The sequence below is a fragment of the Paraburkholderia sediminicola genome (genome assembly GCF_046026895.1).
GTDB classification, from domain to species: domain Bacteria; phylum Pseudomonadota; class Gammaproteobacteria; order Burkholderiales; family Burkholderiaceae; genus Paraburkholderia; species Paraburkholderia sediminicola_C.
This window is the reverse complement of the sequence record NZ_JAQQEU010000013.1, coordinates 1-115343: the sequence shown is the minus strand read 5'-3', so window position 1 is coordinate 115343 and position 115343 is coordinate 1. Positions and strand designations below refer to the sequence as shown.

General features: G+C 63.8%; 96 protein-coding genes and 5 pseudogenes (1 of these 101 running past the window's edge). 51 read left to right on the top strand and 50 right to left on the bottom strand.

Annotation, left to right across the window (positions count from 1 at the left end; translation table 11 throughout):
* The 12 genes from PQR02_RS12240 to PQR02_RS12185 all read left to right on the top strand — a co-directional run.
* Window positions 1–222, top strand: partial view of a HisA/HisF-related TIM barrel protein gene (locus PQR02_RS12240; protein WP_408230350.1) — the final stretch only. It extends 525 nt beyond the left edge of the window; the window shows 222 of its 747 coding nt (coding positions 526–747); its start codon lies beyond the left edge, outside the window; it ends in the stop codon at window positions 220–222.
* A 288-nt stretch (window positions 223–510) separates the two neighbouring features.
* The gene (locus tag PQR02_RS12235; RefSeq protein WP_408230347.1) at window positions 511–1923 is read left to right on the top strand and encodes a molybdopterin-binding domain-containing protein; all 1413 of its coding nucleotides are present in this window, start codon (window positions 511–513) and stop codon (window positions 1921–1923) included.
* Window positions 1920–3620 (top strand): formylmethanofuran dehydrogenase subunit A, encoded by a 1701-nt coding sequence (locus tag PQR02_RS12230; RefSeq protein ID WP_408230344.1) that lies wholly within the window; start codon window positions 1920–1922, stop codon window positions 3618–3620. Before PQR02_RS12235 ends, PQR02_RS12230 begins: the two co-directional genes overlap by 4 nt.
* A gap of 31 nt (window positions 3621–3651) precedes the next feature.
* Entirely contained in the window at window positions 3652–4611 is a 960-nt protein-coding gene (gene fhcD, locus PQR02_RS12225) for a formylmethanofuran--tetrahydromethanopterin N-formyltransferase (RefSeq protein ID WP_408230341.1), read from the top strand.
* Entirely contained in the window at window positions 4608–5453 is an 846-nt protein-coding gene (locus PQR02_RS12220) for a formylmethanofuran dehydrogenase subunit C (RefSeq protein WP_408230338.1), read from the top strand. The genes fhcD and PQR02_RS12220 overlap by 4 nt, the downstream gene beginning before the upstream one ends.
* 80 nt (window positions 5454–5533) lie before the next feature.
* Entirely contained in the window at window positions 5534–6100 is a 567-nt protein-coding gene (locus PQR02_RS12215; protein WP_408230335.1) for a cytochrome b, read from the top strand.
* Window positions 6097–7113: an alpha/beta fold hydrolase gene (locus tag PQR02_RS12210; protein ID WP_408230332.1), complete on the top strand. Its 1017-nt coding sequence runs from the start codon at window positions 6097–6099 to the stop codon at window positions 7111–7113. Before PQR02_RS12215 ends, PQR02_RS12210 begins: the two co-directional genes overlap by 4 nt.
* On the top strand, window positions 7110–8048 hold the full coding sequence (pqqB, locus tag PQR02_RS12205) for a pyrroloquinoline quinone biosynthesis protein PqqB (protein ID WP_408230329.1): 939 nt from the start codon (window positions 7110–7112) through the stop codon (window positions 8046–8048). The genes PQR02_RS12210 and pqqB overlap by 4 nt, the downstream gene beginning before the upstream one ends.
* A 64-nt stretch (window positions 8049–8112) precedes the next feature.
* Window positions 8113–8871, top strand: coding sequence for a pyrroloquinoline-quinone synthase PqqC (gene pqqC, locus PQR02_RS12200; RefSeq protein ID WP_408230326.1), 759 nt, complete (start codon window positions 8113–8115; stop codon window positions 8869–8871).
* Window positions 8868–9158 carry a pyrroloquinoline quinone biosynthesis peptide chaperone PqqD gene (gene pqqD, locus PQR02_RS12195; protein WP_408230323.1) on the top strand — a complete coding sequence of 97 codons (291 nt, stop codon included), beginning with the start codon at window positions 8868–8870 and terminating at the stop codon, window positions 9156–9158. Before pqqC ends, pqqD begins: the two co-directional genes overlap by 4 nt.
* Window positions 9159–9162: 4 nt before the next feature.
* The gene (gene pqqE, locus PQR02_RS12190) at window positions 9163–10389 is read left to right on the top strand and encodes a pyrroloquinoline quinone biosynthesis protein PqqE (RefSeq protein ID WP_408230320.1); all 1227 of its coding nucleotides are present in this window, start codon (window positions 9163–9165) and stop codon (window positions 10387–10389) included.
* Complete coding sequence (locus tag PQR02_RS12185) at window positions 10386–11048, top strand: response regulator transcription factor (RefSeq protein ID WP_149672070.1); 663 nt, start codon at window positions 10386–10388, stop codon at window positions 11046–11048. Before pqqE ends, PQR02_RS12185 begins: the two co-directional genes overlap by 4 nt.
* Here the strand turns inward: PQR02_RS12185 and PQR02_RS12180 are convergent.
* A complete protein-coding gene (locus PQR02_RS12180) occupies window positions 11018–12067 on the bottom strand; it encodes a histidine kinase (RefSeq protein WP_408230316.1) in 1050 nt (349 codons plus the stop codon). The genes PQR02_RS12185 and PQR02_RS12180 overlap by 31 nt on opposite strands.
* A 179-nt stretch (window positions 12068–12246) precedes the next feature.
* Here PQR02_RS12180 and PQR02_RS12175 point away from each other — a divergent pair, with 179 nt between their 5' ends.
* Window positions 12247–14598 (top strand): TonB-dependent receptor, encoded by a 2352-nt coding sequence (locus PQR02_RS12175; RefSeq protein WP_408230313.1) that lies wholly within the window; start codon window positions 12247–12249, stop codon window positions 14596–14598.
* Between the two features lie 24 nt (window positions 14599–14622).
* On the opposite strand, the gene PQR02_RS12170 is transcribed toward PQR02_RS12175, so the two are convergent.
* Window positions 14623–15723 carry a YVTN family beta-propeller repeat protein gene (locus tag PQR02_RS12170; protein ID WP_408230310.1) on the bottom strand — a complete coding sequence of 367 codons (1101 nt, stop codon included), beginning with the start codon at window positions 15721–15723 and terminating at the stop codon, window positions 14623–14625.
* A 183-nt stretch (window positions 15724–15906) separates the two neighbouring features.
* On the opposite strand from PQR02_RS12170, the gene PQR02_RS12165 reads away from it, so the two are divergent.
* From PQR02_RS12165 to gph, 5 genes and pseudogenes are all read left to right on the top strand, one after another.
* The gene (locus tag PQR02_RS12165; protein ID WP_408230307.1) at window positions 15907–16692 is read left to right on the top strand and encodes an energy transducer TonB; all 786 of its coding nucleotides are present in this window, start codon (window positions 15907–15909) and stop codon (window positions 16690–16692) included.
* A 35-nt stretch (window positions 16693–16727) separates the two neighbouring features.
* The gene (locus tag PQR02_RS12160; RefSeq protein ID WP_408230304.1) at window positions 16728–17489 is read left to right on the top strand and encodes a MotA/TolQ/ExbB proton channel family protein; all 762 of its coding nucleotides are present in this window, start codon (window positions 16728–16730) and stop codon (window positions 17487–17489) included.
* Window positions 17480–17902, top strand: coding sequence for an ExbD/TolR family protein (locus PQR02_RS12155; protein ID WP_408230301.1), 423 nt, complete (start codon window positions 17480–17482; stop codon window positions 17900–17902). Before PQR02_RS12160 ends, PQR02_RS12155 begins: the two co-directional genes overlap by 10 nt.
* 145 nt (window positions 17903–18047) lie before the next feature.
* A pseudogene (locus PQR02_RS12150) lies at window positions 18048–18867 on the top strand (HAD-IA family hydrolase).
* The gene (gene gph, locus PQR02_RS12145; RefSeq protein ID WP_408230298.1) at window positions 18861–19556 is read left to right on the top strand and encodes a phosphoglycolate phosphatase; all 696 of its coding nucleotides are present in this window, start codon (window positions 18861–18863) and stop codon (window positions 19554–19556) included. The pseudogene PQR02_RS12150 and the gene gph overlap by 7 nt, the downstream one beginning before the upstream one ends.
* A gap of 48 nt (window positions 19557–19604) precedes the next feature.
* Here the strand turns inward: gph and PQR02_RS12140 are convergent, their stop codons facing one another.
* The 4 genes and pseudogenes from PQR02_RS12140 to PQR02_RS12125 form a co-directional block, all read right to left on the bottom strand.
* Entirely contained in the window at window positions 19605–20267 is a 663-nt protein-coding gene (locus tag PQR02_RS12140; protein ID WP_408230295.1) for an ankyrin repeat domain-containing protein, read from the bottom strand.
* A gap of 15 nt (window positions 20268–20282) precedes the next feature.
* Window positions 20283–20903 carry a c-type cytochrome gene (locus PQR02_RS12135; RefSeq protein ID WP_408230292.1) on the bottom strand — a complete coding sequence of 207 codons (621 nt, stop codon included), beginning with the start codon at window positions 20901–20903 and terminating at the stop codon, window positions 20283–20285.
* Complete coding sequence (locus PQR02_RS12130) at window positions 20900–22633, bottom strand: pyrroloquinoline quinone-dependent dehydrogenase (protein WP_408230289.1); 1734 nt, start codon at window positions 22631–22633, stop codon at window positions 20900–20902. The genes PQR02_RS12135 and PQR02_RS12130 overlap by 4 nt, the downstream gene beginning before the upstream one ends.
* Before the next feature lie 520 nt (window positions 22634–23153).
* Window positions 23154–24861, bottom strand: a pseudogene (locus PQR02_RS12125) (site-specific integrase).
* Here PQR02_RS12125 and PQR02_RS12120 point away from each other — a divergent pair.
* Window positions 24845–25093, top strand: coding sequence for a hypothetical protein (locus PQR02_RS12120; protein ID WP_408230286.1), 249 nt, complete (start codon window positions 24845–24847; stop codon window positions 25091–25093). The pseudogene PQR02_RS12125 and the gene PQR02_RS12120 sit on opposite strands and share 17 nt — an antisense overlap.
* A gap of 120 nt (window positions 25094–25213) precedes the next feature.
* On the opposite strand, the gene PQR02_RS12115 is transcribed toward PQR02_RS12120, so the two are convergent.
* The 3 genes from PQR02_RS12115 to PQR02_RS12105 all read right to left on the bottom strand — a co-directional run bounded on the left by PQR02_RS12115 (window position 25214) and on the right by PQR02_RS12105 (window position 29943).
* On the bottom strand, window positions 25214–27994 hold the full coding sequence (locus PQR02_RS12115; protein ID WP_408230283.1) for a winged helix-turn-helix domain-containing protein: 2781 nt from the start codon (window positions 27992–27994) through the stop codon (window positions 25214–25216).
* Window positions 27995–28265: 271 nt separating this feature from the next.
* Window positions 28266–29246 carry a pyridoxamine 5'-phosphate oxidase family protein gene (locus PQR02_RS12110; RefSeq protein WP_408230280.1) on the bottom strand — a complete coding sequence of 327 codons (981 nt, stop codon included), beginning with the start codon at window positions 29244–29246 and terminating at the stop codon, window positions 28266–28268.
* Between the two features lie 55 nt (window positions 29247–29301).
* The gene (locus tag PQR02_RS12105; protein WP_408230277.1) at window positions 29302–29943 is read right to left on the bottom strand and encodes a glutathione S-transferase family protein; all 642 of its coding nucleotides are present in this window, start codon (window positions 29941–29943) and stop codon (window positions 29302–29304) included.
* 109 nt (window positions 29944–30052) lie between these two features.
* On the opposite strand from PQR02_RS12105, the gene PQR02_RS12100 reads away from it, so the two are divergent.
* Both PQR02_RS12100 and purU read left to right on the top strand, forming a co-directional pair.
* Window positions 30053–30967 (top strand): LysR family transcriptional regulator, encoded by a 915-nt coding sequence (locus tag PQR02_RS12100; RefSeq protein ID WP_408230274.1) that lies wholly within the window; start codon window positions 30053–30055, stop codon window positions 30965–30967.
* 151 nt (window positions 30968–31118) lie between these two features.
* A complete protein-coding gene (gene purU / locus PQR02_RS12095) occupies window positions 31119–32003 on the top strand; it encodes a formyltetrahydrofolate deformylase (RefSeq protein WP_408230271.1) in 885 nt (294 codons plus the stop codon).
* 102 nt (window positions 32004–32105) lie between these two features.
* Here the strand turns inward: purU and PQR02_RS12090 are convergent, their stop codons facing one another.
* From PQR02_RS12090 to PQR02_RS12045, 10 genes are all read right to left on the bottom strand, one after another.
* Complete coding sequence (locus PQR02_RS12090) at window positions 32106–32963, bottom strand: glycine betaine ABC transporter substrate-binding protein (protein ID WP_408230268.1); 858 nt, start codon at window positions 32961–32963, stop codon at window positions 32106–32108.
* A 146-nt stretch (window positions 32964–33109) separates the two neighbouring features.
* A complete protein-coding gene (locus tag PQR02_RS12085) occupies window positions 33110–34363 on the bottom strand; it encodes an FAD-binding oxidoreductase (protein ID WP_408230265.1) in 1254 nt (417 codons plus the stop codon).
* 33 nt (window positions 34364–34396) lie between these two features.
* A complete protein-coding gene (locus PQR02_RS12080; protein ID WP_408230262.1) occupies window positions 34397–35701 on the bottom strand; it encodes an aromatic ring-hydroxylating oxygenase subunit alpha in 1305 nt (434 codons plus the stop codon).
* A 73-nt stretch (window positions 35702–35774) separates the two neighbouring features.
* Window positions 35775–36566 carry an electron transfer flavoprotein subunit beta/FixA family protein gene (locus PQR02_RS12075; RefSeq protein ID WP_408230259.1) on the bottom strand — a complete coding sequence of 264 codons (792 nt, stop codon included), beginning with the start codon at window positions 36564–36566 and terminating at the stop codon, window positions 35775–35777.
* Entirely contained in the window at window positions 36563–37732 is a 1170-nt protein-coding gene (locus tag PQR02_RS12070; protein WP_408230256.1) for an electron transfer flavoprotein subunit alpha/FixB family protein, read from the bottom strand. Before PQR02_RS12070 ends, PQR02_RS12075 begins: the two co-directional genes overlap by 4 nt.
* Before the next feature lie 4 nt (window positions 37733–37736).
* A complete protein-coding gene (locus PQR02_RS12065) occupies window positions 37737–39677 on the bottom strand; it encodes a (Fe-S)-binding protein (protein ID WP_408230253.1) in 1941 nt (646 codons plus the stop codon).
* Window positions 39678–39679: 2 nt separating this feature from the next.
* Window positions 39680–41743 (bottom strand): oxidoreductase, encoded by a 2064-nt coding sequence (locus PQR02_RS12060; RefSeq protein ID WP_408230250.1) that lies wholly within the window; start codon window positions 41741–41743, stop codon window positions 39680–39682.
* Between the two features lie 102 nt (window positions 41744–41845).
* A complete protein-coding gene (locus tag PQR02_RS12055; RefSeq protein WP_408230247.1) occupies window positions 41846–42382 on the bottom strand; it encodes a DUF5943 domain-containing protein in 537 nt (178 codons plus the stop codon).
* Between the two features lie 42 nt (window positions 42383–42424).
* Window positions 42425–43396 (bottom strand): dipeptidase, encoded by a 972-nt coding sequence (locus PQR02_RS12050; protein WP_408230244.1) that lies wholly within the window; start codon window positions 43394–43396, stop codon window positions 42425–42427.
* 18 nt (window positions 43397–43414) lie between these two features.
* On the bottom strand, window positions 43415–44689 hold the full coding sequence (locus PQR02_RS12045; RefSeq protein ID WP_408230241.1) for a serine hydroxymethyltransferase: 1275 nt from the start codon (window positions 44687–44689) through the stop codon (window positions 43415–43417).
* 465 nt (window positions 44690–45154) lie between these two features.
* Here PQR02_RS12045 and PQR02_RS12040 point away from each other — a divergent pair, with 465 nt between their 5' ends.
* Window positions 45155–46150 (top strand): GlxA family transcriptional regulator, encoded by a 996-nt coding sequence (locus PQR02_RS12040; protein WP_408230238.1) that lies wholly within the window; start codon window positions 45155–45157, stop codon window positions 46148–46150.
* Window positions 46151–46276: 126 nt separating this feature from the next.
* Here PQR02_RS12040 and fdhA read toward each other — a convergent pair whose 3' ends face one another.
* From fdhA to PQR02_RS12005, 7 genes are all read right to left on the bottom strand, one after another.
* Window positions 46277–47476, bottom strand: coding sequence for a formaldehyde dehydrogenase, glutathione-independent (gene fdhA / locus PQR02_RS12035; protein WP_408230235.1), 1200 nt, complete (start codon window positions 47474–47476; stop codon window positions 46277–46279).
* Window positions 47477–47657: 181 nt separating this feature from the next.
* Window positions 47658–47921, bottom strand: a complete 264-nt coding sequence (locus PQR02_RS12030; protein ID WP_408230232.1) for a hypothetical protein — start codon at window positions 47919–47921, stop codon at window positions 47658–47660.
* A gap of 65 nt (window positions 47922–47986) precedes the next feature.
* Window positions 47987–48643, bottom strand: coding sequence for a sarcosine oxidase subunit gamma (locus PQR02_RS12025; protein ID WP_408230229.1), 657 nt, complete (start codon window positions 48641–48643; stop codon window positions 47987–47989).
* A complete protein-coding gene (locus PQR02_RS12020; RefSeq protein ID WP_408230226.1) occupies window positions 48633–51635 on the bottom strand; it encodes a sarcosine oxidase subunit alpha family protein in 3003 nt (1000 codons plus the stop codon). The genes PQR02_RS12025 and PQR02_RS12020 overlap by 11 nt, the downstream gene beginning before the upstream one ends.
* On the bottom strand, window positions 51632–52003 hold the full coding sequence (locus tag PQR02_RS12015) for a sarcosine oxidase subunit delta (RefSeq protein ID WP_408230223.1): 372 nt from the start codon (window positions 52001–52003) through the stop codon (window positions 51632–51634). The genes PQR02_RS12020 and PQR02_RS12015 overlap by 4 nt, the downstream gene beginning before the upstream one ends.
* Before the next feature lie 61 nt (window positions 52004–52064).
* Window positions 52065–53309 (bottom strand): sarcosine oxidase subunit beta family protein, encoded by a 1245-nt coding sequence (locus tag PQR02_RS12010; protein ID WP_408230220.1) that lies wholly within the window; start codon window positions 53307–53309, stop codon window positions 52065–52067.
* A 29-nt stretch (window positions 53310–53338) separates the two neighbouring features.
* The gene (locus PQR02_RS12005) at window positions 53339–54733 is read right to left on the bottom strand and encodes an L-serine ammonia-lyase (protein WP_408230217.1); all 1395 of its coding nucleotides are present in this window, start codon (window positions 54731–54733) and stop codon (window positions 53339–53341) included.
* Between the two features lie 321 nt (window positions 54734–55054).
* Here PQR02_RS12005 and PQR02_RS12000 point away from each other — a divergent pair, with 321 nt between their 5' ends.
* Entirely contained in the window at window positions 55055–56137 is a 1083-nt protein-coding gene (locus PQR02_RS12000; protein ID WP_408230214.1) for a GlxA family transcriptional regulator, read from the top strand.
* A 22-nt stretch (window positions 56138–56159) separates the two neighbouring features.
* Here PQR02_RS12000 and PQR02_RS11995 read toward each other — a convergent pair whose 3' ends face one another.
* The 4 genes from PQR02_RS11995 to PQR02_RS11980 all read right to left on the bottom strand — a co-directional run bounded on the left by PQR02_RS11995 (window position 56160) and on the right by PQR02_RS11980 (window position 60110).
* A complete protein-coding gene (locus PQR02_RS11995; RefSeq protein ID WP_408230211.1) occupies window positions 56160–57158 on the bottom strand; it encodes a GlxA family transcriptional regulator in 999 nt (332 codons plus the stop codon).
* A gap of 7 nt (window positions 57159–57165) precedes the next feature.
* Entirely contained in the window at window positions 57166–58068 is a 903-nt protein-coding gene (choW, locus tag PQR02_RS11990) for a choline ABC transporter permease subunit (protein WP_408230208.1), read from the bottom strand.
* Window positions 58061–59239, bottom strand: a complete 1179-nt coding sequence (locus PQR02_RS11985; protein ID WP_408230205.1) for a quaternary amine ABC transporter ATP-binding protein — start codon at window positions 59237–59239, stop codon at window positions 58061–58063. The genes choW and PQR02_RS11985 overlap by 8 nt, the downstream gene beginning before the upstream one ends.
* 556 nt (window positions 59240–59795) lie before the next feature.
* Window positions 59796–60110 carry a hypothetical protein gene (locus PQR02_RS11980; RefSeq protein WP_408230202.1) on the bottom strand — a complete coding sequence of 105 codons (315 nt, stop codon included), beginning with the start codon at window positions 60108–60110 and terminating at the stop codon, window positions 59796–59798.
* Between the two features lie 683 nt (window positions 60111–60793).
* Here PQR02_RS11980 and PQR02_RS11975 point away from each other — a divergent pair.
* From PQR02_RS11975 to PQR02_RS11950, 6 genes are all read left to right on the top strand, one after another.
* Window positions 60794–61885, top strand: coding sequence for a porin (locus PQR02_RS11975; protein ID WP_408230199.1), 1092 nt, complete (start codon window positions 60794–60796; stop codon window positions 61883–61885).
* A gap of 244 nt (window positions 61886–62129) precedes the next feature.
* Window positions 62130–62993 (top strand): branched-chain amino acid ABC transporter permease, encoded by an 864-nt coding sequence (locus PQR02_RS11970; RefSeq protein ID WP_408230476.1) that lies wholly within the window; start codon window positions 62130–62132, stop codon window positions 62991–62993.
* Window positions 62990–64000 carry a branched-chain amino acid ABC transporter permease gene (locus PQR02_RS11965; protein ID WP_408230196.1) on the top strand — a complete coding sequence of 337 codons (1011 nt, stop codon included), beginning with the start codon at window positions 62990–62992 and terminating at the stop codon, window positions 63998–64000. Before PQR02_RS11970 ends, PQR02_RS11965 begins: the two co-directional genes overlap by 4 nt.
* Window positions 63993–64757, top strand: a complete 765-nt coding sequence (locus PQR02_RS11960; RefSeq protein WP_408230193.1) for an ABC transporter ATP-binding protein — start codon at window positions 63993–63995, stop codon at window positions 64755–64757. Before PQR02_RS11965 ends, PQR02_RS11960 begins: the two co-directional genes overlap by 8 nt.
* Window positions 64744–65451, top strand: a complete 708-nt coding sequence (locus PQR02_RS11955; RefSeq protein WP_408230190.1) for an ABC transporter ATP-binding protein — start codon at window positions 64744–64746, stop codon at window positions 65449–65451. Before PQR02_RS11960 ends, PQR02_RS11955 begins: the two co-directional genes overlap by 14 nt.
* Window positions 65452–65533: 82 nt before the next feature.
* Window positions 65534–66718: an ABC transporter substrate-binding protein gene (locus PQR02_RS11950; protein ID WP_408230187.1), complete on the top strand. Its 1185-nt coding sequence runs from the start codon at window positions 65534–65536 to the stop codon at window positions 66716–66718.
* Window positions 66719–66786: 68 nt separating this feature from the next.
* On the opposite strand, the pseudogene PQR02_RS11945 reads toward PQR02_RS11950, so the two are convergent.
* The 4 genes and pseudogenes from PQR02_RS11945 to PQR02_RS11930 all read right to left on the bottom strand — a co-directional run.
* Window positions 66787–67269 (bottom strand): annotated as a pseudogene (locus PQR02_RS11945) (SDR family NAD(P)-dependent oxidoreductase); the annotation flags it as partial.
* A gap of 113 nt (window positions 67270–67382) precedes the next feature.
* Window positions 67383–69125, bottom strand: coding sequence for a long-chain fatty acid--CoA ligase (locus PQR02_RS11940; protein ID WP_408230184.1), 1743 nt, complete (start codon window positions 69123–69125; stop codon window positions 67383–67385).
* 185 nt (window positions 69126–69310) lie between these two features.
* Complete coding sequence (locus tag PQR02_RS11935; protein ID WP_408230181.1) at window positions 69311–70534, bottom strand: acyl-CoA dehydrogenase family protein; 1224 nt, start codon at window positions 70532–70534, stop codon at window positions 69311–69313.
* A 103-nt stretch (window positions 70535–70637) separates the two neighbouring features.
* Window positions 70638–71411: an SDR family oxidoreductase gene (locus tag PQR02_RS11930; RefSeq protein WP_408230178.1), complete on the bottom strand. Its 774-nt coding sequence runs from the start codon at window positions 71409–71411 to the stop codon at window positions 70638–70640.
* 263 nt (window positions 71412–71674) lie between these two features.
* On the opposite strand from PQR02_RS11930, the gene PQR02_RS11925 reads away from it, so the two are divergent.
* Window positions 71675–73480: an acyl-CoA dehydrogenase gene (locus PQR02_RS11925; RefSeq protein ID WP_408230175.1), complete on the top strand. Its 1806-nt coding sequence runs from the start codon at window positions 71675–71677 to the stop codon at window positions 73478–73480.
* Between the two features lie 63 nt (window positions 73481–73543).
* Here the strand turns inward: PQR02_RS11925 and PQR02_RS11920 are convergent, their stop codons facing one another.
* Window positions 73544–73798: an IclR family transcriptional regulator gene (locus tag PQR02_RS11920; RefSeq protein WP_408230172.1), complete on the bottom strand. Its 255-nt coding sequence runs from the start codon at window positions 73796–73798 to the stop codon at window positions 73544–73546.
* A 240-nt stretch (window positions 73799–74038) separates the two neighbouring features.
* On the opposite strand from PQR02_RS11920, the gene PQR02_RS11915 reads away from it, so the two are divergent.
* Window positions 74039–74410, top strand: a complete 372-nt coding sequence (locus PQR02_RS11915; protein WP_408230169.1) for a BON domain-containing protein — start codon at window positions 74039–74041, stop codon at window positions 74408–74410.
* Window positions 74411–74543: 133 nt separating this feature from the next.
* On the opposite strand, the gene PQR02_RS11910 is transcribed toward PQR02_RS11915, so the two are convergent.
* Window positions 74544–75113 (bottom strand): helix-turn-helix domain-containing protein, encoded by a 570-nt coding sequence (locus PQR02_RS11910; RefSeq protein ID WP_408230166.1) that lies wholly within the window; start codon window positions 75111–75113, stop codon window positions 74544–74546.
* Window positions 75114–75371: 258 nt separating this feature from the next.
* Between PQR02_RS11910 and PQR02_RS11905 the strand changes: the two genes are divergently transcribed.
* Both PQR02_RS11905 and PQR02_RS11900 read left to right on the top strand, forming a co-directional pair.
* The gene (locus PQR02_RS11905) at window positions 75372–76766 is read left to right on the top strand and encodes an LLM class flavin-dependent oxidoreductase (protein ID WP_408230163.1); all 1395 of its coding nucleotides are present in this window, start codon (window positions 75372–75374) and stop codon (window positions 76764–76766) included.
* Window positions 76767–76855: 89 nt separating this feature from the next.
* A complete protein-coding gene (locus PQR02_RS11900) occupies window positions 76856–77371 on the top strand; it encodes a flavin reductase (protein WP_408230160.1) in 516 nt (171 codons plus the stop codon).
* A gap of 31 nt (window positions 77372–77402) precedes the next feature.
* On the opposite strand, the gene PQR02_RS11895 is transcribed toward PQR02_RS11900, so the two are convergent.
* The 5 genes and pseudogenes from PQR02_RS11895 to PQR02_RS11875 all read right to left on the bottom strand — a co-directional run.
* Window positions 77403–78548, bottom strand: a complete 1146-nt coding sequence (locus PQR02_RS11895) for a DUF1501 domain-containing protein (protein ID WP_408230157.1) — start codon at window positions 78546–78548, stop codon at window positions 77403–77405.
* Between the two features lie 5 nt (window positions 78549–78553).
* On the bottom strand, window positions 78554–80098 hold the full coding sequence (locus PQR02_RS11890; protein WP_408230154.1) for a DUF1800 domain-containing protein: 1545 nt from the start codon (window positions 80096–80098) through the stop codon (window positions 78554–78556).
* Window positions 80099–80171: 73 nt separating this feature from the next.
* Window positions 80172–80704 (bottom strand): annotated as a pseudogene (locus PQR02_RS11885) (periplasmic heavy metal sensor).
* Complete coding sequence (locus PQR02_RS11880) at window positions 80701–81117, bottom strand: hypothetical protein (RefSeq protein WP_408230151.1); 417 nt, start codon at window positions 81115–81117, stop codon at window positions 80701–80703. The pseudogene PQR02_RS11885 and the gene PQR02_RS11880 overlap by 4 nt, the downstream one beginning before the upstream one ends.
* Window positions 81114–81363 (bottom strand): annotated as a pseudogene (locus PQR02_RS11875) (sigma-70 family RNA polymerase sigma factor); the annotation flags it as partial. The gene PQR02_RS11880 and the pseudogene PQR02_RS11875, both read right to left, overlap by 4 nt.
* 79 nt (window positions 81364–81442) lie before the next feature.
* Between PQR02_RS11875 and PQR02_RS11870 the strand changes: the two are divergent.
* From PQR02_RS11870 to PQR02_RS11850, 5 genes are all read left to right on the top strand, one after another.
* Window positions 81443–81658, top strand: a complete 216-nt coding sequence (locus PQR02_RS11870; protein ID WP_408230482.1) for a hypothetical protein — start codon at window positions 81443–81445, stop codon at window positions 81656–81658.
* Window positions 81659–81899: 241 nt separating this feature from the next.
* On the top strand, window positions 81900–83792 hold the full coding sequence (locus tag PQR02_RS11865; protein WP_408230148.1) for a phospholipase C: 1893 nt from the start codon (window positions 81900–81902) through the stop codon (window positions 83790–83792).
* Between the two features lie 173 nt (window positions 83793–83965).
* Entirely contained in the window at window positions 83966–85396 is a 1431-nt protein-coding gene (locus PQR02_RS11860; RefSeq protein ID WP_408230145.1) for a cytochrome-c peroxidase, read from the top strand.
* A gap of 159 nt (window positions 85397–85555) precedes the next feature.
* Window positions 85556–86248, top strand: a complete 693-nt coding sequence (locus tag PQR02_RS11855) for an HAD family hydrolase (protein ID WP_408230142.1) — start codon at window positions 85556–85558, stop codon at window positions 86246–86248.
* Window positions 86249–86491: 243 nt separating this feature from the next.
* The gene (locus PQR02_RS11850; RefSeq protein ID WP_408230139.1) at window positions 86492–86743 is read left to right on the top strand and encodes a hypothetical protein; all 252 of its coding nucleotides are present in this window, start codon (window positions 86492–86494) and stop codon (window positions 86741–86743) included.
* A gap of 159 nt (window positions 86744–86902) precedes the next feature.
* Here the strand turns inward: PQR02_RS11850 and PQR02_RS11845 are convergent, their stop codons facing one another.
* The 3 genes from PQR02_RS11845 to PQR02_RS11835 all read right to left on the bottom strand — a co-directional run bounded on the left by PQR02_RS11845 (window position 86903) and on the right by PQR02_RS11835 (window position 90247).
* Window positions 86903–87295 (bottom strand): carboxymuconolactone decarboxylase family protein, encoded by a 393-nt coding sequence (locus PQR02_RS11845; protein ID WP_408230136.1) that lies wholly within the window; start codon window positions 87293–87295, stop codon window positions 86903–86905.
* A gap of 222 nt (window positions 87296–87517) precedes the next feature.
* The gene (locus PQR02_RS11840; protein WP_408230133.1) at window positions 87518–88948 is read right to left on the bottom strand and encodes a mannose-1-phosphate guanylyltransferase/mannose-6-phosphate isomerase; all 1431 of its coding nucleotides are present in this window, start codon (window positions 88946–88948) and stop codon (window positions 87518–87520) included.
* Window positions 88949–89233: 285 nt separating this feature from the next.
* A complete protein-coding gene (locus PQR02_RS11835; RefSeq protein ID WP_408230130.1) occupies window positions 89234–90247 on the bottom strand; it encodes a Crp/Fnr family transcriptional regulator in 1014 nt (337 codons plus the stop codon).
* 12 nt (window positions 90248–90259) lie between these two features.
* Between PQR02_RS11835 and PQR02_RS11830 the strand changes: the two genes are divergently transcribed.
* From PQR02_RS11830 to PQR02_RS11815, 4 genes are read left to right on the top strand one after another with little or no spacing between them, the layout of a single operon-like run.
* Window positions 90260–91534 (top strand): FecR family protein, encoded by a 1275-nt coding sequence (locus tag PQR02_RS11830; protein ID WP_408230127.1) that lies wholly within the window; start codon window positions 90260–90262, stop codon window positions 91532–91534.
* Between the two features lie 2 nt (window positions 91535–91536).
* Window positions 91537–93384: a CHASE2 domain-containing protein gene (locus tag PQR02_RS11825; protein ID WP_408230124.1), complete on the top strand. Its 1848-nt coding sequence runs from the start codon at window positions 91537–91539 to the stop codon at window positions 93382–93384.
* Window positions 93329–94684 carry a tetratricopeptide repeat protein gene (locus tag PQR02_RS11820; RefSeq protein ID WP_408230121.1) on the top strand — a complete coding sequence of 452 codons (1356 nt, stop codon included), beginning with the start codon at window positions 93329–93331 and terminating at the stop codon, window positions 94682–94684. The genes PQR02_RS11825 and PQR02_RS11820 overlap by 56 nt, the downstream gene beginning before the upstream one ends.
* A 59-nt stretch (window positions 94685–94743) precedes the next feature.
* Window positions 94744–94977 (top strand): hypothetical protein, encoded by a 234-nt coding sequence (locus tag PQR02_RS11815; protein WP_408230118.1) that lies wholly within the window; start codon window positions 94744–94746, stop codon window positions 94975–94977.
* Between the two features lie 55 nt (window positions 94978–95032).
* On the opposite strand, the gene PQR02_RS11810 is transcribed toward PQR02_RS11815, so the two are convergent.
* The 6 genes from PQR02_RS11810 to PQR02_RS11785 all read right to left on the bottom strand — a co-directional run bounded on the left by PQR02_RS11810 (window position 95033) and on the right by PQR02_RS11785 (window position 103079).
* Window positions 95033–97471, bottom strand: a complete 2439-nt coding sequence (locus tag PQR02_RS11810; protein WP_408230115.1) for a glycosyltransferase family 4 protein — start codon at window positions 97469–97471, stop codon at window positions 95033–95035.
* Window positions 97468–98499, bottom strand: a complete 1032-nt coding sequence (locus PQR02_RS11805; RefSeq protein ID WP_408230112.1) for a glycosyltransferase family 4 protein — start codon at window positions 98497–98499, stop codon at window positions 97468–97470. Before PQR02_RS11805 ends, PQR02_RS11810 begins: the two co-directional genes overlap by 4 nt.
* On the bottom strand, window positions 98496–99707 hold the full coding sequence (locus PQR02_RS11800; RefSeq protein WP_408230109.1) for a methyltransferase domain-containing protein: 1212 nt from the start codon (window positions 99705–99707) through the stop codon (window positions 98496–98498). The genes PQR02_RS11805 and PQR02_RS11800 overlap by 4 nt, the downstream gene beginning before the upstream one ends.
* A gap of 89 nt (window positions 99708–99796) precedes the next feature.
* Window positions 99797–101050, bottom strand: a complete 1254-nt coding sequence (locus PQR02_RS11795) for an ABC transporter ATP-binding protein (protein ID WP_408230106.1) — start codon at window positions 101048–101050, stop codon at window positions 99797–99799.
* Entirely contained in the window at window positions 101047–101829 is a 783-nt protein-coding gene (locus PQR02_RS11790) for an ABC transporter permease (protein ID WP_408230103.1), read from the bottom strand. Before PQR02_RS11790 ends, PQR02_RS11795 begins: the two co-directional genes overlap by 4 nt.
* A 44-nt stretch (window positions 101830–101873) precedes the next feature.
* The gene (locus tag PQR02_RS11785) at window positions 101874–103079 is read right to left on the bottom strand and encodes a glycosyltransferase family 4 protein (protein ID WP_408230100.1); all 1206 of its coding nucleotides are present in this window, start codon (window positions 103077–103079) and stop codon (window positions 101874–101876) included.
* Window positions 103080–103288: 209 nt separating this feature from the next.
* Here PQR02_RS11785 and PQR02_RS11780 point away from each other — a divergent pair, with 209 nt between their 5' ends.
* The 9 genes from PQR02_RS11780 to PQR02_RS11740 all read left to right on the top strand — a co-directional run.
* Window positions 103289–105070 carry a type I secretion system permease/ATPase gene (locus PQR02_RS11780; protein ID WP_408230097.1) on the top strand — a complete coding sequence of 594 codons (1782 nt, stop codon included), beginning with the start codon at window positions 103289–103291 and terminating at the stop codon, window positions 105068–105070.
* Window positions 105071–105084: 14 nt separating this feature from the next.
* Complete coding sequence (locus tag PQR02_RS11775; RefSeq protein ID WP_408230094.1) at window positions 105085–106449, top strand: HlyD family type I secretion periplasmic adaptor subunit; 1365 nt, start codon at window positions 105085–105087, stop codon at window positions 106447–106449.
* Window position 106450: 1 nt separating this feature from the next.
* The gene (locus PQR02_RS11770) at window positions 106451–107920 is read left to right on the top strand and encodes a TolC family outer membrane protein (RefSeq protein WP_408230091.1); all 1470 of its coding nucleotides are present in this window, start codon (window positions 106451–106453) and stop codon (window positions 107918–107920) included.
* Window positions 107921–108510: 590 nt separating this feature from the next.
* Window positions 108511–108702, top strand: a complete 192-nt coding sequence (locus tag PQR02_RS11765; protein WP_408230088.1) for a hypothetical protein — start codon at window positions 108511–108513, stop codon at window positions 108700–108702.
* A 796-nt stretch (window positions 108703–109498) separates the two neighbouring features.
* Window positions 109499–111847, top strand: coding sequence for a DUF4214 domain-containing protein (locus tag PQR02_RS11760; RefSeq protein ID WP_408230085.1), 2349 nt, complete (start codon window positions 109499–109501; stop codon window positions 111845–111847).
* A 125-nt stretch (window positions 111848–111972) separates the two neighbouring features.
* Window positions 111973–112230, top strand: coding sequence for a hypothetical protein (locus tag PQR02_RS11755; protein ID WP_408230082.1), 258 nt, complete (start codon window positions 111973–111975; stop codon window positions 112228–112230).
* A 158-nt stretch (window positions 112231–112388) separates the two neighbouring features.
* Window positions 112389–112643 carry a hypothetical protein gene (locus PQR02_RS11750; protein WP_408230079.1) on the top strand — a complete coding sequence of 85 codons (255 nt, stop codon included), beginning with the start codon at window positions 112389–112391 and terminating at the stop codon, window positions 112641–112643.
* A gap of 233 nt (window positions 112644–112876) precedes the next feature.
* Window positions 112877–114079 (top strand): EAL domain-containing protein, encoded by a 1203-nt coding sequence (locus PQR02_RS11745; protein ID WP_408230076.1) that lies wholly within the window; start codon window positions 112877–112879, stop codon window positions 114077–114079.
* Between the two features lie 544 nt (window positions 114080–114623).
* Window positions 114624–115343: DUF535 family protein (locus tag PQR02_RS11740; protein ID WP_408230073.1), on the top strand; the 720-nt coding region annotated here is incomplete at its 3' end.

Genomic DNA, 115343 nt, shown 5'->3' with positions numbered 1-115343 from the left:
GCGATGACCCTCGATCAGGTAGGCAGTTACGCTGGACCTGACCTGCCCACCTTCGAGCGCATTCGCGCCAGCGCGGCGGCGCACACCACGGTGATCGGCGCGGGCGGCATCCGCAATCGCGCAGATGTGATGGCTGCGGCCAGCACCGGTGCGACCGCCTGGCTGGTTGCCTCGGCGCTGCACGATCGGCAGATCGGCCTCGCGCAATCCGAATCCCTGTAGGATTGCCATACAATTTCCATGCCACGGCATCAGCAACCGGCGAATGCAAACGAACGGCAAGCCAGGCAGGCTGCGCGTGACACTCTGCTCCAGCGCGGCACACAACCTGTACGGCGCAATCGCATGTTGAACCATGCGCCGCCTCACGATCGAGGGGCATTGCTCAACGCGCATCCGCCGTGCCGATCCCTCTGAACGCAAAGCAGCACGACCGTGCACGTGATGCGGGCCGTCGCTGCGCCAGCGCGTGGTCACATCAATCGGCATGGAGCTTGCTAAAAGTGCGCCATGCACCTTTCGCCTACCGATCCATCGCCCCCCGGCACGAACGCATCGGGCGCAACCGGCGCGCGCGTGGCGGCGGTCACACGCGACTGGACTTGCCCGTTCTGCCCATTGCTGTGTGACGACCTCGTTATCGAGTCACAGGGCGACGGCACGCTCAGCGTTGCGGACACCGAATGTTCGCGGCTTGCCGCGGCCCTCGCGCTGTACGGCGCGGCGCACGCGCAATGCCGCAGCGTCGTCGATGGCAACGAGGCGCAGCCCGATGCGGCGTTGGCGCGCGCCGCGCAAATCCTCGCGGACTCGCGCCGTCCATTGTTTGGCGGGCTGGCCACGGACGTCGCGGGCGCGCGTGCCCTCTACGTGCTCGCGGCCGGTTGCGGCGCGATTCTCGATCATCTGCACGGCGACGCACTGACGCCGGCGACCCTCGCCTTGCAGGACCGCGGTTCGTTCTTTACGACGCTCTCCGAAGTGCGATCCCGCGCGGACTTGCTGTTGTTCTTCGGCTGTCAGCCGTCACGGCGTTATCCGCGTTTTTTCACACGCGTGCTGGCGGGCACCGATATCGCGCGTGAGCTGATCTTCGTCGGCTGCGCGGTGGACCCGGCGGCGGCCGGCCTCGCGCATACGCGAACGGAAACGCTGTTGCCGCATGCCGATCCCTACGACACGCTCGCGCTGTGGTCCGCGCTCGGCGAAGGGCGCGAAGCCGGCCTGTGGCGCCACCACAGCGACGGCAACGACGCTGCCGCCAGCGCGGCGGCAACGCTCGCCTCATTGCAGGCGCGCATCGCCTCAGCGCGCTACACGGTGCTCATCTACGAGCCGGGCGCGCTGCCCGGCCCGCATGCGGCGCTGTTGATCGAAGCATTGAACCGGATCGTCAAGGCGGCCAACCGCACCACCCGAGCCGCGTGTCTCGCGCTCGGCGGCGACGACGGCGCATTGACGGTGAATCAGACGATGACCTGGCTCTCGGGCATGCCGCTGCGTACGCGTTTGTCGACGCCCGCACGCAGCGCCGGCACAGCGCCGCTCGATCACGATCCGTACCGCTATCGCAGCGGTAGGCTGCTCGCTGGCGGCGAGGTGGACGCGCTGCTGTGGATCGCGAGCTTCGCGCCGCATGCGTGGCCAGTGGCGCTCGATCCCGCGCTGCCTTTGATCGTGCTCGGCCATCCGGCGCTCGCGGACGCGGCGAAAGCGCGCGGCGCGAACACCGTGTTCATTCCCGTCGCGACACCCGGCATCGACACGGGCGGCCATCTGTTTCGCGTCGACGGTTCGGTCGTGATGCCGCTTGCGGCCGCTCGCGGCGGCGCGCTTGCGTCGGTGGCGTCGCTTGCCACACAGTTGACCGCGCGATTGGCCGCGCGCCAGCATGAGCCGCGCAGCGGCGAGGTGCAGCAATGAGCCTCGTCCGACTGAAAGGCGGCACGCTCTTCGACCCGACCCACGGCGTGAACGGCGAGCGCCGCGACCTGAGCTTCCGCGACGGCCGCATCGTCGATGTCGCGCCCGATACGCCGGTGGATCGCGAGTACGACGCCACCGGCATGATCGTGATGGCGGGCGGCATCGACATGCATTCGCATATCGGCGGCGGCAAGACCAATCTGTCGCGCCTGCTGCTGCCCGAAGACCATCGCGCCGATCCGCTGCGCGAGCCCGTGTACGGATCGGCGCAGGACGGCGCGGGCCGCTATCTGCGTCTGCCGTCATGCGGCGTCTGCACGCCGGGGACGCTCGCGACCGGCTACCGCTACGCCGAAATGGGCTACACCGCCGCGTTCGAACCGGCCATGATGCCGTCCAACGCACGCCACACGCACCTCGAAATGGGCGACACGCCGATCATCGATCACGGCGCCTACGTGATGCTCGGCAACGACGAACTGTTCCTGCAAATGCTGGCGGCGCGCGACGACTTCGCGCGCCTGCGCGATTATGTCGGCTGGACGATTCATGCGAGCAAGGCGCTCGGCGTGAAAGTGGTCAACCCCGGCGGCATCTCCGCCTTCAAGTTCAACCAGCGTTCGCTCGATGTCGACGAACCGCACGTGCACTACGGCGTCACGCCGCGCGAAGTGCTGCACACGTTATCGCGCGCGTTGACCGAACTGCGCGTGCCGCATCCGCTGCATGTGCACGCGAGCAATCTCGGCGTGCCCGGCAACATCGAGTCGACGATCGCGACCATGGACGCCGCCGACGGCCTGCCGATCCATCTGACCCACATCCAGTTTCACAGCTACGGAGTCGACGGGCCGCACAAGTTTTCGTCGGGCGCGCGGCATATCGCCGACGCGGTGAACGCGCGGCCGAACGTCTCCATCGACGTCGGCCAGATCATCTTTGGGCAGACCGTCACGGCCTCGGGTGACACGATGATGCAGTTCCGCAACACGCCGTTCGCCCGGCCGCACAAGTGGGTGGCCGGCGACATCGAATGCGATGCGGGCTGCGGCGTGGTGCCGTTCCGCTATCGCGAGCAAAGCTATGTGAACGCGCTGCAATGGATCATCGGCCTGGAGATTTTCCTGCTGGTCGACGATCCGTGGCGCGTCGCGATGACCACGGATCATCCGAACGGCGGCCCGTTCACCAGCTATCCGCATCTGATCCGCCTGCTGATGGACAAGCCGTTCCGCGACGAGCAGCTCGCGAAGCTCAATGCCGAGGCCCAGGTCGCCAGTGCATTGCCGGGCTTGACACGCGAGTTCTCGCTGTATGAGATCGCCATCATCACGCGCGCCGGTCCCGCGCGGCTGCTCGGTTTGCGCGACCGCGGCCATCTCGGCGCGGGCGCGGCGGCGGACATCGCCGTCTATCGCGACGAGCCGGACCGCGAGCGGATGTTCACGTCGCCCGCCTATGTGTTCAAGGACGGCGAGCTGGTCGCGCGCGACGGCACCCTCGTCGCCGCGCCGACGGGCGGCATCCATTTCGTGTCGCCGGAATTCGATCGCGGCATCGAGAAGACGCTGCGCGCCTACAGCGACGCCAACCTCGCGAGCAACTTCGCGCATGCCGCGATCAGCGACGACGAGGTCTGCGACTGCTGCCGCGGCGGGCGCCTGTTGCCCGTCGAATGTCTGGCTAACGGATAACGGCTGACCGATGCCAGCTGAACCGCCCACGATGAACGCCCCGTCCACGCTCGAGATCAACGGCACCGCGATCGACGCCACCTTCGCGGAAGCCTTCCCGATGAAGGCGACGCGGCTCGTCATCACCGCGCATACGCCCACCTGGGCGATGCACGCGGCCAACTCGCTGACGGGGTTCGCCACCTCCGTGATCGGCTGCGGCTGCGAGGCCGGCGTGGAGCGCGCGCTGGCGTGCGACGAAACGCCGGACGGCCGTCCGGGTGTCGCGGTGCTGCTGTTCGCGGTGTCGTCGAAGGAACTGGCGAAGCAGATCGGGCGGCGCGTCGGGCAATCCGTGCTCACCTGCCCGAGCACCGCCGTGTTCAGCGGCATCGATCCCGCCACCAGCCGCGCGCCGCTATCGGACAACGCAGCGCTCGGCAGCGGGCTGCGCTTTTTCGGCGATGGCTGGCAGATCTCGAAGATGATCGGCACGACCCGCTACTGGCGCGTGCCGGTGATGGACGGCGAGTTCGTCTGCGAAGACACGGCGGTGACGGTCAAAGCCGTCGGCGGCGGCAACCTGCTGCTGCTCGCGCATGACCTCGGCGCCGCGCTCGCCGCCGCCGAAGCCGCCGTCGCGGCGATGCGCCGGCTGCCGAACGTGATCATGCCGTTCCCCGGCGGCATCGTCCGCTCGGGCTCGAAGATCGGCTCCCGGTATCAAGGCGCGAGCGCCTCCACCAACGACGCATTCTGTCCGAGCCTCATCGGCCTCGCCGCGCGCAGCGAACTCAGCGCGGAAGTCGGCTGTGTGCTGGAGATCGTGATCGACGGCCTCACCGATGCCGATGTCGGCGCGGCGATGACGGCCGGCATCGCTGCGGCCGCCGCGCTGGGCCGCGCGGCCGGCGTGCTGCGGATCTCCGCGGGCAACTACGGCGGCAAGCTCGGGCCGTACCACTTTCATCTGCATGCGCTTGCGGCGGGTCTCGACGGGAGCCGCGCATGAGCACGACGACCTTGCGCGTGAAAACGCCACCGGGTTTCCGGGTCGATGCCGCCGTGCTGCGGCCGGCGTCGCTGTCGAGCATGAGCGTGGCGGAGATCGAGCGCATCGTGCTGCCGTCCGGCAACGAAAGCTGCGCTGTCGGCGATGTGTTCCAGGTGTCGCACAATGGAACAGCTGTGTCACAACCGAACGCCGATGAGGACACCGCCACCCTGGTCATCGACGGCGCCGCGCCGTGGCTCGACCGCGTCGGCGCGCAGATGGACGGCGGCCATCTCGCCGTGCATGGGTCGGTCGGCGACTACAGCGGCTTCAGGATGACGGGCGGCGTTCTGCGGATCGACGGCAACGCGGGGCATTTCACCGGTTGCGAGATGCGCGGCGGCCGGCTGACTGTGACCGGCGACAGCGGCGATTTCGCCGCCGGCGCGCTGACTGGCGACATGGAAGGCATGACTGGCGGCACGCTGACGATCCATCGCAACGCGGGCGCGCGGCTCGCCGACCGCATGCGCCGCGGGCTGGTGCTGGTCGGCGGCGACGCGGGCGAATTCGCGGCCTCGCGGCTGGTGGCCGGCACCGTGGGCGTCGCGGGGCAACTGGGCTCGCATTTTGCCTATGGAATGAGGCGCGGCACGCTGCTGCTCGCGCGGCGCCCCGCTCATTTGCCGGTGACATTCACAGGCGGTGGCCATGGATTCGACGTATTCTGGTCGTTGCTCGTGCGCAGTCTCGCGGCTGAAATCGCCCCCTTTTCGCAGTGGCGCGCGGACCGCTTGCCGGTCCGCTATACGGGCGATCTCGCGGTGGACGGTAGAGGCGAAATACTGGTCGCCGGCTAAAGGCGCGCGGCCCGCCGGTCAGGCGAAATCAGATGGAAAGGGTGTTCGGCAAGACACACCAGCCACGAAAGGAGACAGGCATGACGACAGCGCATTCTCCGAACGCGAGGCCCGCTATCGACGCCGGCGCGCCACGTTATGCCGGTTCGCTGATCGCGCTGCATTGGCTGATCGCGCTTGGCATCATCGGCCTGCTCGCGGTCGGGTTCTATATGGTCGGATTGCCGAAGGGCTTGCCTGTCAAAGCGACGCTGATCAACCTGCACAAGTCGCTCGGGCTGACGGTTTTCCTGCTGGTGCTTCTGCGCATCGTGGCGCGGGCGGCCCTTCATCGGCCACCCCTGCCGCCGATGCCACCGTGGCAACGCGCCGCCGCGCGCACTACGCAGGGTCTTTTATATGTCGGCATGGTCGCGATGCCGCTTGCCGGTTATCTCGGTTCGTCGTTTAACCGCTATGGCACGCGCTTCTGGGGCATCCCCCTGCCGCAGTGGGGTTGGGACGACGCGCATTTGCGCGAGCTTTTCTTCGGCATCCACAAGGCCGTGGCATTCGTGCTGATCGCGCTGATCGTGCTGCACGTGGCCGGCGCCCTCAAGCATCAATGGATCGATCGCGACAACCTGCTCGCGAGGATGCTGCCATGACGAGGCGCGATCGGGAGCGCGGTTCGCGGCACGCATTGCCGCCGCTCGAAGCCAGCACGCTGCGCACGCGCGACGGTCATCGCGTGGCGTTCGCGGTGGCCGGCGCGGCCGGCGGCGTGCCGGTGGCGGTCCTGCACGGCGGCCCCGGCAGCGGCAGCCAGCCGGGCGCGCTGCGGCTCTTCGATCTGAGCCGCTTCCGGGTCGTGCTGATCGATCAGCGCGGCACCGGTGCATCGACGCCGCACGGCAGCGTGCGCCACAACCGCACCGACTATCTGATCGCCGATCTCGAGGCGATCCGCGCGCGGCTCGGCTTCGCCCGCTGGGGCGTGCTCGGCGGCTCGTGGGGCGCGGCGCTGGCGCTCGCGTATGCCGGGCAGTGTCCGCAATCGGTCACGGGCGTCGTGATGCGCGGACTGTTCCTCACATCCCGGCGGGAAGTTCGCGGCCTGTTCGTCACGTCCCGGCGACGCGCGCCGCGTGCGTGGTCCACATTGCGCGTCGCGGCCCGGTGCGAGCGGCCTGCCGGATTGGCCGCCCGCTGCGCCGCCGGCCTGCGATACGGCGCGAACGAAACGCGGCAACGCGCGCTCGCGCTGGCATGGCGCGGCTACGAGGACGCGGTGCTGGCGAGCGCCGCCACGCGCCGCCCGGCGCAGCCTCGCGCAAGGCAGTCGCAACGGCTCGCCCGCAAGCTCACCGGCAAATACCGGATCCAGGCTCACTACCTCGCGCATCGCTGCTGGCTTGGCGAAACCCGTCTGCTGTCACTGGCGCGCCGCGCGGCGGCGGCCGGCGTCGCGCTTGCCGCGGTGCACGGCTCACGCGATCCGGTTTGTCCGGCCAGCAATCTGCGGCGCTTCGCTCGCGCGGTTCCCGCCGCGCAGGTCGAGCTGGTGAGCGCGGGACATCTGACGAGCGACCCCGCGCTTCATGAACGCGTCGCGCGCGTGCTCGCCGCGATGTTCATCCCGACCCTTCAGGAGGGGTGCAGCATGCGCCGTGCGGCATGAAGATCAAGGTCCTCGGTTCATCGGCCGGCGGCGGCTTTCCGCAGTGGAACTGCAACTGCCGCAATTGCGACGGCGTGCGCCGCGGCACGCTGAAGGCGACGCGCCGCACGCAGTCGTCGATCGCGGTGAGCGCGAACGGCGAGGACTGGCTGCTCGTCAATGCGTCACCCGATCTGCTCGCGCAGATCGCGGCGAATCCCGAGCTGCAGCCCGCCCGCCGCGCACGCGATAGCGGCATTGCCGCCGTGCTCGTGATCGACGCGCAGATCGACCACGTCACCGGCCTGCTGATGCTGCGCGAGCGCGACACCCCCCTGCCACTCTACGCCACCGATGCGGTCTGGCAAGACCTCGGCTCCGGCTTTCCGGTCGCGCCGATCCTGTCGCACTATTGCGGCGTCGAGCATCGCCGCATCGCGCTCGACGGCGCACCGCTCGCCGTGGAGGCGCTGAACGGCGTGCGCATCGACGCGCTGCCGCTGTCGAGCAAGGCGCCGCCCTACTCGCCGCACCGGAATGCGCCCGAGCGGGGCGACAACATCGGACTCGTCTTCACGAACCAGCAATCGGGCAAGCGCCTGTTCTACGCACCGGGACTCGGCGCGATCGAAGAACCCGTGCTGGCGGCCATGCGCGAGGCCGACCTGCTGCTGGTGGACGGCACGCTATGGACCGGCGATGAAATGATCCGCCTCGGCCTGTCGAAGAAGACGGCCGCCGACATGGGACACCTGCCGCAAACAGGTTCGGGCGGCATGATCGAAACACTGGATTCGCTCGACGCGGATCGCGCCGGCAAAGCAGGCGCCATCCGCAAGGTGCTCATCCATATCAACAACACCAACCCGATCCTGATCGAGGACGGCCCCGAGCGGCGCGTGCTCACTGAACACGGAATCGAGGTGGCGTACGACGGCATGACCATCGAACTTTGAAGCGCAGAGGTGCATGGGAGCAGTGACGAGGCGCGGCAGTGAACGACAGAAAAACGGAGACGGCATGAACGCGAAAGATAGCCAAGAGACGACGCCGATGCGTGGCGCGAATGCGAACCGGACTTCAGGCGCCGAGGAGCCCGCCTGGAGCCGCGACGAGTTCGAAGCACAGTTGCGCGCGAAAGGCACCGCCTATCACATTCATCACCCATTCAACGTAAAGATGAATAGCGGCGGCTGCTCGCGCGAACAGATTCGCGGCTGGGTCGCGAACCGTTTCTACTATCAGATCAACATTCCGCTGAAGGACGCGGCGATCCTGTCGAACTGTCCGGACCGCGAGACGCGCCGCCGCTGGGTGCTGCGCATTCTCGACCATGACGGTTACGACGGCGCGGAAGGCGGCATCGAAACATGGGCGCGTCTCGCGGACGCAGTCGGTCTGTCGCGCGACGAACTCTGGTCGCTCGAACAGGTGACGCCGGGCGTGCGTTTCGCCGTCGATGCCTATGTGAATTTCGCGCGCCGCGCGCCGTGGCAGGAATCGGTCTGCTCGTCGCTTACGGAGATGTTCGCGCCTCAGGTTCATCGCGACCGGCTCGCGAGCTGGCCGGAACATTATCCGTGGATCGAACCTGCGGGCCTCGCTTATTTCCGCTCGCGCATTTCGCTCGCACAACGCGACGTAGAGCACGGGCTCGAAGTCACGCTCGCGCATTTCACGCGACGCGACCAGCAGGAACGGGCGCTCGAGATCCTGCAGTTCAAGCTCGACATTCTGTGGACCATGCTGGACTCGATCGAAAAGGCGTTCCCGCAATGAACGACATGACACGCGCCGGCGGCGCCGCGCAAGCCGCCATTCCGTTGACGATCGCGAGGCCGTTTCGCCTGCAGTGGGAACCCGCGCAGAACGCGCATGTGCTGCTTTACCCCGAGGGGATGGTGAAGCTCAATCAAAGCGCGGGGGAAATTCTCAAACGCTGTGACGGCACGCGCGACATGGACACGCTGATCGCCGAGCTGGAACAGGCGTTCAATACCACCGGGCTCGGCACCGAAGTGCGGGCCTTCATTGCCGACGCGCATGGGCGCGGCTGGCTGGAGTAGCGCGATGACCGATCTCTCGCAACCGGCCGCCGGCGTTGAACCCGGCGACACCGCCGCCAGCGTGCCGCCGCCGCTGTGGCTGCTCGCGGAACTGACCTATCGGTGTCCGCTGCACTGCGCGTTCTGCTACAACCCGCTCGACTATACGGATCACAGCCGCGAACTCAGCACCGCGCAATGGATCGACGTGCTACGCGAAGCGCGCGCGCTCGGCGCGGTGCAACTCGGCTTTTCGGGCGGCGAGCCGCTCGTGCGCGACGACGTCGAAGTGCTGGTGGAGGAGGCGCATAAGCTCGGCTTCTATACGAATCTGATCACTTCCGGTGTCGGCCTCACCGACCAGCGGCTCGGCGATCTGAAGGATGCCGGTCTCGACCACATCCAGTTGTCGTTTCAGGATTCGACGCAGCAGTTGAACGACTTCCTGAGCAGCACGCGCACCTTCGAGCTGAAACAGCGCGTCGCCGCTTCGATCAAACGGCACGGCTTTCCGATGGTGCTCAACTGCGTGCTGCATCGCTATAACCTGCCGCACGTCGGCAAGATCATCGACATGGCGTTGGCGATGGGCGCCGAATATCTGGAACTTGCGAACACGCAGTATTACGGCTGGGCGCACGCGAACGAGGCGCAATTGATGCCGACGCGCGAGCAGCTCGAAGAAGCCGAAGCGGTGGTCGCGCACTATCGCCGCACGCACGGCGAGCGCTGCAAGATTTTCTTCGTCGTGCCGGACTACTTCGAGCGCCGCCCAAAGCGTTGCATGAACGGCTGGGGCGCGGTCTTTCTCGGCGTCGCGCCGGACGGCGCCGCCCTGCCCTGTCACGCCGCGCGCGGCCTGCCGGGCCTGACGCTGCCGAACGTGAAAGAGACGCCCTTGCGCGAGATCTGGTACGAAAGCGATGCGTTCAACCGCTTTCGCGGCTTGCACTGGCTCAAGGAACCTTGCCGCAGTTGCGAGGAAAAAGAACACGACCTGGGCGGCTGCCGCTGCCAGGCCTACCTGCTCACGGGCGACGCGGCCAACGCCGACCCCGTATGCGACAAGTCGCCGTTTCACGAGACCGTGGTGAAGGTCGTGCAACGCGCGGCCTCGGCGTCGGCAGCGGCCGCCGTGGCGCGCGAACAGCCCATCCTGTTTCGTAACGACGCCAACTCGCGCAAGCTCGCTGCCGCCGACCGCGAGCCCGACGTCACGATCATCAGCGGCGGCAACGGAGCCAAACCATGACTGCGGGAACCATCTCCGTCCTGCTCGTCGACGACCATGCGGTCGTGCGCGAAGGCTACCGGCGTCTGCTCGAGCTGAACTCCGACGTGCAGGTGTGCGGCGAGGCCGCCGATGCCGCGCAGGCTTATCAGCGCTTCTGCGCGTTGCGGCCCGATGTGGTCGTGATGGATGTGTCGCTGCCGGGTGCGAGCGGCATCGAAGCCATGCGGCGTATGCTCGCGCGCGAGCCGGACGCGCGCGTGCTGATCTTCAGCGTGCATGAGGAATCGATCTTCGTGCGCCGTGCGCTCGATGCCGGCGCGCTCGGCTACGTGACCAAGGCCAGCGCGCCCGATGTGCTGGTCGAAGCGGTGCGCTCCATCGCCCGGCGCTCGGGCTACCTGAGCCCGGATGTCTCGCAGGCGCTGGCGATGCGCACGGCCTTCAACGAAGGACCGCCCGGGCGCCAGCTATCGGCCCGCGAGTTCGAGGTGCTGCGTCTGCTCGTGCAGGGTTATACGCTGCCGAGCATCGCCGAGAAGCTGGGGTTGAGTCAGAAGACGGTGGCCAATCATCAATCCGTGATCCGGCAAAAGTTCGGCGCCGACAACGGCGTCCAGCTCGCGCAGATGGCGAGCCGGCTCGGACTTCAGTTCACGGGTTCGGCGAGCCCTGCGTGAGCGGGCACGCGCGCACAGAACAGAAAACCGCCATGCGGCTTGCTCGCCACATGAAATTCGCCGCCGAGCGCTTCGACGCGCTCGCGCATGCCGATCAGTCCGAGTCCCGCGCGCGGCTTCGTGAGATCCGTGCCGGGACCGTCGTCGGCCATGGTCACCACGATTTCGTCGATCGGCCCCTGAGGCGCGCGCGCGCCCGGCGTTTCTCGCGGCGCGCGCACCATAAACACTTCCACGCGTGAGCGGCGCGCGAACTTCGACACATTCGTCAGCCCTTCCTGCACGAGCCGGTAGAGCGTGATGGTGAGCGCTTCGCTCAGGCCGCTGAAATCCCCTTCTATCGTCAACGAGAACGAAGCGTCGGGCAGACGCTCGCGCCAGCCGTCGACGCAATGTTCGAGTGCGCTCGGCAAGCCGAACTCGTCGAGGCCGATGGGCCGCAAGCGGCGGATCATGTCGCCGATCTCCCGGTAGACGTGACTCGCACTCTGAATCAGCCCCATGGCGACCCGGTGGATCTCCGGCTCGCGCGCGCTGGACAGATCGCGGATGCGTGCGGCGTCGAGCGCGATGGCATTCAGGTACTGGCCCAGTTCATCGTGGAGTTCGCGCGCCATGTGACGGCGCTCGAGTTCCTGCGCCTGCAGCGCCTGATTGGCGAGACGCCGGTTGTCGGCGAGCAGCCGTTCGGCCTGCTCTTCCAGCATGCGGCGATGGTTCAACTCGCGGCGCGCGTCGCGGTAGCGGCGCCACGCGAACCAGGCAAGGCCGATCGACAGCACGCAGAGCGTGCCCGGCAATTCGTCGAGCTGGAAGCGCTCCATGCCGCGCGTGAACCGGTAGGCCCGTTCGCTGATATCGAACGCGGCGCCGAGCACCGCCGCCAGCGCGGTCACGGCGACGACCCATGCGAGATCGCGCCATATCGTCGAATGCGGCGGCGACGGTGGCGCCGATTGTGGCGGCGATTGTGGCGACATGCGGCCAGCAGAGGATGAGTGGATCGGGTCGGTTGACATGACGTTTGCATTCTACCCAGCGCAATCGCGCGCAGGAGTTTTGCGCGGCTTTTGGGAACGCTTCCCTGGCAGATCGGGAAAAGCTCCCGCGCGGCTTACAGCCACGTATGCGAAGCTTTACACACACATCAAAGAACGCGCTATGCGCGCGAGTATATCGAGGCGGCAGGAGACAAACGATGAGCATGCGATCACAGGCACGCCGCAAACGCCGCCTTCAGCGGCGCACCGGCATCATCCTCTGTGTTGGCAGCGCCCTCGCCAGCCTGTGCGCGGCAGCATGGGCGCAAGCCGAGCCGGCGGCGGCGGCATCGGCGCCCGCAAGCGCAGCGCCCGATACCCCCGCAACCAACGCCGCCCCGCTCACGACGCTCGCGCCGATTGTCGTGGTGGGCACCACGCCGCTGCTCGGCATCGGCACGCCGCTCACGCAGGTGCCGGCCAATGTGCAGACCGTTCACGCAGCGGATCTCGCCACCCAGCATCGCAGCACGATCACCGATTACCTGGCGAAGAATCTGCCGAGCGTCGATATCGCCGACGCGCAGGGCAATCCGTATCAGATGAACCTCACCTATCGCGGCTTCACCGCGTCGCCGCTGCTGGGCACGCCGCAGGGTCTATCGGTGTTCGTCGACGGCGTGCGGGTGAACGAGCCGTTCGGCGACGTGGTGAACTGGGACCTGATTCCGCAGCAGGCCATCGACACGATCCAGCTGATTCCCGGCTCGAATCCGACCTATGGGTTCAATACGCTCGGCGGCGCGATCTCGATCACCACGAAAAACGGCAAGGACAATCCGGTCGGCGAGGCCGAAGTGTCCGGGGGATCGTGGGGCCGCAAGACCGCGCAGATCGAACAGGGCGGCACCGCCGGCCACAACCTCGACTACTATTTCACCGCCAACGCCGCGAACGACAACGGCTGGGCCGAGCAGAACTCGAGCCGCGTGCGGCAGGTGTTCGGCAAGCTGCGCTATACCGCCGCCGATACCACGCTGTCGTTGTCCGCGGGTGGCGCCGATAACAATCTGCATGGCACGCAAACCATTCCGCGCTCGTTCCTCAACAATTTCAAGCAGCCCTACACGTATCCCGACCAGAATCAGAACAGCGTCGGTTATGTGACGCTCGCGGGCGACCATTACTTCAACGACCATGTCGAACTGAGCGGCAACGCGTACTACCGGCACTTCCGCAACGCCAATACCAGCAGCAACGTCAACGATGATTTCGGCACGGTGGACGAGGACGGCAACGTCGATACCTTGCAGGCGACCAACGAGAAGTCGGTCGTGTCGACCGACGGCTACGGCGCGAGCCTGCAACTCACGCTGCTCGGCAAACTCGGCGGCATGGAAAACCAGTTGATCGCGGGCATGGCCGTCGATGTCGCCAATTCGCACTTCACGCAATCGTCGCAGGATGCGGCTTTCACCGATTCGCGCGCGGCGGTCGGCATCGGCGACTTCGTGCAGCAGACCGACGCGCGCACGCACAACACCAACTACGGCGTCTATCTGTCGGACACGCTGTCGCTCACGCCGCACTGGTCGTTGACGCTCGCGGGGCGCTACAACTGGGCCGAAGCCACGATCGGCGATGAGAGCGGCGTGCAGCCCGGGTTGGACGGCCACCATACCTTTTCGCGTTTCAACCCGGCCATCGGCATCAACTGGAATCCGACGCCGGCTTTGACGGCCTACACCACCTATAACGAAGGCATGCGTTCGCCGACCGCGATCGAACTGGCCTGCGCCGATCCGGCCGCGCCGTGTTCGCTGCCGAACGACTTCATCTCCGACCCCGATCTCAAGCCGGTGATCTCGAAGACCTATGAAATAGGCGCGCGCGGCCATATCAACGCGGCCACCACCTGGAGCGCCGCCGCGTACAGCACGACGCTCGACGACGATATCCAGTTCATCAGCAGCAATGGCGCGGGGAGTTCGCTAGGGTTTTTCCAGAACGTCGGACGCACGCGCCGGCAAGGCGTCGAACTGGCCGGCCAGACGAAGTTCGGTCCGCTCGCCGTGGCCGCGAGCTACAGCTACGTCGACGCCACCTACCAGTCCACCTGGACCGAAAGCAGCCCCAGCAACTCCAGTGCCGACGCAAACGGCAATATCACCGTCAAGCCGGGCAACCATATTCCGGGAATCCCCGCGACCACCGTCAAGCTGCGGCTCGACTACTCGGCCACGGCGAAATGGCGGATCGGCACGAACCTCACCTGGCGCGGCAGCATCTACGCGCAGGGCGACGAAAACAACCAGGATGCGAACGGCAGGATCTCCGGCTATCTGCTGATCGATATGGACACGTCCTACCAGGTGACGAAGCAACTACAGGTGTTCGCCTCCGTGACCAACCTGCTCGACAAGCGCTACGCCAGCTTCGGCGCACTGGGTCAGAACTTCTTCAACGGACCGAACCATACCTTCGACGGCGCGAACCCGGTCAACGAACAATTTGTCGGACCGGGTGCGCCACGCGGCATGTGGGTGGGGTTGCGCTATGCGTGGAAATAGCGCCGCCGCGCAACATGACGCCGGTCAATGCGATTCGATCGAGCCGTCGCTGTGCGGATACGTGACGATGCCCCATGCGAGCGGCAAGTCGCCGATCTGCTTGATCGGCTGATAGGTCTTTGCGTCGAGCACATAGACCGCATCGGAGCGCCCGCACGCCACCATCAGCTTCGCGCCGTCCGGCGTGAAGCTGAAGTGCCAGCACCGCTGCCCGACGGGCACGTCGGCGATGTGCTCATACGTGTGGCCGTCGAACACCTGGACCGTCTTGTCGCGCGCCGCGGCAACGAAAAGCCGCTGCCCGTCCGGGCCGAACGCCACGCCATACGGTCCGAGTTTGGTATCGACCGTCTTGACGACTTCAAAACTGTGCGCGTCGATCACGACCAGCTTGCTGAGCGACTCCAGCGTGACCACATAGTGCCTGCCATCGGGCGACAGGCGGATGCCACGCGGGCGGCCGCCGGCGGCAAGCTTCACCGTTCTGACCGGCGCCCCCGTGCGCGCGTGATAAACCGACACCGTATCGTCGCCTTCGTTGGTCACGAGCATCGTCTGGCCGTCGCGCGAGAATTCGATGCCTTCGGTTTCGTGACCGCTCGTCACCGAGCGGATCACGCGCCACGTTTTCATATCGACGATCGCGATTTCCGCGGGCGGCTTGTTGGCATCGTCGTCGTCCGCCCCGGGTTTGCCGTCCGGCTTGCCGCCAGCCTTGCCGTCCGCTTTGGCTCCCGGCGGTCCGCCGTCCTCGCCCGGCTCGTACGTCACGTAGGCGTAGCCGTTGTGCACCCGCACATACTCGGGATTCTTGCCGATCTTCACGCGCTGCACGACCTTGCCCGATGCCGTGTCGATCACCGCCAGATCGCCCGTGTTCTTGTTGGCAACCAGAAGACGTGTGCCATCCGCATTCAGGCTCAGGCCGCGCGGGCCGTCCGCGCCTACCGGAAACGTTTTTGCGAGCGTCATCTGATCGAGATCGATCACCCCGACGCCGGCCTTCTCGCTCGTCACATAGGCAAGCGGCGCGGCGGCATGCGCGGCGCTCGCCGCCACGATGAGCGTGGCAGCCAGCGCGATGCTACGGCGTGGGCTTCTGATGGGAATCTGTGTCTCCAGCATTGTTGTACTCCGTGGTGAAAGCGCTGCGCCGCGACAGCTCGCGTCATCCATTCAAAGTATCCCACCGGGTGATTGTTTGACAACGAACATCGGGCGGGAGAATTTCCCGAATTGACTCACGCCGGCAGCCGCTGGTTCTAAAACCCTGGACGCGGGAGGACAATGAATGTGGAGGTGGCAGCGATGCTGCAAATTGCTATGGCGAACCGTGAACCCCCTACGATTGCCGCGACGGGCTACCGTCGTGCGGTGATCGTGCTGGGCGCTGTGATCTGCGCGCATGTGGTTTTGCTGGCCGTGATGATGGCGTCACGCGACAGAACGGTCGAGCGGCCTGTCGAACCGCGAACGGTCACCGCCGTGCTGTTGAGCCCTGAGCCCGAACCGCCGATACCGGCCACGCCTGCAACGCCTGCTACGCCCGCCGCGATCGTGCCGCCGACACCGCCGGTCGCACGCCCTGCCGTTCGCATCAAACCATCGCCTCAGCCTCAGCCTCAGCCTCAGCCTCAGCCTCGCCCGCGCGTGCCGCGCAGCGTCGCGACGCCTGCGCCGGAGGCACCGAGCCAGAACGCCGCCATGCCGCCTGCCGCTCCACAAGCGGCCCCCGCTCCCGCGATACCTTCGCCCGCGGCGCCGACAACAACGTCCGCCCCCGCCGCCGAACGCACGACGCCCGCATCGACTGCGCCGAAAAATGTCTCGCATGTCGATTGCACGATTCCGAAGCCGGACTATCCCGAGATATCGAAGCGGCGCAGCGAGAGCGGCACCGCTGTCGTGCGCTTCGTCGTGGGTCTTGGCGGCGGTATCGAAACGATGCAACTGCAAAAGAGCAGCGGCTATGAGCGGCTCGACGAAGCCGCGCTCGCCGCTGTCCACGGCAGCGTCTGCCGGCCGTATAGCGAGAACGGCACCGTGGTTCGTGCCGCGTATTCACAGTCGTTCGTCTTCGGGCTGACCGACTAACTCCGCCACCGAGTCAAAGGACAGAGGAAACGACCATGCAACATTACGGACTCGCAAATGTCTGGGAATCCGGCGATCTGATCACACGCGGCATTCTGAGCGTGCTGGTGATCATGTCGGTCATGTCGTGGACGGTCATCATCACCAAGCTACTGCAGGTGATGCGGCTGCGGCGCGTCACCCGTCAGAGCGACGCGCGCTTCTGGAGCGCGGACCGCTTCGATGACGGATTACGCAGTCTCGGTCATCCGGAGTCGACAGCGCGCGACAATCCGCTGCTCGCCCTCGCGCTCGCGGGCCACGAAGCGGCGACGCACCATCGGCAGACCCAGCAGCATCTGCACGACCGTATCGACGTATCCGACTGGATCACCCGCCGCTTGCAGGACACGATGGACGAAACGATCGCGCGCCTGCAAAGCGGCCTCGCGATCCTTGCGTCGATCGGCAGCACGGCACCCTTTGTCGGGCTGTTCGGCACCGTCTGGGGTATCTACCATGCGCTGATCGTGATCGGCGAGACCGGCCAGACCTCCATCGACCACGTGGCGGGACCGGTCGGCGAGTCACTGATCATGACGGCTTTCGGCCTCTTCGTCGCGATTCCCGCCGTGCTCGGCTACAACGGGCTGACGCGCGCCAACAGGTCGATCGTCGCGCGCCTGAAGCGTTTTGCGCACGGACTGCATGCGTACTTCGTGACCGGCTCCCAATTGCCTTCGAGCGCCGGTCCGGAGATGCGCGTCGTGCCGCGCAGCGGCAGCGCAAGCCGTGATGGAGACTTCAGATGGCAATGAGCCCGTTCTCCGACGACGACGAACAGGGGCTGATGAACGAGATCAACATGACGCCGCTGGTCGACGTCATGCTGGTGTTGCTGATCATCTTTCTCGTCACCATTCCCGCCATGCAACACGCGGTGAGGATCGAGCTTCCCCGGGCGAGCAGCCAGCCTGAAGCAGTCAAACCCGCCCATGTGGACCTCGCGGTGCAAGCAGACGGTTCGATTCTCTGGGACGGTCATGCCGTGACCGACGACGGATTGCGCGCGCGCATCGCCCAGGCGGCCCATGCAACACCTCAGCCGGAACTGCATTTGCGTGCCGACCGGAAAGTGCCTTATGAGCGCATCGCGGATGTGATGTCGGCCGTCCAGACTGGCGGACTGACGATGATCGGCTTCGTGACCAACCCTCAGCCCAGAAAATAGCGCGGCGCCTCGCACGCTCATCGCGGTGCGAGCACCCAAAGAGTGGCTTATCGGCGGCGAAAGAATCTCTGAATTCAAATCGGCCGGTGGCTCCGCTATCGTGATGCGTGTCTGAACGGCATCTCACCCTGGCGAGGAGCGCACGATGCAAGCCCTTATCTTCGACGTCGACGGCACGCTCGCCGACACCGAGACCGCACATCTGCAAGCCTTCAATGCCGCATTTGCAGAGGCGGGGCTCGACTGGTTCTGGGACGAGGCGCTTTACACACGCCTTCTCAAGGTGGCCGGCGGCAAGGAACGCCTGCTTCACTACTGGCGCATGGTCGAACGGCAAGCAGCCGATGGCGCGAACGCGCTGGCAGTAATCGAGACTGTCCACGCGCTCAAGACCCGCCACTACACCGAACGGGTGCGCGCCAGCGGCTTGCCGCTGCGCCCCGGCATCGCGCGTTTGATGGCAGAGGCGCAGGCGGCCGGCGTCAGGGTGGCCATCGCGACGACGACCACACCCGCCAATCTGGACGCCTTGCTGCAAGTCCATTTCGGAGCGGCCTGGCGCACGCGCTTCGCGGCAATCGGCGACGCCGGCACGACGCGCGCAAAGAAGCCCGCCCCCGACGTCTACCACCATGTGCTCGAGCAGCTCGCTCTGCCAGCCGCGGCCTGTCTTGCCTTCGAGGACTCCCGCAACGGTTTGCTTGCGGCGCGCGCCGCGCAGGTTCCGACCATCGTCACGCCGACCGCGTACACATCGCAGGACTGCTTTGATGGCGCGCTGGCCGTGCTGCCTCACCTCGGCGATCCGCACACGCCGATCCTTCAGCCTGTGCGCGGCGGAACCGCATCGCTGGGTGGATCTGCAGACGCTGCGCCGCTGGCATCGGGACGCTGCGCCACTGGCCGATTCGATGCCGCGCGTGGCGCCGCACGCGCATCAACCGGAGGCAAGCTCGCCATGGTAACGGGCCGCCGCTTCGATGCCGTGCTGATCGATCTGGACGGCACGATGGTCGACACCGCACCGGACATCGTCGCGGCCGTCAGCCGTATGCTGGAGAACTTCGGCACAATCCCATTGCCATTCGACACGGTGAGCGGGTTCATCGGCAACGGCGTGCCGAATCTCGTGCGACGCTCGCTGGAAGCGGCCGGCATCGACCAGCGGTTCGAGATCGGGCGGGCTCTGCGCGTGTTCGAACAGCACTATACCGATACGAACGGACAGTTGGGCAGCGTATTTCCCGGCGTGAGAGCCGGGCTGCGCGAATTGCGGGAGCAAGGTTACCGCAGCGCCTGCGTGACCAACAAACCCCAGGCGCTGGCCGCTTCGCTACTGGCGAGGACTGGCCTCGGCAACTATCTGGACGTGCTGGTCGCGGGCGACACGTTAGCCAGCATGAAGCCCTCTCCCGAGCCCCTCTGGCACGCCTGCCGCCTGCTCGATGCCGACCCCGCGCGTTGCGCGCTGGTCGGCGATTCGCCTGTCGACGTCGCAGCGGCGCGAGCAGCGGGCCTGCCGGTAGTCATCGTCAGCTATGGCTATGCCGGAGAGAGCGGTGCCCAGGCATTGCGCTGCGATGCGCTGATCGACTCGTTCGAAGCATTACCGGCGATTCTCGCGCAGGAGCGGCATCTCGCACCCGCTAAATAACGGCAAGGTTGCAAAACCCCATGTTCCGACCTCGTAGAACTGCCGTGACTAGCCCGCGGACAAGAGCCCCGTAACCCGATCCGATTTCGTCTGCACCGCGATATCTTTCGCCGTCATGCCCCGGTTATCCTTCAACGACCGGTTCGCGCCGCGCGCGAGCAGCAACTGGACGGTCTCCGCGCGATCGTATCCCGCGGCCCACATCAGCGCAGTGAGATCGTTCTTGTAGGTCCGGTTCACGTCCACGCCGGCGTCGAGCAACCGGCTCACGATCTTCGTTCGCCCCTCGCCGGCCGCATACTCCATGGCGGTCTTGCCGACGCGATCCGTCGCGAGAGGGTCCGCACCATGCGCCAGCAGGAGCGCCACGATCTCGTCGAAGCCGCCGTATGCCGCAGCCATCAATGGCGTGACGCCTGGCGCGCTCGCGTGCTGGACGTTCGCGCCGCGTTCGATCAGCGTGCGCGCCATCGCCGCGTCGCCTTTTTTGCACGCGGTGATCAACGCCGTGTCGCCGATGCGGTTCATCGAGTCGACTGCCGCGCCGCGTTGAAGTGCCGAGGCAAGCGCCTGCTGGTCGCCGTCTTTCGCGGCGGCAAGCAGCTGACGGTTGGTTTCCCCGTCTCCCTGCGCCAGCGCGGGCACGCACGCGCCGAATGCGCCCGCAAGCAAGACGGCAGTCGCGATACGGCGGGTGAGCGTCTCTTTCATGGTGTCTGCTCCGGGCTACTGGAGATTGTTGATGTAGGCGGCCAGATTGCGGATGTCTTCGTCGGTCAGATTGCGCGTCACGCTGGCCATGTTGCCCCCGTCGTTGGTCCGCGTGTGCGAGCGGAAGTCCTGCAATTGCTTGACGATATACGCATACGGTTGACCGGTGACACGCGGAATCTCGTTCTGGCCGGAAAAGCCTCCCTGGTGGCACATCGTGCAAAGTACTTCGGCGGCTTTCTTCCTTCCGGCTTCGATGCTCGCGTTATCCGACTTGAACCGGACGGGCACGAGCTTTTGCGCGGCAAAGTAGTCGGCAAGATCCTGCATGTCCTCGCGCGACAGGTTGGCCGCCGCGGGTGACATGCGCGGATCGCTGCGCCGTCCTTCCTTGAAGTCCCTCAGTTCAAGGTAGAGATAGCGCGCATTTTGACCTGCAAGAATAGGACAGTCGGGTTCGGTCGAATTGCCCATCGGTCCATGACAGGCCACGCACACCTGCGCTTTCGCCTTGCCCGCGTCGGCGTCGGCGCGCGCGGGCAACGGCAGCCATGCGGCTGCGAACCAGCCGCATAGAACGGCCACCCATACCCGGCGCGTCGAACCGCGCGTTCCCCGCAGCGCCGCTGCCCTCATGGCAACGCGAATACCATCACGCTGTTGCCGCGCTTGAAGTCGAGCTGCGTATTGCCGCCCGCCGCGACCGCGACGTACTGCTTGCCGTGCACCGTGTACGACACGGCAGGCGCGTTGACGCCCGCGCCGCACTGGAACTCCCAGAGCTTCTTGCCGTTCGCCGAGTCGAACGCGCGGAACAGGCCATTGCCTTCGCCGTTGAACACGAGGCCACCCGCGGTGGCGAGCACGCCGCCGATGAGCGGCTGCTCGGTCTTGTAATCCCACGCGACCTTACCCGTGTCGACGTTCACGGCGGACAGCTTGCCCCACTGCTGCTCGGACGGAATCACCTTGAACGCACCGCCCAGCCATAGCTTGCTGCCGCCCGGATAGGCTGCGTCCTCGACCTGATAGGTCATCGGCTGATGCAGATTGGCCGCGTAGACGAGGCGCGTGTGCGGATCGAACGCCATCGGCGACCACTCGACCCCGCCGTTCGCGCCCGGCAGCATGCGCGCGCCGGCGGCGGTCGGCAACGTCCACATGTTTTCTTGCGGAATCATGGCCTGCGAATAGCGGATCAGCCGTCCGGTGGCGCGATCATGAACGTACACGTGACCGGTCTTGCCGCCATGCACGATGCCCGGAATCATCTTGCCGTCGTTGTCGCGCACGTCGATCAGAATGGGCGGGCTCACTGCGTCCAGGTCCCACACGTCATGCGGCACGTACTGGTAGTGCCATTTGTATTTGCCGGTGTCCAGATCGATCGCGACGAGCGAATCCGTATAGAGATTGTCTCCCGGCCGGATCGCACCATACAGATCCGGCGACGGATTGCCCACGACGAAGTACACCGTGTGCGTCTGGCGGTCGATTGCGGGCGTCATCCAGACTCCGCCGCCGAGCGTCTTGTAGAAGTCGCCACCCTTTGCGGCAAGCTGCTTTTTCTCCGCGTCGATGTCGCGCTTTTCGTCGCGGCCGGTCGCGTCTTTCGTGGCCCACGCGCCTTCCTGGCCGGTCTCCGGAATCGTGTAGAAGGTCCACAGCAATTGGCCGGAATTCGCATCGAACGCTTTGACGAAGCCGCGAATGCCATACTCACCGCCGTTCGTGCCGACAAGCACCTTGCCGTCGACCACCGCTGGCGCCATCGTTTCCGAGTAGCCCTGATCGGGGTCCGCGATCTCGCTTTGCCACACTACGTTGCCGGTTTTGGCGTCGAGCGCGACGAGTTTGGAATCGAGGGTGCCCATATAGAGCCGGTCACCCGAAATGGCCACGCCGCGATTGTTGGGCCCGCAACAGAACGTCGTGACCGGACCCATCTTGTGCTTGTAATGCCAGAACTCCTTGCCCGTTGCCGCATCGAGTGCGTATACGTGGTTGAACGACGTGGTAATGAACATCACGCCGTTCGATACGATCGGCGCCGTTTCCATCGACTCGTTGACAGCGGTCTGAAAGATGAACACCGGCCTGAGCTTCGACACGTTCGTCTTGTTGATTTGCGCGCCCTGGTAATAACGCGTCTGCGCGTAAGAGCCGTTCGAATGCAGCCAGTCGGCTGGCGTGGCGGCCGCGCGGTCGAGCTGTTCCTGGCTCACGGCTCGCAGCGTCGACGGCACCGGCGAGGTCGTGGTCGTCGATCTGCTCTGAACTTCGTCTGCGGCGTATGCCGCTGGCAAGCCCAACGCGATGGCAAGCAGCGGCAGGCCGACGGCACCTTGAATGCGGTTGAATGGCATGAATGTCTCCTTGGCTTTTTATTGCTTTCAAGCGTTTTAGCGCAGGAGTGCGGCATTCATCCACGCGGTCGATCGCGTGGAAAGGCAGGATGGCGCAACCCTCACAATCACCAGAAGCGTACGATTTCAAACCGTTGATCGCTTCGTCAGGACGGGTCGGCTCCGCAGAAGGGAAAAGCGTTGGGGCATCCTTTCCCGAAAGGCCGGCTCGATTAAGGGTAGGCGATGCGCTTCACATTTTCTAGACTTCTGATGCGCCTTTTAGCATCCGTGATTTCATACGTATGATGATTCCGGTTGGCAAGGGCGGTACAACCATGACGCGATCATTCAGGCACCCGAATGAGTGCGCGCGCAGCGACGTTGCGCATTGATGGTGTGCGATGAATAAAGCCGCTCGAGTGCTGATGCATTCGCCACGCGAAGCCGGTCGCGAATGTTTGGAAAACCTTACTGAGCAAAAATCTTGACGATCCGCGACGGGCGAAATCACCTTGTGGATACGACGGTCCACGCCCCGTCATTTCCTGGAGCCGAATGCTTCGGCCATCTGCCGCGCGCGCTTGACGTCATCGCCATGCAGGTAAACGGACGTGGTCGAAACCGATGCATGCCGCAGGTTATCCCGCACCGTCGTCAGCTCCGCGCCATGCGCGAGCGCATGCGTCGCGTGCGTGTGCCGCATCCAGTGCGGACTCGCACGGCGCAATTTGCCGGCTAGCGGCGGATGGTCCGCGGCGATCTGCTCGGCTGCCATGGAGAAAAACCGCCGCAGCACCGCCCACAGCCGCACGCCGCTGATCGCCGCCGCGTCGTCGTCCAGACTGCCCACCAGCGGCGTGTCCGGACGCCACCGCAGCGGCGAAACGGGCAGCCGGCGCGCGAGCAGATACTGCGTGAGCGTCCCTGGCCAGCGCCGGCAACGCGACCTTGCCGGTTTTCTTGCCCTTTCCCGTGACGCGCAGCCAGTACTCGCCGCGCGCATTGGTTTCAATATGTTCGAGGTTCGCCCCGACCAGCTCGCTGGCCCGCAGGCCGGTCGCTAAACCGAAGTCGAGCAGAAAGCGCAAGCGCTGCGCAGCGGCTGCTGACCACCCCGCGAAGGAAGTGCCCGTGGGATATTCGAGGCCGTCGGCGATTGCGCGCACCAGCAGCCATTCGCCTTCGGTGAAAGCGCGCGATGCGTCGAGCGCCGTGGTGCGCGCGCTGCTTCGCACCTTCACACCCGCGAACGGATTGGCCAGTACATAGCGCTGCTCGATCAGCCAGCGAAACAGCGCGCCGAGTATCGACAGCGCATGAGCGGCCGATTGCGCCGAGAGGCCGCCAGCAAACGGACGCCAGTCCGCCGAGCTGCGCAGCCGCAGCGGCCCGACCCAGCGCTCGCGTGGTGCGGGTCGCCGCAGGAACGCGCGATAGGCCACGGCATCCTCGGTGGTCAGCGACGACAGCGCCCGCCCCCGTTCGAGGATGGCCCACAGGATCAGCCGCTCGGCTTCCTTGCGATAGGTGCGCTGCGTGGCCGCCGACTCGTGCAGCGACAGCCACGCCTGCACCGCCTCATAGTCGTTGTCTGCGTCGAGCGTGGAAGTCGCGCGCGGCGCGCGGAACGTGCCCGACGAACCATCGACCTCGTGCGGCAAGCGCAGACTTTCCCACGGGACGATGCTGCCCGGACCCCTGCTCGTCACCAGCGCGCGCGCCCGCTCCGTGAGTGCCGGGTGCGCCGCGAAAAATGCCTCGATCCGGCTCGCGCTGGCCGCGCCCAATCCCGGCACCGCCCTCCACCACTGACGACGGCGCGGAATGCGCACGGTCAGATCGGCAAGCGTCGCGATGCCCCGCGCGTGCAGCGCGCGCGTCGCCCGCGCCGGCAGCCACTGCTCAACCGGATCCGCGATCTGTGGCTCGGGTGGCCGCGCGTGGCGCAGCACTTCGATGGCCTGGGCGACGGCTTTCGCATACTGCCCGCGCGCGGCCGCCGGATGTGCGAGGAGCGCCGCGAGATCGTCGCGATGAACCTGCCGCGCCGCGCCGATGAGCGCCTGCCCGATCTGGCCGAGCACGCCGCGCGCCGAACCGCCCTGCCCGGTGCGCCCCGGCAGATAACGGGCTACGGCTGCGCGCGACGATAGTCCGGCGTGCCAGGCGCGTAATGCGGCAAGTGCGTCGGCGTCGGGAAAGTCGGCGGGAATGGAAGGATCGGAGACGGTGACGCGCGTTTTCATGGTCGCCAGTTTACCGAACAAATGGCGCTATTTGGATAAGAAAAGTTATCTTAATGCCACGAATATCTTCGACGATTTCGGCGTTTTGCCGATAGCTGGTGTGCTCGAAACATCTCCATTAAATATGGATACCTTATTTATTCGAGCCTCCATTCCAGGCAGAGAGCCCGATGGTGAGCAACCCCAACGTCGACGTGATGGTAGAACGATCCTGACCATCTCGCCACCTTGACAATGCACGCCTGGGCCACACGGGTCGCGTCGCACAGGTGATCTGACGGCAATCGAATTTGTTCGATGAGGCTCAGCACCGCTCCGCAGCATCTCTGGCGGGATGCCGCGTCCCTTACCACTACATGGCAGATCGGTCCTCTTCTACCCCGAGTCCAAAAACTCTCTGTACCGCTTCAATGCGTGAACTTACATCGAGCTTCTCGAAGATGTTTTTCAAATGCCACTTGACCGTCTCGGGTGCCAGTTTCAACGACCGGCCGATTTCCTTATTCGAAAGGCCGCGGGCAACGTGCTTGAGTACCTCGAACTCCCTCGCACTAAGAACATCCGGTGACATCGGCACGGCCTCAACATGCATGGGCGAGGCGGCCGGTGAATTGCCGAAGGCATCAAAAGCTGTCAGCAATCTGTCGGCATAGGCCGTTTCGACGTTAGAGACGTCCCCTGAGACCTGGCGAAACCGTTGCAGCAACGCGCGCACCGGCTGCCCTTCATCCACGAAGCTGTTAATCATGCCACTCGCCCTTCCCATGCATAGCGTTCGTTCGAATGCGCCGAGCGCTTTTTCGGAGGCTCCACATTGCGCGAGCGCGCATGAGAACAGTAGGGAGACCACAACCTCCGAATAGCGCCTGCCCGTAGCAGCGAGATTATCAAGCAAAGGAGTGAGAAGCTGAATGGCGTCATCTGCACGATCCCCGGCAATCAGCACGCGAGCCTGCAGGAGACAGTAGCTTGTCCAGGCGTCCACCGCGCACCCCGTCCGCCCTTCGCACAGTATGGGCACGCTCTTGCCTAGTTCATCGGCGATCTGCCTGGCTTGAGCAAGGTTGCCATCTGCAAGGAGCAGTCTCACCGTTTCGGCATCCAGCGCCAACTTCAGGCGTAGCCAGCGTCGGCTTACCGCGGCCTGTCGACCGTCTTCGAGAATAGCCAGCGCCGAACCCGTCTGCCCGTCGCGCCACAGCAAGCGTGCTGCACAGAGTATATGGCGCATCAAACCCGTTAGCGGCGAGCTCTCCAATGCAATAGTGGTGCGGCCCGCGATCATCTCGCGCGCTTCAGGCAACTCATTGCACTCATAGTAGATCGCAGCAAGGCAACTGGCCGCCCAGGTTGCGCAGGATGACGAGTGGCCCCACGCCTTTTCGATGCGGTGGAACATCGCCTCAAAAATCCGTCTTGATTCGGACAGATCGCCATGCACAAACGCAGCAACGCCGAACGACGAGCGTCGAAACATATCCGAGTAATCGGGCTCCTGACTCTGCTCAACTCGCTCGCCGACGGCGTCACGTATTTCACGTATCAGGTCGAACCTGCCCGCGTGCATCAAGCCGAAGAGCTGCGCGTACTGCGCGCAGCGCTGCACCCACGGCGCCGTAGGCGCCATTGAGGCTTGAGCGGCACACCCCAGTTCGAGCGCCCGCTCGCTTTCCTCCACCATGGTAGCGATCAGTGCGCTGACCGCGTTGATCTCCGCCAATGCCGCTTCTTCGAGCACGCGGCTATCTTTGCGACACTCTGGGCGAAATTCGTTGGTAACAGCATCAATTTCCCTCGAGGCGGCGTCCGGTTGAATCGAGAACACGAGCGCCCACGCTTTCGGCATGCGCAAACGAAGCCGTCCCTTGATGACATCCGGTGGCAGTTTTCCGATCCATCCTAGCAACGTGTACAACTCACCGCGCTCGAGCATGTCCGTCGCACAGTTCTCAACCCACTGTGCCGCCTGCTCGAGGTCACCGGCAGCCAAGGCATGTCTGACTGCCTCGGGCCAAAGACGTGCTCCTGCAAACCAATGGGACGCACGACGATGCAGCAACGGGACCTGCTGCGGCATCTGGCGGAGAAGGCGCCGCCGAAGTGCGTCGGACAGAAGCGCATGATAGCGGTACCAGTTCCGTGTTTCATCCAGCGGCCGGATGAACACGCTATGTCGCTCGAGCCAGTCAATCTTGCCCCCGCTTCCGCTTCCCTCGCCCATGATGGCATCGCACAACGCAGGGGCGAGTCGTTCAAGAATCGACGTGTACAGCAAAAACTTCAGCATAGGGCGCGGCAGATGAGCAAGCACGGTATCGTTCAGGTACGAATCAATTCCGGAACCGGCTCCGATCAGGTTACTGGCGACCCTGGCCGCATCGCCCACCTCGCGTAGTGCAAGAGAAGCCAGTTGCAAACCGGCGACCCACCCTTCCGTTGCCTCGTTCAGCAATTCAATGCTGGTCCGGTCGAGCAGCACAGCGCCTTTCCGGTCAAAAAACGCCTGCGCATCGGCGATCGAAAAGCGGAGATCGTCGACATCAATACGCACAAGTTCCTCTGGCGCTCTAAACTGGCCGACCATCAAGGCAGGCTCACCTCGCGCTCCAAGCAGGATATGCAGGTTTTCGGGGGCATAGCGAAGCAGACGGGACGTAATCGCAAGAACGGGTTTCGCAGTCAGACGATCGGCGTCATCCAGCACGAGGAAAACGCGCCGGCCGGATGCAGCGATCCCGTTCAAGAGTAATGAAATGACCGTTCTGATGGGGGTCAGCGGATCGTTATTGAGGATCTGTTGCGCTTGCGAGGAAATTTCCGCCGAGGCCCTGGCGAATGCGGCCACCAGATACGCACCGAACTGCTGCGGATCATCGTCTTCTCCGTCGAGACTGAGCCAGGCAACCGGATGCTTTTGCTCCGACAGCGCTTCACACCATCCCGCAAGCAATGTCGTCTTGCCGAAACCCGCCGGGGCGGTCACGACGGTTATACTACGCGCCGGTCGCTTACACAGCCGCTTGAGCAACACGGGCCGTTGCACGCAGCCCGGCGGAAGGCGTGGCGCGATCATTTTGGTCTGGATCAGCGACACGCTCCATTGGCGATCAGTACTTTCTGAAGAGACTTCCATGATCACGCTCCCCCAACACGAGATCGCCCATCGAAGACTCGAAGTCTCGCGGTGGATGCTGCCATCATTGTAAACCTTTGATCGACGGGGTTAAGCGTGCCAATTTTCGCCTTCACCGGGCCGGCTGATACCGGCATGCGGATCGGCAGAAACTGCCCTGCCTTGAACGACGGCAAGGGCGCACCATCGATCGATTCGAAGTAAAACGAGCGAACCGCTGGCGTTTCGTCGAGGACCGCCGCGACCTTCAGCTTCCGACACGACGACTGACTCACCGGCTCACGCTTCGCAGACGCAACTGCGGAGCCAGTTCGGCCTCGGACCACCGGAACGGCAACGCGCCGAGACTGCGGCGCACTTCGTCGATATGAAACCGCACGAGCCGTTCCGCGCCTTCGAACGCCGCGAGCTCGGCGCCGTCCCACACCACTTCGGCCCGCACCGCGAGATAAAGCAGATCGCCCGTCGCGAAGTCGATGAACAGCAAACCGGCGCGCGGATCATGAATCAGGTTGCCGATCGTATTGAAGAAGCGATTGCCGCTGTAGTCGGGGGTCGTCAGTGTATTCGCGTCGTCGACACGAACGAAGCCCGGCGCACCGCCGCGATGCGAGACATCGGCGCCGCGCGCGAGCCCCGCCTCTTGCGCGAGATTCGCGCTCGCAATGAAAAACGTGTCCGCCCGCGCCACTAGCTCGCGGTCCGCGTCGCCGAGGTGCGTCGCAACTTGCACAGCTTGAGCGGGCGCCTTCGCGCCGCGCTCGATGAAGGTCGGCGTGCGGCTCTGGATGTACTTCGCGCAGTTGCCAAAGCTCTGCGTCACCTCGACCAGCAGCGTGTCCCCTTGCGCCGACTTCACCACGCCGTTGATCCGGTTGCGGCGCCGGGTCTGCGGCTGCAGTCCGAGGCCGCCGAGCATCGCGCCGCTGTGCCAGTGCCCCGCGAGCGGATCGCCGGGCAACTCGCCGCCTTCGATGCGCAGCGTTCGCGCATCCGGCGTCGACACGAACCCCGGCGCGGCGGCGCGCAGCGTCGCCCACGGCTGGCCTTGGCCATCGACGCCGCCGAACACCATGAACGGCTGCTCGGCGAAGAACCGCCGATGCTGCTCCGGCAGGTAACGGCGAATCCCCCGGCGTCCCATCGACTCCGCCTGGCTGCTCACCCCGACGCGCTGCTGCACGGCCTGCTCGCCCGCATGAAACGGCGAAGCCTCGACGCCCCAGCCATCCAACGGGATAAAAGTAGACATGATCGGACTCCAGCCAGAAAAGAAAACCGTCGCGCGTGCACCGTGGATGCGGCGATCACACCGCGAGCAGCCCCGCTTTCGTCGACGGCATCGCGATGAAACCCGGCAACGCTTCCACCCGGCGCAGCCACGCACGAATGTTCGGATACGCCTGCAGCGACACGCCGCCTTCCGGCGCGTGCGCGATATAGGTATGCGCGGCAATGTCGGCGATCGTCACGTGATCGCCGGCCGCGAACGGCCTGGCGGCCAGTTCAAGCTCGATCACGTCGAACAGTTTGAGCGCGATGTGCTTCGCGCTCTGATGATCGAGCGGCGCGCCGAATACCGTCACGAGCCGCGCGGCGCACGGGCCGTAGGCAATCTGCCCGGCGGCGAGCGAAAGCCAGCGCTGCACCGCCGCCGCGCCGAGCGGGTCGTCCGGCAACCAGGACGGGTCGCCGTACCGCTTTGCCAGATAGACGAGAATCGCATTCGAATCGAACAGTGTGAGGTCGCCGTCCTGGATGGTCGGCACCTGGCCGAACGGGTTCAGCGCGAGGTAGTCCGGCTTGCGGTTGTCGCCCGCTTTCATGTCCAGTTCGACGACTTCGAACGGCAGGTCCAGCAGCGACAGAAACAGCTTCACGCGGTGCCCGTGTCCGGACAGCAGGGTCGTATGCAGCCGGATCGGCTGGGCGGGTTTGGCAGCGGGCATGTCGGACTCCGGAGTTCGGTGAGGTGTGCAACGAGGATAGGCGCACGCATCATGCGGCGGAAGCCCGATAATCCGGGAAACACATTCAATCGATGATGGACAATCGACCATGGCCGACCTACGCGACGTCAACCTGAACCGCCTGGCGATCTTCGTCGCGGTCGTCGACGCGGGCTCGCTGACCGCCGCCGCAGCCCGGCTGGGGCTCGCCAAGACGATGGTCAGCACGCACATGCAGCGGCTCGAAGCCGAGGTGGGCGCGAGCCTGCTGGTGCGCACGACGCGGCGCCTGGGCGTCACGGAAGCGGGCCGCGCGTTCTATGAAGCGAGCGTGAAGATTCTGCGCGCGGCCGAAGAAGCGCTGAATGCCGTGAGCGGCGAAGCAGCGCCGGTGCGCGGCACGTTGCGCGTCAGTTCGCCCATCGATTACGGCGCGCTGGTGGTCGCACCCGCCTTGGTCGACCTGCGCCGCACGCATCCGCAACTCGACGTCGAATTGCTCTGTACCGATCAATACGTCGATCTGATCGCGGACGGCATCGACGTCGCGATCCGCCTCGGGCGGCTGGCGGATTCCAATTACCGCGCGGTGAAGCTCGGCAGTTTCGTCAAATGGGTCGTCGCGAGTCCGGAGTTCATCGGAAAATGGGGGCCGCCGCGCGCGCCCGCCGACTTGCCCGCGCTGCCTTTTTGCGCATTGACGGTGCTGCCGCGCCCGCTGACGCTCGATCTGCGGCGCAGCGACGGCGACGGCGAAGCGCAAAGCGTGCGTTGCGAAAACGCGTTTCTGACCAACACAGCCGACGCCTGCCGCGCGGCGACGCTCGCGGGCGGCGGTTTCGGGCTGTTGACCGATTTTTCGTGCAGCGGCGATCTCGCGGCCGGTCGGCTGATCCGCCTGCTGCCGCAGTGGGCAACCGAATCCGCGAGCATCCAGGCAGTGTTTCCGCCCACCAGTCATCCGCCGGCGAAAGTGCGCGCGCTGATCGACACGCTCAGGCAACGGCTCGCGGGCGCCGCCTGAAGCGCGGACGGCTGCGCCGCTGACGCTCCCGTTCCAGTGCAACGGCGCTTAGCTTCTATCCGCGCGGGGCGCCGCCTTGCTCTACTGCGAGGATGGATGCCGCATGTCGCGGCGTCGCCCTTTCGTCCATTTTCGTCCATCTGGAGAGCGCATGTCCGTCGATTCCCGTCCCGCTCAACTGGTCCTCACCGTCGCGTGTCCGAGCGCGGCGGGCCAGGTTGCCGCCGTCGTCGGCTTTCTCGACCGGCATCATTGCTATATCGACGAACTCACCGTGTTCGACGACGACCTCAGCGAACGCTTCTTCGTGCGCTGCGTCTTTCATGGCACCGGTAGTCCCGCTAGCGGCGAAACGCTGCACCTCGCCGCGCTCCAGCGCGAGTTCACGCCGATCGCCGAGCGCTTCAGGATGACATGGGCGCTGCACGATGTCGGCACGCGGCCCAAAGTGCTGATCATGGTCTCGAAGCTCGAGCACTGTCTTGCCGATCTGCTGTTCCGTTGGCGCATGGGCGAACTGAAGATGGATATCGTCGGCATCGGCTCGAATCATCGCGATCTCGAACCGCTCGCGCAACAACACGGCTTGCCGTTTCATCATCTGCCGATCACGCCCGACACGAAGCCGCAACAGGAAGCGCGCTTACTCGATCTGTTCGAAACGTCGGGCGCGGAATTGATGATTCTCGCGCGCTACATGCAGATTCTGTCCGGTGCGACGAGCCGCGCCCTAGCCGCGCGCGCCATCAACATCCATCATTCGTTCCTGCCCGGCTTCAAGGGCGCGAAGCCTTATCACCAGGCGCATGCGCGCGGCGTCAAACTGATCGGCGCAACGGCCCACTTCGTCACCGACGATCTCGACGAAGGGCCGATCATCGAACAGAGCGTCGAACGCGTCGATCATTCGTACAGCCCGGAGCGGCTGCTCGCGACGGGACGTGATGTCGAGTGCCTGACGCTCGCGCGAGCGATCAAGGCGTTTGTCGAACGGCGGGTGTTCATCAACGGCGATCGGACGGTGGTGCTGCAATAAAAAAGCGCCGCTGAAAAGCGGCGCTATCGTTGCAATCGTGCGCAGAAAGCTACGGATTAGCCGCTTCAGCGAAGCGGCGCTCCGTTCACCCGGCTTACGCGCTCACTTCACCCAACCATCCACGCGATCGCCATGCGCACTGATCCACGCATCGGCGGCGGCAGTCGGCTTTTCGCCGTTTTGCGTCGCCAGCATCACGCTGTCGATCTCACCCGGCTTCCATTGAAACTTCTTCAGGAACGCGACGACCGGCGGCGCCTTCTTCTCCAGATCGGGATTCACCACGCTGTCCACGTGCTCGGCCTCGCCGAACACCTTCTTCGGATCGTCGAGGAATTTGAGCTTGTACTTCGCGAACATCCAGTGCGGCTTCCACCCGGTCACGATGATCGGTTTGCTCGCCGCTTCCGAGCGCGCCAGTTCCGCCGTCATCGCGCTGCCCGAACTCGGCATCAACTGATAGCCGAGCCCATAGGCCTTGATCGCCTCGGAGGTTTTCTGCATCACGCCCGCGCCCGCGTCGATGCCGACAATGCGCGCGCCGAACTCCGCTTTCTTCGCCTCCAGATCGCCGACCGTCTTCACATCCGCGTTGTCCGGCACGATCAGGCCGATCTTCGCGTCGTTGAAGTTCGGGCCGAGGTCGACCACCTTGTCCTTGAAGTTGTTCCAGTAAGCGCCATGCGTGACCGGCAGCCACGCGGACAGCGTCGCGTCGAGGTCGCCGCGCGCCACGCCCTGCCACATCACGCCGGCCGCGACCGGCACGAGCTGCACCTGGTAGCCGAGCCGCTTTTCGATCACGCGTGCGGCAACGTTGGAGGTCGCGACGCTGTCGTCCCAGCCTTCCACGTAGCCGATCTTGATGGTCGGTTTCGTATCGGCCGACACGCTCACGGTGCTTGCCGCCAGCGCCGCGCCCAACGCGCTCGCCACGAATATCTTTCTGATCAGTCTCATCGCCGTTCTCCCGTTTGCCTTCAACACAACAACCCATTGAACATTCAGAATCGCCAGCCAGAATTGCCGGGTAGCGTTGATTTGCGACATCCAGTTGTCCGCACGCGACTTCGGCCCGCGTTTTGCGTGCGCTTCCTGCTTACCTCTTACTTATCGACGAGGAGATCGCTCAAAGGTTTGCTGCAGCACAGCAGCACCATACCCTGATCGATCTCACGCTGACGAATGCCGCCCGCGTGTTTCATCGCGACTTCACCGGACACGAGCTTGACCTTGCAGGTGCCGCACATGCCTTGCGTGCACGACGCGGGCAGCCGCACGCCCGCTTTCTTCGCCGCGTCGAGCACGTGCTGGCCGCTCGCACATTCGATCTCGCGGTGGCTTTTGACGAAGCTCACCTTGAAGCGCGTTTCCGTCTCGACCTGCGCGGGTTCAGGCGGCGGTTCGAACTCCTCTGTCCGCGCACGCGCCTGGGCAAAGCTCCCGGCAGTCACGGGCGCGCTCGCATGCCGCAACGCGTCGGCGACATGCACCGTAGTCAATGGCGCGGCCACTTCGCTGACGGTCTCGAACGAGAAACTTTCCTCGTGATAATGGCCGCGATCGAAATCGCCCTCGTCCAGCAGCTTGCGCACTGCCTGCATATACGGCGCGGGTCCGCAGGTGAAAACCTCGCGCTCCCGAAAATCCGGCGCGATCAGCTTGAGCAGCGGCAGGCTCAGAAAGCCGGTCACGCTAGGCCAGTTGGTGCGCGCGCCGACGCGCTCGCAAACGAATGCCGTGCGGAAATGCGCATGATTCGACGCGATCAGATCCAGCTCGCGCGCGAAGATGATGTCGTCAGGAGTACGGGCGCTGTGCACGAACACGATGTCGCTATCCTCGCCGAGTTCGTGATGCGCCCGGCTCATCGACATCAGCGGCGTGATGCCCGAGCCCGCCGACAGGAACAGATACTTGCGCGCCGGATGCCGCGCGCAGGTGAACTCGCCGGACGGCCCCAGCACGCGCACCGGCATGCCCGCATGCAGATGGTCGTGCAGCCAGTTCGACACCTTGCCGCCCGGCACGCGCTTCACGGTGATCGAGATCGTGTGCGGCCGCGTCGGCGGCGACGAGATCGTATAGCAGCGGTTGATCGCTTCGCCGTCTATTTCCAGCTCCAGCGTGATGAACTGCCCCGGCTCGAACACGAACGCGCGCTCGGACGGCGCGCGGAAGAAAAAGCTCTTCACGTCGTGCGTTTCGTCGCGCACGTGGCAGCACACCAGCGTGTCGTCGGCATCGCTGTTCCAGCGCGCGGGCAGGGTCTCCCAGAAGCGCGGCTGGGTGACCCGGCTCGCGGCGCGCGGTAGCACCGGCTCGGTGCTCAGCTGAAACGTCGCCTGATCGCGCATCATTGTTCTCTCCCGCTCGTGGTTGCGCTATCGCGCTCAGCGCATGAAGGACACGACTTTCTCGCCGTGCGAAAGCGGCCCGGTGTCGAGCGTTTGCGGCGCATTGCCGTAATCCGCGAGACGGCCGATGTACCACTCGCAGAACTTCTCGACAAGACCCTCGGTGAACGGCGAATACGGCCCCGGCTCATACGCGCTGCTCGTAGCGCCTCGCTGCGAATACTCGACGAGTGCGCGGTCCTGATCGTTGGTCGCGCGCCAGACGGCGGTCAGATTGTCGAGCTCGTAGTCGATGCCTTCGCGGGCGTCTTTGTGCACGAGCCACTTGGTGCGCACTAGCGTCTTGCCCGCCGAAAGCGGAATCGCCGAAAAGCTGACGATGTGATCGCTCATGAAGTGATGCCACGAATTCGGCTGGGTCCAGAACGACAACCCGCCGAGATCGGCCTGCTCGAAACCGCCCAGCAGCTTCTTCGACGCGATCCTCGCATCCAGCGTTTGCGATTCGCCGTCGCGATCGAGCGGCAGGCGTTGCGTGCGAAAGCCGGTGACGAGATCGGCCAGCCGGTCGATTTCCGCCGACGGCAACTGCATCGCTTCCCATTGCGCGGTGCGGCGCGCGACGGTCGCTTCGAACGCGGCCATGCCTTCCTCGTTGGCGGGCGTGCGCTGATAGCCGAAGCCGTATTCGTACAGCGAGACGGTCAGCTCCGGATGGTTCGCGACGCAGTGATAGCACTCGCGATTGTTTTCCATCGTGAGCTTCCAGTTGCCCTCTTCGATGATGTCGATCGACGCCGCGATCTTGCAGCCGGCCAGATCGTGCGGCAGCAGATACGGTTCCATCGCGGCGCGCATCACGGCGAAGTCGGTCGGCGGATGCTCGGCGAGGCAGATGAAAATCAGCCCCGCGAGATTCTCGACGTGCACCGCCTTCAGGCTATGTTTGCAGCGGTCGAACTGCTCGCCCATGTGTTCGGCGAACATCAGATCGCCGTTCAGGCTGTACGTCCAGCTGTGATACGGGCACACGATATTGCCGAGCGAGCCCTTGCTGGTATTGCACAGGCGCGCGCCGCGATGGCGGCACACGTTGTGAAACGCCCGCACCCGCATGTCGTCGTCGCGCACGATCAGGATCGAATCGTGGCCCAGCTCCACCGTCACGTAGTCGCCCGGCTCCGGCACATCCGGTTCCACCGCGACCTGAATCCAGTGCTGGCGGAAGATCGCGTCCATGTCGAGCGCGAAGATATCCTCGCTCGTGTAGAACGGCGCTTCCAGTGTGTGATCCTTTTTGCGGCGTTCGATCATCGCGCGAACGTCTGCCGAAACTTTCATGGTGTGCTCCGTTGCATGTCACGTCTGGCGCCGCGCCAGGCCCTCCTGGTCGCATGCTGGCCCGAACCGGAATTCAGTAGTCCACCAGTTGATGCTCGCGCAAATACGCGAGGATCACTTGTGCTTTTTCGACGGAACTCCCTTCAATTACGACGCTGCCACCACGGCTTTCGGTCGTCGTCGCCGAGAGCATGCGAGCATGCCCGGACCGCTTTTCGGCGGCGGCGAGGCGCACCGGTTTCGCGGTCGCGGGACGGATGGTCCATGCGAGGTCGTCGGGGTTGCTTGCGTGCGGATCTGTTGCGGTTTGCGCAGCGCTCACGCGCAGCGACCCTTCGCGTAGCCGCGCATACGCATAGGTCGGCGCGGCATCGGCTAATGGATGCACCGCGATCAGCGCGGGTAGTTGCACTTCGACCCGCCGGCGCAACCCCTTCGGCATGAATTGCAGGACTTGCGCGCAGCCGTCGCGCAGGCTCAGGTGGACGGCGCCGCCGACCAGCGGCATCTGCAGCGCGTGCGCGACGCGATAGGGCAGCATCCCGCTGTCGAACGCGCCTTCCGCGCGCGTGCCGGTCAGCACGAGATCGTAGCCTCGCAGACGCGCGGCGAGCAGCGTCGTCGCGTCGGCCGGCGAGGCGGACGTGCTGCCAATATCAAGCACCTCGACCGTGCGCGCGCCGAGCGCCAGATACTCGCTCAACGCAGGGTTCGACGCATCGCCCGCGTGCAGCACGTCGAGCGTCGCGCCGTGCGTCTTCGCGAGCGACAACGCGATGGTGAGCGCGGCCGCATCGTTACGGCTATAGCGCGCGGTGCCGCTCACTGGATGACGGCCCACCGAAACCAGCACGGCGATCTTCATGCGAGCGCTCCTTCAGCGACGGCGGTTGAGTTGAGCAACGCAGTACCGGTTCCGCGCGCGCTGCGCGCCGCGGCCGCTGCTTCGTTGAGCGCCGCGATGGTTTCCTGCGCGTCGGCGATCACGGTCAGATTCGCGCGCTTCGCGATCGGCGCGCTGGCGTCGAGATTCACGGCGATCACATGGCGGCAACTCTTGATCCCTTGCAGGTGCTGCACCGCGCCGGAAATGCCGAACGCGATATACACGCTTGCCTCGACGGTCTTGCCGGTCGCGCCGATCTGCTTGTCGCGCGTGAACCTGCCGTCGTCGACTGCGACGCGGCTTGCGCCGATCGCCGCGCCCAGCGTGGCGGCCAGTCGCTCGAACGCGGGCACGTCGCTCACGCCGTTGCCCGCTGACACGATAAAGTCGGCCTCTTCGAGCGCCAGTTGCGCCGCGTCGATTTCGTCGATGCCGAGATCGCGCACGGCGCTGACGGTCGCAGCCGCAGCGCCGTCGAAACGCCACTCGACCCGCTCGCCCGCGCCGACGAATGGCAGTTTCGGCTCGACCGCATTCGGCGCGAGCAGCACCACGTGCGGTAACGTGCGCTCCGCCAGCGCTGTATTCGCGTGGATATAAGCGGCCACGTGCGCGGCATCCAGTTCGACGACATGCGTCGCGACACTGGCATTGGCGGCGGCCGCATAACGGCGGCCGAGGTCGCCGTCGCCGGTCGCGTTGTCGGGCAGGAAGACATGCAGCGGCGCATACGCCGCGACGCATGCGGCCAACGCGTTCAATTCGTCGAACGGCGCGAATGCGCGGCGCTCGAACATCGGCAACACGACCAGTTTGTCGGCGCCGAGCGCGGCTGCGTCGCCGCTGAATTCGCCGAACACCAGCAGCACGACTTCGGTGCTCGCGTCGGCGATCAGCGCCGCGCCGGCCAGCGTCTGGCGAGCGTGTTCGTCGAGCGCGCCACGGTCCGCGTGCGCGGCCACCAGCAGCGCGCGTTGCGGCGCGGCCGTCGTGCGGCGCGGCTTCGGTGGTTCGCGATGCGCGGCGCCGGGCACAGTGAATGGCAGCGCACCCGCCGCACCGGTCGCGCCGAGCGTGATGCGTCTGAGTCCTTCTGCCGTCACCGTGAACGGCCGGCGCGGGTCGATTCGTTTGAGCGTGTTCATCGCGTCACTCCAGCGCCGCAGCAACCAGTTCGGCGACGTCCAGCACTTCCGGACGCGGCCCCACCACGCCTTCGAGCATCGCCGTGCAATTCGGGCAGCCCACCGCGACGATCTCCGCGCCGGTGGCGCGCGCGTCGTCGATGCGGATATCCGGAATGCGCCGCTGGCCCGGAATATCGGTCAACGGCGCGCCACCGCCGCCGCCGCAGCAGCGCCCGCGCATGCCGTTGCGCTCCATCTCCACCACCTTGATGCCGATGCTTTTCAACACGCGGCGCGGCGCTTCCGTTTCACCGTTATAGCGGCCCAGATAGCACGGGTCGTGATAGGTGATCTTGCGCTGCGTGAACGCGGCGACCGCGCGCGGCGACAGCTTGCCGTTCGCGACCAGCTCGTCGATCAAGGCGGTGTGGTGCTGCACCTCATAGAAGCCGCCCAACGCGCGATACTCGTTGCGCAGGCTATGCAGCACGTGCGGATCGGCGGTGACGATCTTGCCGAACGAGTACTGCGCCAGCGTGCCGATCAGCTTGTGCGCGAGCTGCTGGAAAGTCGCTTCGTCGCCGAGACGCCGGGCCGTGTCGCCGGTATCGGTTTCGACGCCGCCCAGCACCGCGTAGTCGATGCCCGCGCGGTTCAGCACCTTGACCAGCGCGCGCAGCGTGCGCTGATAGCGCATGTCGAACGCGCCTTCGCCGGCAATCAGCAGCACGTCCACACGACGTCCCGGCTGCGCGACCTGCACCTGCAGATCCACCGCCCAGTCATAGCGCGCGCCGATGTCGTAGCCGTTCGCGCTGCCGGTCTCACGCAGATTCGCGAGCGTGAGCGGCCCCTTTCCCGGCACCCTGCCTTCGACCAGCGTCTGATTGCGCCGCATGTCGACGATCGCGTCGACATGCTCGATCAGCATCGGGCACTCCTGCACGCAAGCGCGGCAGGTCGTGCAGGACCAGAGCGTGTCCGCTTCGATCAGACTCGAAATCAGCGGCTTGCCGGGCGCGCCGGCATGCTTGCCGATCGCGATGCCGGGCGTCGGGCTGCCCGCATAGTCGGCATCCGTGCCGCCGACCATGCCTGTGACCAGATCCTGGATCAGCTTCTTCGGGTTCAGCGGCTGGCCGGCGGCGAACGCGGGACAGGCGGACTCGCACTTGCCGCATTGCACGCACGCGTCGAAACCGAGCAACTGGTTCCAGCGAAATTCGACCGGCTTGCCGACACCGTATTCCTTCGCGTCGAGCAGCGGCGTCTTCAACGCGGTAGGCGGCACCGTATCGAGGCCGGTGCGTTCGCTGCGCTCATTGCGTTCGTGGTGGTCGGCAAAGCGCTCCTGGCGCGGATGAAACGCGAGGTGCAGCAGGCCCGCAAGCGCATGCTTCATCGGACCGCCGCGCGCCGCGCCGAACGTCATCGTGAAGGCGCCCGCCGCGATCAGCAGCGCGACGACCACCGCGAGCGCGCCCGACATCGCCGCCGCGGGCAGCACGATGAACAGCGCAAGCCCGAGCGCGAACGACCCGAGCAGCAGCGGCAACTGATCCCACGGCCCGCGCGAGAGCCGCGCCGGCACCGCCTTCGCGCCATGCCGGCGGCGCCATACGAACACCGCGCCCGCCAGCATCACGAGCGCGGCCAGCAGGATCAACTTGTCGAGCCACGGCGAGTAGATCGCTAGACCGTAATTGACGAACACCAGCGCCATCGCGAGGATCGCTCCGCCGGCGGTGGCCACGTGCGTTCTCGCGATGTACGGGTCGCGCGCCACCACGTGATGCAGGTCGACGAAGTAGCGCTTCGGAATGGCCAGCAGATTGGTCCAACCATAAGCGCCCGCCGGGCTCGCGCGGCCTTCGCGCCAGTAAGCGGCGCGTCTGGCGAGCGCGAACGCGAGTCCGGCTACCGACATCCACAGCAGGACGGTGATGACAAACACGGGGCTCATCGTCAGAAATCCTTGCAAAGGCGCAGCGCGTCGTAGATCGCGCCGTGAATGTTGTGCATCGAAATGCAGTCGCCGACGCGAAACAGCAGGAAGCGGCCATTGCCGAGTGCTTCGCCGAGCCACGGCTGCGGCTCGGACGCGAACAGCTTGTGCACGTCCACTTGCCCACGGTTGAGCGACTCCGGCTTGAGCGTCCAGTAAAGCTGATCGTTCGGCGTGCTGCCATTTTCGATCACCACCTGATCGACCGCGCGCTCTTCCTGCTCCTCGGTGTACTCGTTGCGGATCACGGCGATCTTCTTGCCGTCCTCCTCGAAGACCTTGTCGAGCCAGTAGTTCGGCGTATGGATCACGCCCTGCGCGTAGAGCCGCCGGTAGAAGATCGGGAACGTGGTGCCGCCGACGTCGTCGGCGACCTTCACGTCGGGCGTCACGATTTCGACGTTCGAGCCGCGGCTCGCGATGAAATCGGCGACGCCCGCGCCGGCATGTGTGCTGACGCCGTCGTACACGAGCACGTTCCTGCCCGGCTCGACCTTGCCCGACAGCACGTCCCACGAACTCACCGCCAAGCCGTCCGCAACACCCCACCCCGCCACTTGCGACGTGAACGCCGAGCCGCCCGTCGCCAGCACGACGATGTCCGGCTTCTCGGCCATGATGGTTTGCTCGTCGGCGGCGACACCGAGACGCCGGTCCACGCCCAGGCGCTTCGTCTCCATATCGAACCAGCGCACGATGCCCGCCATCTGCTCGCGCTGCGGGGCCTTCGCGGCCAGCATGATCTGGCCGCCCACATAGTCGTTCTTCTCGAACAGCACCACGTCGTGACCGCGCGACTTCGCGACGCGCGCCGCTTCGAGTCCGGCCGGGCCCGCGCCGACCACCACGACCTTGCGCTTCGGCCCGCGCGTCTTCGCGATCACATGCGGCATGGTCGCTTCGCGCGAGGTCGCGGCGTTCTGCACGCACAGCACGTCAAGCCCGTTGTATTGCCGGTCGATGCAGTAGTTCGCGCCGACGCACTGCTTGATCTCGTCCTCGCGGCCGTCGCGAATCTTGATGACCATATGCGGATCGGCGATCTGCGCGCGCGTCATGCCCACCAGATCGACCATGCCGCTCGCCAGCAGCCGCTCGGCCTGGCCCGCGTCGCGAATGCTTTGCGCGTGCATCACCGGCAGCTTCACCACCGACTTGATGCCGGCCGCGAGATGCACGAACGGCTCGGGCGGCAGCGCCATCGGCGGCATGCAGTTGGCGAGCGTGTTGTGCGTGTCCGCGCCCGAGCCGATCACACCGAGGTAATCGATCAGACCGGTTTCGCTCATCGCCTGGGCGATCTCTTTGAGTTGCTCGTGATCGAGCCCGTCCTCGTGGAACTCGTCGCCGCACATGCGCAGGCCCACGCAGAAGTCCGCGCCCACCGCCGCGCGCACCGCCTTCAGCACCTCGGTGCCGAAACGCAGACGGTTTTCGAGCGAACCGCCCCATTCGTCGCTGCGAAAATTGGTGCGCGGACTCCAGAACTGATCGATCAGATGCTGGTGCGCGGCGGAGATTTCGATGCCGTCCATGCCCGCGTCCTTCACGCGTTTGGCGGCCGCCGCGAAGTCGTCGATGATGCGGCGGATCTCCTCCACTTCGATGATCTTCGCGTTGCCGCGATGCACCGGCTCGCGCACGCCCGACGGCGACATCAGATGCGGCCAGTGCTCGCCGTGAAACGCCGAGCGGCGTCCCATGTGGGTGGCCTGGATCATGATCTTCGCGCCGTGCGCATGCATCGCTTCGGCAAGCCGCGCGAGCGGGTCGATGATCCTGTCGGTGGCCAGATTCACCGACTTCCACCAGCCTTGCGGGCTGTCGATCGACACCGGGCTCGAACCGCCGCATACTGCAAGCCCGACGCCGCCCTTGGCCTTTTCTTCGTAGTAGCGAATATATCGGTCGCCGGGCAAGCCGCCCGGCTCCGCATAAACTTCCGCATGCGCGGTGCTGACGATGCGGTTGCGCAAGGTCAGCTTGTTCAGCGTGAGCGGTTTGAAAAGGTTCGGGTAACGCATCGCGGTCGACCTCGGAATGGATAGGCTTGTTGCGCTCAGCCGTGCCTGCGTGGGTTGCGCGGGGTTGCTCTGGTTTGCTCTGGGTTGCGACAACCGCCGCCCTCAGGGCGCGGCCGGCGACACTTCAAACACGCAATGCGCGTGGCCTTCCGCCGCGCAGCGCGCTTCTCTCGAATGCGACGGCGGCCCTTTGCGCGCAGCGTCCGGCGCGGTGTCGTTGACCCAGTCCATCGCGCCTGCGAACCAGCCGGCGAACATGTAGCAGAGCTTGCCGACCTTGCCCGGCTGCGCGAGCACGAACGACGAATGATGCAGTTCGATGCGCGCGCGCGAATTCCGCGGGTCCGCTTCGGTGATCGTGAAGATGCCCCAGCCGCGTTGCGACAGACGCTTCAGGTAGTGCTCGAACACCGCCATGCCGCTGATGCCGTGCTGTTTGGCTTCCTTGTCGCACCAGAAATACGCGGACTTGTAGCCGGCCTTGTAGAGAATCTCCGCATACGCATCGAGGCCGAGCGCTTCCTCGACGGCGGTGTGATTGTTCGTGAAGAAATGGCGCGGCACGTAGAGCATCGGCAGCGCGTCGGTGGTCCAGACGCCGGTATTCGCGTCGACGTCGATAGGCAGTTGGGGTTGCATGTGGGAACTCCTTTTTATGTGCTCGATCGGTTGGCTGAACGCTCAGACTTTCCAGACTTCGCCGAACACTCGCACCCAGTTTTCGCCCATGATCTTTTTGATGCGCGTGTCGCTCCAGCCGGCGCGCTCCATTGCGGCGGTCAGATTCGGAAACTCGCCGATCGTGCGGATGCCTTCGGGATTCACGACCTTGCCGAAGTTCGTCAGTTGGCGGTAGCGGCCCTTGTCATGCGTGATCCAGTCGAAGAACTCGGCGCTGTAGCCTTGTGTGAAGTCCGTGCCGATGCCCACCTGGTCTTCGCCGATCAGATTCACCACGTAGTCGATCGCCTCGATATAGTCGTCGACGGTGGCGTCCGGGCCGCGCTTGAGGAACGGCGCGAACATCGTCACGCCGACGAAACCGCCCGCGTCGGCAATCTCTTTCAGTTGCTCGTCGCTCTTGTTGCGCGGATGTTCTTTCAGCCCCGACGGGCAGCAATGCGAATAGCACACTGGCTTGTTCGACGCGGCGATCGCTTCGGACGAGGTCTTGCCGCCCACATGCGAGAGATCGACCATGACGCCGACGCGGTTCATCTCCTGGATCACTTCGCGGCCGTAGCCGGACAGGCCGCCGTCGCGCTCGTAGCAGCCGGTGCCCACGAGGTTCTGCGTGTTGTAGCAAAGCTGCACCACGTTCACGCCGAGGTCCTTGAACGCCTCGATATAGCCGAGGTTGTCTTCGAACGCGTGCGCGTTCTGGAAGCCGAAGATGATGCCGGTTTTGTTCTCCTGCTTCGCGCGGAAGATGTCGTCGGTGCTGCGCACCAGCGTGAGAATCTCGCCGTACTGGCGAATCTGCTGCTTCATTTCGGCGATGTTGTCGACGGTCTTCTGGAAGCTCTCCCACACCGAGACCGTGCAGTTCACCGCGGTCACGCCACCCTTGCGCATATCCTCGAACACCGAGCGCTCGAACTTCGAAATGTTCAGACCGTCGATGATGATGCTGTCGTCGTGCAATGTGCTCATCGTTTGCTCCAGGCGTACTCAATAAATGGGGAAGCGCTCGCACAACGCGAAAATCTCGCGGCGCACGCGTTGTTCGGTGGCCGCATCGCCTTGCGGGTGGTCGCGCAGTGCATCGAGCACCTCGACGATCAGCCGCCCGATCTCGCGGAACTCGCTCGCGCCGAAGCCGCGCGTCGTGCCCGCCGGCGTGCCGAGGCGGATGCCGGACGTGACCGTGGGTTTTTCGGTATCGAACGGGATGCCGTTCTTGTTGCAGGTGATGCCCGCGCGTTCCAGCGCCTGCTCGACCTGATTGCCCTTCAGGCCCTTGGGCCGCAGATCGACCAGCAGCAGATGGTTGTCGGTGCCGCCCGTCACCAGCTCGACGCCGCCTGCCTTCAGCACGTCGCCCAGCGCCTGCGCATTGGCGAGCACGTTGTCGATGTAGGTCTTGAAGCCGGGTTGCAGCGCCTCGCCGAACGCCACCGCCTTGCCGGCGATCACGTGCATCAGCGGGCCGCCCTGCAAACCCGGGAACACCGCCGAGTTGATCTTCTTCGCGATGTCTTCGTCATTCGTCAGCACAAAGCCGCCGCGCGGGCCCCGCAAGGTCTTGTGCGTAGTCGACGTGACCACGTGCGCGTGCCCGAGCGGATTCGCATGTCGCCCCGCCGCGATCACACCGGCGACGTGCGCCATGTCCACCATCAGCTTCGCGCCCACGCTGTCGGCGATTGCACGCAGCCGTGCGAAATCCAGCGCGCGCGGATAAGCCGAGAAGCCGGCGATCAACAGCGCGGGCCGGTGTTGTTGCGCGAGGGTCTCGATCTGCTCGTAGTCGATCAACATCGATTCGCGCTTGACGCCGTATTGCACCGCATTGAACCACTTGCCCGACAACGCAGGCTTCGCGCCATGCGTCAGGTGGCCGCCCGCGTCGAGCGACATGCCGAGCACCGTGTCGCCCGGTTTGAGCAGCGCGAGCATCACCGCGCCGTTGGCCTGCGCGCCGGAGTGCGGCTGCACGTTGGCGAACTGCGCACTGAACAACTGCTTGATGCGATCGAGCGCCAGCGTCTCGATCGCGTCCGCGTATTCGCAACCGCCGTAGTAACGCTTGCCCGGATACCCTTCCGCATACTTGTTGGTCAGCACCGAGCCTTGCGCTTCGAGCACCGCGCGCGACACGATGTTTTCCGACGCGATCAGCTCGACTTGCGACTGCTGACGTTCCAGCTCTTTCAGAATGGCGCCGCGCACCGCCGCATCACGCGCGGCCAGCGAGTCTTGGAAGAAAGGATTCGGGTTCGACATGGAAGGTCCGTGGGGTGGTTGACCAAAGGCCGGTTGCGGCGCCTGACACGTTGCTGCCGCCGGTCTGCATTGCGTCTATTCTTGACTCTCGCCCCACATGTCAATTTACGAATTCAGACGTGTTCTTTACCTTTTCCGCCATGCGCGTCCTTTTTCGACAAGTCGGCATGCAGAGCCGCGGCGCGAACATTCGGCTGCGACTGGCGCGGCGGGATATAACGAATGAAATGCTCAATGAACGCCGCGCATCGGCTGCACTGCGACTGATCGCCGTGTGCCCTTCGAGTGCGCCGCACGCGTGCACCGGCGCCGTTCTGGTGCCGTTTGTTTAGCTATCCAAGCTGTTTCTCCGGCAACCGAGGGTTTAGCCTGATGGCACGCTAGTTGCGCTACTGCTCAGAATTGCAGGAGTCGCCGCTCCCCACGGCAACGCGACATTACAGATTCGAAGGAATCATTCCCCCCATGTCCACCGATCGCATCGCGTCGTTGTCGCACTTCGCCTTCATGCCGGTTCCCAACTTCACGATGATCGCGTTCACCAATGCGATCGAAGTGCTGCGCATGGCGAACTATCTGACGGGGCAAACCCTTTACCGCTGGTCGATCGTGAGCCCCGAAGGCGGTCCGGTCATGGCGAGCAACGGCCTGTCGGTCGACACCGGTCCGGTCGAATGCGTCGACCTGCCGGACATCGTGTTCGTGGTCGGCGGCATCGACGTGCAGCGCTCGACCACACCGGCCCACCTGTCGGCGCTGCGCCGCTTCGCACGCATGGGCAGCATGCTCGGCAGCCTGTGCACGGGCACCTATGCGCTCGCGCGCGCCGGTTTGCTGGCCGGTTACGCGTGCGCGATTCATTGGGAGAACATGTCGGCGCTCAAGGAAGAGTTTCCCGACACGCGCTTTCTGAAAGAGCTGTTCGTGGTCGACCGCGATCGCGTCACCTGCACGGGCGGCGTCGCGCCGCTCGACATGATGCTCAACCTGATCGCGCCGCGCGTCGGCACGGCGCGCGTCACGCAGATCGCCGAGCAGTTCATCGTCGAACATGTGCGCGACACCAGCGCGCAACAGAAAATGCCGCTCGTCGCGCGGCTCGGCTCGGCCAACAAGTCGCTGTTCGAAGTGATCTCGCTGATGGAGAACAACATCGAAGAGCCGCTGTCGCGCGAAGAACTCGCGCGGCTCGCAGGGATGTCGCAACGGCAATTGCAGCGGCTGTTCCGCGAACATCTGGGGATGACGCCCACGCACTACTATCTGACGCTGCGTTTGCGGCGCGCGCGCGAACTGCTGCTGCAAACCGATATGTCGATCATGCACATCACGATGGCTTGCGGCTTCCAGTCCGCGTGCCACTTCTCGAAGAGCTATCGCGACGCATTCGGCACGGCGCCCACGCGCGAGAGGCGCAAGCAGGCGCCGTCGCTTGCTGCGGTGCCGATTCTGGCGGCTTGAGGCGAGCGGTTCGGCAGGACGTTTTTCTTCGCAACAAAAAATAAACGCGCTGAACGGATTTCCGCTCAGCGCGTGCGTGGCTATCGCCATCCGGTTGCGTGCATCAGCTCACGCTTCAGCCCAGCATCAAGCCGCCTTCAACAACCCATGCGGGTCGATCACAAACTTCTTCGGCGCGCCGCCGTCGAATTGCCGGTAACCGTCGGGCGCATCATCGAGCGACACGACGGTCACGTTGACGATATCCGCGATCGGCAAGCGGTCCCACAAGATCGCCTGCATCAGGTTGTGGTTGTACTTCATCACCGGCGTCTGCCCCGTATGGAACGAATGCGACTTGGCCCAGCCGAGTCCGAAGCGGATGCTCAGGCTGCCTTTGCGCGCGGCGGCATCGGCGGCGCCGGGGTCGTCGGTCACATACAGGCCCGGAATACCGATCGCGCCGGCCGCCCGGGTGATCTCCATCAGCGAATTGAGCACCGTGGCCGGCGCTTCCTCATGCGAGCCGCTGCTGCCGTGACCGTGCGCCTCGAAACCGACGCAGTCCACCGCGCAATCCACTTCGGGCTTGCCGAGTATCTGCTCGATCTGCTCGCCGAGCGTCGCGTCTTTCGAGAGATCAATGGTCTGGAAGCCCATCTTGCGCGCGTGCGCGAGACGCGCTTCGTTCATGTCGCCGACGATCGTGCAGGCCGCGCCAAGCAGTCGCGCCGACGCGGCCGCCGCCATTCCGACCGGCCCCGCGCCCGCGATATAAACCGTCGCGCCCGGCTTCACGCCCGCCATCACCGCGCCGTGATAGCCGGTCGGCAGAATGTCGGACAGACAGGTGAGATCGCGGATCTTCGACATCGCCTGCGCGCGGTCGGGAAACTTCAGCAGATTGAAGTCCGCGTAAGGCACCATCACGTACTCGGCCTGGCCGCCGATCCAGCCGCCCATGTCCACATAGCCATACGCGCCGCCCGCGCGCGACGGGTTCACGTTCAGGCACACGCCGGTATGCTGCGCCTTGCAGGTCGGGCACCGTCCGCACGCGACGTTGAACGGCACCGAAACCAGATCGCCGATACCGAGCGTCTCGACGTCGCGGCCCACCTCGATCACCTCGCCGGTAATCTCGTGACCCAGCACGAGGCCGACTTCGGCGGTCGTGCGGCCGCGCACCATGTGCTGATCGGAGCCGCAGATATTCGTGCTCACCACCTTCAGGATCACGCCGTGGCCGATCGACCGGCCGCGTGGATCGACCATCTTCGGATAGTCGATCGACTGAACCTGCACCTTGCCCTGCCCTAGATACACGACGCCGCGATTGCTGCTCATTGTCTGTCTCCATGTGTTGTGAGCGGCGCGACCGACTGTACGGGGCACGCCGTTCAACGAGCGTAGCGCCCGCCGCCGTGCAGCACATGTAGCCAACGCGACACGAGTTTGGCTGGAACCGACAGCAGCGCTATGGATCGAGCGACAGGCGGGCGCAAATCAGCGCCGTGGCTGCGCCCAACTACGCGCGCAAGCGCGCACGCGCGGCGCCCGCCAGGCTCGCGAGCGTGTCCGCACTCAGCCGGGAGGCGATTTTCTCGACGTATTCGTGATGCCGCGCCTGCAATGGCGCGCCAAGCTGTTGCGCGAGCAGATAGCGGATCAGCGCGATGCGCCGGTGCCGCAGCGCGATGCTCTGATCGAGCAGCGCGAGCGCGGCATCGGCATCGCCTTCGTGGCACGCGCGCTCGGTGAGGCGCGCGGTGGCGAGGCGCGTCGACGGCATGGGGTCAGTGGCTGCGAATGTCGAAGGCAACGCGAGCGATGCGTGCGATTACCGCTCGCCCCGCGTTACGACATCAGCGGCTCGGCCGCGTCGAGCATGATGCGGACGAAGTAATCCGCGAAACTGCGGCGCACGACGATCTCGAAGCTATCCGCGCCGGTATGCAGCAAAGTCATCGATGCCTTGAAATAGTGGCTCTGCGCGCATTGCCCTTCGCCGAACAGGTTCGGATGGAGGTCGAGCGGACAGCCGCGCGCCAGAACGTCGCGCGTGCGCGTACCGCTGATTTCGAGCACCGTGTAGCCGCTGCCGACATCCACCGCCGACGCGAACACGCCGCTCAACGCCGTACCGAGTTTCGCCTGCAACGGCGCGCTGCGAGCGGCGTCGTGCGCGGTGGCCGAGCGCACCAGCCACTCGTCCGGACCGAGCCACACCATGTCGTAGCCGTTGCCGCGCGCCACGGTGTTTGGCTTCTCCGGCGGCAGGCAGCCGACCACGCCCTGCACCGCCTGCATGAACGCCGCATCGCGCGTGTCGCCACGCAGGTTCACCAGTTCGAGAAAGGGCCGCTCGCTCAACCGGAACGCAGCGGACACCACCGCCTGATGCCGTTTCAGCAACGCGTCCACGCCCACCAGCGGCGACTCCTGCCACACACCCGTTTGTCCGCCGACGGTGCGATCCACGACCGACACCATCCCGCCTGTTTCATTCCACATGTTGACGTGCTCCTTCGCTGTCGTAGAACACCGAACTGGTGACCCTGGCGGCGATCTGCCGGCCGCTCGCAAGCGGGATCGTGACCGTTTCGCCGATCTTGTCGAGCCCGCCCTTGACGACCGCCATCGCGATCGAGCGCTTCAGGATCGGGCTGTAGTAGCTCGACGTGACGTGGCCGAGCATCGGCGCGGTGTCGCCCTGAAACGGACCGGCGACGATCTGCGAGCCTTCGGGTATCACGAACGCCGGATCGTCGGCGAGCAACCCGACCAGTTGCTTGCGCCCCGCCTTCGCGGTGTCCGAGCGAGTCAGGGAACGCTTGCCGAGAAAGTCCTTGGACTTCGCGACGAGCCCGCCCATGCCGAGATCGTACGGCGTCATCGAGCCGTCCGTATCCTGACCGACGATGATGTAACCCTTCTCCGCGCGCAGCACGTGCATCGTTTCGGTGCCGTACGGCGTGATGTTGAATTCCGCGCCGGCAGCCATCAGCGCCTCCCACACCGCACGCCCGACGTTCGCCGGCACGTTCACTTCATAAGCCAGTTCGCCCGAGAAGCTGATGCGCATCACGCGCGACGCCGCGCCGGCCACCGTGCCCTCGCGATAGCTCATGAACGGGAACACGGCGTTCGCGAAGTCGATGTCGTGGCAGACCTTCTGCAACACCTTGCGACAGTTCGGCCCGACCACGGCGAACGTGGCCCAGTGATCCGTGACCGACGCGAGCCGCACGCGCATACCGGGCCATTCCGTTTGCAGCCAGCGTTCGAGCCAGGTGAGCACGCGCGCCGCGCCGCCGGTGGTGGTCGTCATCATGTAGTGCTGGTCGGCCAGCCGCACGGTCACGCCGTCGTCGAAGATCATGCCGTTTTCGTCGAGCATCAGGCCGTAGCGGCACTTGCCGACTTCCAGCTTGCTCCACGGATTCGTGTAGACCCAGTTCAGCAGCTTCGCCGCGTCGGGCCCCTGAATGTCAATCTTGCCGAGCGTCGATGCGTCGAGTATGCCGACGCTCGTGCGCACCGCGAGCGCTTCGCGCGCGACCGCCGCGTGCATGTCCTCGCCCGCTTTCGGGTAGTACCACGGACGCTTCCAGTTGCCGACATCCTCGAATGCCGCACCGTTTTCCACGTGCCATTCGTGCACCGCCGTCTTGCGCACCGGGTCGAGGAACTCGCCAAGCTCGCGGCCCGCGAACGTGCCGAACGTGACCGGCGTGTAGTTCGGCCGGAAGGTCGTCGTGCCGGTCTCGGGGATCGTCTTGCCGAGCGCCTGGGCGAGAATCGCCATGCCGTTGATATTGCCGAGTTTGCCCTGGTCGGTGCCGAAACCCATCGCGGTGTAACGCTTCACGTGCTCGACGGATTCGAAGCCCTCGCGCGCGGCAAGAAAAATATCCGCCGCCGACACGTCGTTCTGGAAGTCGACGAACTGCTTCGGCCCGCGCGTGGCCAGCTCGCGCCCGCCGACCAGCCACAGCGGCGCGAGCTTCGCCTCGGTCAGCTCGGCGACCTGCACCGCGCCGGGCCGCGCGACGATGTGGCCGGCCGCGCGCGCCGCCTCGATGCCCGCATCGACAGCGAAGCGGATGCCCTGGCCCAGCGTGAAGTCGCCCGCGCACGCGCCCACGCTCGTCTCCGCCTGCATCGCCTTGCCGGGCACGAAGCAGGCCTTGTCGTCATGCCAGTGCGCCTTGCCGCCCGATTGCGCGAACAGATGCAGCACCGGGCTCCAGCCGCCCGACATCGCGAGCAGATCACACGGCAACTCGCCCTGCTTTGAACCGAGCTGTCCGTTCGAATACGACGCCACCTCGACCGACGCGACGCGAAGCTTGCCATGCGCCGCCGTGACGACCGCGCCGCTGATCACCTTGATGCCCTGGCGCCGGGCGAGCGCGGGCAGCGTGCCTTTCGATTCACCCGCACGCGGATCGATCACCGTCACCTGCGCGCCCGCTGCCTTCAGGTCGAGCGCGCATTGGTAGCCGTCGTCGTTGTTGGTGAACACCACCGCGTTGCGGCCCGGCAGCACCGCGTAGCGATGCAGATAGGTCGACACCGCCGACGCCAGCATCACGCCCGGCAGATCGTTGTTGCCGAACACGATCGGCCGTTCATGCGCGCCGGTCGCGAGAACCACGCGTTTCGCGCGGATCTTCCACAGCAGTTCGCGCGTACCCTTGCGCTGCGAGACCGGCAGATGATCGGTGAGCCGCTGAGTCACGGTGACGAGGTTGTGGTCCTGATAGCCGAACGCGGTGCTGCGGCTCAGAATCTTCACGTCTGGCATGCGCCGCAATTCGGCTTCGATCTTCTGCACCCATTGCAGCGCGGGCTTGCCGTCGATCTGAGCGCGGCACGACAGCAGCGAGCCGCCGAGTTCCGGCTGATCGTCGACCAGCGTCACGCGCGCGCCGGACAACGCCGCCGCGTGCGCGGCCGCGAGGCCGGCGGGGCCGCCGCCGACCACCAGCACGTCGCAATGCGCAAAACACTTGTCGTAGCGGTCCGCGTCGGGCTGTTCGGGCGCCTTGCCGAGACCGGCCGCGTCGCGGATCGCTTCCTCGTACTTCGGCCAGAATTTGCGCGGCCACATGAAGGTCTTGTAGTAGAAGCCCGCCGGAATGAAGCGCGCGATCTTCTGGTTGATCGCCATGCGGTCCTTCTCGATGCTCGGCTTCGCGTTCACGCTCGCCGCTACGAGTCCCTGATACAGCTCCACTTCGGTCGCGCGCGCGTTCGGCACGGTGTACGCGCCGGTTTCGAGCTGCACGACCGCATTCGGTTCTTCGACGCCCGCCGTCACGATGCCGCGCGGCCGGTGATACTTCCAGCTGCGCGCGACGAAATGCACGCCGTTCGCGAGCAGCGCGGAGGCCAGCGTGTCGCCCTGATAGCCTTCGTATTTGACGCCGTTGAACGTGAAGCTCAGCACGATCGCGCGGTTGATGCGCCCGCCGCTCGGCAGTCGGTCTTTCTGGCTCATGATGCGGTGCCCTCTTGTGCGTTGCTTCCTGCTTTGCCTTGGGTCTGGCTTTGGGTCTGGCTTTGCGTCTGGCCCGGTGCACTGGCGTCGCCGCCCATCGGCAACAGCGGACGCTCGAACGTCTCGTAGCCCTGGATCTCGTAGCTCACCGTGTCGCGCTGTGCCTTGAACCAGCGGCGGCAGCCTTGCGTGTGCATCCATTGCTCGCGATGCACGCCGCGCGGGTTCCTGCGCATGAACAGGTAGTCGCCCCATTCTTTGTCGGTGAGCTGGTCGGTATCGAGCGGACGGGCGATACCCGCTTCGCCGCCGCAGGAAAATTCGGTTTCGGCGCGGGGTCCGCACCACGGGCATTCGATCAGCAGCATGTGAGTTCTCCTGTCGACCAGAGTTGGTGCTTTAGCACTTACTCTGGTCCCATGTACAACATTAGTGCGCAACGGCAGCCGCGCCGTGCTCGTCGATCAGGTGACCGGTATAGAAGCGCTCCAGCGAGAACGCCGCGTTCAGCGGATGCGGTTCATCCCTCGCGATGGTGTGCGCATAGACCCAGCCCGAACCCGGCGTCGCCTTGAAGCCACCCGTCCCCCAGCCGCAATTGAAGTAGAGCCCCTTCACATCGGTCTTGCTGATGATCGGGCATGCATCCGGCGACACATCGACGATGCCGCCCCACTGCCGGTTCATGCGCACCCGCGAGAACACCGGAAACATTTCGACGATCGCTTCGAGCGTGCCTTCGATGATCTGGAAACTGCCGCGCTGCCCGAAGCCCGTGTACTGATCGACGCCCGCGCCGATCACCAGATCGCCCTTGTCGGACTGGCTGATATACGCATGCACCGCGTTCGACATCACCACCGTATTGACCACCGGCTTGATCGGCTCGGACACGAGCGCCTGCAACGGATGGCTTTCCAGCGGCAGCCGCACGCCGGCCATGTCGGCCAGCGTCGAGGTGTTGCCCGCCGCGACCACCGCGACCTTCTTCGCCTTGATGAAACCCTTCGTGGTCTCCACGCCGACTACCTGACTGCCGTCGCGGCGAATCCCGGTCACCTGGCAGTTCTGCACGATGTCGACGCCCGCCTGGTCCGCGCCGCGCGCGAAACCCCAGGCCACCGCATCGTGCCGGGCCACGCCGCCGCGCCGCTGGATCGATGCGCCGAGCACCGGATAGCGGCTGTCCAGATTGATGGTCGGTTCGATCTCCTTGATCTGCGCGGGCGTGAGGAACTCCGCGTCCACGCCGTTCAGACGGTTCGCGTTCACACGGCGCTCGGTGTCGCGCACGTCCTGCAACGTGTGCGCGAGATTCATCACGCCGCGCTGGCTGAACATCACGTTGTAGTTCAGATCCTGCGAGAGCCCTTCCCACAGCTTCATCGCCTTTTCGTAGAGCGCGGCCGATTCGTCCCACAGGTAGTTCGAGCGCACGATGGTCGTATTGCGCGCCGTATTGCCGCCGCCGATCCAGCCCTTCTCCAGCACCGCGACATTGCGCACGCCATGCTCTTTCGCGAGGTAGTACGCGGTGGCGAGACCATGCCCGCCGCCGCCGACGATCACGACATCGTATTCACGCCTGGGCTCGGGGCTCTTCCACTGTCGCTCCCAGTTCTCGTGATACGACATCCCGTTGCGCAACAGGCTGAATATCGAATAGCGGCTCATCGTCGGTCCTTGTCTCAATGCGGTCTCTTTCAACACTCGATGACGTTCACGGCCAACCCGCCGCGCGACGTCTCCTTGTATTTCGTCTTCATGTCGGCGCCGGTTTCGCGCATCGTCTTGATCACGTTGTCGAGCGACACGTAGTGCTGGCCGTCGCCCTTCATCGCCATGCGCGCCGCGTTCAGCGCCTTGATCGCGCCCATCGCGTTGCGTTCGATGCACGGAATCTGCACGAGCCCGCCGACTGGGTCGCAGGTCATGCCGAGGTTGTGCTCCATGCCGATTTCGGCGGCGTTCTCCACTTGGGCGGGCGTGCCGCCCATCACGGCGGCGAGCGCCGCGGCGGCCATCGAGCAGGCCACGCCCACCTCGCCCTGGCAGCCCACTTCGGCGCCGGAGATCGACGCGGTTTCCTTGTAGATGACGCCGATCGCGGCGGCGGTCAGCAGGAAGTCGACAATGCCCGCGTCGCTCGACGCATGCATGAACTTCACGTAGTAGTGCAGCACCGCCGGAATCACGCCGGCCGCGCCATTGGTCGGCGCGGTCACCACGCGCCCGCCGGCGGCGTTTTCTTCGTTGACGGCCATCGCGTACAGGTTGACCCAGTCGAGCATCGACAACGGGTCGCGCAGCGACTCTTCCGAGCGCGTGCGCAGTTGCGCGCACAGATCGGCGGCGCGGCGCTTCACGTGCATCGGGCCGGGCAACTCGCCGCGCACCGTGCAGCCGCGCTCGACGCAGGCGGCCATCACGCGCCAGATTGCCAGCAGGCCTTCGCGCACTTCGGGCTCGGTGCGCGTCGCGCATTCATTGCGCAGCGCCACCTGCGCGATCGACAGGCCGGTTTCGCGGCACACCCGCATCAGGTCGGCGCCGGTGCGAAACGGATACGGCACCGGCGCGCCGACACGCAGGCCGTTCACGCGATCGCCTTCGCGGTTGACCACGAAGCCGCCGCCGATCGAGTAATACTCTTTCTCCACCAGCAACTGGCCGTGTTCGTCGAACGCCTGAAAGCGCATCCCGTTCGGATGCACGATGCCCGAGCCCGGCGCGCCCGGCATCAGCTTGCGGAAAAAGCCGAGGTGCTCGCGCTCGTCGAAGCCGATCGCATGCTTGCCGAGCAGCGCCAGTCGTTTCGTCTCGCGGATCGAGCGCAAGCGCGGCTCGATCAGGTCCGGGTCGATCAGATCGGGCAGATTGCCTTCGAGTCCGAGCAAAAGCGCCTTGTCGGTGCCGTGCCCTTTGCCGGTCGCGCCGAGCGAGCCGAACAGCTCGACCTTCAACCGCCGCACGAAGCCGAGCAGGTTCGCGTCTTCGATATGCGAAGCGAAGCGGCAGGCGGCGATCATCGGCCCGACCGTGTGCGAGCTCGAAGGACCGATGCCGATCTTGAACAGATCGAAGACGCTGACGTTCATGGGGTGCCTTGTGCGTAGGTGCATCAAGTGAATGTGTCGCTATTGCACCGCACGCCGCTTTGAATCGCTAGAATAAAAACGGCATGACAGTGGGATAGTGGCGTCAAGCGGGCCATCGGCCAAGCGTGGCGGCGCATTTGCGATGAGTTCTGACGCATTGGCGACAGGTGTTGGCCTCGATGCTCGCCATGCTGACCTCGCAACGGCAGCGTTGGCGTCACTGAATGAACATGGCAAGCTGCCACGCGCCAGGTCTGCGTTCGAGCGCTGTCTCAGCCTGCCGCCATGCCCGACTCCACCCTTTCCTTGCCGGCTGCCTGCATGAATTCCGCTGAACCGCTTCCCCCTCAATCCGTCGACGGCGCCGCGAAGCAACGCATCCGCTTCGGCATCATCCTGCTGCCGAACTTCACGCTGACGGCGTTCTCCGGCTTCGTCGACCTGCTGCGCCTGTCCGCCGACGAAGGCGACTTCAGCAAGCCGGTGCGCTGTTCGTGGAGCGTGCTAGGGGAAACCCTCGCACCGGTGCGCGCGAGTTGCGGCATCCAGATCACGCCGTGGGAGACGTTCGACAACGCCGAGCCGTTCGACTACGTGGTGGTGGTCGGCGGCCTGCTGCATTCGGGACCCGCCGCGAGCGACGCGACGCTCGCGTTCATCCGCCGCGCCGCCGCCACCGACGCGACGCTGGTCGGCATGTGCACCGGCGTGTTCTCGCTGATGCGCGCGGGCGTGCTCGACGGGCATCGCATCTGCGTGAGCTGGTTTCACTACTGGGATTTCATCGAGCGCTTTCCGTCGGTGAACGAGGAAGCGCTGGTCGCGGACCGGCTGTTCGTGATCGACCGGCGGCGCATCACGTGTTCCGGCGGACGGGCGTCGATCGACGTGGCCGCGGCGATCCTGCTGCGTCATTTCGACACCGCCACCGTGCAGAAGGCGCTGCGCATCCTGCTGGTCGACGACATGCAGAAAGGCAACGCGCCGCAACCGCATCCGCCGGGCCTCGCGCCCGCCGCGCATCCGAAGGTCAAGCGCGCGATCCTGCTGATGGAGCAGCACGTGGGCCGCTCGTTGCCGCTCGACGAACTGGCGCGCAAGCTCGACCTGTCGCCGCGCCAGCTCGAACGGCTCTTCAAGGCGCAAACCGGTAAGGCGCCGCAGGCCTACGCGAAGCAGGTGCGCTTGCGCACCGCCGCGTGGCTGCTGACGAGTTCGGACAAGACCGTGGCGGACATCGCATCGAGTTGCGGCTTTTCCGACGCGTCGCATCTGGGCCGCGAATTCCGCAAGCAGTTCGGCTTGCCGCCCGTCATGTATCGCGAGCAACGCGGCACGGCGGCGCAGACCGACGACGGCTCGGGTTACGACGAAACGTTTCCGGGGCGGGCGCAGGCGATCTGAGGCGCGCGATGATTGCCTCGCCTCACGCCGACAAGCGCCGCTCCACACTCGGCGCATGCCCGAACTGCGCACGATAAGCCTTGCTGAAATGACACGGCGAATGAAAGCCGCACACGGCTGTCACCCGCGCAATCGACGCATCCGTATTGCGCAGCAACTCGCGAGCGCGCCGCAAGCGCAGCGTCAGGTAGTAGTGCGTGGGCGACACGCTCAGGAACATTTTGAACATGCGCTGCAAGTGACGTTGCGACAACTGCACGAGCCGCGCGAGTTCGTCGAGCGATAGCGGCTCCTCGATGTTCGCTTCCATCAGCCGCACCACCTCGATCAGCTCGGCGCGCGAGAAGCCGACCCGCGCGTCGACGGGAATGTGCTGATAGTCGGTCGAGCCGCGAATCCGCTCGACGATGAACTGCTCGGAGACCTGCGCCGCCACCGCGGGCCCGAGCCGCAGGCCGACCAGATTCAGCATCAGATCGAGCGGCGCGGTGCCGCCCGTGCAGGTCATCCGGTCACGGTCGATCACGAACAGCTCGTCGGCGAAACGCACGTGCGGATGGCGCTGATGCAACGGCGACATGTCCTCCCAATGCACGGTCGCGCGATAGCCGTCGAGCAGGCCCGCGGCCAGCAGCGCATACGGTCCCGTGCAGATGCCGCCGAGCGGAATGCCCCGCGCGGCCACCTCGCGCAGCAACGCGATGATCGTCTCGCCGACGTGATCGCGCACGTGCCAGCCGGCGCAGACGAACAGCACATCCGGCATGCCGGCTTCGGCAAGCGTCGTGGTCGGCTTCACGGTGATGCCGTTGCTCGCGCGCGCCGGCTCGCCGTCCGGCGTGATGACCGACCAGCTGTAGTGCTGCGCGCGGCCCACGTAGTTGGCCATGCGCAGTACCTCGACCGCGCTGGTGAACGCGATCATCGAAAAGTTCGGCAAGGTCAGAAAGCCGAAGTGTGCGAGCCCCGACAACGGCGAATCGGCCTCTCGCCGGGCGGGTGTGAGCGCGTCGCGCTTCATCGGCGGCTCAGCCGTGCTGCGCGGCCGGCGCGCGGCGCACCTTCATCACGCTGCGCAGCCCCGACAGCAGCGGCGCGCGCGCCATCCCCGGCGCGCGGCCGAAGCTCTCCGTGATACGGTCGAGAATGATCGCGAGCATCACCACGGAGAGGCCGCTTTCGAAGCCGAGTCCGATATCGAGCCGCTGAATGCTCGCCAGCACGTCGTTGCCCAGACCGCCCGCGCCGACCATCGACGCGATGATCACCATCGACAGCGCCATCATGATGGTCTGATTCACGCCCGTCATGATCGACGGCAGCGCGTTCGGAAACTGCACCTTGTAGAGCAGTTGCCACGGCGTGCAGCCGAACGCCTGGCCCGCCTCGACGATCTCGCGGTTCACGTGCTTGATGCCGAGCGAGGTCAGGCGCACGGCAGGCGGCATCGCGAAGATCACCGTCGACAGGATGCCCGGCACGCGGCCGAGGCCGAACAGCATCGCGGCCGGAATCAGGTAGACGAAGGCGGGCATGGTCTGCATCAGGTCGAGCACCGGGCGCACGATCATCTCGACGGCGCGGCTCTTCGCGGTCCAGATGCCGAGCGGGATGCCGAGCAGCAGGCTGATCAGCGTGGAAGAGAGCGTGAGGCCGAGCGTGATCACCATCTGATCCCAGAAGCCGGTGCCGTAGATCAGCAGCAGCGCCAGCAGCGTGAACAGCGCGAAGCGCCAGCCCACCCGCCACAAGCCGATGCCGACGAAGAACGCCATCAGCGCCCACATCGGCACGGCTTGCAGACCGTGCTCGACCATCGCCGCGAAACTCTCGATGACCTTGCCGATGGAATCGAACGCCTTGGCGTCGTGGTTCAGCAGATAGTGAACGCCGTGATCGACCCAGGCGCCAAGTGGAATGACTTCAGACATGGGAACCTCGATGGCGCGTGAGAACGTGCAGCACGTTCGTCTTGTTGACCGAGCCGCAGTAGGAGCCGTCCGCTTCGACGACCGGCAGCGGCGCGCGGCTCGCCACCACGCGTTCCACCACGTCGTCGAGGGGCGTGCTGCGGCGGATGCATTCGATCTGGTTGAGCTGCGGCGACGCGCTGCCCAGCGCATCGCGGCATACGAAGCCGCAAATCCTGCGCTCGCTGTCCAGCACGAATGCGTAGTCGGCGCTGCCGTTGAGGGTCGCGGCGACGCTCGATGCGTCGAGCCGCGACGAGTGCTGCATGAGCGGCACGGCGTCGGTCTGCATCAGATCGCCGGCGGTCAGATAGCGGCTGGTGTCGATGCCTTCGAAGAACGCGCGCACGTAATCGTCGGCGGGATTCGTGATGATTTCCTGCGGCGTGCCGATCTGCACCACCCGGCCGCCTTCCATGATCGCGATGCGCGTGCCGATGCGCATCGCCTCCTCCAGATCGTGCGACACGAACAGGATGGTGCGTTGCTGCTCGCGTTGCAGATCGAGCAGCACGTTCTGCATTTCCTTGCGCTTGAGCGGATCGAGCGCGGAGAACGCCTCGTCCATGATCATCAGCGACGGGTTGACCGCGAGTGCCCGCGCGAGGCCCACGCGCTGCTGCATGCCGCCCGACAGTTGCGCGGGCAGCTTGTCCGCGAACGGCGCGAGGCCGACCTGTTCGAGCACGGCGAGCGCGCGCTTCTCGCGCTCCTTGCGGCCGACGCCCGCCACTTCGAGCCCGAAGGCCGCGTTGGACAGCACGGTGCGCTGGGGCATCAGCGCGAACGACTGGAACACCATGCTCATGTCCTTGCGGCGCAGCGCGGTCAATTCCGAGCGCGGCACGCTCGCCACATCGCGGCCGTCGATCAGCACCTTGCCGGCCGTCGGCTCGACGAGCCGATTGATCAGGCGAATCAGCGTCGATTTGCCGGAGCCGGACAGGCCCATCACCACGAAGATCTCGCCCTCCTTCACTTCGAACGACACGTTGTGCACACCGACGATCTGACCGGTGCGCGCGAACACGTCCTCTTTCGTCGCGCCGGTTGCCAGCATGGCGAGCGCCTGTTGCGGGCTGGCGCCGAACACTTTGCATAGCCCTTCGACCACGACCTTGGGGGAATCCATCGAATGCTCTCCTTGTCGACCAGAGTTGGCGTGTCGACCAGAGTTGGCGCTTTAGCGCTTACTCTGGTCCCATAGCGCTTACTCCGGTCCCATGCAAGTCATTGCGGTCGACCAGAGTGGGAGCTTTGGCGCTTACCCCGGTCCCATAGCGCCTACTCCGGTCTCATGCAAGATAGTCGCTGGCGGGGGCGGACGTGCGTCCGTGCTGTGCCTACATAGTTGCCAGAAAAAAGTGCGGGTTGCCGACTATTTGCGACAACCACATGAGGAAATGCGACACCTGCGCGGCGCGCGGACCGGCGGCGCATGGCGAGGGCGTTGCGGGACAAGGGTTTGGCGGGCGCCGGCGAGGCCGGCCGTGAATGTCGCGTTAGAGCAAGTGGCGCTCGCGCCGGGCGGAAAACGGCGGGTTGAAAGGCGGGTGTTAGATCGCCAAGCCGTGCAACCGCAGCACTGACAAATCCAAACGCAGCTCGACACGCTCGCCGACATGCGGTTCGAGACGCCCGGCGCGCGCTGCGCCTAATGACCGCGCGCAGGGCGTCCGCGTTCAACGCTATTGGCTTGCGGCTGCGCCGACCCCGGCCTTCTTTTCCGCCTGCTGCAGCTTGGCCGGATAGTTCGGGTCATTCGCGGCCGGCTGATAGCCTGCGTCCTCGAGTTTCTTCAGCTCCGCGTTATTCTTCGCGCGGGCCTGCTTGTGGGCCGCCTTGCGCTCTGCTTTGGTCGGTTTCGCGGTGTTCGTCGACTTGCCCGCAGGGGAAGCCGAGACATCACTTGCGTCCTGCGCGGCGGCGAGCGGAATGCTCGCGGCGACCAGCGCGCCGAGCGAAACCGCGAGCATGATTCGTTTAATGGCAGAGCTCTTCATATCTGATATCCCTTGTGAAAAGTCGACAATGCAGTGAAGCCTGACTGCGAATCTTCGTTCGCCACGACGAGCCGCGGCGCGATTGTGACACCGGCTCGTCGGCAAGAGCTTACAGACAAATCGGACGAGCGCAACTGAATGCGTTGTCCGTTCTGCTTGATTGAATATAGCGCCGCGACAGCAGCGGCAGATTGCAAGCTGCAATGCGTAAGTAGCGGGTCCGGCCTTGTGATTCGGTGCGCATGGGCTGCCCGGCGTGAGTTCTGCAATGCAGAACTCACCAAACAGTCAACGACACCTGGGTCAAACGCGACCCTCCAAGCTATTCCCTTTATTACAAGCGCTTATCCAAAAAAAATAAGCCTCGCGTGGCGCGCCAAGTGTTTTCCCTATTCTGGACTGCGTTGCAGTCCGAATCGTGTTTTACCCCGTTGACATAGTACGAACGGTCGTGCCAAATTGCGCCTGCATCCGGTGCGCGAAGCTGCGGGCAACGAGCGCGTCGCCACACCGGTGCGCCGCTTGAGGGAGACATGAGCGCGCGGCGCATTCAACCGACATTCGAACCAGCATCGCCGATATTTCGCATCCCTTATCAGATTGCGAGGGCACGCTGTTGTCCATTGAAACCGCAGCGCGTAACACATCGCCAAGTCGAATCCAAAAACAAGGAGACACGCAGCATGCCGGCAAGTCATCGCAATCGGATTGGAGCCATTCTCGGATTGATGGGTGCCTGCGCGCTGGGCGCGGCCCACAGCGCGCACGCACAAAGCAGCGTCACGCTTTACGGTATCGTCGACGCGTCGCTGCTCTACACCAACAAGACGCTCAACACCACGACCGGCCAGAGCACCGGCCATCAATACTCGTTCACCGACAGCGGCATGTCCGGCTCGCGCTTCGGCATGCGCGGCGCGGAAGATTTCGGCGGCGGCATGCGCGCGATCTTTCAGCTCGAAAGCGGCTTCAGCGTCGCGAACGGCGCGTTCGGCAATTCGAACGACAACCTGTTCGGCCGCCTCGCCTATGTCGGCGTGGAAAGCCGCTTCGGTACGGTCAAGGCCGGTTTGCAGTTCTCGCCGTTCTTCCTCGCGGTATACGACGTCGACCCGCGCGACATGTCGTACTTCGGCAGCGGACTCGTCACCTACCTGAACAACGTTTTTGTGACGGGCCTCTTCAACCCCAACGGCATTTCGTACACCTCACCGGAAATTGCCGGGCTGCAAGCCAGCGCGCTGCTGGCCCTCGGCGGCGCCGCGGGCGATTTCCAGGCCGGCCGCCAGTACTCGGCGAGCCTGCGCTACCACCTCGGTCCGTTGACCGTCGATGCCGCGCTCTATAGCGGCAACGCGGGCGGCAGCGCCGCGTCGATCCCGGTGCCGAGCGTGGTCGAATTCAACGGCCGCGCGCTCGGCGCGAGCTACGCGTTCAGCGACCTGACGTTGAAAGCGTCGTATGTGCAATACAAGGTCGCGGGGTCATTCAACAGCCGCGTGTTTTCGGGTGGCGCGAGCTATCGGATCACACCGGCGCTGAACGTCGACGCGGGCGTGTGGGTCACGCGCGACGGCAACGACTCGTCGAACAATTCGGTGCTGGCGTCGACCGGGGTGACGTATGCGCTGTCGAAGGCCACCATCACGTATGCGCAAGTCGGTTTCGTGACCAATCACGGCGCCATGCACAACGGACTCTCGGTCAACAATGCGCTGAATCTGCCGACCGGCACGACGGCGGGCGCGAACGTCGGCGTCCGCCACACGTTCTAGATGCCCGAACAAGCGAATGCAAAACCCTATTGACGAAAACTGAACGCCCGTGCCAAATTTGTCCCGCACCACCGCCCATCGCGTTTAGAAGTCTGCGCCCTCAGGGCGTGTTTTCAACCGTCGGCAACAGTCGTCTGGTTCGAACAGCGGCTGTTGTCCCGTCCGCAAATCAGGCGCGCGGCGCCCCGGAAGCCGGGGCCGTGCTCACGCCGTGTGCCTTGCTGGAGGGTGTCAAAGCGTGGATATGTTTTTGCAGCAGGTCCTCAACGGGTTGACGCTCGGTGGCATCTACAGCCTCGTCGCGCTCGGCCTCACGCTGGTGTACGGCATTCTCGCGGTGCCGAACTTCGCGCACGGCGCGTTCTACATGGTCGGCGCATTCGTGTCGTTCTACCTGATGAACCGGCTCGGACTCTACTACTGGCTGGCGATGATCGGCTCCGGCCTCGCGGTCGCGCTGCTCGCCATCCTCGCCGAGCGGCTGGTGTTCAATCCGTTGCGCCAGTCCTCCGAACTGCATCCGATGATCGCCGCGATCGGTCTGCTGCTGTTTCTCGAAGCCGGCGCGCAAGCGCTCTGGGGCGCCGATTTTCACCGCATGCCCACGCCTTATACGGGCATTGTCGAACTGGGGAACGTGAGCGCGCCGTTGCAGCGGCTCTTGATCATCGGCGCGGCGTTCGCTCTGGTCGTACTGCTGCAGCTGTTCCTCAAGTTCACGGTGATCGGCGCGAGCATCGTGGCGATGGCGCAAGACCGCGAAGGCGCGTCGCTGATGGGCATCGACGCGAACCGGGTGACCATGCTCACCTTCGGCATCTCGGGCCTGCTCGCGGCGGTGGCCGCCACGCTCTACGCGCCGATCAACCTGGTCTATCCGGCCATGGGTCAACTGGTGATCCTCAAGGCCTTCGTCATCATCATTCTCGGCGGCATGGGCAGCGTGCCGGGCGCGATCGTCGGCGGGCTGATCATCGGCATGGCGGAGAGCTTCGGCGCGTTCTATATCTCGACCGACTACAAGGACATCATCGCGTTCGTGCTGCTGGTGGTGATCCTGTCGGTTCGTCCTCAGGGGCTCTTCACCAGGGAACTGCGCGCATCATGAAATTTCTCGAGGGCAAACCCGGGTGGACGCTGCTGTTCATGCTCGGGCTGGCGTTTCCATTCGTCGCCACCAACGACTACATGCTCACCGTGATGTCCACCGCGTACATCTTCGCGTTGGCGACCGTCGGGCTGAATCTGATCACCGGCTATACCGGGCAGTTCAACCTCGCGCACGGCAGCTTCATGGCGGTGGGCGCGTACACGGTCGGCATTCTGACCGTCGATCATCAGGTGCCGTTCTGGCTCGCGTTCATCGCCTCGGGCGTAGTGGTCGCGGTGCTCGGCGCGCTGGTCGGCCTCGTGTCGCTGCGGCTGCGCGGTCATTACTTTTCGATCTTCACGCTGTGTGTGGGCTACATCATGTTTCTCGTGATCGAGAAGTGGGACGGCCTCACGCATGGCGTGGCGGACATCATCGGCATTCCGGCGCCGTCGGGTTTCGGGCTGGTGTCGTTCGAGAATCCGCGCGCGCTCTATTACCTCGTGTTCGCGTTCCTCGTGTTCGGCGTGTGGCTGATGCATCGCATCGTCGACTCGCTGCTCGGCCGCACTTTCATGGCGATCCGCAATAGCGACGGACTCGCGGAATCGCTCGGCATCAACCTGATGCGCAACAAGGTGCTGGCCTTCGTGCTGTCGGTCGTCTATGCGGGACTCGCGGGCGGGCTGTATGCGGGGGCCGTGCGCTTTCTCGGCCCGGATCTGGCAGGCGTCGAACACACCTTCGACATGACCATGTACATGCTGGTGGGCGGCATCGGCACGCTCGCCGGTCCGTTGCTCGGCGCGTTGGTCATCCCGTGGCTCACGCAGTATCTGCAGTTTTTGCAGGAATACCGCTTCGTCGTGTTCGGGCCGATCCTGATCGTGCTGGTGATCTTCTTGCCCAACGGGATCGTCGGCCTGTATCAGGCGCGGAAGGTGCGGCGCGCGCATCGTGCGGCGCCCGCGGGCAGCATGGCCGCACGCCGGCCGCAACCCACCGGAGGCGACGGCCATGCTTGAAATCGATTCGCTCAGCAAACGCTTCGGCGGCCTCGTCGCGGTCGACGACGTCAGCACGCACATCGAAGCCGGCAAGATCAACGCGATCATCGGGCCGAACGGCGCGGGCAAGACCACCTTCTTCAATCTGATCAGCGGCACGCATCTGCCGAGCTCGGGCCGCATCCGCTTCAAAGGCCAGGAGGTGACGAAGCTCGGCGCCGACCAGATGGCGCGTCTCGGCGTCGCGCGCACGTTCCAGTCCACCGCGCTGTTCGACCGGGCCAGCGTGCTGGACAACCTGATCGTCGGCCATCGTCTGCGCACGCGCTCAGGGCTGTGGGACGTGCTCACGCATTCGCAGCGTCTGAAGCACGAGGAATGCGTGTGCCGCGACAAGGCGCGCGAGGCGCTCGACTTCGTCGGCCTGTCCGCTCTCGCTACAAGGATGGCCGGCGACATCTCGCAGGAAGAGCGCAAGCGCGCGGCCGTCGCGCTAGCGCTCGCCACCGGACCGAGCCTGATGCTGCTGGATGAGCCGGCCGGCGGTGTGAATCCGGAAGAGACCGAAGGCCTCGCCGAGCTGATCCGCAAGCTCGTGAAACACGGCGTGACCGTGTGCCTCGTCGAACACAAGATGAACATGATCATGAAGCTGGCGGACCGCATCATGGTGCTGAACTACGGCAAGAAAATCGCCGAGGGCACGCCCGCCGAGATTCGCGCGAACCCGGCCGTGATCGACGCTTACCTGGGGAGCGAGCATGCTGAAGTTTGACAACGTGTCGCTCGACTATGGCAGTTTTCGCGCGCTGGACGGCATCCATCTGCACGCCGCCGACGGCGAGCTGGTCGTGCTGCTCGGCGCCAACGGCGCGGGCAAAAGCTCGATCTTTCTGGCGACGAGCGGCTTGCGCCGCGCGGCGGGCGGCAGCCTGCGCTTCGCCAATCGCGAGCTGCTCGGCATGACGCCCGCGCAGATCGTGCGCAGCGGCGTGATTCAGTGCCCCGAGGGACGCAAGCTGTTCCCCGGCATGTCGGTGCTGAAGAACCTCACGCTCGGCGCATACGTGCATCGCGGCGACAAGGCCGGCAATCAGCGCAATCTCGACCAGGTGTTCGCGCTGTTTCCGCTGCTCGCCCAACGCAAGGACCATGCGGCCGGGTCGCTGTCCGGCGGCCAGCAGCAGATGGTCGCGATCGGCCGCGCGATGATGGCGCGGCCCAAGGTGCTGCTGCTCGATGAACCGTCGCTCGGACTCGCGCCGCTAGTGGTCAAGCAGGTGTTCGACGTGATCCAGCAGATCAATCGCGCAGGCACCACCGTGCTCCTCGCCGAACAGAACGCGTTCGCGGCGCTGAAGATCGCGCACCGCGCGTATGTGATCGAGAACGGCCGCATCGTGCTCGAAGGCGATCAGGCGAGCCCGATGAACAACGAAGCGATCAGGCGAGCGTACGTCGGCGGCTGACGCATTCGCGGCATTCGACACATTGCCGCGCGCGCTGAGCGCGGCGCATTCCAGCATTCGAACCTTCCCAAAGGAGACACCTATGACGATCAAACGCTTGCGCGCTCGCGCCGGACTGGTTGCGGCCGTCGCTACGACCGCGCTGATGAGCGCGGGCGCCGCGATGGCGCAGCAGGTGGTGCACATCGGCTTCTCGGGCCCGTTGAGCGGCGGCGCGGCGAAGTACGGCCAGGAGGTGCTCGACGGCATGCAGATGGCCGCCGTCGATGTCAATCAGACGGGCATCGAGGTGGCCGGCAAAAAGATCAAGTTCGAGATCGTGCCGCTCGACGACAAGTACAACCCCAGCGAAACTGCGATCAACGCACGGCGTCTCGCGCAGGAACAGCAGGCCGCGGTGGTGCTCGTGCCGCATTCGGGCGGCGGCTTCGCGGTGCAGACCAGCAACGAGCAGCAGAAGCTGCTGTTGCTGTCGTACACCAGCGTCCCGCAGATCAGCGAACGCGGCAACAAGCTGACCGTGCGCATTCCGCCCGCGTTCACGTCGTATCTGAACTCGTTCATCAAGTATGAGATGGCGGCCTACGGCAAGAAGGTCGCGCTGGCCGCCACCGACACGGACTACGGCAAGGTCTGGGTCGCGGCGTTCAAGCCCGCATGGGAAGCGGCCGGCGGCACGGTCGTCGCGGACAACGCGATGTCCTATAACCGCGCCACCGATTTCTACAGCGGCGTGAGCCGCGTGCTCGCGGCCAAACCGGATGTGCTGTTCATCGGCGGACCGTCCGAGCCGACTGGTCTGGTCGCGCAGCAGGCGCGCGAACTGGGCTTCAAGGGCGGCTTCATCGTGATGGATCAGGCCAAGCTCGATGAGGTGGCCAAGGTGACGAGCGGCTATGCGCCGCTGAACGGCGCGATCGGCGTGCTGCCGCTCGCCGACGATCAGACGCCGAACGCGAAGGCCTTCGTCGAACGGTTCCGCAAGACTCACGGCGGGCGCGATCCGAGCCAGGAAGTGGCGCTGAACTACACCGCGGTCTACGCGACCGCGCTAGCGATGAAACTGGCCGGCAGCGTCAGTGACGCGAGCGCGATCCGCAATCAGTTCGACAAGGCCGTGAGGGCGCTGCCGCCGCAGAACAATCCGCAAAGCGTGACGGGGGTCGATGACCACGGGGGCTTCGTGATCGGCAATCCGCTCGCGGCGGTGGTTCAGGGTGGGCAGTTGAAGCAGGCGGCGTTGAGTTCGTTGACTGCGGCGAAGTGAGGGCTTCTGTCGGTGTGTGGGAGACAGGCGCCGTGGTGGTCACGGCGCCTGTTTTTATTTGAAGGCCAAGACACGTCGTACGGCCCCATCATCGGCGGATTGAGCAGACCCGCCATCGACGCCGTATTGACGATATGCCCGCGATACCCGTCATCGCGTTTCGCGGCCTCCAGCATCAGCGGCGTGAACGCGCGCACGCCGTGAATCACGCCCCACAGATTGACGCCGAGCAGCCATTGCCAGTCGCGCTCGGTATTCTCCCATACGAGGCCGCCGCTGCCGCCCACGCCCGCGTTGTTGAACACGAGATGCACGCTGCCGAATGCGTCGAGCGTGGCGCGCGCCAGTGCGTCGACCTCGTCGCCCTTCGCCACGTCCACGCGGCGCGCGATCTCCTGGCCGCCGGCCGCGTCGACCTCGGCGAGGGTTTGGTCGAGCGCGTCCTGTTGTACGTCGGCCAGCACGAGCCGCATGCCGAGCTTCGCGAACTCGCGCCCGAAGGCGGAGCCCGCGCCGGTGATCACCGCGACCTTGCCTGCACAATTGTCCATGCGTTGTCCCAATGCTTAGGTTGGTGTCGGCTTTTTCTGCGATTGCGCGCTGGTGATTGGCACCAGCGCGCCTGGTGCGACACGTGGTTCATCGAGCAAGGTATCGAGCCATGTCATCGCGCCGCGCCTGCGCCGCCGTTGTGGTCACATTTGCCCGCATCGCCATGATTGCCACTGCCAGCCGCCGTGCGCGCCGCATCCTCTTCCTGCAATTTGCGCCACAGAATCTTGCCGCTGCCCGACTTCGGCAGCGACGCGACGAACTCGACGATGCGCGGCGCCTTGTACGCGGCCATCTGCTCACGCGCCCAGTCGATGATCGCCTGGGCGCTGATGGTCCCCGCATGCGCGGCGTCTGGGACCACCAGCGCCTTAACAGTCTCGCCGCGCTTCTCGTCCTTCACGCCGATCACGCACACTTCGTGAATCGCCGGGTGCCGGTACATCAGCGCCTCGACCTCGGCCGGCCAGACCTTGTAGCCGGAAGCGTTGATCATCCGTTTGAGGCGGTCGGTCATGAAGAAATAACCGTCCTCATCGATATGCCCGAGGTCGCCGGTCCGCAGAAAGCGTTTGCCGTCGAGTTCGAGGAACGCCTCTTCGGTCGCCTTCGGATTGCGCCAATAGCCTTGCATCACCTGTGGCGCGTTGACGACGATCTCGCCCGTTTCGCCTTGTGGCACTTCCTGCAACGTGACCGGATCGATCACGCGCGAGTCCACGTCGAATACGGGAATGCCCAGACATTGCGGTTTCGGACGATGCGGCGGATTGATGTGCGTGCCGGCGATCGTCTCCGACATGCCATAGCCCTCGACATAATCGAGCCCGGTCAGCGCCTTGAGCTTTCTGGCGATCGCGTCCGGCATCGCCGCGCCGCCGCCGCGCGTACCGGTCAGACTCGACAGATCGTATTCGGCCAGACGCGGGTTCGACAGAAAGTCGACCATCATCGTCGAGATCGACTGCCATGCGGTGACGCGATATTTCTGCATGCATAGCGCGGCCGCGTCGCGATCCCAGCGCGCCAGCACGACGATCGTCGCGCCGGAAAAGACCGCGCTGTTCATGCCGCCCTGCATGCCGGTGACGTGAAAAAACGGCAGCACCGAAAGATGGACGCCGTCCGACGGCGACGCGAACCACACGCAGCCGCCGAGCAGCGTGCTCATCACGCTGCGATGCGTGTGCATGCAGCCCTTCGGCTTGCCGGTGGTGCCGGACGTGTAGGGCATCACGCACAGATCGTCGGCGCCAGCGGTCAGCGGGCCGGGCGCGATGCGACGCTCCAGCACGGCTTGCCACGGCGTGACGCCGTCGATGTCGAATGTCTTGCGTGGCGCGGCGACGAACTCGGGCACGGCAATCGGCGACGGCCGCTTCAGATAATCGCTATACGTCGCGACGATCACGTGTTCGAGCCCCTGCCCTGGTCCGTTGCCGATCAGCGGCTCGACGTTCGCGAACAGGCACTGCGGCGCGATGATCGTGGTCGCGCCGCTGTCCTCGACGTAATGCGCCAGCTCGGCGCCCATGTTCATCGGATTGACCGGCACCACGACCGCGTTCGCCCGCAAGATGCCGTAGTACGCGATGATCCATTGCGGACTGTTCTGCATATAGAGCAGCACACGGTCGCCCGCCTTCACGCGGCACTCGTGCTGCAGGAAGCCCGCGATCCGCTCGGCTTCGTCCTTGAACCCGGCGAACGAAACCGGGGTGTCGTAAAAGACGATAAACGGCTTGTCGGGAAAACGCGCCGCCGAGACTTCGGCGTTATAGAAAATGTTGGTCTGCGGCAGCGTCAGATGCAACGGCACTTGCGGTGGCCAATGTGGATGATGGCGTTCATTCATAGGCGTCTCCTGGACTGTCGGGCGCGCTTCACGGTTGCCGCGCGTTTCGTTCGCGTCCGCCACTCGGGCGGACACACTGGAGTTTTGTGCGTGATGCGGCGCTGGGCTCGGCCAAGGTTCCGCGCTGGGGTCAGCGCTCGAGTCGGCTCGCCATCTACGACGGCGCCGCGGAAATTCACGCGCGTTCAATGCGCGAGATGACGCGCCAGCTCCACGCTCGCGATTGCATTGCGATGCACTTCGTCGGGACCATCGGCGAAGCGCAGCGTGCGCGAACTCGCGTAAGCGCGCGCGAGGCCGAAGTCGTCGCTGACCGCGCCGCCGCCGTGCACCTGCATCGCCCAGTCGATCACCTGGCAGGCCATGCTCGGCGCGGCCACTTTGATCATCGCGATTTCCTGGCGCGCGTCCTTGTTGCCGACCGTGTCCATCTTGTGCGCGGCATTGAGCACGAGAAAGCGCGTCTGATCGATCATGATGCGCGCGTTGGCGATGCGTTCGCGCGTCACGCCCTGGTCCGCGAGCGGCTTGCCGAACGCGACACGTTCGAGCGAGTGGCGGCACATGGCTTCAAGCGCGCGCTCGGCGCGCCCGATCAGGCGCACGCAGTGATGAATGCGGCCCGGTCCGAGCCGGCCTTGCGCGATCTCGAAGCCGCGCCCTTCGCCCAGCAGCATGTTGCTCGCCGGCACGCGCACGTTTTCAAAGGCGATTTCGGCATGGCCGTGCGGCGCGTCGTCGTAGCCGAACACCGGCAGGTGGCGCAGCACCTTGACGCCGGGTGTTGCCATCGGCACGAGGATCATCGACTGCTGCTGGTGCCGGCTCGGATGGTCCGGATTGGACTTGCCCATGAAGATCAGGATCTCGCAGCGCGGATCGTTCGCGCCCGAGGTCCACCATTTGCGGCCGTTGATCACATCGTGATCGCCGTCGCGCACGATGCGCGCTTCGATATTGGTCGCATCCGAGGACGCCACTTCCGGCTCCGTCATCGCGAACGCCGAGCGGATCGTGCCGTCGAGCAGCGGCAGCAGCCATTGCTGTTGCTGTTCCGGCGTCGCGTAACGCACCAGCGTTTCCATGTTGCCGGTGTCCGGCGCGGAACAGTTGAACGGTTCCGCGCCGATATGCGAGCGCCCCATGATTTCGCACAGCGGCGCGTATTCGAGGTTCGTGAGACCCGCGCCGTATTTCGACTCGGGCAGAAACAGGTTCCACAAGCCGGCGGCCTTTGCCTTTTCCTTCAAGTGCTCGATTACCGGCGCAGGCTGCCAGCGGTTGCCGGACTCGCGCGCGGCGTACATCTGCGCGTCGAAAACCGCCTCGGCCGGATACACATGCTCGTCCATGAAAGCGCTCAGGCTTTTCTGCAAACGCTTGACCTTGTCCGAGTGCTGAAAATCCATGCGGCGTCTCCTAGTTTTTTTGCGTAAGCGCAGCGCGTTCGCGCTGCGCGTCAATCGCTGCGATGACAGTAATCACGGCGATCTGAAAACCGCACGCCTCGCCTCAGACGATGCTCGACCCGCCGTCCACCGCGAAGTACTGGCCGGTGATGTGACGCGACGCTTCGCTCGCGAGAAACACCACCGGACCCTTGAGATCCTCATCGCCGCCCAGACGCTGCAACGGGGTCCGCGAGACGATCGTGTCTTCGAGCTTGTCGAGCAGCCCCGCCGACATCTTCGACGGGAAAAAGCCCGGGCAGATTGCGTTGACGTTGATGTTGTACTTGCCCCATTCGGCCGCCAGCGCGCGCGTGAAATTGAGCGCCGCGGCCTTCGACGTGTTGTACGCGATCGTGTTCATGCCCGGCGGCGAGCCCTTGAGCCCGGCGACCGACGCGATGTTGACGATCTTGCCCGCACGCCGCGGGATCATGCTGCGCTTGCCGACTTCGCGCGCGAGAAAGAACGGCGCGTTGACGTTCAGGTTCATCACCTTGTGCCACGCTTCGTCCGGATAGTCCTCGGCCGGCGCGCCCCACGTGGCGCCCGCATTGTTCACGAGGATGTCGATGCGGCCATGCGCGCGGAGTACTTCGTCGACGAGACCGGGTATGCCCTCGAAGCGTTGCAGATCGTTCATCACAGTCAGCACTTCGATGCCACGGCCCTGCAGATGCGCCTTCGCTTCGGCGAGTTCGTCGGCCTTGCGCGCGGTGATCGCGACACGGCAACCCATCTCGCCGAGCGCTTCGGCCATTTGCAGGCCGAGTCCGCGCGAACCTCCGGTGATCAAGGCAACCTTGCCGTCCAGTTGGAACAGGTCTTTCACAGACATTGCGTCGCTCCTCCAGTGTTCTGCCATGCAGATTTGGATTCCATATTTGTCGACCATCATACGTGCCGAAATTCGGCGTGTAAATAAAAGCACGATCATTCGTTTTCAATATAAACTGACACGTATCGTCGCTGTGTGGCTTCTCGGGAATACCCGCATAGCGCGCGCTCTCAATCGAACTGTGCCGGGTCTCAGCGCATGTGTTGTCGCGCCTCGCGCGGTTGTTCTGCATAGCGGCTTAACTTTGAACGAGGTCGACTTCCATGCAAGATGCGCTGATCATCAACACGCGTGATCTGGATTTCCAGCTATTCGAGGTACTCCAGGCCGAGACGCTCACACGGCGCGCGCGTCACGCCGACCACAGCCGCGAGACCTTTGGCGCCGCGCTCGACACCGCGCATGCGGTGGCCGTCGAAACGTTCGCGCCGCACAACCGTCTGCTCGACGAGCACGAACCGCAATTCGACGGGCAACGGGTCTCGATGCCGGATGAAGTGAAACAGGCGCTCGACGCGTTGCGCGGCACCGGCTTTCTCGCCGCGGGCAAAGACTACGAATGGGGCGGCATGCAGTTGCCGTCGCTGATTTCGTTTGCGTGCCTGTCGCTCTTCAAGAGCGCCAACATCGCGACGTCCTCTTACGCGATGCTGACCACCGCGAATGCGAACGTGATCGAACGCTTCGGCAGCGCGACGCAAAAGCGCAAGTACCTGCGGGCGCTTTTCGAAGGCCGCGCATTCGGCACGATGGCACTCACCGAACCGCAGGCGGGTTCGAGCCTGTCCGACCTCGTCACCACTGCCACGCCGAACGACGACGGCACCTATTCGATTCGCGGCAGCAAGATTTTCATTTCAGGCGGCGACCATGAATTGAGCGAGAACATCGTCCATCTGGTGCTCGCGCGCATTCCCGGCGGGCCGCCGGGGGTCAAGGGCATTTCGCTTTTCACCGTGCCGAAATTCCACGTCAACGACGACGGCAGCCTCGGCGCACGCAACGACGTCGCGCTGGCGGGGCTGATTCACAAGATGGGGTGGCGCGGCACGACGTCGACCATGCTGTCGTTCGGCGAACATGGCGAATGCGTCGGCGAACTGGTGGGCGAACCGCATCACGGCCTCGCTTATATGTTCCACATGATGAACGAGGCGCGCATCGGCGTGGGCCTTGGCGCCGTGATGCTCGGCTATCGCGGCTATCTGGCCTCGCTCGACTACGCACGCGAGCGGCCGCAAGGACGCCGCCCCGACAACAAGAATCCGCTCGATCCGCAATTGCCGCTGATCGAACACGCGGACGTGCGCCGCATGCTGCTTGCACAAAAGGCCTATGTGGAAGGCGCTTATGCGCTCTGCCTGTATGCGGCGCGTCTGGTCGACGAACAGCACACCGGCGAGAGCGACGCCGCGCGCGCCGACGCGGCGCTGCTGCTCGACCTGCTGACGCCGGTGGTGAAATCCTGGCCGTCGCAATGGTGCCTCGAAGCGAATAGCCTCGCGATCCAGATTCACGGCGGCTATGGCTATACGCGCGAGTACCCGGTCGAGCAGTTCTATCGCGACAACCGGCTGAACATGATTCACGAAGGCACGCACGGCATTCAGGCAATCGACCTGCTCGGCCGCAAGGTCGTGATGAAACAGGGCGCCGCGCTCGCACTGCTGGCGCGCGAGATCCGGCACACGATCGACGCGACGCGCAGCCACGCGCCGCTGCATGCTCATGCGCAAGCGCTCGACCACGCGTGGCGCGATCTCAGCCTGACCGTCGAAGCGCTGCTGCCCGCGCTGGCTCATGAAACCGAACGCGCGCTCGCGAACGCGAATGCCTTTCTCGAAGCATTCGGCCATATCGTGCTTGCGTGGACCTGGCTGAAACAGGCGATCGTCGCGAGCGCCGCCCTACCCGGCGCGCGCGACGAAACGGATGCGGACTTCTATCGCGGCAAGCTGCACGCTTGCCAATGGTTCTTCCGCTGGGAATTGCCGCGTGTCGCGTTGATGCTTGCGACGCTGCGCAGTCTCGACGACACCACGCTCGAGATGGCGCCGCAGTGGTTCTAGGAGATGAAGATCGCGCGGCCGCTCAATGCACCAGCGCGATTTCGAGTTGCGTGACCGCGTCGATCAGGCGTGGCCGCACTTCTTCGAGCAGAAACTCCTTCGAGAGAAGGACGGGCCGCCCACGTTGATCGCCATGATCGGCAGTTCGCCGCCCGGCTGGAACGCGCGCGCAATGCCGTTCACCTCTTTCTGCCAGTCGCCGAACGAGGTCGTCACGCCGAGCGTGTGGTAGTCGTCGAGCGCCTTTTCGATGCCGCGCCGCGTCTTCGGCCACGCGACATGGTCGAGTGCTGAATTATGGTCCGAAGCGTGAAACACTTTTAATCCGGACTGTTAACTACTGAAGCGCGCGAGGACCGGCATGTCCGCCGATGCAACACCCGCATCAGTTTTTCCAGCGTGAGCGCGTTGGCTGGAGTATTGTTTAAGCGCGCCGGGTGCGCGGAGGCATCACTCTTCTATAAGACGGACGCTCCACGTGGAGCCACGATTGGCTCGCAAGCGCGCGTTTTTTTGCATGCAACGAAACGACATCAACTTATCGAGGATGGGAAAAACGTGAAAACAGTCAATCTTTTGAAGGCGCTCGGTATCGCGTTGTGTGTGGCAACCGCCTCCAGCGCCTATGCCCAGGCCAGCGACGCCATGGCGTCGGGCGACATGGCCGCGCCGGCCACCAACGCCAAATCGACTCGCGCAACCGACCGCAAGCTGGGCCGGGACGTGCGGCGCGCGCTGTCGAGAGCGCAGGGCTTCAACGTATCGAACGTTTTCGTGCGAGCGCGCGGCGGCGCGGTGACCCTGACCGGAACGGTGCCAGACGGCTCACAGATCCAGCAGGCGGCGGACGTGGCGAGAGGGGTTCCCGGCGTGACGTCGGTGAACAACAGGATCACGCTTGGCGTGCAAGGCGGCGGTGGTGGAGGTTAAGCGAGCAACGGTCGATTGGATGACCACGGGTGGCACCGCGTGTCGTGAATCGCGAACCGCGAACCGCGAACATGGGGCGCCACCCGCTTCCCCACTTGGCTGATTTTGCCGGTCCCCCCGGTAGTTGGAATCCTCAGCGTCGAACGAGGCCGACGACATAGCGGCACACCTCATTGCCCGCATTGAGGAACTCGCACTCGACCGGCGCGCCGAGTTGCAGACAATCCCCCGCTTCGAGCCGGTAAGCCTGGCTGCCCTCGCGAAACGTCAACACCCCTTGCGTGACCCAAATCTGCTGATGCTGAAACACGAATGCATCCGATGGATAAGGCACGCTCACGCCCGCCGGCAATTCGATCTCCAGCAACTCGAGCACTCCGCCGGTAGGCGGTGAAATGCGCCGCCGCGTGTAGCCCGTTTCGGGGTCCTGCCAGAGCGCCTGATCCGCGTGGCGCACGAGCCGCTCGCCGGTTTGTTCGGCGAGCGCGAGCAAGGTCGACAAGGTCAGCCCGAACGCTCCCGACAAACGCCCGAGCACCGTCGCAGTGGGACTCGCCTCGCCGCGTTCGATCTTGCTGATCATCGCCTTCGACACGCCCGAGCGTTCCGCCAGTTCGCTCAGCGACCAGTTGCGCGCTTCGCGCTCGGTCTTCACGCGCGCGGAGATGGCATGGGTCAGATCGATGGCGGTGGATTCGGACATGAGAGGGTCGTTGTGAACAAGTGAGTACCGCAAAATTATATCGAGGCGGTGTCGCTTTTAATGGGCGGCTCGCCGGGTTTCAGGCATCACGCAGGTATCACGCGCAGAAACGAAATGTCGTCTTGCATAGTAATTTTTCGTCCACTATATTAAACGCACGAACCCGCTGTACAAGCGTTGCCCAGTATCGAGGACAAGCCGTTGTTGGTCGATTCGCAGGCAAACCGTAAGCTTTCGTCCACTCAGCCGGAACACACCATGCCGAAGGAAATCGTACTCAACGCATTTGACATGAACTGCGTCGGCCACATCCAGCAAGGCTTGTGGACCCATCCGCGCGATCAGTCCACGCGCTATACGGACCTTCAGTACTGGACCGACTACGCCCGCACGCTGGAAGCGGGCCTGTTCGACGGCATCTTTTTCGCCGACGTGGCGGGCGTCTACGACGTATACGGGGGCAGCCCCGACGCCGCGCTGCGCGGCGCGGTGCAGGTGCCGGTCAACGACCCCACGCTGCTGATCCCGGCGATGGCCGCGGTCACGCGTCATCTGTCGTTCGGCGTGACGTCGAATCTCTCGGTCGAGCAACCCTATCTGTTCGCGCGGCGCATGTCGACGCTCGATCATCTGACGCGCGGCCGGGTCGGCTGGAACATCGTGACGGGCTATCTCGACAGCGCGTCGCGCGCGATCGGCCTGGGCGGCCAGATGGCGCACGACGATCGCTACGACCTCGCCGACGAATATATGGAGCTGGTCTACAAACTGTGGGAATGCAGTTGGGAAGACGACGCGGTGCTGCGCGACAAAGCGCGCGGCGTCTATGCGGACGCGGCCAAGGTGCATGTGATTCATCACCGCGGCAAGCAGTATCGCGTGGACGCCCTGCATCTGAGCGAGCCGTCGCCGCAACGCACGCCGGTGCTCTATCAGGCGGGCTCGTCGGCGCGCGGCAAACGGTTCGCCGCGGCGCACGCGGAGTGCGTGTTCGTCAACGGCCAGGCAAAGCCCGCGGTGAAAGCGATCGTCGACGACATCCGCGCCCATGCGGTCGCGGGCGGCCGGCGCGCGGACGACATCAAGGTGCTGCTCGGGCAAACGGTCATCACGGGCCGCACCGAGCGTGACGCGCAGGAGAAGTATGCGGAGTACCGGCGCTATGCGAGCTCCGAAGCGGCGCTCGTGCATGCGGCGGCGTCGCTCGGCATCGACTTCGCGCGCTACGACCTCGACGAGCCGATCGAAACCGGCAAGAGCCAGGCGATCGTGTCGAACGTCGAAGCGATGACGCGCGCCGCCGGTCCGCAATGGACCAAACGCAAGCTGCTCGAACAGATGATGCTGGGCAGCCGGCAGACGCCGCTCGTCGGATCGGCCGAACGCATCGCCGATGAGTTGATCGCTTGGACCGAGGAAACCGGCGTGGATGGTTTCAATCTGTCGCGCACGGTGGCGCCGGAGTGCTTCGCGGATTTCATCGAACTGGTGGTGCCGCTGCTGCAGGAACGCGGCGCGTACAAGCGCGCGTACCGCGACGGCACGTTGCGCGAGAAGCTGTTCGGCCACGCGCGTTTGCCGCCGACTCACACGGCGGCGCGGTTTCGCTCGCCGGCTTGCGCCGAGGCCGCAACGGGCGACGCGTCGAACTGATGCCGTGGCTGCGCGTGTTTTGTCTGGTGTCCTGAGTGCGGCGCGCGCTGGCGCGCCACGACACGCCGATCTTTCAGCAGAGGCTTCCCATGCTTGACAAGCGCACCTTTCGCGACGCCATGGCCGGGCTCGGCACCGCCGTCAACATCATCACGAGCGATGGCGACGCAGGTCTCGCCGGCTGCACAGCATCGGCGGTTTGCGGCGTGACGGACGAGCCGCCTACCCTGCTCGTCTGCATCAATCGCAGCAGCCGCAACAACGCGGCTTTCCGCCGCAACGGCAAACTCTGCGTGAACGTGCTGAGCGCGGAACAGCAAACGCTCGCGGCGCACTTCGCGACCAGCGCGCTGCCGATCGGAGAACGCTTCTCCGCCGCGCACTGGGAGCAGCTCGTGACCGGCGCGCCGGTGCTGCAGGGTGCGCTTGCGTCGCTGGACTGCGAGATTGAATCGGTGACTGAGGTGGGCACGCATACGGTGTTCTTCTGCGCGGTGAAGGCGGCGCGAACGCACGGCGCTGGCGATGCGCTGATTTATTTTGGGCGCCGTTATCACCGGGTTGGCGAACGTTCGGTGCATGCGACGCATCATGCGTGCGGTTGAAGCGGGAGCGGTTGCGGCGCAATGCCCACCATCACACGCTCACCACACCCGTGAGCGGCCGTCCCCCCGCTTTTCCAAACAACGCCACCGCAGTGCGCTGAGGATCGAGCCCAAGACTCTCGCTCGCGGTGCCGGCGATCAACGCATCGAGCGAAGTCGTCGGCTTCAGGTCGCGCCCTTCGTAAAGCTCGCGCGCCGCGAGACCCGGCCAATCGGTGATCACGCGCCCGCCCTGCACCGAACCGCCCAAGACCATCGCCACCGACCCGGTGCCATGATCGGTGCCGCCCGTGCCGTTGGCCGCAGCGGTCCTGCCGAACTCGGTGGCCACCAGCACGGTGGTGCGGCTCCACAACGGGCCCATGCCGTCACGCAACGCCGCGAGCATCATGTCGAGCGCTTTCAGCTGATTCGCGAGGCGCGCATTCTGCGCGCTGTGCGTGTCCCAGCCGCCGGTTTCGATCATCGCGATCCGTGGACCCTCGTCGCGTGACAGCAAACCGGCCGCGAGCTTGCCGAGGCTCGCCGGGTCCTGACGCGCACTCGCGTCGCCCGCGAGGCCGCGCGCCGTCATCGCCGACTCCCACAGCGGGCGCAATTGCGCGTCCTGCTCGTAGAGTTGCGAGACCCGCGTAAGCAGATCGTCGGGCGCCTGCGGCAATGCCGAGGGCGCATACGAGGTAACGGCCGCAGCACCGCGCAGCGCCATCGGCACGGTCGGCGCGAAGGCGATCGCGGTTTCCCGCGCGGCGGGCAGTTGCGCAACGAGCCGGTTGAGCCACCCATCCTTGACCTGATACGGCGCCGCGCCGCCCGTCTCCAGCACGTTCTGCCCGTCGAAGTGCGAGCGGTCGCGATAGGGCGACGCCACCGCGTGCACGAACAGCGCCTGCCGGCTCGCATACATCGCGGCGGTCTGCGCAAGCGCCGGATGCAACGCGAAGGTGCCGTCGAGCCTCATCGCGTTCGACGTATCGATCGCGAGCGCACCGCGCAGCGTCGCGTAAACAGGTTCGGCGTAGGGCACGACGATGCTCAACCCATCGGCGGCCCCACGCTGGATGACGAACACGAACCGGCGATCGGTGGCGACGCTCGCGAACGCGATGCGCGGCGACACGAGCAACGCGCCCGCGCCTGCGGCGGCGACGTTCAGAAAACTGCGGCGTGACAGCATGGCATTCATCTCCGTTGAAAATCCGGCGAGACCAGCAGCAGCGCGATCGCTGTGGACGCGCTTTCCGCTCGCGCCACAGCGGCAGCCGTAGGTTCACCGAGCGATCCCGCCAGCAAGGTCTGCCCGAGCGAGCGAGCGTCGAGCCGGTCGCCGACGCGCGCGGCGAAACGCTGCGCCACTTCCACCCGGCGCACCAGCGCATCGGGCGCGGCCCAGCTCGCTGCGATGTCGTCGTATCCGGCGGGCGAGCCGGGGCGCCACACCGGCTGGCCGAGCTGCGTGAGGATCGGCGCGCTTTGCAGATTGCCCAGGTCCTGCCAGCCGAGCCCGCGCATCGAAGAAATGGTCCACTCCCACGGCGTCTTGAACTTCACCGCGGTCGGCGACCACGCTTGCGGCGTATCGAGCAACGCGCGGTACACGGTCGGCAGATCGCCGCCGCTGCGCTCGAAGGCATTCGCAAGACGTTCGCTCACGCCCGGCGGCGGGTTGTCGGCGACGAAGTGGCGCGCCAGCTTGACGCCGATATGCTGTGCCGTCGCCGGCGCGTGTGCGAGGTCGTGCAGGATCGCGAGCGCCTGCGCTTCGCCGGGTTCGTCGTAGCTGCGTCCCATGATGGTCCGCGAGCCGGGCTCGTGCAGCGCCGCGCGAAACACGAAGCTGCCGGGCGCGGCGTTCTGCTCGATGCCGCGCCGGTTCGCGTTGGCGAGGTTGCCCGCATTGCCCAGATTGCCGGGATTGCCGGCGAGACTCCAGCCGGTCAGCGCGCGCGCGAATTCGGTGACGTCGTCCTGGCTATAGCCGCTGCGCACGCCGAGCGTGTGCAGTTCCATGATCTCGCGCGCGAGGTTTTCGTTCAGACCGCGTTTGCGCTCGGGGTTGCGTTGCGCCGCGCGCAGCGCCGCCATGCTGTCCGGTCCGACCGAACGGGTCTGGTCGAGAAACACTTGCATGGCCGGATGACGTTCGACCGCCACCAGCATGTCCTCGAAGCGGCCGAGCACGTGCGGGCGGATCGCTTCCGCTTCGAACGAGCCGGCCAGCGCGGCGACGCCGGCTTTCTCGACGGAGACCGCGAAGTGGTTGGCCCAGAAATGCACGAGGCGTTCGACGAACGGCGCCGGTGTGGTCAATGCGCTCGTCACGCGCGCATTCACCGACGCGCGGTACAGGTCGAGGATTTCGCCGCGCAGGGCTTTTCGTTCGGCGGCTTGCCTGGTGGTCTGGGCGTTGGATTGCGCGCTGATCTGGGCATTGGTTTGCGCCCCCACGGACGCGTTGCTCGCCGCTCCCGCCTGATTGACGCCCGCGCCTTCTGGCGGGTTCTGCTGCGCTTGCTGACTGAATTGCATGCGCTGCTGCGCCAGTTCGGTCGACAACGCCACCGAGTCGGGCTGGCTCGCCCACGCGGCCGGCCGTGGCTGATATTGCTCGAACTGTGCGAGCAGCCAGCCCTTCGGGTCGGCGGGCGGCGTGTCGTCGGCACGCGCGCCCAGGCCGAAGCGGTTCAGCGCAATCGCCGCGGCGTTCAGGTTCGGTGAGTTAGCCATACCACCCTCTTCGGTATCGGATATGCGTTAAACGGCCGTCGATCGATAATCCAGCGCGCCCGTGCGGTTTTTTTCAATCGCCCGAAGTTTCGCCCGACGCCGCCTGGCTTGCCGGGTTTGGCGGGTTTGCCTGGTTTCGCGCATTGGCCGCCGCCGGCTCCCGCCACTGCCCGCGCAACTTCAGGCTCTCCGCGAAACGCACCCGCTCCTCGGGCGACAGCGTCGCTGCGAAATCCGCCACGCTTCCACCTGCGCGCGCAGACTGCTATCGGCTGCCCGCGTGCGGGCCAGCGCGGCATCCAGCGCCGCGCGATCGAGTTGCGGCGCCGCGAGCAGGCCCAACACGTCGCGCCGCCCTTCGCGCCCCTCGCGCGCAAACTGCCGCCCTTCGCGGCGCGCATTCTTCAGGCCGTCGATAAAGGCCTGCTGCCGCTCGGCGGACAGCGTCTGCGCCGCGAAGCGCAGCGTGCGCTGTTGCGCGAGCACCGGCGGGTTGGCGCCATGAGCCGCGAACCATTGATAAGCACCCCCGACGATCGCGCCCAGCAAGAACACATTGAGCACGAGTGACGCCACCAGCACGACTTTCCACGACCGGCCGTTCATTCGCCGCTCCAATCGGCGGACGTGCCACCGAAGCTCGAAGTCAAATAGGAGGAGTCGTGCAGCGGCGGCGCGTTTTCCGTCAGCACGAAGAACGACACCGCGAACGCGCCGGCCACGCCGCCCAGCAGCCCGACGCCGGCGACCGCCGCGCCCGACCACCACAGCCGCCGCCGCGCCACCGGCCGCCGCACCGGCGCGCGCTCGACGATGCGTTGCTGCAACGCCGCGCCCGGCGGATCGATTTTGTCGGCCGCGAGCCACGCGTCGATGCCGGCCGCGTCGCTCATCATTGCGTCGGCTTCCGCGCGATGCGACTGCGCCCACGCTTGCGCCGCCGCGCGCTCCTGCATCGGCCAGCGTCGCGGATCGGCACCGTAGGCGTCGACGATCTGATGGAATCTTTCGGGCGTCATGACTTGTCCTTGCTAAGGCCGCTGCCGGCCAGTTGAGCGCGCAGATTGCGGCGCGCGCGGGCCAGCAGACTTTCCAACGCATCGACCGTGATGCCCATCAGGGCCGCGGCGTCGATGTTCGACATTTCCTGGTAGTAGCAGAGCACGAGTGCCTCGCGTTGCCGCGCCGGCAATGCGGCGAGCGCGGCGCGCACCCGTTCGTCCTGCGCGCGTTTCGAGACCGGCGTCGGGCGGCGCGGCGGGATCGGCCACTTCCACGCGCGGCGTCGGAGGCGCCATCTGCGCGACGATCACGGCCCGCGCGAACGCGGGCGCGGCCGTCAGCGTGCGGCGCCGCAAAGCGACGCGGCCAGCATGGCGCCCAGAAAGCGAAGCGGTCGAGTCGGTTTCATGTTGGTTTCTCCCATTAGATGCAAAGCCCGAAGCGGCTCCGTTTCTTCTTGAACGCAGCAGCGGAAAAAATCCGTCGCTGCAATTCGCGTTCGAAGAAAACGCATGGAAATACGCGCTGCGCGACAGCGAAAACAGGCTTGCCGAATGAGCCGATGAGAGACCCGACGAATGACCATGTCAGCGTAACGACAGTAAGTGTTATTCAAATGAATGGCGAACGAGAGCCAACGTAATGTTTGCGCCCCGAAATCTTCACCATTGAATGGTCCAATGCGCGCAGTTTTAAGCGGTAAAACCACTAGCTGTATTTCTAACAATATCTCCCAGCGCAATCCACACACTTGTCGATGGAAACGCTGAACGGCGAAGTCGAATCTGGAGCCAGTCACATGTTCCGTAGAACCCTGTTACCCATTCCGTTTGCCGCGCTGCTCACGCTCGCTGCATGCGGCAGCAATAGCGTCAGCTCGACGGCGTCCGCGCCGACCGGCGCATCGACGCCGGCCGTCTCGGCGCAGGACGCTGTCGCAACGGCCACGCCGATCAAGCACGTGGTGGTGATCTTCGGCGAGAACGTCTCGTTCGATCACTACTTCGCGACCTATCCGAACGCCCCGACTGGCAACGGTGAACCGCAATTCACCCCCGCCGCGAATACGCAGACGGACATCAACACGCTCGCGCACGCCGGCCTGTTGACCACCGCCAATCCGAACGCGGCAGCCACGTCACCGAACGTCGCGAACGCGACGGTCAACGGTGTGGCGACGACGCCGCCGAACGTTGGCGGCGTCACGCTGACCTCCGCCCTGGCGCAACCGTTCCGCCTCGACCGTACTCAAGCCAATACGAAGAGCCAGAACCACAGCTACGGCCCGGAACAGCTGGCTGACGACAACGACAAGATGGACGGGTTCCCGCTGTTCACGTCGGCCGCCACCGTCGTCGGCGGCAGCACCGGCGCCTTCGGCTCCGCCGCGCAGGTGCTCGGCTACTTCGACGGCAATACCGTCACCGGGCTGTGGAATTACGCCCAGAACTTCGCGATGAGCGATAACGCGTGGACCGACACGTTCGGTCCGTCGACGCCCGGCGCGGTCGAGGTGGTCTCTGGCCAGAACAACGGTATCCAGATGTTCAAGACCACGTCGACGACGGATACGACCCTCGGCACCGCCGTTTCGGCCACCAGCTCGTCACCGAGCGGCAATGCGATCATCGACGGTCAAGGCGGCTTCACGCTGATCGGTGACCTCGACCCGGCCGGCGACCTCTGTACGAATGAGGCCAACAGCACGGGCGCAGTGGTGGCGCAGTTCTCGCCGAAAGTCAAGAATATCGGCGACCTGCTGAACACGAAGAGCATCACGTGGGGCGGCTTCACGGGCGGCTTCAACCTGTCGACCGTGAACCCGAATGGCACGACGAGCTGCAAACGCTCGACGTTCTCGTCGGTGCTCAACAGCTCCCCGGCCGACTACGTTCAGCATCACAACTGGTTCCAGTACTTCCCGTCGACCGCCAACCTGACGCACCAGCGTCCGACGTCCACGGCGATGATCGGCTTCACCGAGCCGACGCTGGACAACACGGCAACGCCGGTTCACCACCAGTACGACGTGGATGACTTTTTCACCGCGGTGAAGGCCGGCAACTATCCGTCGGTCAGTTTCCTGAAGGCCCCCGCTGTTGGTGACGGCCACCCGGGCAATTCGGACCCGCTCGACGAACAGCAATTTGTCGTGAAGGTGATCAACTTCCTGCAACAACAGCCGGACTGGAAGAACACCGCTGTCATCATCGCCTACGACGACTCGGACGGCTGGTATGACCACCAGGCGCCGAAGATCGTGAACTCGTCGTTCGACAAGTCGCTGGTGATCACGGCGAACAACAGCGGCGCGACGACCAAACCGGTCTTCCAGGGCGCTGACCAGTTGACCGCCGCCGGGGAGTGTAACGGCGCCGGTGCCACGCAGCCGCTCGGTGTGAATGGCGGTGCTGTGAACGGCCGCTGCGGCCCGGCTACGCGCACGCCGTTCCTGGTCGTGTCGCCCTGGGCCAAGACGAACTTCGTCGACCATACGCAGATTACCCAGGCGTCTGTCGTCAAGTTCATCGAAGACAACTGGCTGGGCGGCACGCGCCTCGGCAACGCATCGTTCGATGCCACTGCAGGCGATATCCGCAGCATGCTGAACCTGACCGGGACGGGCAACGCACCGACGCTGTTCCTCGATCAGACTTTCGGCACCAAACTCGCCGCAGCACCGGCGAACTGACCGGCAGTGATGAAACAGGCTTCCCGTAGCACGCGGGGCGCGGCACCCTTGTGTGCCGTGCATGCCGTACCACGGCGCGGGAAGCGCCCCAAGCCGTAGCTCGTGTCGAGCCCGTACGCAAACCGTACTGGCTCGACATTTTTTTGGCCTTATCCCTTGTTGTCACAATCGCCATGAGCCTTCGCCCGAACACCCTGCCCGCCGGCAACGATTCGAACGCCAGCGCCGCCAAGCGATCGCCAGGCCGCGCCGTGGGATGGACAGTCGCCGTCCTCGCGGCAGGATGCGCCGCCTTTGCCGCTTACGCGGTAACTTATCCGGAGCGTATGCCGCTCGCGATCGGCACCATCGTCGAAGACATCACCGGCGCCAATCCACAGCCGGTTCAGCTACTGATTCCGCCGCCCGCGCCGTTGAGCGCTGTTGCACAGCTCGGCCGCAACATTTTCTATGATGCGTCACTGTCCGCATCGGGCAAGCAGTCGTGCGCGTCGTGTCATAGCCCCGAACATGCCTACGGCCCGCCGAACAACCTGGCAGTCCAACTCGGCGGTCCGCATATGACCGAAGCGGGCTACCGGCCGCCGCCATCGCTTGCCTACCTGTACCGGCAGGCACCGTTCAGCATTGGTCCCGACGCAAGCGATATGGACACCGCGCCGGTTACGCTACAGCAGGCCGCGGCAAGCGCGGCGGACGTGCAGCGCGCGGTAAAGACGGCCGGCGTCGCGCCGGCGGCGCCCGCGATGGTGCCGCAAGGCGGCCTGTTTTGGGACGGTCGTGCGAGCACCCTTCAGGACCAGGCGATCGGTCCACTGACCAATCCTGTCGAAATGGCCAACCCGAGCGTCGCGGATGTCGCGCGCAAGCTGGAAAATGCGCCGTATCTGGATCAGTTCAAGAAACTTTTTGGCGATTCGATCGTGAACCGGCCCGGGATGCTGGTTGAAGAAGCGATGTTCGCCGTGGGCCGTTACCAGTTCGAAGACGCGTCGTTCCACCAGTTCACCAGCAAGTACGACTACTGGCTGCAAGGCCACGCGCGCTTGACGCAGGCCGAGCTGCGCGGACTCCGCCTGTTCAACGATCCCGACAAGGCAAACTGCGCCGGCTGCCACCTGAGCAAGCCGACCCTCGACCGCCTGCCGCCGCTGTTCACCGACACGCAATACGAAGCGCTCGGCGTGCCGCGCAACCGCAACCTCCCGCTCAACAAAGATCCGAAGTTCTACGACATGGGCGTGTGCGGCCCATTCCGCTCCGACGTGAAGGACCTCACGCAATACTGCGGCATGTTTCTGACCCCAACGCTGCGCAACGTCGCCACGCGCCACGTGTTCTTCCACAACGGCGTGTACCACGACCTCAAGCAGGTGATGGACTTCTACAACCTGCGCAATACGCAGCCCGAGAAGATCTATCCGCGCGATGCGTCGGGCAAGGTGCAGAAGTACAACGACCTGCCGCGTCAGTATCAGGCCAACATCGATTCCGCAGACGCACCGTTGGACCGCAAGTTCGGCGACCAACCCGCGATGACCGATCAGGATATTCAGGACATCATTGCATTCGTGAAGACGCTGAGCGACGGCTATAAGGAATGAGGATGTGATCGCGTGAAGGCGGGGGTTGCGCTGTCATTGCGACGCCTTCGCGCGGTTTTGCGTGGCCCTGGTGTGGCGATTTCATAGCCTTGGCGCGGCGGGGCGCGAGCCGGTGAGGTATCCTTGCCGGTTCCGCGACCTCTATCCCTATCCCGCCCGATGGCCGATTTTCCCTTCGACGCCGTCCTCTTCGACTGCGACGGCGTGCTCGTCGACTCCGAACCCATCACCAACCGCGTGCTCACCGAGATGCTCGGCGAGCTTGGCTGGCATATGAGCGTCGAAGAGACGATGCGTATTTTCGTCGGCAAGACCGTCAAGGACGAAGCCGCGCTGATCGAGGCGCGCACCGGCTTCGCGATCACCACCGACTGGCTCATGAAGTTTCGCGAGCGCCGCAATACGGCGCTCGATCGCGAATTGCAGGCCATCGAGGGCGCGGCGTCGGCTGTGCGAGCGCTGTATACCGCACTCGACGGACGCATTGCGGTTGCATCCGGCGCCGACCGGATCAAGGTCGAATTACAACTCGCCAAGGCCGGCATTCTCGACTGCTTCGAAGGACGCATCTTCAGCGGTCACGAAATGCCACGCAGCAAACCATTTCCCGATGTGTACCTGGCGGCCGCCGCGGCGTTGGGCGTGAACCCGAACCGTTGCGCGGTGGTGGAGGACACAGTGACCGGCGCGACCGCGGGCGTCGCCGCCGGTGCGACCGTGTTCGGCTATTGTCCGGCGGAACTCGGCCATAGCAGCGCGACTGCCCTGCATGGCGCGGGCGCGGTGCACGTCTTTCAGGAGATGGCTGAATTGCCCGCGATGCTCGCGCAATGGCGCGGCGTTGCGGGCTAACGTCGCACGCGCTTTGATGGGTGGATTCGAGCGCGCGGCCCGGCGCTCGTGAGAAGAATGTCGGCGCCGTCACGACACCAGCGCTTCGCAAGTTGGTCCATGGCTATCACTTTGCGCGCGCATGTTTGCGTCGAGTGAAGCCCACGCCGCTTTTGCGGCGCATGGCATGGTGTGTGCAAATGGAATGCGTGAGCGCGGCAAAGTCCGGGCTCACTGCCAATCCAATCTTCCAGGAGATCCACCATGACAACCCTGATCCTCAAAGACCTGTCCCGCTTCGACGAACTCGATCATGCGGCCTCGCAATCCGTGCGCGGCGGCATTGCCTACATCACGCGTGGCGACCCCGGGGGATACAACGGCGGTATCGTGCCACCGGTTTTCGGCCACCCCGGCTGGGGCGGGTACCCGCCGGTTCATGTCGGTTGCGGCCCGGTGCTGAAGCCTTATGGGCACCCGCCTGTGTATCCGGTGGGAGTGATTACGCCACTGTGAGCGGCGCTTCCTCGACACTTCGGTATGTGAAAGTTGCGAAGCAGGCACCGCTGACGGCGCTTCCGATCTGGAGCGGATGCCTGCTCTGCTCTAGTTTGTTTTTGCTTTTGCTGTTCTCGCTTCGCGGCGCACGCCGCTGGCGAGTTTGCGATCGTGGCTTTACTCGAAAGCCGGATCGATCGGCACGCGATAGCCAACCGCGAGACGATTGGTTTCGTTAGCCATCCCAACGACTGCCATCAGCTCGCCGAACATCTCGTCGGTCATGCCCGCGCGGCGCGCGGCGGCCGTGTGACTCGCGACGCAGTAGCCGCAGTTGTTCGTCACGCTCACCGCGACGTAGAGCAGCTCCTTGATCAACGGATCGAGTGCGCCGGGCGCCATCACGTCTTTCAGACTGTCCCATGTGCGCGCGAGCGTCGGCGGATGCTGCGCGATGTATTTCCAGAAGTTGTTGACGTCGTCGACCTGACGGGTTTGTTTGATGTCGTCGTAGACGGCTTGGACTTCGGGCGGTGCGGCGGAGTATTCGACGGGGTTGGGCGGGGTCATGGGGGCTTCGATCGGGGGATGGGAATTAGTGGCGCTATGCATGGGTAGGCTGCGGCCGGCTAATGTGAGGTGCGGTAACGTTCAGTTTAGCGGGTGCCGGCTGCGATGTGTTTGACGGAGAATAGACATGGCAAATGCCGGGGAATAAAAAAGCCACCAGTCTTGCGACGGGTGGCCTCGTTACGCGTGCCAAACATACGAAAGCGCGTGAAGCGAACTCCGTTAAGCCTTGGCCACACGCCCATAGGTGTCTTCGAAACGCACGATATCGTCCTCGCCAAGATAGGCGCCCGACTGCACTTCGATCAACTCCAGCGGAATCATGCCCGGGTTCAGCAACCGATGCGTGACACCCACCGGGATGTACGTCGACTGATTCTCGGTCAGGATGATTTCCTTGTCGCCGTTCGTGACGAGTGCGGTACCCTTCACGACGATCCAGTGTTCCGCGCGATGATGATGCATCTGCAAGCTCAATTGCGCCCCCGGGCTGACGACGATGCGCTTGACCTGGAAGCGGTCGCCGCTGTCGATGCCTTCATACGAGCCCCATGGACGCACCACACGACGGTGCGTGACGGATTCGTGACGGCCCATTTCATTCAATTGGGCAACGATCTTCTTGACGTCTTGAGCCCGGTCGCGATGCGCGACGAGCACAGCATCCGCGGTTTCAACGATAACGACGTTATCCAGACCGATCGCCGCCACCAGGCGATGTTCCGCGCGGATGTACGAATTGGTCACGGCATCCGTCAACACATCGCCGATCAACGCATTGCCTTGCGCATCGCGCTGTGCAATGTCAGCAAGCGCGGTCCAGGAGCCGATGTCGTTCCAGCCAAGATCAGATACCGCAACGACCGCCGCCCGCTTCGTTTTCTCCATCACCGCATGGTCGACGGAGATGTTCGGACAGGCGGAGAAGGCTTGCGCATCGAGGCGCACGAAGTCGTTGTCGCGCTGACCGGCGTCGAGCGAAAGCTCCGCCTGTGCAGCGATTTCCGGCTCGTGGCGGCGCAGTTCCTCCATATACGTGGAGGCCTTCAGCATGAACATGCCACTGTTCCAGTAGTATCCGCCATCTGCGAGGAAGCGCTCCGCCGTCACTGCATCCGGCTTTTCGACAAATGTATCGACCGCAAACGTCTTTGCGCCGTTGACGAGTTCGGCTCCCGCACGAATGTATCCGTAGCCTGTGTGCGGTTCAGTCGGAGTAATGCCGAAGGTCACCAGGTAGCCATCTTTCGCGATCTGCGCGGCTGCCGCGACCGCTTCGACAAAGGCCGCTTCGCCAGCAATCACGTGATCGGACGGCAAAACGAGCAGCAATGAATCGGCAGAGTCGCGCATGGCAATGAGCGCCGCCACCGCGATAGCTGCCGCCGTGTTGCGGCTCACCGGCTCAAGTACGATCGCCGACGACTCGACCTTGACCTCTCGCAACTGCTCCGCAACCAGAAATCGCTGCTCGGTGTTTGTCACGACGATCGGAGACGAAATGTCCTTGATTCCTCGCAGGCGCAATGCGGTCTGCTGAATGAGGGTGTTGTCTCCCGTCAACTTGAGATACTGTTTCGGATATCCACCCCGCGACATCGGCCACAGTCGCGTCCCGCTTCCACCGCAAAGAATCACCGGATGAAGGTGCATCGTCTTACTTCCTTTCTACCTATTGTTTTAACGGACAAGTTGACACCGATCACGACTGGCTGTCCGTCCTTATCGAGCGGAGTCTGACGATCGACGACGCGCAGCCGGCCACCGACGAAATCTATCGCCGGATTGGGTCTTTCGAAATGCAGCGTCTTCGGCGCCGGGCGGTGTTTCAGGCACAGCATCGCTTTATGGAATGTGCATCAGCCTGTCACTCGAAAGGCATCTGTTGGAGGTCTCGTCTTTTCAGGTCGGATATCATCCGCAACAGTCTCCGTGCTTTCATGATATGCCCGGCGGCTGGGCGTCCGTGCCTTCGCCCATCGCTTTCGCACGCAGTTGCAGCTCCGCCTCTCCCCTTGCAAGCTTGGCGAGCATGGCGGCATTGCGCACGATCAGGCGTCGATAGTCACGTTCGACCACCTGTCCGTCGATAAGCGAGCGGATGGCGCGCGATACCGTTTCGCGGCTCACGTTCGCCATGATCGCTATGGCCTGCTGGTTGGGCAGATTCTCGATCGTCAGCAGGTCTCCAGCGCTTTTTCGCATCGACGCTTCCAGCACCGAATACACCCTTGAATACGCGCGGGTGAGACCGAGCATCGACCGGTAGTTCGATGCCTGTCGGATGGTGCGGCATAACCGTTGCAAAAGCGCCTCAACAACAGCCGGGTTGCGGTAAAACAGTTCCTGTGCCTGAGGCTTTGGCAAAAACCCCACGACCGATTCGGTCGTCGCGATGATCGAAGCCGAGCGGGGGCCGCCGTCAATAATTGACAGTTCGCCGAAGTAGTCTCCTGGCTCAACAAAATTCAGTCCGACCTCCCGGCCGTCTTCCGAGAGCGCAATGACCTGCAGGCGGCCGGACATCAACATCAGCAGGGAGGAACCCGCGTCGCCCTTATGAACGACGAATTCCCGTTTGCTGAAGCGGCGATAGCGGATATGGCGGCTGGTCTCTTCAATGACATCGTCTGCTACGTTGCGTAGCAGTTTCTGTTGTTTCAGGAGGTCGGTTGCCTTTAACGGGCCAGTGTTGATCGTTCCATCTTCTGTCGACATCTCTTGATTGTTTTTCCCCGGCTTTGACTCGCACAGACAATAGGCGCACTTTGCATGGATATCTGTGACGACCGTCACATCTTGCAGACAAAATATGGCTGATGATTGCGCCCACCGCACTGCATGGCGGATATCGGGAAAAAACAGATGCATAAACGCATGATAAGGGGACCGGAAGCGGTCGCACTGCAATTCGTTGTGGGAGCAGCTTTTTTCCTGCAGGGAGCCGCACACGCGGAGCCTGCGATGCTGGGCAATGCAGTTGTCGTGATTGGCCAGGCATGTGCGCAACACGCGCAGACCAGCTGCGCGTCACTTGCCAGGGGCGCCGCCATTACCGAGGGCGATACGGTCCAGACGGGCGCAGATGGGTACGTGTATATCACCACGGTTGATCACGGCTTCATCAGCGTGCGTCCGGATTCGTCGTTCACGTTCGAGCGGTACGAATACGACCCTGCGGATCCGCAAAAAACGGTGATCAAACTCTCGCTGCATAAGGGCGTGGTGAGGGAGATATCCGGCACGGGCGCTCAGGCGGCCCGCGACCACTACCGGATGAATACACCGGTTGCTGCGCTCGGTGTGCGAGGCACCGATTTCACGGTGTTTACCGACGCCAACATGACACGCGCCGATGTGCGTAGCGGTGGCATTGTGATGACGCCGCTCGGTGCGAGCTGCGCAGAAACGGGTACGGGCCCGTGCGAGGGTCCGTCCGCGGCACAACTGTTCGCCGGGCAGCGCAACGCCGTGCTGCAGGTGTACCGCGGCAGCGCTCGCCCCGTCGTGGTTGATTCGGCACTCCCGGGGCTGATGCCAGAGCGGACGACCGCCGCACTGCAAAGTGAGGAAAACAGCGCGCGCACGGCTACCACGCAGCCGCCGGTCAATCCCGGTGTTGCGCCGGCAGAGCTGAACTTTCCGCTGACAGCGCCCGTCGCCCCGCCACCGGCACCGGCGCCCGTGCCCGTCGCACCGCCACCCGCCCCTGCTCCTGCTCCTGTCCAACCGCCCGAGTCACAGCAGATCTTCTGGGGACGCTTTACGCCGCTTGCCTCCGCCCAGGCGGATACCACACTGGCTGCCCTGCTGCAGCAAGGCAGCGATCAGGTGGGTCTGTTTGCGCCTTTCGCCATGACACGTACTCCGCAGACGGACATGGTGATGCCCGCGTACGGCATCTTTACATTTGGTCTGCAGGCGTCCAGTGCCTATGTGATGAATGCCACAACGGGCGCAGCGACCCAGGCGCAGATCAGCAATCCGTTCCTGTCGATCGATTTCGGCGCCGGTACCTTCCAGACGAAGCTTAATCTCAGTGCGAACGGCACGAGCTATGGGATTTCGGCACAAGGTCGCGTAGGCCCTGACGGCACGCTGCACAGCGACTATGGCTGGCCGGCCACCATTCAGGGCGCGCTCGCGGGGAAGAATGCAACGCAGGCCGGCTACCTGTTCCTGCAGGCGCTGGACGGGAAGAATACCGCGGTCGGAGCGACGCTGTGGTCCCGACAGTAGGCTTGACCACGCTCGATCGCATCCGCCTCACGATATTCGGACTGGTTTCACTGACAGCGTGTCTGCTGGCGAGCGGCGTGTGGTCGCCCGAGCTTTACCGCCGGATCGGGAACGCGATTGACGACTGGCGGCAGGTGCAATTGCTGAGCGCCCGCCCCGACCCGCGCATCGCGGTCGTCGACATCGACGAGCGCTCGCTGGAGGCGATCGGGCCATGGCCCTGGCCGCGCGCTGTCATCGCGCGGCTTGCACAGAATCTGTTCGTGCAGTATCGCGCCAAAGCCGTTGGCCTCGACGTCATGTTTCCTGAAGCGGGATCGCCCCAGGGCGACCACGCGCTGCTCGCCGTCGCGCATCAGTTTCCGCTCGTCTTTGCCCAGGCATTCGCCCTGTCCGGCGACGCCGATGCGCCTCATGCAGGTCATATCGGTGGCGCGCTTGCCGCAGGCACCGGGGTGGCGCACGCACCGATAGCTTCCGGTTTTGTGGGCAACTTCTTTGACGCGACCGATGTCTGTGTCGGCCATGTCACGCCGCACGCCAGTCTCGACGGCGTCGTACGTTCCATTGCCCCGGTGATCCGGTATGCGAACGCAGTCTACCCGATGCTTGCATGGCAAATGATGCATTGCCGCGCTGGTCGGCAATCGCCCGTGATGCCGATCGACAGGTTGCCCGTGGACCCGCATGGATTGATGCACATCCCGTTCAGACATCCGGTCCAGTCGCTCGACGTGGTCTCCGCTTACGATGTGCTCGCCCAGACGGCGCCGTCCGCACTGCTCGCGAAACGTTATGTGCTGGTTGGCTCGTCGGCGCTCGGACTGACAGACCACGTCGCCTCGCCAATCGATCCCTGGCTGCCTGCGGTCATCGTGCATGCGGAACTGCTTGGCGAAATGCTCGATCTTGGCTCAGGCGAAGGCGCCCCGCGACCGGCAGCATGGCTTCCGATGGCATGGACTGCCTGCTCGATTGTCGCGTTTGCGGTGCTGTTCCGGGTGCAACGCGCGAGCATCGCGCTTGTCGCACTGGTTACGGCCACGTCGTTGTGGCTTGTGCTGCTCGCCTGGACGCGCATCGTGCCTGCGGGCCTGGCTGCATTGCCGCTGGTTCCCGCCGCGGCATTCCTGCTCCTTCAGGCGCCTGTTGAATGGATCTCTTCCCAGGCGGCAATACGCTCGTTCGAACGTCGCTTCAACCGTTATTTGCCCCCGACGGTGCTGCGCGAAATTATCCGGCAGCGCGGTCTCGTCACTTTCAAACCTGAGCGCCGGCAGATCTCAGTGCTGTTTGTGGATATTGAAGGTTACACGCGCGTTGCCGAGCAAATGCCTCCCGAGCAGCTCGCCACGATGACTGATGTCATTCTGAGCCGCCTGACCGATTGCGTACATCAGACGCACGGCACGCTGGACAAATACATGGGCGACGCGTTGATGGCATTCTGGGGGGCACCTCTGGCCCAGTCTGACCATGCGGATCGTGCACTCGACTGCGCACTGGCGATGCTGCGCGAGATGAGGGAGCTTAACCGCAGTGCGCTGCCCGTCCTTGACGGCAGGATGATCCGGGTGCGCATCGGGGTCAACAGTGGCACGGCCGTGGTTGGTGAAATAGGCTCGGCATTCCGCAAGTCATATACCGCGATTGGCGATACGGTGAACGTAGCGTCACGACTCCAGGAATACGCCAGGACCCTGGAAACCAGTCTGCTGATCGGACAGGAAACGGCACGACAGACGGGACGTCATCGCCTGCAGGCTTGCGCCCAGGCAACACTGCGCGGACGCGATGCTGCTGAGCAGCTCTATACGGTGCACGAAGGCGAGCCCCATGCCATTCACTAGGCAGCGCATCCCTGCGCCGCCACCGGGCCGCGCAGGGGGCGCAATCCTCACGCTGGGGGTCGGTGCACTCTGCGCTGCTATTGGCCTGTTTGCGCCGCATGCGGTAGCACAGACGCCTGGGAACACCTTCGAGCAGACCATCAACGACGATCTGCAGGCCCAGGCGCAGGAGGCGATCAGCGACGGCCATCGGGAGCGCGCACTCGCGTTGCTGGACGAACTCGTGCAGCGCGATCCCCGCCAGGCGGGCGCGTTGCTCGATGCTGCAGTGCTGTATTGCCAGTTGGGGGAACGGACACAGTCCCTCAGGACACTCGCCCGTATCGAGGCACAATATGAGGTGCCGCCCGCAATCGGGAAGCTGATCACCTACTACAAGGCGAGCACTTGCGCGTCGGCGGGACCACGGCCGCAGCTAACGGCAAGCGTCGGAGCCGGCGTGACGTCGAACGCGAACTTCGGGCCATCTGATCCAATCGTGACCTTCGCGCCGGATGCACCATTGAGCTCGTGGAGCCTGGCGCCGGAAAGCCTCCCACACAGTGACCAGTACATCGAATCCGCCATTCAGGGCGAGTTGCCCATTCCGGCAGTGCCTGGCCTGGAACTGATTGCGGGACTTTCAGACCGCCAGTACCGCAGTCTGCACAACTTCGACCAGCGCGCGGCGACAGTCGGGGTGGCTGACAGAAGGAGTTTCCCGCAAGGCGAGCTGTATAACCAGCTCACGACGAACGTGCTGTGGCTCGGCACGCACATCTACCAGCGTGACATAGGATGGCACGGTGGCTTCTGGCTGCCACCGGCAGCATGGCGGCCGGTGCTCGCGCGCGGCGGAGTCGACCTGACGGTCGTGGACTCCGCCTATCCCGGCAATTCGCTTTACGATGCCATGTACTTCGCAGTGCGTGCCGCCTTCCAGGCGCACGTGGGCGAACGCACATCGATGCAACTCTTTGTCGGTCCGGCGTGGGACAGGCCGCATGGCGGCCGCCCGGGTGGAACGCAGCGCGGCTATTCAGCGTGGCTGTCACTCGACTACGATATGGATCGTCGTGGTCAGCTCGAAGCCGTCCTGCAACAACGGACATTGAATGACGCGACCGCCTACAACCCGGTATTTTTTGGCAGCCTCACCCAGCACCAGACAGTACGCTCAGCGGCGCTGCGCTATACCTATCCGCTGATTCGCGGCTGGTCGCTCTATGCGCAGGTCTCGGCACAGCGGGTTTCCGACTCGATTTCGCTGTTCGCCTATACCGTGTACAACGGCTCGCTCGGTCTGTCCTGGATGTACTGAGGCGACAATCGCCGCGGGAATCGCTAGAATAGCGGCAACTTTATCGTCACATCTCCGCCATGAAAAGCTCGATCAGCATTCTGCAGACACCGGCGGCCACCGCCGAAGACCGGTCTGTTTGCCTGGAATGGCAAGGATTGATTCACCAGCAGTCGTATGACTCGGTCGACAGCCTGTTGCACGAGGTCACCCACGCGGCGCTGGCGCAATCCACCGGTCCGACAGCCACGGTAGAAATTGCGGTGGTCGGCCAGTCTGACGGGCTGCTGCCGTTGGGCCACTATCTGCTGTAAAAAGCAACACTTCAGACCAGTCGGGTAACGGTCCCGACCGGTCTGCTCTGCGCGCCTATTCGAGAATCTGCGCGAGCGTCTGGGAATAGGCTGCGGCAATTGCGGCCCAGTCTCCCTGCGCTTCGACGCGACAGCGGGCGTTATGCACCATGGAATCGCGTTCTGCCTGCGTCAGTTGCAACATCGCATCGATGCCTTCCGCGAAAGCATCTGCATCAGCCGATACATATTCTTCGCCGGCACAGTAACCGAGGCCACGTGCACCGAACTCGGTGCTCACCACAGGCAGGCCGACTGCCGCATATTCGAGCAGTTTCAGGTTTGTTCCTGATCCTGAAATCACCGGGTTCAGGCCCACGTCACAGATGGCAAGCCAGCTGGCTTTTTCCGCATCGCTTACGACGCCCAGAAGGCCGACGTTCGCCGGCCGCTCCCATGCCTCGATCGCGTGGCAGACCGAACCCAGCAACACGAAATGGACCGAGGGCAACTGTGCGGCCGCCTCGATGACAAGGCGAGCGGCATCGATATTCGGACCGTGAGCGCTACCCATGAAGAGCGCGAGGGGGTTCGCTACGCGAAGCGCCGAGCGGCGACGCTGTGTCTGCGCGGCAGTACGCAAACGCGTTGCGGTGACATCGATCCCGTTCGGCACGACAATCAGCTTCGCGCCATCGTCTTCTACCCCATAGAGTCCAACCATGCGCTCGCGGTCCTGGGCCGAACATGCGGTCACGAGTGCCGCGTCGAGCACGGCTCGCCGTTCCAGCGCCGACACCTGATCGATCGCCCAGCGATGCGAGCCGTAAATATCCGCCTTGAGATCCGCCTCGACGTTGTGCGCTTCGTAGACAAAAGCCCGGGACGAGACCTTTCGCAACGCCGGCATGGTGTAGGGATGGGAACACACGATCAGGTCGGCGCGACGTGCCAGCGCATCAATGGCGTCGAGCCATTGGGGCGCTGTGCCCGGATGCAGCGCCGCTGCCAGATCTTCAACGGAAGCACCGAGCGTGTTCTCCAGTTGTTGCTCGACCTCGGCGAATGCCTGCGATTTCGGCACCAGTTCCTCGCTGAAGTCGGCAGCAAGATTGCGCACGCCGCGCAGATGCGATGGCGCCAGATTGACGAATTGCACCTGAAACTGTTCGGCAACACGCGAATAAAGCCCGTGCAGGCGTAGTTTGCCGCCACTGATCACCGGCGCAATGGGATAGGTATTGAGGACCCCGAGAACGGGCTTGGCACGCCGGGTGACAACGCTGGGCGCAGCCTGGGTCGCGGCACCCACTCTCTGGTTGCCTGAGGCGGGTTGCCGGCCGGCCGAGACCAACGCATCGCACAGGCTGTTCCAGTCCAGGTGCGCCACGCGCGTGCGGCCAGCCAGCCCCATTTCCAGTGCCCGGGGCAGATCACCGCAGACACGCTGCATCGCGCCCGCAAGCGCGTCGGCGTCGGGCTCGACGACGAACCCGGAGCGCTCGTGCTCGATCAGTTCGAGCGGACCGCCCGAATCCGTTGTGGTAATGACCGGTTTTGCCGAAAGCATCGCTTCGAGGGTGATCAGACCGTAGTCTTCATCACGTGGCACGAACGGCACGCACACTGCCCGCGCGTACTCCTGCGCCAGCACGGCGTCAGGAACCCGCCCGAGAAAGCGAATACCGCTATGACCGGCCGCTGCCTCGCGCAGTCGCGCTTCATCGGGTCCGCTGCCTGCAATGTGGAGGGGCATGTCTACCCCACTCTGCCTGTAGGCCTTGATGATGAGATCGATCCGCTTGGCCGGATCGAGGCGGCTTGCGCTGAACAGGGTCTGCTGTGGCCCGGGTGCGAGACCTTTAAGGCTGGTCGGATGATGATGTACGGCAACCTTCACACCCGCCGGGAAATAGCCATCGCGCGCCGCGACGACCCGGGAGATCGCCGCATAGTGCACGATCCGGTCGGGCCGCATTGCCACTGCATCAAGCAGACGGATGGCCGCACGCGTCACAGGGCCGGGAAAAGCCCAGCACGGCGCTTGCGGCGAGCGCTGCCAGGCCGCGTCGAGTGCATCGAGCAGATCGTCAAACTCGACGTCCGCTGCGCGACAGTTGGCCAGTGCGTCCACGATCCGCACCGGCATGCCAAGTGAGAGCAACGCGTCCTGATCGAAGTGCGTCGGCATGCCGGGCGGGTAGCAGTCGTACAGTCCACGCAGCGTATGCTGAAGATACACCACATGATTGCGGTGCCGGATCGCCCATGCCGGGTACTTGGTGCTGATGACCAGGTCGAAGTGGCTAAGGTCGAGCTGGGAAAAACGGCGATAGCTGGCCAGCAGCTCGCCCATGCTTCGCTCGGGAGTTGGCACCTTCAGCAAGTCCGCCTGAATCCCAGGACGCGCATTCAGCGCATCGAGCAGGCCCCACCACAGGTTCTCCGCGCCGCCGATCACGAAGGGCACCGGGCTCGGCGCAACAATGGCAATTCTCATGGAAAACCGGGTCAAAGAGGTTGGGTAAGCGCGTCGACAACGTGACGCCACGAGATATCCGCCGCCCGGTAAGCTTCGCGGCCACGAAGCCCCGCCTCGGCGGCCTCACGCGGATGTTGCGCGAGCCAGTCGAGGCGTTTTGCAAGCGCGTCGGCGTCTGGCATTTCTACCCAGCCTGTGTCGCCGTGGCGAACGAACTCTAACGGGCCGCCAGAGTCGGTGCACGTGATGACAGGCTTTGACGACAGCATGGCTTCCAGTGTGATGTATCCATAGTCTTCGTCGAAAGCCGGAAACGCGACGGCCAGCGCACGCGCGTAAAAGGCGCGCTTTTCGGCTTCGGTAACATGCCCGATCAGCGAGACGCGATCGCTGACGCCATGGCGTTCGATAAGCGCGGCAAGCGCATCGCGCTGACCCCCTTCGCCGGCGAGCAGGATTTTCAGCGACGAGCGCATGCGCTGGGCCGCCTCGATCAGTAGCGATTGGCGCTTGAGGGTTTCGAGACGGCTCGGAAAGAACACGTAGGGCAACGCGGCTTCGCACCGGAACGACTCGGCCTGCGCCGGCGGATGGTAGAGCGGCGTCGCGGCAATCCGGTTGAAATCGTGCAGCCGCGCGGCGACGCGCCGCGAATTGGCGAACACGCGATTCGCACGGGAGAGTGCGACGTTATCGAATGCGATCACCTGTTCACGCAGCCGGGTCAGCTCAGTTGAGGCTTGCGAGGCGTTGTACAGTTCGTAGACGGCGCGGTGCTGGTGCATCACCCATACCCGGTGATCGGGATGGGCGAGCCCGTAACCTGGGAACTGCAGGCTAATGACCTGATCAATCGTGACGCCGTTGGGGCGCACAAAATCAAGCGACGCTGCGTGTTCCATTGCTCGGACGATGTCCTGTTCCGGCGAGAACCGGAACGGCAGGCGTAACAGTTCGACATCGTGCCCTGCCTGCTGCAACGCACGGACCACGCCGGCGATGTGATATGAAGCGCCCCCGTGCATGAACGGCACGAGGTTGGCCGTCACGAGAATCTTCACGCCTGAACCCCTGCTGCAGACTGCTTGCGGCCCAGGACTGCAAAGTCCTGCGGACCGCACAGATGCCCATTGACGCGCTCCGTGAGCGGATCATTACCTGGCACCTTCGCTTCTTCCGGGTAAGGGCTGCTGCGGATGATGTCAATCGCTTCAAAGCGGTGATACTTCAGCAGGAACCAGATCGCGCTCGGCGTGACCGGATTGCGGTGCGTGAAGTCGTGATAGAACGTGTGACTGCCCACCAGCACGTTTTCCGGGTTCGGCGTCTCGAACAGTACTGAGCCGCCCTCCACCAGCACGCGGTAGCTCTCCTGCACGAGGGCGAACAGATAATCGAACGGCAGGTGCTCGATGATATGAAAGCCGGTGACTGCGGCGACCGACCCGGTGGGCAGGCTGCGCAGGTAGGTGAGTGCATCCGTGCACCGTACATTCAGTCCCTGCGCGATGCAGGCATCCACCATTACGCGGTTGACATCAATGCCAATCGCGTCGCGACCGTTCTGCCGCGCATACGATAGCCACTCACCCCGGCCACAGCCGATATCCACGATCTGATGCGTCAGTCCCTCTGCATGCGGCACACATGTCGCAAGCCAGTCGTTATAGATGGCGAGTTTCGCGAGCACACTGTCGCGACTACCACGATTGGCATCTTCGAACGCAAGGTAATAGGCGTCGATTGTTTCTGGCGACACCACGGGCCTGGGTACCAGTTCCTCATGCATATCGGTCAGGCGCCGCGACAGCTGCTCGACCTGCTGGCCATGTCGCAGCACAACCCCGACGGTGTTTTCGAAGCGGCCTCGCCATGCAAGCAGCGAACGCCTGATCACATACCGCGCGTACAGGCGGTCGGCATATCGCCCGGCACGCAAGGCGACTGCCCCCAGTCCCGCGCGGCGCAGCAGGCGATCTGCCGCCGTCACCGCGACGACGGCCTTTAACCCCGCCACCGGCACAGCAGCGCGGCGCCCCTCTTGCGACATGCGCAGCCGGCCCAGCACGACGAGCCGGCTCGCCCCGCGCGCGAGCTGGTTCACATAATTGGCGCGGCCTGTTTCGTCAGCCTCCCGCCCTAGCAGAAACCGATAGGCGGCGCGGACAAACTCAGGGTTGTCGACGACGAACAGGCGTTCGATAGCGCCTCTATCGGCAAGATCGGCGGCGTCCGGCGCTGGTTCAGATTCGCAGATCGAACGATCCATGGTGAGCGTGACGCCCGTGTCATCAGGAGAAGCATGCGCGGCTGCCTCGGCCTTGACACGCGCAATCAGATCTTGAAGTACTGCGTTTGTCATGGTTCTTGTAACGTGGGTTCCGCGAAATCCCGTACAGGGTATTGATCAAAGCGGACCGGCACGTAGCACAGTCCGGAAAAGGGCTCGTCGCTGAAACCAGCGATTTCGAAGGCCGCGGCGGCATCCCACCAGTGCTGGCAGTCGTGCACGTGGGTATCATCCGAATGCAATGCGACGGTCACCGTATATTTGCCCGGAGCGAAATTCAACGGCAGCGAGAAGCGGCAACAGACACTAGTACCCGCCGCAAACTGCGCCTCCTTGCGCAACAGGGCCGTATTGGTGCCGAACACATCCTGACCAAAACGGTCGCGAATCAGGATGCCCACCGAAAGCTGGGTAGTCTGGCTTGACTCGCATTCGAGCTCGATCGTGATCTCTTCACCCGACGCAAAACGCATGGCGGGTCCGAACCGGTTTGATAGCACCACGTTCCGGATGCGGGTGCGCAATGCCCCGTACGAATCCGGCGTCGACTCATCCGTGTGCGGCGCTTCGTCGTCGATGCCAGCAATCAGCCGGTAATAGATCTGCGCGGCCTCATCAGGCAAGCCGTCAAAGGCGATCCTACCGTCCGAGAGCAAAATTGCCCGATCGCAGAGGAGCTTCACCGAATTGATGTCGTGAGACACGTAAAGGATGGACCCGCCACTATCGCGGAACTCCCGGATGCGCTTCAGGCATTTCTGCTGGAAGCGGGCATCGCCCACTGCCAGTGCCTCGTCCACAATGAAGCAGACAGGGTCCGCGTGAATGGCCACCGCAAAACCGAGCCGCATAATCATGCCCGAAGAATAGGTCCGCAGCGGCGCATCGATGAAGCCGGCCAGTTCCGAAAAAGCGACGATCGCTTCGAATCGCTCCTCGATTTCCGCACTGGTCATGCCGATCAGTCGTGCATTCACCGCGATATTTTCGCGACCCGACAGTCTGCCGTCAAAACCGGTACCCAGCTCCAGCAGGCCCGCGATACGCCCACGGCGCGCGATCGTTCCCGCATCGGGCATCAGCACACCGCTCACGAGTTTGAGCAGGGTCGATTTGCCTGCACCGTTCTGTCCGAGCACGCCAATCGCCTCCCCTTGGCCGAGCGAAAACGAAACGTCCTCGAGTGCAACGTGCACGCGATGCCGCGCCTTCCCGAAGAGGCCTTCAAAAAGGCGATCGGCGGTCCGGTTGTAGACTTTAAAACGCTTCGAGAGCCGTTGGACCTCCAGCACCGGCAGACCGTTCTGCACACGAGCTGTCATAGCATATCCCTCAATTCGGATTGCAGACGGCGCAGCAGCAGCCGGCTCGCAAGCAGACTGGCGCACGCGGCCAGAGCGAGCCCGATCACTTCCTTCATCGGCGGATACTGATGCCACACGATGATGCCGTGCACGGCATCGATAGCCCAGAAGATCGGACTCAGGTGCAGCGCCCTCGCGGCCCAGGGAGGCAGAATCGAGGCGAGGTAGACGACTGGTGTCAGCCAGAAAGCGAACTGCAGAATCACGTTAAGGACATTCTTTATGTCCGGTATGAATACGTCGAGCGTGCCCAGAATGATGCCGACTCCGTAGGCAAATGCGCTGAGCAACAGCGCGATGAGGGGAAGTGCCAGCCATTGCACACCAATCGGGTGACCGATAATCATCAGGAATGCTGCGAAAAAAGCCATAGTGATGGCGTACACCGCCCACTCCGCAATCACGATATGAAGCGGCATGACCCACAAGTCCACGCTGATCTTGCGGATCAGGTGTGCCTTTGAGCCGTAGACAGGGGTAAGCCTGTTCAGCAGGTTGGCGAAGAGATTCCATGTGAGAAGCCCCCCAATCAGATAGACCGTATACAGATAGGGATCCGCATCCGCGCCAATTCGTGTGCGCATGAACCGGGAAAACACAGTGCTGAACAGCACCACAAACGTCAAAGGCTGGATCAGCAGCCACGCGGCGCCGAGCGCATTCTCGCGGTGCCGGTCAATGAGATCCTGGCGCGAGAGGAGCAGCACATGCGCGAGGCTGGTTCTTAATGTATGCATGAACAGATTGGAAGTGGACCCGACACCTGCGCTGTCTGAAGTTCTCAGGCGATGATCTGGCGATAAATGGCAAGGGTTTCGTCGGCGGTACGTTGCCAGCTGAAGCAGCGCGCACGAGCGCTTCCGGCTGCGATTAGCCGTTCGCGCAACGCGCCGTCGTCGATCAATGCCTGCATGGCGTCGGTAAACCCCTCGACATCGTCTGCGTCGCGCATGATAGCAGCCTCGCCCGCCACTTCCCGCAGAGCCTGAGCCGTCGAGCACAGTACCGGGACGCCGGACGCCATGGCCTCAACGACTGGCAATCCGAACCCCTCATACACTGACGGATACACCACCGCGAGTGCGCCCGCGATCAGGAGCGGAAGCTCATCGTCGGATACATAGCCTAGCTTGCGTACGAAGCCCTCACGCAATCCGTGCTCGAGTGCGGCGTGCAGGGAGTCAGTCAGCCACCCTTCCACGCCAATCAGGGTAAGCGGGAACTTGCAACGCACCTTGGCCGGCAGGCGTGCATGTGCAGCGAGTGCAGTAGTCAGATTCTTGCGCGGCTCGAGCGTGCCCACTGCCGCAAAGTACTGCCCGTGCACGAGGCCATGACGCGCCAGCACGTCGCGGGTCGTCTCGGACGAATGCGGCCGGAAGCGCGTCGAAACGCCGTTATGCACCACTCGGATTTTCTCGCGTGCGACCGGAAAACAGGCGAGCAATTCATCCCGCACAAAATCCGATACGACGATAACCCTTTCCGCTCGCTCGAGAGCCCTGGGAAAGTTTGCGCGCAGAAGCGCAAGGCGAGGTGCCGGATGATACTCGGGATAGCGCACCCAGGATACGTCGTGCGCGGTGATAACCGTGGGACCGCGAAACCGGAACGGTATGAAGTTCGGATCGTGATAGACCTGCGGGGCACGCTGCCGTCGTATGCCTGAATCGAAGCGATACTGTTCGACATGCGGCATGAAACGGTAAATGCCGGGAACAAATCTGCGCGCAAAGCGCTTGGCGTTCCCGGCGACCACCGTACGCCACGACCTCGCTCCCATCACCTCGGCGGATGGAGAGGTACCACCCGCCTCACGCGACGCAGACCAATGCGTCCCATAGAAAAACCGCACGTTGTGCCCCCGCTGAACGAATTCGCGGGCGAGATGCGACGCATATTGTCCGATACCGGTCAGTGGCGTGAGTAAGGCACGTCCACCCATTGCAATATCGAGTTGAGCGTCAGAGTTATGTTTTTGGAGCATCTACTGCCTGCTATAGGGGATTCTGGAAGCAGCGCAAGTATCCGGCTTGTTTTCCCAAAATGATGTGACGGCCATCACATTTTTCGCGGTCTTGATCGATCAGAATGAGCGCCGTCACAAGGGGTCGACCCAGTGGTGTCGAATAGCTAACAGATCAGAAAGCAGACCAGTCGAGAGGTGTCGCGATCAGCCAGCGCGACAACATAAAAATGACAAAGAAAGTCCGGGTACCGTCGAACGAGATCATTCAGGCGCTGTTGGGTTACCGTCGGGTGTTCCGCACTATCGGTATCTTCAGCATGCTCATCAACCTGTTGATGCTCGTGCCGTCAATCTACATGCTGCAGGTTTACGACCGTGTCCTGCCCAGCCGCAACGGCGTCACGCTTGCGATGCTGACACTGATGATGCTGGGGATGTATGCGTTCACAAGCGTGCTCGAGTATGTCCGCAGCTTTATTGTGATCCGGGTGGGCGGCAAGCTTGACATGCATCTGAATAGCCGCGTCTATACGGCTGCGTTTGAAACGAACCTTAAACAGCAGGGAGTCAATGCTGGCCAGTCGCTAAACGATCTGACCACGATCCGGCAGTTCGTGACGGGCAACGCATTGTTTGCGTTCTTCGACGCCCCGTGGTTTCCAATCTATCTGGCCGTCATCTTCATCTTCAATGTATGGCTCGGCGTTTTTGCGCTAGCGGGCTCGGTGGTTCTCATTGCGCTCGCCATTGCCAACGAGCGCGTTTCACGCCGTCCGCTGGCCGAAGCAACTGCCCTGTCGATCCGCTCCAGCTCGCTTGCCACTGCCAACCTGCGCAACGCCGAAGTCATCGAAGCAATGGGGATGTTGCCCAACCTGATGTCCCGGTGGTCGGTACTCAACGCCGGATTTCTGGCACGGCAGGCTGAAGCCAGCGAGAAAGCAGCGATGGTGGGCAATGTGACGAAATTCGTCCGCCTGTCCCTGCAGTCGCTTGTACTGGGAGTTGGCGCGCTGCTCGCAATCGACGGCAAGGTCTCGCCTGGCATGATGATCGCCGGCTCGATTCTGATGGGCCGGGTGCTGGGCCCCCTGGAATTGGTGATTTCCGTCTGGCGCCAGTGGAGTGGCGCGAGAAGTGCGTACGACCGGCTCGTGGAGCTGCTCGAAAACAATCCGGCGCGCCGTATCGGCATGAGCCTGCCGCCCCCGGCAGGCCGCCTGACGCTCGAGGCAGTGAGCGCGGCGGCGCCGGGTTCACGTCTGCCGGTCGTGCATGGCCTGTCTTTCACGATCGACGCGGGCGACATCGTGGGCGTGATCGGGCCGAGCGCATCCGGCAAGTCAACGCTTGCGCGGCTCATGGTCGGTGTATGGCCCGCCGCTGTCGGGACGGTGCGGCTTGACGGAGCCGACATCTACCAGTGGGACAAGGACCAGCTCGGACCGCACATCGGCTATCTTCCGCAGGACATTGAACTGTTCGGCGGCTCGATCGCCGAAAACATTGCGCGCTTTGGCCAGATCGAATCAGAAAAAGTCATCGAAGCGGCGCAGCTCGCGGGCGTTCACGAGATGATTCTGCGTTTGCCGCAGGGCTATGACACGCTGGTGGGTGACCGGGGTGCGGGGCTTTCCGGAGGTCAGAAACAGCGTATCGGTCTCGCTCGTGCGCTCTATGGTGATCCATCTTTTATCGTCCTCGATGAACCCAACTCGAATCTGGACGAGACAGGCGAGGCAGCACTCAAGCACGCCATCGAGCGTCTGCATAGCGCCGGCAAGACAGTTGTACTGATTACCCATCGCACGAGCATCATTGCGGCGACCACCAAGCTACTGCTGCTGGTAGAAGGCCAGCTCAGGATGTACGGCCCGACCGCGCACGTGCTCGCAGCGTTGCAGAACGCCCCGGCACAATCGGCCGCCGCGGAACCGGCCGCTGCCAGAACGACTCAGCCCAATAACAATCAGCCATCCGCCTCCCAAACGGCGGAGGCAACAGTCTGACCCGCAGGGTTTCCATGTTCAATTTCCCAAGCAAGAAAGCGGCGGTGCCTGCTGTCGAGGTGCTCGGAACCGCATTGCCGCCCGTTGTCGATGTCGACGAATCACGATACGTCAAACTCGGTTGGACCGTCGTTCTGGTAGGCGTGGTGGGTTCACTCCTGTGGGCCGCATTCGCGCCCCTTAGCAAAGGTACGGCAGTTCAGGGAACAGTTGTCGTTGCAGGTAACCGCAAGACAATCCAGCACCCGACCGGCGGCATCATTCGCGACATTCTCGTGCAGGACGGCGATGATGTGAAGGCCGGGCAGGTGCTCGTCAGGATGAACGACGTCCAGACGAGGTCCCAGGCCGCCACCATCCGGGCGCAATATCTGACGGAGCTGGCAACGAAAGCGCGCCTCGTCGCCGAGGCGACGAATATGAAGGACATTACGTTTCCACCCGAGTTGATGGACCGGGTCGCGGCCCATGACGAAGAAGCTGAAGACGACGTGAGGCTGCAGCAGCAACTGCTGAATTCACGCCGACTGGCACTGAAGGCGTCAGTCGGTGCGCTGCTCGAGACCATTGCCGGCTACCGTGCACAGCTGGCCGGTCAAAGCGACTCACAGGTACAACAACTGGCCGAGCGCAGGACCCTACAGGATCAGTTGACCGGCGTGCGGCAGCTCGCGGGCGAAGGCTATGTGCCACGCAGCAAACTGCAGGATCTTGAACGCCAGGAAGCCGCGCTCAACAGTGACATTTCCAGGCAGACCGGTACCACCGGACAGCTGGCGAGCCAGATGGCCGAGGCACGCCTGCATATCGCGCAGTTGCAGGAAGACTATATGAAAGACGTACGCACGCAGCTCAGTGAGGTGCAGCGCGATACAGAGGCGCTGAAAAGTCGTCTGGCGGAAAGCGAGTTCGAACTTGCCAACACCGAAGTCCGCTCTCCCGTCGACGGAACAGTTGTGGGCGTGAACGTCTTCACCAATGGAGGCACGGTCGCAGCAGGCGCAAAGCTCATGGAGGTGGTGCCCAGTGGTGAGCCGCTGGAGGTCGAAGGCCAGTTGCAGGTCAACCTGATCGACAAGGTTCACAAGGACATGCCGGTCGACATGATGTTTACCGCGTTCAACCAGAACAGCACGCCAAAAATACCGGGGATGCTGACCTTCGTATCCGCCGACCGTCTGGTGGACGATCACACGGGCGCCCCCTACTATCGGGTGCGCGCAAAGGTCACGCCGCAGGGCATGAAACTCTTACAGAACCTGAACGTGAAGCCCGGCATGCCAGTCGAAATGTTCGTCAACGCAGGCCAGCGCTCGATGCTGAGTTATCTGCTCAAGCCGATCATCGATCGGTCGCACACCGCATTGACGGAGGACTGACGTGCAAGGTGTGCTTATAGCCCTGCTGGGGAGCAGGTCGTTCTCCGCCGGTTCGCGCCGGATTACCCGCACCGGCCCTCGACTGCACGCCATCGCGCTTGCGATATCGTTCGGCGCCGCGCTCGTCGCGCCAAAGGCGGCGCACGCGCTCGGTTTGGCTGACGTTTATGAGGCAGCGCTAGGTCACGATCCGGTGTTCGCGGCAGCGGCGAAGCAGAAGGAAGCCGATGACGCGAACGTTGCGATCGGCCGCTCCTACCTGCTACCGAACGTGTCGGCGAATTATTCGACATACCGCAATGTGACCGGCACGACATATTTTGGGCAGCCACCAGGCGACGTCTCTGTCCATCAGGTCTACGGGGCATATTCCGAGGGTGTTTCGCTGCGACAATCCCTGATCAACTTCGAGGGCATTGCGCGTTACCGCTACGGCAAGGCAACTGCACTGGCTGGCGACGCGACGTTTGATGACCGCAAGCAGGAGCTGCTCGTACGCGTGCTGGGCGCCTATACGGACACCGTGTTTGCTCAGGAGCAACTGTTACTTGCTACTGCCCAGAAAAAGGCATTTGATGAGCAGTTCGCGGGCAACGTAGCCATGTTCAAAAACGGGGAAGGCACGCGCACCGACATCCTCGAGACAAAGTCGAAGGCGGAGCTGGCACAGGCAGATGTGGCCGACGCGCGAGACAATGTCGATAACGCGGCGCATACGCTTGAGGCACTGACAGGTTTGCCCGCGTCGCTGGACATCGCCGGCCTTGACCGGCTCAAGGATGACTATCAACCGACGCTACCCTCGCCGCTCGGCTTCGACGAATGGCGGGATATTGCCCTTGAGAATAATGCCCAGTTGATCGCTGAACGGCACTCTGTTGAGGCAGCGGGGCAGCAGGTAAAAATTGTACGTGCGGGCTTTTATCCGCGTGTGGACCTTGTCGCCAGTATAGGGAAGAGCCAGTCCAACACACTAGATACCATCGGCCAGCGTTATCTGACCAAAGCGGTCGGAGTGGAAATAACAATACCGCTGTATTCGGGCGGACTTGTGCAGGCGTCGTCGCAACAGGCGCAGGCTAACTACGAACGGGCGCAGTTCGATTTGCAGGACAAGACCGACAAGGTGTTACTTGATTTACGCAAGCAGTACAACATTTGCGTCAGCAGCCTGACACGCATCGATGCGCTCAGGAGCGCGGTGGAATCCGCAACCCTGCAGATCACGGCGACCCAGAAAAGTGTGCAGGCCGGCATGCGCACGAACCTGGACGTACTGACGGCGACACAACAGCTCTACCAGGCCAAGCGGGATCTGGCGCGCACGCGCTATCAGTACCTGCTGGCCGAACTGCAACTCAAACGTGCAGCGGGAATATTGTCGCCGCAGGATCTGTATGGAATTGCGCAGTGGTTTGTTCCCTCTGCCCAGCTTGCGAACGCCGCCAATCCGATGCCGCTCATACACTGAACAGTGAGAACCGTGTTCCACACGTCACGCGGGGAGACGGTTCATGGCAATGCGCTCGCGGGTGCGGCACGCCTTTTTCGAGGCTAATAAGGCAAGCGTCCCCTGAGGCGCGCCCATTGACAACCAGCAGACGTAGCTGATCGGCGACGATGTCGATCTGCTGCGTACGCGCTCACCCCTCATCTGATCGGGTGACATTCCGCACCCGCCTGTCAGACACAAGCAGACACAAGTCGCCTCCCTGCTTCTTTGAACCCATGCTTCTCCATTTAACTTTGAAGATTGTGCTTGCCCGCACAATCTTCCGTCGGTATCTGCACTAAATTAGGTGAAGTCCTGGCACGGCAACTGAACAGTTCACAAGTCGGCTGCCACGCACTCACCGAAACAGATCTATGACATCCGAGCCAACCAGGAAGGCAAAGGCGGCCCGAAAGCGATACAGTCCCCGACGCTGGATCGTCGATTGGACCATTGAGCCGACCTCCGAACCAAACCATGTGAGCCTGTCCCTGTTCGTGGCTGACGAGTCGGACGATAGCGTCTGCTCATCGACAACCCGACACTACCTTATGCAGCAGGAGCGGATAGTGGACCTGATCCGCGAACTCGCGGGCGCGCTGGAACACTCGCAAGCGAGCCAGGCGCTTGAAGAGCAGGCGCTGGCGGCCGGCTCACAGGTGTCCGCGGAGCATGCTTCCAGACCAGACACTGCCGAGAAGGAAGCACCGGAGCAGTCGAGCCACTTTTTCCTCGGTGCTTATGGCCTCGTCGGCAACTAGCACTGCGCGACAGGCAATTTCGTTAAGTCATCGCTTCTCGCGCCAGGCAGGATCCGTTAGCTTCCGGCCTTCCCTCGTTCATTGGTAAGGCGGCACCGCACGGCCTGTATCGCCTCGCGCGCCCGACGCTGCGCGATGACGCTGACGAGGGGGACGCGTTGCAGGATGCTTCTCTATCGGCGTCGCGATCCTCAGCCGGTTCCTGGCTGCACAGTTTGTTGCCACCGGCGGCCTGAGTAGCAGCAAGGCTGTCCCGCTTCGGCGATGTACTGGGCTAACGGATTTGACGCACGAACAGGAATAATCACCACCTTCCGAAATGTGATAACGGTCACATTCGTCCTTGCTGGACACGTTATCGTAGCTTTGCTTGTCAGAATACAAGCGGCCATCGCAGTATCCCTACCGATTTGATCTCAAGGTCAGATTGGTGGAACCCTGTAGCACCGCCATCAATTTGCTCACATCAGATTGGTGGCGCTCCCTACTTCTCCGTCAAACATTCCTGCCGCTTCCCCCTTTTCAGGCATCCATCCCTCACCGGGTGCGGCACTTCCCGCCTGGACTTCCATCGTTTGACGACGTCATAAGTTACGCACACAACTTTTCCTACCTATTTGCGAATTTGTGAGCCACATCACACATTACTTGCTTCGGGGCATGGAAAATCCGCCGTGCGTTGTCAGTGTGCAGTGGCCAAGGCTTATTGCCAATTGTAGGTAAGTCGCCCCGGCCACTGCATGGATCTGCCGACGCTTCACACGTGTGATTAGATAACTCTCTAAGGAATGTTCAAATGGCCGCACTGTCCTACGCTGAACAAGTACAACAAGCATATCTGGCCTACTATGGCCGCCCTGCTGACCCGGCAGGTCAGCAATATTGGGTCAACCAGCTGACCGCTGCTAACGGCAACCTGAACTCGATCATCGACGCGTTCGGTAACTCGGCTGAGTCGACCGCTCTTTATGGCGGCTCGAGCACGGCAGCGCAAGTCAATGCGATCTATCAAACGCTGTTCGGCCGTGCTGCTGACGTGACCGGTCTGAACTTCTACGTGAATGGCATCGTCAACGGCCAATTCACGCTCGCTTCGGTCGCTCTGAACATCTACAACGGCGCTACCGGTACGGATGCGACAGAACTGGCTGCGAAACTGGGCTACGCTGATTCGTTCACCGCAGCGCTGAGCCAGTCGGCTGCTGGTGAAATCGCTTATTCGGGCAACGCAGCAGCGAACAACGCTCGCGCAGCAGTCGCATCGGTTGTTGACTCGACTTCGCAAGCTACGGCAACGGCGGCTCTGTCGACGACGATCGCGAACATCGGTACGGGCGCGGTTTCGCAGACGGTCACGCTCACTACGAGTGTGGATACGCTGACGGGCGCAGCAGGCGGCGGCAACGTGTTCGTCGGCGACGACACCGGCACGAACCCGACGGTGTCCGCTGCGGATTCGATCAATGGTGGCAGCGGTTCGAACAACACGTTCAAGCACTACCTGGCTGCAGCTGCAACGACCGTCCTCAATCCGACTCTGACCAACGTCCAAACGCTGTATATCAACGGTGGCGCGGCTGTTACGGCCGACCTGTCGAAGATTGCCGGTGTGACCAACGTTCAAATCGACAACCTCGGCGGCAACGCAACGTACACGTTGAAAGCTACCGAAGGTCTGACGGTCCTGAACGACAATGGCGCAACGGTCCGTAACGTGACGGCAATTTATGGCGCAACGGATACCGCTACCAGCATCACCCTCAGCGGCATGGGTAAGGCTGGCACGGCTGGCACGCTGGATGTCCAAGGCGCAGCTCTCGCTACGCTTAACCTGACGTCGACCGGCGCGGCCAACAACGTCACGCTGACGAACAGCGTTGGCACGGCGCTGTCGACCGTGAACGTCTCGGGTGGCACGGCACTGACGCTGACCGAAGGCCTGACGGGCGTGAAGACCATCAACGCCAGCACCGATACCGGTGGCGTATCGATCGTCGATACTGCAACGGTTAACACGACATTCGCCTTTACCGGCGGCTCGGGCAATGATTCGTTGAGCATCACGACGGCAAGCCTGGACGCCCTGGCGGCCGGCTCGCAGCTCAATGGCGGTACTGGTACCGATACGCTGATCATTAGCGACGCTGGGGTGGCTAACGCCGGCACGCTGTCGGCTGCAGAATACGCGACGCTGAACGCCACTACGAACTTCGAAGTTCTGGGTCTGGGTGGTACGAACGCAATTACCGTTGATGCTTCGAAAATCACGGCAGCCTTCGCCAACCACTTCGCAGTTTCCGATACTGGCGTCGTGACCATCAACAAGATGGTCGATGGCTCGACCGTTGACGTCACCGCTGCCCTCGCCAGCGACACATTTGGTGCTGCAGTGGGTTCGCAGACCTTGAACATGAACATCGGCTCGAGCACGACGGCGGGCTTGAACATGAGCGGGTCCACCGAGACCGTGACTGGCTTCTCGACCATCAACGTGTCGTCCAATGGTACCAACGCTGCTGCTAACCAGGTGGTGTTCGCCAACAGCGACAACGCCAAGTTCGTGGTGACGGGCTCGAACGACCTGACGATGACCGTGGCTGCCGCGTCCGCGACCGGCGACAAGATTGATGCGTCGGCTTTCACCGGCGTGTTCACGCTGACGGATTCGGGCAAGGGTGACGTCATCCTGACGGGCTCGGGCACGACGACCATCACTGAGTTGAGCGCCGGCACGCCGACCGCCGGGGATACCATTACGTTGCTCTCGGGCCACGCCAAGGTAGATACCTTGGTTCTGAATGCAGCTGGCACGCAAACGGACGTGGTGAATAACTTCGTGTTGAATCAGGACGTTATCCAGGGTAATACTACGGCGCTGAAAGTTGGTGCCGAACTCTCCGCCGTCAAGGGTATGGTAGCTTCGTCTGCTTACGCAAATGCAGCGGCCTTTGTCGCTGCGGCTCAGGGCGTGGCTGCGACGGCTGCTCATGACACGGTTGCATGGTATGACGCTGCAAACAACAACACGTGGGTAGCCTCGTTTAACGATACCACTGCCGGTCACGTGCACGTGGTCGAACTGGTTGGTCAACACGGAACGTCGGTTAGCCTGACGGCCGCTGCTGGCGCTGTCGTGATTCACTAATCTCTCTCGCGGGAGAAGCCCCTCTCAGGTCTGTAAGAGGGGTTGTTGAAGGCCAAACGAACCCCGTCTCTCACAAGGAGGCGGGGTTTTTCGCTTTAATGAAAACGTCCTTTCCACGTAACTCCATGTCCCTACCCGAATACATTACCCTCAACGGCACCAACTACGCCACGGCGAAGCTGCCGGAAGAAGCTCGCACGCAGGTGCAAAACATCCAGGTTGTCGACGCTGAAATCGGTCGCCTGCAACAGCAGCTGGCCATCGCCCAGACGGCACGCAATGCCTACAGCGCGGCGGTGGTGAATGCCATCAAGGTTCCGGCTTCCGAGTCAGCAGCTCCCGAAAAGAAAGCCCGCAAGCCACGCAAGCCGAAGGCTGAATGACGGACGCAAGGCGGCCCGAGCGCGAAACCCGCGCAGGGTGACCGGGCGCGTAGGCAGTTGAATAGCAAAGTTTCTCCGCGAGTTTGTGCTATGTTTTATCGGAACACTAAATTCATAAGCACTGCCCGCGAGAAGGGCCGTGCAGGGACAAAACCTTAATGCCGCAAACCCTTATCCCCGTCGCCCGCTGGAAGATTCATGCCGAATCAACGAACGAGCAGGCCGCCATTCGCCTGACTGGCCGGGCGCTCTCGGACGCAACGAACATGGGGCAGTGCATACAGACAGTCCTTCTGACGCATGACCAGGCTCAGGAACTTGTCTCCGGGCTGAATCTAGTGTTGCTGGAGCTGGAGCTGCAGCGGATTGCCGACCTGGCCCGGGGCGCCGAGGGCGCTGGATACCCGCCGTGACCGCTCCCGGATAAATATGTCGGACGCGACGAATTCCACACCGGTGGCGGAAGGCGCCCACTCTTCTTCGCTCATACCGGTAGACGTCTGGCAGATTGACTCGACGAGCCAGCATGTCGCGATGCGCCTGTACGTCAGTGAATTGATGGCAAGACGCGACCTCGCCTCTGCCGCCACGCTTCACGCCCGTCTGACATCGATGCGTAAATAAACTCACCCTGGTGCCGGGATCCATGAGCGAAGAGAATTCTTGTTGCTTACCGAGCATAAACAGTGCGTTTCAGCCCATCCTCTCTCTTGCCCATCAAGCGCCAGTTGGATACGAGGCATTGCTCCGTCCATGGCTTGATGGCAAACCATGTTCACCTTTGGAAGCCTTCCGCCGAGCAAGGCTTGTTGAGCGCACCGGCGAATTCGAGCGTGAGTGTGTCCGATGTCATGCAGGCCACTTCGCGCGCTTCGCGGACGACGAAAGCGTACTGTTTATTAACGTGCAGCCTGAAGTCCTCGTTCATCCGATTCATGGGCCCGGTCTCATTGCGGACATCCTGGGTTGCGGCATACCACCCGCGCGGCTCGCAATCGAAGTTCTGGAAACTCCACAACCACCAAATAGGGTGCTCGTCGATGCGGTCGCCCAGTTGCGGCTGCACGGCTTCCTGATCGCCCTCGATGATTTTGGCGCTGGCGACACAAACCTGAGCCGTGTCTGGGATCTGCGGCCTGACGTGGTAAAACTTGATCGCGAGTTGATCAGGCAAGCGGCAACGAGTTATCGCAATGCGCGCAGTCTTCTACGACTGGTTGAACTTCTGCACGAAACTGGCACGCTCGTCGCCGTCGAAGGTGTGGAAACGGAGGCTGAGGCGCTCCTGTGCCTCGATTGCGATGCTGACTTTGCGCAGGGCTACTACTTTGGACGGCCATCGGCGCTCGCCGACAAAAGCGACTTGCGAGTTTCCGGTACCGAGTTCCTGCCGAACAACTTTCAGAGCGGCGATCGAATCAAGCCCGTTGCAGACCTGGTGGGTTTGCAACCGTACTGGCAGGCGTTTCAGGATGTAACGCACGCCGTTTGCCTGGGACTGAATTTTGCCGAAAGCGCTACGCGCTTTCTTAGCCTTGCCCTGTCGCTTCGCATGTTTTTGCTGGATCAAAACGGAACACAAATCGGCTCGCCGGTAGAGTCACAAAATAATCCGATACGCAGGCAATCGCGGTTCCCAATGCTAACCAGGAGGGCCGGCGCCAATTGGTCAAAACGACCATACTTCAGAAACGCGGTAAGTCATCCCGGCGAGACCGTCGTAAGTGAACCTTATGTGACCTCGGGGTCGATGAATCTGTGCGTGACGCTCGCTGTCTGCGTCGAAACCGACGGAGCAAAGTACGTCATTTGTGGCGATGTACTCTTTCAGGAGTTGGGACGACATTGATGCGCGTCCAATGCCAAGAGCTTGAACGCTAAGGCCATGAAAGTACGCGAGAGAAAGATAATAGTCGGTCAACCTCGTCTCCCCATGATGCGCCCCGGTTTTCAATTACGCCCCTTACGATGTTTCGGTTGGCCCTAGGCGCCCACCGGAATATCCTGTAACATTCGGTTACGTTTAGAAATATTGCGTAAATCTGCGCTGCCAGCCAGATCGCGTCGTAAGAATGTGCGCATGAGATGTCCGAAGACGAACATCGGCGGTGAGGTTCACCGTGATCGGTAAGTAGTACGATGTATTTCCCAGGCAGTTCGACTTGCGAATAAGGGGTCGACATTCGGATGGACTAGAGGCGCGAATCGAAACGTCGTCACTCCAGACGGTGAACCGCGTGCGCGACGCGGTCAGACCCGTTTCTTCAGGCTTCTCAGGAATTTTCTTCAAGTCAGCCCCCTTTATGACAAGCTTGCTGATAGCGACTCTTGTATTTGCCGCGGCTGCCTTCGTGCTCGCACCATTATGAAAAGAAAATAGGTCGTGGTTGATAATGTCAATTTCTAAAGCTTGCCACCTGTTATCTAGGTCTATTCCTGGGCGAACTCCTCACGACCTCTTCCGGCAGATCCGCGTGCTGATGTACGCACTGCTCAATCCGATTGCAGCACGCATCTGGTTGAAGGCACTGACGACGAACTCTCTGCTTGCGGATATTGCTGCCCGCAACCGGCGCTTTCTTGAACGTCCCTTTCATTGCTTTGCCCAGGCCGGTATGCCTGCATACGCGCGTGCCGAGCTGCTGTGCGGTCATTTTCGAGTCGTTCGGGAGCTGTTTGGCGAAGATCTGGTGCGCGGGCTCTACCTGAATTCGGAATATGTGACGTTGGCATCGAGTGGCAGGTATGCGCTCGTTGTGAGTGAGCCGGTACGCTGCTGGCGCGAAGGGTTGCTTACCGTCGCCTGGCACGACGTGCTTGAGCACGTCGATCTTGCGTGGGCGACCATCAGCTTCGAAATACATCCCGAATCAGGGAAACGGGGTGCGCTGATCGGGGGCCTGCAAGGGCCAGCCGGCGCGGACAGAGAGCGGGTGCGCGAGGCTACACGCGCATGCCATGGCTTGCGGCCGAAGGCCGCTGTGATGGAAGCCGTTGGCGAATTCTGCAGGATGGCAAGGGTGGACGCGCTCACTGGAGTGACGAAGAAGACGCACGTTTCCGCTGCAACAGCGGTTCAGTTTAGCGCGGACTATGATGGCTTCTGGCGTGAA

What these genes read in the sequence shown, in the direction of transcription:
- PQR02_RS12235 (WP_408230347.1), top strand. Translation starts at nt 511, where the DNA reads ATGCACCTTTCGCCTACCGATCCATCGCCCCCCGGCACGAACGCATCG.
- PQR02_RS12230 (WP_408230344.1), top strand. Translation starts at nt 1,920, where the DNA reads ATGAGCCTCGTCCGACTGAAAGGCGGCACGCTCTTCGACCCGACCCAC.
- fhcD (WP_408230341.1), top strand. Translation starts at nt 3,652, where the DNA reads ATGAACGCCCCGTCCACGCTCGAGATCAACGGCACCGCGATCGACGCC.
- PQR02_RS12220 (WP_408230338.1), top strand. Translation starts at nt 4,608, where the DNA reads ATGAGCACGACGACCTTGCGCGTGAAAACGCCACCGGGTTTCCGGGTC.
- PQR02_RS12215 (WP_408230335.1), top strand. Translation starts at nt 5,534, where the DNA reads ATGACGACAGCGCATTCTCCGAACGCGAGGCCCGCTATCGACGCCGGC.
- PQR02_RS12210 (WP_408230332.1), top strand. Translation starts at nt 6,097, where the DNA reads ATGACGAGGCGCGATCGGGAGCGCGGTTCGCGGCACGCATTGCCGCCG.
- pqqB (WP_408230329.1), top strand. Translation starts at nt 7,110, where the DNA reads ATGAAGATCAAGGTCCTCGGTTCATCGGCCGGCGGCGGCTTTCCGCAG.
- pqqC (WP_408230326.1), top strand. Translation starts at nt 8,113, where the DNA reads ATGAACGCGAAAGATAGCCAAGAGACGACGCCGATGCGTGGCGCGAAT.
- pqqD (WP_408230323.1), top strand. Translation starts at nt 8,868, where the DNA reads ATGAACGACATGACACGCGCCGGCGGCGCCGCGCAAGCCGCCATTCCG.
- pqqE (WP_408230320.1), top strand. Translation starts at nt 9,163, where the DNA reads ATGACCGATCTCTCGCAACCGGCCGCCGGCGTTGAACCCGGCGACACC.
- PQR02_RS12185 (WP_149672070.1), top strand. Translation starts at nt 10,386, where the DNA reads ATGACTGCGGGAACCATCTCCGTCCTGCTCGTCGACGACCATGCGGTC.
- PQR02_RS12180 (WP_408230316.1), bottom strand. Translation starts at nt 12,067, where the DNA reads ATGTCAACCGACCCGATCCACTCATCCTCTGCTGGCCGCATGTCGCCA.
- PQR02_RS12175 (WP_408230313.1), top strand. Translation starts at nt 12,247, where the DNA reads ATGAGCATGCGATCACAGGCACGCCGCAAACGCCGCCTTCAGCGGCGC.
- PQR02_RS12170 (WP_408230310.1), bottom strand. Translation starts at nt 15,723, where the DNA reads ATGCTGGAGACACAGATTCCCATCAGAAGCCCACGCCGTAGCATCGCG.
- PQR02_RS12165 (WP_408230307.1), top strand. Translation starts at nt 15,907, where the DNA reads ATGCTGCAAATTGCTATGGCGAACCGTGAACCCCCTACGATTGCCGCG.
- PQR02_RS12160 (WP_408230304.1), top strand. Translation starts at nt 16,728, where the DNA reads ATGCAACATTACGGACTCGCAAATGTCTGGGAATCCGGCGATCTGATC.
- PQR02_RS12155 (WP_408230301.1), top strand. Translation starts at nt 17,480, where the DNA reads ATGGCAATGAGCCCGTTCTCCGACGACGACGAACAGGGGCTGATGAAC.
- gph (WP_408230298.1), top strand. Translation starts at nt 18,861, where the DNA reads ATGGTAACGGGCCGCCGCTTCGATGCCGTGCTGATCGATCTGGACGGC.
- PQR02_RS12140 (WP_408230295.1), bottom strand. Translation starts at nt 20,267, where the DNA reads ATGAAAGAGACGCTCACCCGCCGTATCGCGACTGCCGTCTTGCTTGCG.
- PQR02_RS12135 (WP_408230292.1), bottom strand. Translation starts at nt 20,903, where the DNA reads ATGAGGGCAGCGGCGCTGCGGGGAACGCGCGGTTCGACGCGCCGGGTA.
- PQR02_RS12130 (WP_408230289.1), bottom strand. Translation starts at nt 22,633, where the DNA reads ATGCCATTCAACCGCATTCAAGGTGCCGTCGGCCTGCCGCTGCTTGCC.
- PQR02_RS12115 (WP_408230283.1), bottom strand. Translation starts at nt 27,994, where the DNA reads ATGGAAGTCTCTTCAGAAAGTACTGATCGCCAATGGAGCGTGTCGCTG.
- PQR02_RS12110 (WP_408230280.1), bottom strand. Translation starts at nt 29,246, where the DNA reads ATGTCTACTTTTATCCCGTTGGATGGCTGGGGCGTCGAGGCTTCGCCG.
- PQR02_RS12105 (WP_408230277.1), bottom strand. Translation starts at nt 29,943, where the DNA reads ATGCCCGCTGCCAAACCCGCCCAGCCGATCCGGCTGCATACGACCCTG.
- PQR02_RS12100 (WP_408230274.1), top strand. Translation starts at nt 30,053, where the DNA reads ATGGCCGACCTACGCGACGTCAACCTGAACCGCCTGGCGATCTTCGTC.
- purU (WP_408230271.1), top strand. Translation starts at nt 31,119, where the DNA reads ATGTCCGTCGATTCCCGTCCCGCTCAACTGGTCCTCACCGTCGCGTGT.
- PQR02_RS12090 (WP_408230268.1), bottom strand. Translation starts at nt 32,963, where the DNA reads ATGAGACTGATCAGAAAGATATTCGTGGCGAGCGCGTTGGGCGCGGCG.
- PQR02_RS12085 (WP_408230265.1), bottom strand. Translation starts at nt 34,363, where the DNA reads ATGATGCGCGATCAGGCGACGTTTCAGCTGAGCACCGAGCCGGTGCTA.
- PQR02_RS12080 (WP_408230262.1), bottom strand. Translation starts at nt 35,701, where the DNA reads ATGAAAGTTTCGGCAGACGTTCGCGCGATGATCGAACGCCGCAAAAAG.
- PQR02_RS12075 (WP_408230259.1), bottom strand. Translation starts at nt 36,566, where the DNA reads ATGAAGATCGCCGTGCTGGTTTCGGTGGGCCGTCATCCAGTGAGCGGC.
- PQR02_RS12070 (WP_408230256.1), bottom strand. Translation starts at nt 37,732, where the DNA reads ATGAACACGCTCAAACGAATCGACCCGCGCCGGCCGTTCACGGTGACG.
- PQR02_RS12065 (WP_408230253.1), bottom strand. Translation starts at nt 39,677, where the DNA reads ATGAGCCCCGTGTTTGTCATCACCGTCCTGCTGTGGATGTCGGTAGCC.
- PQR02_RS12060 (WP_408230250.1), bottom strand. Translation starts at nt 41,743, where the DNA reads ATGCGTTACCCGAACCTTTTCAAACCGCTCACGCTGAACAAGCTGACC.
- PQR02_RS12055 (WP_408230247.1), bottom strand. Translation starts at nt 42,382, where the DNA reads ATGCAACCCCAACTGCCTATCGACGTCGACGCGAATACCGGCGTCTGG.
- PQR02_RS12050 (WP_408230244.1), bottom strand. Translation starts at nt 43,396, where the DNA reads ATGAGCACATTGCACGACGACAGCATCATCATCGACGGTCTGAACATT.
- PQR02_RS12045 (WP_408230241.1), bottom strand. Translation starts at nt 44,689, where the DNA reads ATGTCGAACCCGAATCCTTTCTTCCAAGACTCGCTGGCCGCGCGTGAT.
- PQR02_RS12040 (WP_408230238.1), top strand. Translation starts at nt 45,155, where the DNA reads ATGTCCACCGATCGCATCGCGTCGTTGTCGCACTTCGCCTTCATGCCG.
- fdhA (WP_408230235.1), bottom strand. Translation starts at nt 47,476, where the DNA reads ATGAGCAGCAATCGCGGCGTCGTGTATCTAGGGCAGGGCAAGGTGCAG.
- PQR02_RS12030 (WP_408230232.1), bottom strand. Translation starts at nt 47,921, where the DNA reads ATGCCGTCGACGCGCCTCGCCACCGCGCGCCTCACCGAGCGCGCGTGC.
- PQR02_RS12025 (WP_408230229.1), bottom strand. Translation starts at nt 48,643, where the DNA reads ATGTGGAATGAAACAGGCGGGATGGTGTCGGTCGTGGATCGCACCGTC.
- PQR02_RS12020 (WP_408230226.1), bottom strand. Translation starts at nt 51,635, where the DNA reads ATGAGCCAGAAAGACCGACTGCCGAGCGGCGGGCGCATCAACCGCGCG.
- PQR02_RS12015 (WP_408230223.1), bottom strand. Translation starts at nt 52,003, where the DNA reads ATGCTGCTGATCGAATGCCCGTGGTGCGGACCCCGCGCCGAAACCGAA.
- PQR02_RS12010 (WP_408230220.1), bottom strand. Translation starts at nt 53,309, where the DNA reads ATGAGCCGCTATTCGATATTCAGCCTGTTGCGCAACGGGATGTCGTAT.
- PQR02_RS12005 (WP_408230217.1), bottom strand. Translation starts at nt 54,733, where the DNA reads ATGAACGTCAGCGTCTTCGATCTGTTCAAGATCGGCATCGGTCCTTCG.
- PQR02_RS12000 (WP_408230214.1), top strand. Translation starts at nt 55,055, where the DNA reads ATGAATTCCGCTGAACCGCTTCCCCCTCAATCCGTCGACGGCGCCGCG.
- PQR02_RS11995 (WP_408230211.1), bottom strand. Translation starts at nt 57,158, where the DNA reads ATGAAGCGCGACGCGCTCACACCCGCCCGGCGAGAGGCCGATTCGCCG.
- choW (WP_408230208.1), bottom strand. Translation starts at nt 58,068, where the DNA reads ATGTCTGAAGTCATTCCACTTGGCGCCTGGGTCGATCACGGCGTTCAC.
- PQR02_RS11985 (WP_408230205.1), bottom strand. Translation starts at nt 59,239, where the DNA reads ATGGATTCCCCCAAGGTCGTGGTCGAAGGGCTATGCAAAGTGTTCGGC.
- PQR02_RS11980 (WP_408230202.1), bottom strand. Translation starts at nt 60,110, where the DNA reads ATGAAGAGCTCTGCCATTAAACGAATCATGCTCGCGGTTTCGCTCGGC.
- PQR02_RS11975 (WP_408230199.1), top strand. Translation starts at nt 60,794, where the DNA reads ATGCCGGCAAGTCATCGCAATCGGATTGGAGCCATTCTCGGATTGATG.
- PQR02_RS11970 (WP_408230476.1), top strand. Translation starts at nt 62,130, where the DNA reads ATGTTTTTGCAGCAGGTCCTCAACGGGTTGACGCTCGGTGGCATCTAC.
- PQR02_RS11965 (WP_408230196.1), top strand. Translation starts at nt 62,990, where the DNA reads ATGAAATTTCTCGAGGGCAAACCCGGGTGGACGCTGCTGTTCATGCTC.
- PQR02_RS11960 (WP_408230193.1), top strand. Translation starts at nt 63,993, where the DNA reads ATGCTTGAAATCGATTCGCTCAGCAAACGCTTCGGCGGCCTCGTCGCG.
- PQR02_RS11955 (WP_408230190.1), top strand. Translation starts at nt 64,744, where the DNA reads ATGCTGAAGTTTGACAACGTGTCGCTCGACTATGGCAGTTTTCGCGCG.
- PQR02_RS11950 (WP_408230187.1), top strand. Translation starts at nt 65,534, where the DNA reads ATGACGATCAAACGCTTGCGCGCTCGCGCCGGACTGGTTGCGGCCGTC.
- PQR02_RS11940 (WP_408230184.1), bottom strand. Translation starts at nt 69,125, where the DNA reads ATGAATGAACGCCATCATCCACATTGGCCACCGCAAGTGCCGTTGCAT.
- PQR02_RS11935 (WP_408230181.1), bottom strand. Translation starts at nt 70,534, where the DNA reads ATGGATTTTCAGCACTCGGACAAGGTCAAGCGTTTGCAGAAAAGCCTG.
- PQR02_RS11930 (WP_408230178.1), bottom strand. Translation starts at nt 71,411, where the DNA reads ATGTCTGTGAAAGACCTGTTCCAACTGGACGGCAAGGTTGCCTTGATC.
- PQR02_RS11925 (WP_408230175.1), top strand. Translation starts at nt 71,675, where the DNA reads ATGCAAGATGCGCTGATCATCAACACGCGTGATCTGGATTTCCAGCTA.
- PQR02_RS11910 (WP_408230166.1), bottom strand. Translation starts at nt 75,113, where the DNA reads ATGTCCGAATCCACCGCCATCGATCTGACCCATGCCATCTCCGCGCGC.
- PQR02_RS11905 (WP_408230163.1), top strand. Translation starts at nt 75,372, where the DNA reads ATGCCGAAGGAAATCGTACTCAACGCATTTGACATGAACTGCGTCGGC.
- PQR02_RS11900 (WP_408230160.1), top strand. Translation starts at nt 76,856, where the DNA reads ATGCTTGACAAGCGCACCTTTCGCGACGCCATGGCCGGGCTCGGCACC.
- PQR02_RS11895 (WP_408230157.1), bottom strand. Translation starts at nt 78,548, where the DNA reads ATGCTGTCACGCCGCAGTTTTCTGAACGTCGCCGCCGCAGGCGCGGGC.
- PQR02_RS11890 (WP_408230154.1), bottom strand. Translation starts at nt 80,098, where the DNA reads ATGGCTAACTCACCGAACCTGAACGCCGCGGCGATTGCGCTGAACCGC.
- PQR02_RS11880 (WP_408230151.1), bottom strand. Translation starts at nt 81,117, where the DNA reads ATGACGCCCGAAAGATTCCATCAGATCGTCGACGCCTACGGTGCCGAT.
- PQR02_RS11865 (WP_408230148.1), top strand. Translation starts at nt 81,900, where the DNA reads ATGTTCCGTAGAACCCTGTTACCCATTCCGTTTGCCGCGCTGCTCACG.
- PQR02_RS11860 (WP_408230145.1), top strand. Translation starts at nt 83,966, where the DNA reads ATGAGCCTTCGCCCGAACACCCTGCCCGCCGGCAACGATTCGAACGCC.
- PQR02_RS11855 (WP_408230142.1), top strand. Translation starts at nt 85,556, where the DNA reads ATGGCCGATTTTCCCTTCGACGCCGTCCTCTTCGACTGCGACGGCGTG.
- PQR02_RS11850 (WP_408230139.1), top strand. Translation starts at nt 86,492, where the DNA reads ATGACAACCCTGATCCTCAAAGACCTGTCCCGCTTCGACGAACTCGAT.
- PQR02_RS11845 (WP_408230136.1), bottom strand. Translation starts at nt 87,295, where the DNA reads ATGACCCCGCCCAACCCCGTCGAATACTCCGCCGCACCGCCCGAAGTC.
- PQR02_RS11840 (WP_408230133.1), bottom strand. Translation starts at nt 88,948, where the DNA reads ATGCACCTTCATCCGGTGATTCTTTGCGGTGGAAGCGGGACGCGACTG.
- PQR02_RS11830 (WP_408230127.1), top strand. Translation starts at nt 90,260, where the DNA reads ATGCTGGGCAATGCAGTTGTCGTGATTGGCCAGGCATGTGCGCAACAC.
- PQR02_RS11820 (WP_408230121.1), top strand. Translation starts at nt 93,329, where the DNA reads ATGCTGCTGAGCAGCTCTATACGGTGCACGAAGGCGAGCCCCATGCCA.
- PQR02_RS11815 (WP_408230118.1), top strand. Translation starts at nt 94,744, where the DNA reads ATGAAAAGCTCGATCAGCATTCTGCAGACACCGGCGGCCACCGCCGAA.
- PQR02_RS11800 (WP_408230109.1), bottom strand. Translation starts at nt 99,707, where the DNA reads ATGGATCGTTCGATCTGCGAATCTGAACCAGCGCCGGACGCCGCCGAT.
- PQR02_RS11795 (WP_408230106.1), bottom strand. Translation starts at nt 101,050, where the DNA reads ATGACAGCTCGTGTGCAGAACGGTCTGCCGGTGCTGGAGGTCCAACGG.
- PQR02_RS11790 (WP_408230103.1), bottom strand. Translation starts at nt 101,829, where the DNA reads ATGCATACATTAAGAACCAGCCTCGCGCATGTGCTGCTCCTCTCGCGC.
- PQR02_RS11785 (WP_408230100.1), bottom strand. Translation starts at nt 103,079, where the DNA reads ATGCTCCAAAAACATAACTCTGACGCTCAACTCGATATTGCAATGGGT.
- PQR02_RS11780 (WP_408230097.1), top strand. Translation starts at nt 103,289, where the DNA reads ATGACAAAGAAAGTCCGGGTACCGTCGAACGAGATCATTCAGGCGCTG.
- PQR02_RS11775 (WP_408230094.1), top strand. Translation starts at nt 105,085, where the DNA reads ATGTTCAATTTCCCAAGCAAGAAAGCGGCGGTGCCTGCTGTCGAGGTG.
- PQR02_RS11760 (WP_408230085.1), top strand. Translation starts at nt 109,499, where the DNA reads ATGGCCGCACTGTCCTACGCTGAACAAGTACAACAAGCATATCTGGCC.
- PQR02_RS11755 (WP_408230082.1), top strand. Translation starts at nt 111,973, where the DNA reads ATGTCCCTACCCGAATACATTACCCTCAACGGCACCAACTACGCCACG.
- PQR02_RS11750 (WP_408230079.1), top strand. Translation starts at nt 112,389, where the DNA reads ATGCCGCAAACCCTTATCCCCGTCGCCCGCTGGAAGATTCATGCCGAA.
- PQR02_RS11745 (WP_408230076.1), top strand. Translation starts at nt 112,877, where the DNA reads ATGAGCGAAGAGAATTCTTGTTGCTTACCGAGCATAAACAGTGCGTTT.